The organism is Ruegeria sp. AD6 (genome assembly GCF_056542325.1).
This window is the reverse complement of the sequence record NZ_JBQFZQ010000001.1, coordinates 1238231-1348299: the sequence shown is the minus strand read 5'-3', so window position 1 is coordinate 1348299 and position 110069 is coordinate 1238231. Positions and strand designations below refer to the sequence as shown.

The following is a 110069-nucleotide window of genomic DNA, read 5'->3' as shown; positions in this document are numbered from 1 at the left end:
CAGATCATAAAGCTTGCGGGCAGGCAGCGACCCAAAAGCGGCACCATACAACGCACCAAGTTCACAAGGGCCGGGGCGCAGTTTTTTACCGACCGGGCCGGGTGCATGTCCCTGCCATTCCTGCGGCAAAGCGTCGGTGACCCGTGCCATGCGGCGCGTCTCGGGCGTATATGTTCCTGCAAACCACCGTGCCAAAGCGATGACATGGTCAATGGCGTCGGCCTCGGCCACAGGCCGCCCGGTCTCGCAGCCGTCGGCGCGCAGGATCAGATCGTCAACGCCGGTTTCCAGACGAATATCCGCTGAATCCGCGCTCAGCAGGCGCGCGGGCCCGGTGTCGATGGCAAAGCCGAACTTTGCGGGCAGGGCAGGCAGTTCCGCCAGCCGGTCAATCAGTTCCTGCGTCAGGCGCGCGGTCAAATCGCCCGCCTGGTACAGCGGCGTGACCAGAATGTTGCGCCGCACCTCGATGCCAGGTTCGGCATCCAGCAGGTCCAGCGCCGCAAGTTCCTTGAGCAGCGGCTGGTGGTCATAATCCTCCACCCCCCGCAGTTGCAGATTGGCGCGGTTGGTCAGGTCGATGGTGCCATTTCCAAACCGATCTGCAAGGTCGCACAGACCCAGCGCCTGATCGACCGTCAGACGCGCCAGTCGGGGTCGTACCCGCACCACCAGACCGTCGCCCGACATCATCGGGCGGTGTGCGCCGGGGCACCAGCCCTGTATGACGGGGGCGCTCATCCCAGCCCCTCCAGATCGGCGCGGATCGAGTTCCGGCGGGTGTTCCACAGCCCGGTCTCCAACAGCGCGCGGAACCGGTCCTGCATGGCCTCATGGGCCTGCGGGTTGGCCTCGGCCAGAAAGGCATCGACCTGCGGATCGCCCAGCGTTGCGTCGTGATACAGATCGAACAGATGCGGCGCGACCGTGCCCGACAGATGCGCGAAGGACGCCATGTGATCCAATGTCGCCGCGATCTCGGCAGCGCCCCGGAACCCGTGCCGCTGCATTCCGGCGATCCAAGCAGGGTTGGCGGCGCGGGCATGGACAACGCGGCTGATCTCTTCGGGCAGGGTGCGCGCGCGGGGATTGTCCGGGTTGGTATTGTCCAGATGGTACAGCTGCGCCTCGCCGCCGGTCACCTTTTTGGCCGCTGCAAACCCGGCCTCGTGCGTGGCGTAATCGTTGGCCAGCAGCAGGTCGGTCTCGGTCAGGTCCTGCAGGTGGACAAAGCTGTCGGCATTGGCGACGCGCTGCGTGATCCCATCGACGTCCTGCGCGATATGCTCGCCTTCCAGCGCATAGGAACTGGCCTGCAACCATGCTTCACCCGCCTGCGTGCGGGCCTCATCCGTATAAATTTCAGACAGTTGCGTCATGTTCACGCCATAGCTGCCCGGCGCGGGGCCGAACACGCGCGCAGCCGGGGCCTGCCCGGCATAGGGGTTCCAGTCCGGTGCCTCATCCCGTTCGGATAAGGCCCGCACCGCTTGACCGTAAAGCGCAGAGAGCGTCGGGAACACGTCGCGGAAAAGTCCCGAGACGCGCAGGGTGACATCCAGACGCGGGCGGCTGAGGTCGGTGATCGGCAGAACTTCGATGCCTGAGACGCGCTCGGACCCCTTGTCCCAGACCGGCTTGACGCCCAGCAGGTGCAGCGCCATGGCGAATTCTTCCCCGGCGGTGCGCATGGCGGCCGAGCCCCAGAGGTCGACGATCAGCCCCTTGGGATAATCGCCCTCTTCCTGCAAATGCCTCCGCACCAGTTCCTCGGCCAGTTTGACCCCTTGGGTATAGGCGGCGCGGGTGGGCACAGACCGTGGATCGGTGGTGTAGAGGTTCCGCCCCGTTGGCAGCACATCCGACCGACCGCGATAAGGGGAACCCGAAGGGCCAGCCTCGATCCGTTTGCCCGCCAGCGCGTCCAGCAGGGCCGCACGTTCGGCATGGGCCGAGGGTGCCGGGTCGAAATTGCCGCTCACGTCGGGCACCCGGCCAAAGATATGCAACCCGTCGCCGAACTGGCTTTCCTTGATGTCGCAGACAAAGCGGTCGATGCGGGTGATCGCCTCGGCGGTGCAGGTGGCCTGATCCAGGCCGAGGTCGCTTTCGAGCCCAATCGCCTGCGCCTCGTCCCGGATATCCTCTTGCAGTCGGTCGCGGCGCTTGGGGTCCAGACCGTCAGCGTTCGAGAACTCGTCCAGCAGCGATTCCAGCCGCACCATCCGATCCGGCGTGCCGCTTTCCTTGAGCGCGGGCGGGATATGGCCCAGCGTGACGGCTCCGATCCGGCGCTTGGCCTGTGCGGCCTCGCCGGGGTCGTTGACGATGAACGGGTAGATCACCGGCAGATCGCGGATCAGCGCCTCGGGCCAGCAGGCGGCGGACAGGGCGACCGATTTGCCGGGCAGCCATTCCAGTGTGCCATGCGCGCCGATATGGATCAGCGCATCCGCGCCCAGCCCTTGGCGCAGCCACAGGTAAAACGCAACATAGCCGTGGCGCGGGGTGCGCGAGAGGTCGTGGTAATCGTCATCGCGCAATTCGGGCGTGCCGCGTTCGGGTTGCAGTGCGATCAGGGCCTTGCCGCGTCGCAGGGCGGTGAAATGGAAGGCTCCATCGGCGCAGGCCGGGTCATCCTCGGGCTTGCCCCAGACGGTTTGCAGAGCGGTGCACAGGGTCTCGGGCAATTCGGCCAGAGCGGTCAGGTAGTCCGTCAGCGGCCATGAAATCCGGGCGTCTGGCAGTTCGGATGCGAGGTCTTCACCTGTTTCCCGGGGCGGCAACCCCGGATCGCGCCCGACCCGCCCCCCAGGGCGGGCGCGATTGCGCCCACCCTCGGGCTGGTCGCGATCCTCAGTGCTGTATCCCTGTGTTTGTAGATCATCCAAGATAGCCTCTGCCGAGGCCAGCGCGTCGAGGCCAACCGCATGGGCCATCTGCCAGTCCTTGCCGGGATAGGTGGACAGCACCAGCGCAGGCGTCTGATCGGCCTTGGGTTTGTCGTGCAGGGCCAGCCAGCCGGATACACGGTCGATGATCGCTTCGATCCGTTCGGGTTCTGCCCGGTGGGCGAAGCGGGAATATTCCAGATGCGGGTCGCGCTTGCCCGGTTCCTTGAACGAGGCGATGCCCGCTGAAATCCGCCCGTCCACTTCGGGCAGTACCACATGCATGGCGAGGTCGGCGGGGGATAGCCCGCGTTCCGCCTCGGCCCATGCCTTGCGGCGCGAGGTGGCCAGCGCGACCTGAAATACCGGCACGTTGGCGGCGTCCAGAGGCGAGGTGCCCGACGCGCCTTTGCCCGAGAAGGAGGTGGCGTTGATGATCGCTGACGGGGCCAGTGCCACGACCTGTTGGCGCAGCCAATCTGTCGCGACGGGGGCTTTCAGAGAGGGGGCGAACAGGCCCACCGCCTCGAATCCGCGGGCTCGGAGGCTGCGGATCAGAGCCGCGACAGGAGCGGTGTCGGCTGAGGTCAGGTAGGCGCGGTAGAAGGTGACGAGGATGCGTTTCGCACCGCCCGAAAACGCCGTATCCACCGGGATCACGCCACGATCCGGGCACCACGCACCGCATTCCGGCAACGTCTTGGCCCCCATCACCGGCCCGGCATAAAGCCCGGCTGCCAGCGCCATCTGCGCCAGGGCGGCTTGTGCCGCGACCTCTCCGCCGGTGTCGCACAGATGCGCCAGCCGCCGCAGGGTCGAGACGGGCAGGGTGGAATAGTCATCCAGCCGCGTATCCTCGCGCCCGTCCGCAGGCAGCACTGCCAGCGCGATCCCTTTGGCCTGCGCCAGCGCCAGAACCTGTTGCAAGCCATAGGACCAGTAGGGCACACCGCCGATCAGGCGGATCAGTATGCCCTTTGCGCCCTCCAGCGTCTGTTCCACATAGGTATCGACCGACAGAGGGTGCTTGAGCGCCGTCAGGTTCGCCAGCCGCATCGTCGGCATCCGCCCCTCGGGGCCGCCACCGCGATGCCAGCCCGCCGCAAAAGCGCCAAGGTCACTGTCCGAAAACGACAGCACCACCAGATCCGCCGGACTCTGGCCCAGATCGGTCGGGGTCTCGGTTTCCTCTAACCCGTGGCTTTCGCGGAAGACGACGTGCATGGCTTACTCGGCGGCCTCGGTCACACCCACGAGGATATCGCGGATCGCGGCCTCTTTGATGTCGTCATGCTCGGCAATCACCACAAGGCGCGAGCGGCGGTCCTCGCCGGGCTCCCATGGGCGGTCATATTGGTGACGCACGCGCGCGCCAACGGCCTGCACCAGCAGACGCATGGGCTTGCCCTGAACGGCGGCATAACCTTTGACGCGCAGGATGTTCAGCTCATTCGCCAGACGTTCGATCTTGGCAACCAGATCGGCGGGTTCGGTCTGTTCCGGCAGTTCGACGATGATGCTTTCGAAATCGTCATGCTCGTGGTCGTGGTGGCCGTCGTGATGCGACGGTCGAGCGTCCATGTCATCCTCGGCGGCGGCCTCAAGGCCCAGCACGACGCGCACGTCCACGGCACCTTCGGCCACTTCAACCACGGGCAGAGGGCGCGGGGCTTCGGCCGCGATGATTTCTTTGGCTTTCGCCACACCTTCGGGACCGGCCAGATCGGGTTTGGTCAGCAGGATGATGTCGGCGCAGGAAATCTGATCCTCGAACACCTCGGACAGGGGCGTTTCGTGGTCGATCGAGTCATCGGCCAGACGCTGCGCATCCACAGCTTCGACATTCGGCGCGAAGCGACCGGCGGCGACAGCCTCGGCATCGGCCAGAGCGATCACGCCATCCACGGTGATTTTCGACCGGATATCGGGCCAGTCGAACGCCTTGAGCAGCGGTTTCGGCAGGGCGAGGCCTGAGGTTTCGATCAGGATGTGATCGGGGCGCGGCTCCAGCGCCATCAGCGCCTCAATGGTGGGGATGAAATCATCAGCCACGGTGCAGCATATGCAGCCATTGGCCAGTTCCATGATGTTTTCCGCCGGGCAATCCGGGATCGCGCAGGATTTCAGGATGTCGCCATCGACGCCCACATCGCCAAATTCGTTGACCACCACGGCCAGACGCTTGCCCTGCGGGTTCTGCATCAGATGCTTGACCAGCGTCGTTTTGCCCGAACCCAGAAAGCCGGTGATCACAGTGACGGGGAGTTTTTCGAGATTGCTCATTTCAGGGCTCCAATCGGGGGAATACGGGCCGCACAGTTTTTGCGGAAATGTTCGGTGCGCTCGCGCCATTTGACCAGACCGTCCTCGGTCGCGAGGTATTTGGTGACACCGTCGACGATGGTTTCGACATGGTCGGTCTCATTGAGGTTCTCATAGACAAAGGTCCAGCGATCCGGCCCGCCGCGCAGCACGATGGAACAGCCCTGATCGCAGTTCGACAGGCATTCTACGGCTTTCAGCGTGACGCCCTCGGGCAGATCCGCCTGTTCCAGCGCTTTGTGCAGCAATGTGCCAGGGCGCTGATCATCATCCTCGATGGGCAGCCCACGGCGGCAGGTGGTGCAGACCAGCAGCTCGACCGGCGCAGTCTCGGTCATGTCTCTCATCCCCCCAAATCCTCTTCGCGGGGGACGGGGTTTCATGCGGGCCACGCGATGCACATGGACCCGACACCGGAACACCCCGCCCGGTTTCAACTTCGGGTGCTGGCAGGTCTCCCGGCTTGCGGATGTCAGAGGCCCGGTTCGTCTGGCTCCTCTGTCGGATGTCCCGCCTTCCCGGCTTTGCAGCCAGTGGCATTGGGCACCCTCTCCGGTCACGGTCGCGGGGGCGGCTGCGTTTGGCGGATAACCCGTTGACGCATTCCCTTTTCATCGGCTGTCGCCGACACCAACGACAGGGACATGCGGCACGTGCGGGCAGGTTGTCAAGCGCGATGCGACCACCATCGCGTGGCTAGGATGAAAAGCGACCTGCCAGCGTCGCTGGGCGGCATGACGCGGTGCCCGCGACATGGTCGCATACCGGAAATCACGCAGGGAGACGCGAATAATGAAAGTTGGGTTCATCGGACTTGGAAATGTGGGCGGAAAACTCTCGGGCTCGTTGCTGCGCAACGGGATCGACCTGACGGTCCATGACCTCAATGCAGACCTGGTGGCAGAATTCGTCGAAAAGGGCGCAAGGGCCGCCGAAAGCCCGGCCCAGCTGATGCGCGATTGCGACGCGGTGATCACCTGCTTGCCATCGCCTGCCGCCTCGGACGCTGTCATGCAGGAGATGTTGCCCGAGGTCGGCCCCGGCAAAATCTGGATGGAGATGTCCACCACCGACGAGGCCGAGGCCAAGCGGCTGGGTGCCTTGGTCATCGAGCGGGGCGGGGCGGCGGTTGATTGCCCGGTTTCCGGCGGATGCCACCGGGCGGCAACCGGCAATATCTCGATCTTCGCGGGTTGCGACCGGGATACCTTTGAGCGAATCCTGCCCTTCCTGACAACGATGGGCCGTCGGGTGTTGCATACGGGCGATCTGGGCTCGGCCTCGGTTCTGAAAGTTCTGACCAACTATCTGGCAACCGCCAACCTGATCACCTGCGCCGAAGCGCTGGTGACCGCCAAAGCCGCCGGGATGGACCTGAACACGACCTATGAGGCGATCAAAATCTCGTCCGGTACGTCGTTTGTGCATGAGACCGAAAGCCAGGTCATCCTGAACGGTTCGCGGGATATTTCCTTCACAATGGACCTTGTCAAAAAGGATATCGGCCTGTTTCAGGACGTCGCCGACCGCGCGGGTGTCCCACTTGAGATCAACCCGATCATGATCAAGATCTTCGAGGACGGCATCGCACGCTACGGCGAACGCGAACTGTCGCCCAACATCATCAAACGCCTGGAAGACGCCACCGGCCTCGACATCCGCGCGCCCGGCTTTCCACCTGAAATGCAGGACGATGAACCTGAAGAACCGGGTTATGAGGTTATCCCGGCGGGGCGCGATTCCTAAGAGAGGCGCGCTTTCGTCTTTGCGTCGCGAGGTGGAGGTATTGAAGGAAGTGGAGGCGAGTACCGGAATCGAACCGGTGTACACGGATTTGCAATCCAATACTTTATCGTTATTAAACAATAATTTAGATCGAAAAAAGTATCAAGACAAAGCTGGAACTATCAGTGAACATGATACCGGTGAAACAGGGGGTTTTCCTGCGGTTCTGACGCCGGTTTGGGGCGCTCGATGAGCCGCCATAGTTTTGATCCTGACATTGCCGCGTTGGTAGGGCTAAACGCGGCTGTGATTTTCCAGAACATCACCTTCTGGATCGAGAAGAACCAAGCCAACCGGCGCAATCTTCGGGATGGGCGCTATTGGACCTACAACTCAATCTCTGCATTTGCCGAGCTGTTTCCTTACTTGACCGAAAAGCAGATCCGCACAGCGCTGGATAAGCTGCTTACATCAAAGCTGATCCTGAAGGGAAATTTTAGCGATGACCGTTATGATCGAACGTGCTGGTATGCGTTGGGCGATTGCATTTGCCCAAATGGGCAGATCGAGAAGACCAAATGGGAAAATGATACATTTGCCCGAGAGGGCAAGCCGTCTGCCCCTGAGGGCAAATCATGTAAGAACAGATATAAACCAAATATAAATCCATATCCTTCGCGAGAGGTGGAAACGGATAATGAAGCTGAGAAAATCTTGGCGACATATCCCGAAGATCGCATTCGCCGGAAAACGGATTGCTTGCTGGCGATTCGGGAGATCCTGACGAATGATGTTGCTGCTGGCGACCTGATTGAGGCGGTTCAGGCCTATGCCAGTGAAAGCGCGGGGTTCACCCGTTCCAAGGTTTGTTTTTCGGATAACTGGTTCAACTCTGTTCGTTGGCAGAGGTATGTTCAAGAAGCCCAGATCCAGCGAGAGGACGCTAAAGCCAAAGAGGCCGAGGCGCTGAAAGGGCTGGCGGTTTGGATCACAGATCGCAGTCCGCTTTGTCGGCACATTTCGCCCAGCCAGATCACGGCGCTTTTGGCCGCTAAACTGGTGACGCCGTTGCAGATTCAGGCAGCAGGGCTTGGCTGATGGGTAAAACAGAACCGTTTTCAGTGCAAAGAGCAAGGCGACCCATGTCATACGCTGATGCTTCTGACATGGGACCTTGCGAGGGGTGGCAAGCCTCCCCTTCGAACCCCACCGGCGGGGGCAAGCCCCACGCCAAAGCAGCTCTGACCGATACATTTGTCTTTCGGTGCAGCACCGCCGAAAAGGCTGGGTTACGCGCGAAGGCTGAGGCGGCTGGCGTACCTGCTGCAACTCTCTTGCGTGAGGCGCTTGGCCTGACTGAGGCGCGTCGTCGAAAGACCATGCCACGCGTTGATCCGGCCTTGACGCTGGCGGTCGGCCGCATCGGTGGCAACCTCAACCAGATCGCTCGTGCTACGAACCGCGCCTTGCTCGCTGGGCGGATCGACCTCGATACGCTGGCCCTTGCGTGTCAGCTCGTGGTGATCGAACGTCAGCTTGCCCAGATCCTTGATGAGGTGCGGGAATGCTGATCAAGTTCTTTCCCAACGGCAAAGGCGCGGGAGCTGGCCCTGTCGGCTATCTGATCGCGGATGAGGTGCTGGTCTATGATGCCAACCGTGACTTGATCCGTGATTCCGATGGCCAGCCGCAGACAGTCATGCGCAACCCGTTGCCGGAGGTGTTACGCGGCAATCCTGATCGCACCGAGGCGCTGATTGACGCCAGCCGCAACCAATGGACCTACCGCGCGGGTGTTGTCAGTTTCGCCCATGGCGATGCTCCCACCGAGGCCCAGCAGACCGAAGTCATGGATGCCTTTGAAGAATTGGCTTTCGCAGGAATGGACCCTGAGCAATATGACATGCTCTGGGTCCGCCATACCCACGAAGATCGGGTCGAGCTGCATTTCTGTACCCCCCGGCTGGAGCTGACCACTGGCAACAGCCTCAATATCGCGCCGCCGGGCTATCAGGATGCCTATGACAGTCTGCGCGATCTGATGAACAAGACCCATGGCTGGGCAGATCCGTTGGATCTGGAGCACGCCCAAGAGGTACAGGTGACAGCTGAGGCCCCGAGCCGCGCGCAGGGACGTGAGGAACTCCACGACTGGGTTCTCGACCAGATCAGCGTTGGCACAATCACCGACCGCGCGAGCATGGTCGATGCTCTGACAGATGCAGGGTTCGATATTCCCCGCGCCGGCAAAAACTACATTACCGCCGAAGACCCAGAGACAGGCGAACGCTGGCGGCTGAAAGGAGAGATTTTCAATGAAAACTGGCAAGCCGACCCGGCTGAGCGAGAAATTGAACGCGGATCTGGATGTGATCAGGCAGGAACACACCGCCTTGATGAATTCTCAGTTGGAGCGCTTCAGGAGCGATTTGAGCGGCATTGCGACAAGCGCGCTGAATACCATCGAGACCGATATTCGCTATTTTCTGAGCGACAGCAGGAGCGAATTACAGAGGCGCAGCGAGATAATCCGGCGCTGGCTGACGATATCGCCTTGGGTGATCGCGGGGCTGATCATGGCGTGGATCGTTTCGACCATGGCGGTGAGCTGGCTTTGGATGGTTTTTTTGACGCGCTTGGAAATGACAGAGCTTGGCCTGACACGGATCGAACAGGCGGGGCAGATCTGGCTGACGCTGGACCCGGAGCAGACCGAATTGAAAACCTGCACGATAGCGGGCACGCCAATCATCTGCATCGAAATCAGGGGGCAATAAATGACGACGCCCATGACAGCCTTGGAACGCGATTTGCTCGCCTGCGTCGAACGATTAGTGACGGCCTGCGAAACCTCAGCGCAGGAATTGCACGCCTTGGAGGCACGCTCGACGACCGGGATCGAGAGCAAAGTGAATGGGTTGGCGCATTGCGTGGCGCTGCTGATGAAATCGCATCTCTTGTCGGTCACCACATTGGCCGACTTGCTGAGAGAGGAACAGACCTACGAGACGCTTCAAGAGGGCTTAGAGATCAGCTTGAAATTAGCGAAACGCGCCGAGCAACTGCTGAACGAGAACTAAATGAACGTGAACGCGGCCATAGCCACAGCCTTTGAATTGAAAAGGAAAATCAATGTACTTCCCGCATGACCATTTCACCATGTCCTACGCCCAATCCCGCGATTATGGCATCGATTACCGCACGTTTGACAAGGTGATACGCCTGCCTGAGGGGGTTCCGTTGATGGCCATTGCCGGTGTCTGGGGTGATTACAGCGATATCCGTTGCCTGTTCATCGACGCGGAGGGGAACGGTTATCGGCGTCATGTCTACGGTGGGGGCGGTGAATACATCATCCGAGAACTGGATTTGAATGCCAAGAATCTCAAGGTGGGGCAGATACTTGTTTTGGAAAGTTAACTTGCTGTTTCGTTGTCGTCCGGCTCAATGCGCTTTCACGCTGAATTCCTGAGCGCAAACTGATATCTTGTCGACTTTGGATGTTGCGGAACCTATGGTGCCGAAAAAGACGAAATGGCCCCAATTTTATGTCAAATCATTCCTGTGCATCCGATTCTGATTTCGCCGCAGAGCTTTTCAAAGCTGCAGACAAGATGCGTGGTTCGTTGGAGCCGTCCGAGTACAAGCATGTAGCCCTTGGTCTGATCTTCCTAAAGTACATCTCGGAAGCCTTTCAGGCGATGCATGATCGGCTGAGCGAGGACGATTACGCCGACCCAGAGGACCCTGAAGAATATCTGGCTGAAAATGTCTTTTGGGTGCCGGAAAAGGCCCGATGGTCACATATCCAGCAAAATGCCCGCTCTGAGAACATCGGCAAGATCATTGATGACGCGATGGAGGCCATTGAGGCCGTTCCGACCAATGAAACCCTGAAAGGTGTTTTGCCCAAAACCTACGCACGCCCGACGCTGGATAAAACCATGCTCGGCGAATTGGTTGATCTGTTTTCTAACATCAAACTGCATGACAGCGCTGACCGCGCGCGCGACCTCTTGGGCCGGGTTTATGAATATTTCATCTCGGGCTTTGCCAGCGCAGAGGGCAAGCGGGGCGGTGAGTTTTTCACGCCGCGTTCTGTGGTTCGCACCCTTGTTGAAATGCTCGAACCCTATCAGGGGCGCGTATACGATCCATGTTGTGGGTCGGGCGGCATGTTCATTCAATCCGAGAAATTTATCGAAGAACACGGTGGCCGCCCGGATGATATCGCTGTCTATGGCCAAGAGATTAACCATACCACATGGCGGTTGGCGAAAATGAACCTTGCCGTGCATGGGATTGATGCTGCAATCGAATGGGACAGTGCAGGCAGTTTTCACAAAGACAGTCACCCTAACCTCAAGGCCGACTACATCCTTGCAAACCCACCGTTCAATATCTCGGACTGGGGCGGGGATCGTCTCGCCGAGGATCTGCGCTGGCAATACGGAACGCCACCCAAAGGCAATGCCAACTTTGCGTGGATACAGCACATCATCCACCACCTTGCCCCGCGCGGTCATGCGGGGGTGGTGCTGGCCAATGGCTCCATGTCCTCACAAACCAGCGGTGAGGGTGAGATCAGGAAAAAACTGATCGAGCAGGACCGCGTCGATTGCATGGTCGCCCTGCCGGGGCAGCTTTTCTATTCCACGCAAATTCCCGTCTGCCTGTGGATTTTGAGCCGCGATAAATCCGCCAACGGACTGCGAGACCGGCGCGGAGAGGTGCTGTTCATCGACGCCCGCAACATGGGCCATATGGTGGACCGGGTGCGGCGCGAGTTCTCGGATGAGGACATAGACAAGATCGCAGGCACCTACCGCCGCTGGCGCGCCAAGCCCGAGACGCTGGAGGAGAAGAGCTGGGAGGCCTACGCCGACACACCTGGCTTCTGCAAATCCGAAGGGCTGGAGACCATCCGCAAGTTCGACCACGTGCTGACGCCGGGGCGGTATGTCGGGGCTGCTAAGGATGAAGGCGATGGAGTGCCGTTTGAAGAGAAGTTTGCGTCTTTGACAGAAACTCTCACTCAACAGTTCCAAGCTGCACGGAAACATGAGCTGAAGGTTTCTAGGCTTCTGTCGACGGTTCAACATGACTGAGTTTGCTACAACAGAACTTGGCAAAATTGCTGCACCAGAGAAAGGCTCCATTGCGATTGGGCCATTCGGTTCAAGAATGAAAGCCGACGTCTACACCAAAACCGGCGTTCCAGTCATACGCGGCACCAATATCGGCGCTGACAAAACCCTAAAGGGCGACTGGGTGTTCGTGCCGGAAGAGTTCGCGGACGAAATACCAAACTGTATTGTGCATCCCGGCGATCTTGTCTTTCCACATCGTGGCTCAATTGGGGAAGTCGCACTCATACCGGCTGGTGTCGAACGTATAGTTCTTTCTTCCAGTATGATGAAATTCAGGGCCGACAGAACAAAGGCGGTCCCTGAGTTTCTATATTACTACTTCAAGTCAAAGGCTGGCCGAGCCGAAATTCTCAGGTTTGGCTCTCAGGTTGGAACACCCGGTATCGGGCAACCGCTAACTTCATTGAAGCGCTTTGTTACTCCTTTGCCTAAGCCGAACGTGCAAGCTGGCATAGCTCGGCTTCTTGCATCACTCGATGACAAAATCGAGTTGAATCGGCGGATGAATGATACGTTGGAAGAGATGGCGCAGGCACTGTTTCGGGATTGGTTCGTCGATTTCGGCCCCACCCACCGCCAAATGGAAGGCTTCATTGACCCCGCTGCCATCATGGGCCACGCCTTCCCCCCCGAAACAGCCGCTACCCTCGCCCCCCTTTTCCCCGCAAAGCTAGGCGACGATGGCTTGCCGGAGGGTTGGGAGAAGCGCGTGCTGCACGACCTCACCGATTGGGTAAACGGCGCGGCATACAAGAACATGCACTTCTCAACCGAACCAGACGCCCTACCGGTAATCAAAATCGCGGAACTGAAGGCAGGGATCACAAAGACCACCAAACACACCAACACCGCTCTTGGCGCGAAATTCCGGATCAGCAACGGAGAGGTGCTATTTTCTTGGTCGGGAAATCCGGACACTTCTATCGACACATTCATTTGGTCAGGCGGCGAGGCTTGGCTGAACCAGCATATTTTCGCTGTCAGGCCCAACGGGGAAGTTGACCTGTCGCTCCTGTATTTCTTGCTCAAATACCTGCGCCCTCAATTCGCTGAGATTGCGCGTGACAAGCAAACGACCGGACTGGGCCACGTCACCAAGCAGGACCTAAAGGGGATGAGGGTCTGTTTGGGTTCCAGAAAGGTCGAGAGCGCCGCAGTCAATTTGTTTAAACCTCTTTTCGAAAAGCTCTACGCAAATCAGCAAGAAAACCAAACCCTCGCCCAGTTGCGTGACCTCCTCCTGCCCAAGCTCATGTCCGGTGAAATCCGTCTGAAAGACGCGGAGGCCGAGGATGAACTGGATACGAAGCAATCCAACGTGATTTTCGCAACAGACATGTTCGGCGCACCAGTCCTGACACCTGAGCAAGAGGCAGAGCGCGAAGTTGTCATGGTAGCGGCCAACGTAGACGCACTGCAATCAGATGATCTACTGGTTGGGAATGTGCGCCTTATGAAAGCAAACTACCTGATCCATCGACGAATGGGCTGGTCCACCAGCAGTTTTGAACGACGCGCTGCGGGTCCTCATTGTAAACGGCTCAATGATGACGTTCGCGAAATGGCTCGACAGCGGAGCTGGATACGGCAGACGACTTCGACCAACGCACAAAGCAAACGTATTCTAGGCAACCGTCCGGCGAGCAAATTCTCGGAAGTTGTACCGCTAGTCTCCCAATATGGTTTGAGCGACGCAATCGACTGGCTGCAAAAACACTTCAAGGGTGCATCACGGGACTGGATGGAATGCGTGGCCACTGTGGATGACGCGATGCAAGTGTTAAACCGTCAGGGCGTTGAAATCACAGTTGAAAGTATCAAAAACAATGTCGCTGCCACCCCTGAATGGAAAGCCAAGCTCTCTAAGTCGAATTTCTCGGACAATGAAATCAGGAAAGCGATCAAAAAGCTGGGGGAGATATTCTAGGTATGCAGGCGCATGAACATGCTTCTCTCACTATGAAGCAAACAGCGGAAAGGAGCCTGGCTTGACGGCCCGCTTGATCAATATCTATTGCGACGAAAGCTGCCATCTGGAGAATGATCGGGAGCGGGTCATGGTGCTGGGTGGCGTATATTGCGACGCGTCGGAAATCCGGCGCATTTCAAACGCTATTCGCGGTATCAAGGATAGGCACAATATCGCGCCGGGGTTTGAGATCAAATGGACCAAGGTTTCGAATGGTGCGCTGCCATTTTACCGTGAGCTGCTGGCCTTTTTCCTGAATGATACATCCCTACGATTTCGGGGTGTTCTCGTTCCTGACAAGTCCATCCTGAATCACGCTCAATTCGACCAAACTCATGATGATTGGTACTACAAGATGTACTATCTCATGTTGCAATATGTGTTTTCAGCGCCGCATTCCTATAATGTTTATCTGGACATCAAGGACACGCGCGGCAGCGATAAAGTCCAGCATATGCACGATGTTCTCTGCAATAAGATCTATGACTTCGACCACCAGACAATTCGCCGTGTACAGCAAATTCGCTCACACGAAAGCCCGATATTGCAACTGGCTGATCTGTTGATCGGTGCGGTTGCTTATCAGAATAGGGGGCTTGAAGGCAGCGAGGCCAAACTGCGGTTGATTGACGATTTGAAGATTAGGTTGGGAGATAACATCCTGACACGGACATCATCGTTTGGTGCAGAGAAGTTCAACCTATTGCGATGGGTTCCCAACGGCGGGGCCGTATGACTCTACCTGATTTAGTTTCATTCAATGATTTTGATGGAGACTGGCCTCGCTACGAGAACGGCCTCTATGCCGTTTTTCAGGGAGACATCCTGCGCTATGATCTGCGATTTCGAGGATCAAGGGTCACTGCGCGTCGCAATCCAGAGCATGAGCGCAAATGGGCAGGGTTTTGGCACCTGATTTCTGAAGGGCGCGTCGAAGATGACCGTTTGCCGGATTTACGGCGATGTGAACGCCTAACGTGGATTCGGTGGATTATCGAAAATGCGGACAGTTGTACTGAGATTGATGTTTGGGAGAACCGCCGCGGGAGTGAAACGAACACCTTGTTGTGGATTCGAGAGGAGTATTTGGTTATTCTATCCGCTCGATCCGAAAATTTCCTATTAAAAACAGCGTATTGTACTGAGCGAGAACATCGTATTCGTAAGCTCAGGAAGGAACGGGATAGTGCGAACAAGAACCCATGAAACGGCTGAAGCCGCGCCGGTTTCCCGGAGCGGCCTCGAATACTCCTTCTACGCATGGCAGATGAGCTGTCCTCAAAATGTGTTATGTCGCGGCAAATGTCAAGTTCGGCCAGCGTGCGCGGTAGTAGGGATTTGAAATGAGTTTTACGGAAGATCTTGTTGAGCTTGCAGCTCTTAACATCCTTCAAGACCTCGGTTGGCGCTTTGCAGATCCTCAGTTGATTGCACCGGATGGCATCGAAAGGGCGCGCGGATCTTTTGGCGAGGTTCTATTGCGCGATTTATTGTCAGATGCCGCAAAACGGTTGAATCCAGATATTCCGCAAGAGGCACTGGATTCGGCGATCCGGCAAGTGCAGATTTCAGAAACACCATCTCTGATTGAAGAGAATCGGCGCATTCACCGTTTGCTTGTCGACGGTATCGACGTTGAATATCGCCGCGCGGACGGAACGATCAAGGGCGACAAAGTCTGGCTGATCGATTTTGCCAACCCATCCAACAATGATCTGACCGTGACCAATCAGTTCACCGTGGTTGAAGGCGGGCATAATCGCCGCCCGGATGTTGTGGCGTTTATCAACGGTCTGCCTTTGGCTGTAATTGAGCTTAAGAATGCCGCCAGTGAAAACGCCACGATCCATGACGCGTTCAATCAATTGCAAACCTATAAACAGCAGATCCCCTCGCTGTTTCGCACCAATGCGGTGCTAATCACCTCAGACGGGCTACTGGCGCGGATCGGGTCTCTGAGTGCAGGCGAAGACCGTTTCATGCCATGGCGCACGGTAACGGGCGCACAGGATGATTTCACGCCGGAAGGCCCGAAAGAGATGGAAACCCTGCTGCGTGGTGTGTTTCGGCCGGAATACCTGTTGCAGCTGATCCGCGATTTCACGGTGTTTGGCGACAAGGGGGATGGGCCTTTCAAGATTGTAGCGGGGTATCACCAGTTCCACGGCGCACGCAAAGCCCTGGCCAGCGCGATTGATGCGGTTAGCGAGGATGGCGACCGTAAGGTAGGGGTGATCTGGCACACGCAGGGCTCTGGCAAAAGCTTCTTGATGGCGTTTTTTGCGGGGCTTTTGGCGCGGTCTGCGGATTTGGGCAACCCCACGGTAGTTGTCTTGACCGACCGAAATGATCTGGATGATCAACTGTTCGGGACCTTTGCTATGTGCAAGGATCTGATCCGCCAGACTCCCGAACAGATCGAAGACCGCGCGGACTTGCGCGAAAAACTGGATCGCCAATCCGGCGGCGTGATCTTTTCGACCTTGCAAAAATTCTCGCCCCAAACAGGGGAAGAGCATTTCCCGATGTTGTCGGACCGGCGCAATGTCATTGTGCTAGCCGATGAAGCCCACCGCAGCCAATATGGGTTTGATGCAAAGCTCAACCGTGTCACGGGTGAGCGGCGTTATGGCTATGCCCATTATGTGCGCCAAGCTCTGCCCAATGCGTCATTTGCTGGGTTTACCGGCACGCCGATTGAGGCGGCGGATGTGAGCACCCCAGCGGTGTTTGGCGAATATGTCGATATCTATGACATCAGCCGAGCGGTTGAGGACAAGGCGACGGTGCCGATCTACTATGAGAGCAGGTTGGCACGTGTCGAGCTGGAGCAAGATAAGCTGCCCGAGATTGATGCGGCTGTCGATGCGTTGTTCGATGATGAGAGCCTGTCGGAGCAGGAAAAGGCCAAAGCCAGTTGGAGCAGCGTCGAGCGGCTTGTGGGTGCGCCTTTGCGGTTGCAAAAAGTTGCTGCCGATATCGTGTCCCATCTCGAAGGTCGCATTGAGGCACTGGATGGCAAAGGCATGGTTGTGTGTATGAGCCGGAAGATCTGCGTTGATCTTTATGATGCTATCATTGCATTGCGCCCAGACTGGCATTCAGAAAGCGACAATGAAGGCGTGATCAAGATTGTCATGACTGGCTCGGCCTCTGATCCGGTGGATTGGCAGCGACATATCGGTAACAAAGCCCGCCGTGATCTCTTGGCCAAACGTGCGCGAGACACCAAAGATCCACTGAAGCTGGTCCTTGTGCGGGATATGTGGCTTACGGGATTTGATGCTCCCTCGATGCATACAATGTACATTGACAAGCCCATGCGAGGTCACGGGTTGATGCAGGCCATCGCTCGCGTGAACCGGGTGTTTAAGGATAAGCCCGGTGGTTTGGTGGTCGATTATATCGGCATTGGACAGAATCTAAAAAACGCTCTGCAAAGCTACACCGCAACAGATCGTGACCAAACGGGCATCAGCGAAGAAGAAGCAGTTGCTGCACTTCAGGAATTTGTTGAGCAATCGCGTGAGCTTTTTGCGGGGCATGACTATTCTGTGGGAATTTCTGGCACTCCGCAACAACGCTTAGTTGCGCTTGCGGATGCTATGGAATGGGTGCTGGACAAGCAGAAAATAGCTGCGGATAGGGTCAAGGATGAAAAGACTCGCCGTTGGGAGCTAAACCGCTTTCAAGAGCTTACAACGCAGCTCTCCAAGGCATTTGCCTTGGCTTCGGCCAGTGACTATGCCCAAGAGGTCAAAGAAGAGGTTGGCTTTTTCCAAGCTGTCAAAGCCGGGTTGACCAAAACTGCGCCAAAATCAGGTCTGAATGCCCAAGAGAAAGAGTTCGCGGTGGCGCAGCTTATGTCTAAAGCCATTGCTGATGCGAGCATTATCGATGTGCTGGCCGCCGCTGGCGTGAAAAGCCCGGAGATTTCCGTTCTGTCTGATGAATTCCTTACGGAAATTCAGGGGATGAAGCAGAAAAACCTAGCGCTTGACGCATTGCGTAAACTGCTGGCCGGTGAAATCAAAGCACGTCAAAGACAAAACGTGGTTGAAGCAAAAGCATTTTCTAAACGCTTAGAAGCCGCCCTTGCACGCTATCATGCCAACGCGATCACCAGTCTGGAAATGATCCAGGAATTGATCGATATGGCCAAAGAGCTTAACGCCTCTGCGCTACGTGGGGATGATCTGGGCATGACGCCAGAGGAACTGGCATTTTACGACGCTCTGGCGCTGAACGACAGTGCGGTTGAAGCGATGGGAAACGATGAGTTGCGTGTGATCGCTCATGAATTGGTAGAGCAATTGCAAAAGAACGTCACGGTAGATTGGTATCTGAAAGAAAGTGCCCGTGCCAAGATTCGCGTCCTTGTGCGCCGGATCCTCAAAAAATTTGGCTATCCACCTGATCTTGCTCCGGCGGCAATCAACACGGTTTTAAGCCAAGCGGAGACGCTGTTGCGCTGGTCGTGATCTTCAGAAAAACAGCTTTAGATCTATGCGTCGATGTTTCATCAGTGTGCGCACCATCCGTCGCCCAATCAAAATACCGATTGGCCCCACTGCAACCAGCAGCCAGTAAAGTGAGCGCGAGATATCCCATGTGATCTGATCAGACGTCGCAATAATGCCGGTTGTGCCGACGATCAGAGAGACGCCACCGGCAATGGCAAGGCGGCGAGCGAACTGGAACATCTCCTGATCACATGGATCTAAGTGTTTGCCTGAAGAAACGGGAGGTGGGCTAATATCTGTCATGTCGATTTCCGTCAGAGCGTATCAAAATACTTACGGGCTACTTCGGCAGGAGTTTCATCACTTTGTGAAGCCTGCTCCGCCACGAACCCAATAATTTTTCCGAGCTTTTCTACCGGAAAGTTCGCTTGCCGGGATTTGTGTTCCTTCAGTACGGCCACTGAACAGGTCTCAGCCAATCCGGGGCTGTTGCCTTTGCGCAACTTCCCTGCGCCGGTCAATAGCCACTCAAGATTCACATCAAACCGGTCGCTGATTATGACGGCTGCTAATGCAGGTAGATCACGCTTTTCTTGCTCGTAGTATTTGTAGGTTCGATCTGAAACATCGATTGCCGCCGCCATGACTGGTTGGGTGAAGTCGTTGAGTTTGCGGATTTCCCGCAACCGTAGGCCAATTCCCGATAAATCCGTTGACAATGGTGCACCTAAGTTTATCAATAGTGCATATAAGTGCACTATTGTGTATTTAGATTCTGTTTTGTTCACTCTTGCAGAACTTTGAGTCATTTCACAACAGAAAGGTGAAGAGTGGAGAAATCTCTCGAAACCCCGAAGGAGCTGGCTGAACGAGTCGGGCTTCCCGTGACGAACATTCGGTATCTGATCCGTGAGGATATGCTGGATCATATTTTCACCGCCCCCGGCAAACGTAATCCCAAAATCCCAAGTGGCGCGTGGGAGAAGTATATCGCGCAATATACAGTCAAGGCGCAGGCGAAGGGGGCGGCTTCATGAGGTCGAAGACACCGCTGATGGCCAGTGAAACCACAGCCGCACGATTATTGGATCTGGGGGCAAAACAGTTCCGATCTTTGGTGGATGAAGGTTATTTGCCAAAAGGGCATGAGATTGCCCCGGGTGTCGTGCGTTGGGATACTGATCTGTTGAAACAGATCTCAAATGGTGAGGCAGGCGACATTCAGGGATCAATTGAATGGTGATCCGGCGCAAGAAATACCTGTGGCGGCATTCGTCCGGTCGCTGGTATGTGCGTAAATGTGTCAACGGCAAAATGATCTATCTTGGGCGCGTCACAGCGGAGGAAGGCACCGCCGATTTTGACCACCAGTATTGGGAAATCGTAAGCGGCAAGAGGGCAGAGGCCAAAACCTCTTGGGCCGCACTGATTGCTGCCATGCGTGACACCGACAAATGGGCAAATTTTTCGCCTCGGTATCGCAAGGATCTGGAGCCTGTATTTGAATACTTGATCGAGAAGATTGGCAAGGCGGACGTGGCGCGCCTGACACAAGCCGATATTTACGATGCAATGGAAAAGAACCGGCATAGGGTTCGGTTCGCAAATTACATCCCGACTGCGATCAGCATGTTGTCCAAATTAGCGATCCGCAAGCGGTGGCGAAGGGACAACCCCGCGATTGATATCGAGCCGCTCAAAGTTCCGAAGGCACGTAAAAAGCCGCATGTGCCGTGGGCTGATTGGGCGGTGGAAAAGATGCGTGATGAAGGGGAACCGCTTCCTTTGCTGATCTTTGAAATTGGTGTGGGCAGTGTGCAGCGCCCCGGTGACTGGGTGGATTTTCAGTGGGGCGATTATGATGGCGAAACCTTGAAGCTGCGGCAAAACAAGACTGGAAAGCCATTGCTTTTGCCTTGCACTGAGGCATTGAGGGCGGCGCTGGACCGGGCGAAGACTGAGCTGGGGTTCTCTCCACATCCATCACGGCACATCTTAACGCGCGCAGATGGCTCAGCGATGGATTACTATGCCATGGCGCGGGTCATGGTGCGGGAGCGTAAGCGATTGGACCTGATGGCCTTTGACCAACACGCGCTGCGCTATCGTGGTGTGATGGAACTGGCTTGGGCGGGATGCACCGACGACGAGATTGCCAGCTTCAGCGGCCATACGTCCAAAGCCATGATCATCAAGTATGCAGGCGAGGCGCGGCAAATCATGCGTGCGCGTCAGGCGGCAGCAAAGCGCAAATAATTTGCGAACAGAACAAGCACAGAACGAGAAACTGATACCCGAGGTGATACCCCATGACAGCAGAAAATCATAAGTTATTGATTTTAGTGGAGGCGAGTACCGGAATCGAACCGGTGTACACGGATTTGCAATCCGCTGCGTCACCACTCCGCCAACTCGCCTTTTCAAGTAAAATCAAATACTTGCCGTGGTGTGACAGGCGTTTTAGCAGCTTTCTTATGGGGCGTCCAGAGGATTGCGTGTAATTTTGGTGCCTGAGGCGGGAAATGCTGATCTGGGCCGGATCACAAACCTGTCGCACGGTCCGGGCTGTGGCAACAGGGCCGTTGCCGGTTGCTGCGGGATGTGGCAAAAGCCAAAAAAACGTGGGAATTCAGACGAGAGATCACATGACAGATTTCGCAACCCGACGCCGCACTATGGTCGATACGCAGATTCGGCCCTCTGATGTCACGAAATTCCCGATCATCGATGCCATGCTGACCGTCCCGCGTGAAAATTTTGTGCCGGATGCGCAGCGCGAGGCCGCCTATGTTGAAGGCATAATCGATCTGGGGGACGGGCGCAGCATGCTGGAGCCTCGGACTCTGGCCAAGATGCTGGACGCTGTGAATATTTGCAAAGATGAGGCGGTTCTGGATATCGCGCCGGGGCTGGGGTATTCCACCGCCGTTGCCGCGCGCATGGCTGAACTGGTGGTTGCTGTTGAAAGCGATGAGGCGCTGGCCGCAGAAGCGCAGGATGCCCTGACCGAGGCGGATGCAGACAATGCCGTGGTGCATGTGGGCCCGCTGGAGCAAGGGGCCGAGGAACACGGGCCTTACGACGTGATCATGATACAGGGCGGCGTGCAGCAGGTGCCGGACGCTCTGCTGGGTCAGTTGAAAGACAACGGGCGCATCGCCTGTCTGTTTGTGCAGGATGGTCTGGGCGTCGTTCGGATCGGGCGCAAGGCGGGTGACCGGGTCAGTTGGCGCGACGCGTTCAACGCCAGTGCGCCGACACTGGACAGTTTTTCAGTCGAGTGTGCATTTTCGCTATAGTCGGGCGGTGGTTTTTTCTGCCACCTTGATTAGTTGAAAACGGCAACGCAAACTTCCCGCAGGGCAGTGTAAATTTGATTTGAGAGGATTTGGTGATGCGTGGAACGGCAACTGGTAAGCTGGTCAGGGCCTTGGCGGTGACCGCTGGTCTTGCCCTTAGCGTTATGCCTGTACGCCTGGCATGGGCGGACAACCTGACCGATGCCTTTATCGGGGCGTATAACACCAGCGGTCTTCTTGAACAGAACCGCGCGCTGTTGCGTGCCGCTGATGAAGATGTTGCCATTGCGGTGTCCGCGCTGCGTCCGATCATCAACTGGACAGTGCGCGTTTCGCAGGATTACACGCGGACAACGACCAGCGGTATAGTGGTCCGGAACGAGCCTTCGACATTCTTTACCGGCCTCACGCTGGCCCAGTTGATCTATGATGGCGGGTTCTCGATTCTCGGTAAGCAATCCGCGCAGGAAATCGTGTTGTCCACGCGCCAAAGCCTGATCGATGTCGAGCAGGCCATTCTGTTCCGCGCAGCAAACGCTTATCTCAACGTCGTTCTGCAGGAAGAAACCGTGCAGATTCAGGTGAATGACGTCGATGTGTCGGCCGAGGAACTTCGGGCCTCGCGGGACCGTTTCGAAGTGGGCGAAGTCACCCGTACCGACGTCGCCCTGTCTGAGGCACAGCTGGCCAGTTCCCAGGCCGATCTGGCGGTTGCACGCGGTAACCTGAGCACGGCGCAGGCGGAATATGTAAATGCCGTCGGCAAACTACCGGGGGCGACCGCTGGTCAGCCCAGCCTTCCGTCACTGCCCCGGTCCGAGTCCGAGGCGATCTCGTTCGCGCGCCGCAACCATCCGGCCATTCTTGCGGCCCAGCACGAAGTGCGTGCGCTTGATTTGCAGGTCCAGCAGCAGCGGGCGAATCTGGGACCGAATGTCACGCTGAATGCGGATGCGGGCATTACGGAAAGCTATGACAATGACGATGACACCGAAAATGCGAGTGTCTCGCTGAACTTCAACCAGCCGATCTATGCCGGCGGACGTCTGGCGGCATCGGTGCGCCGGGCGATGGCCACCCGCGATGCGTCGCGCGCGAACCTTCTGAACGTGCAAAAGGACATCACGCAGGGCGTGTCCGAAGCCTATGCAAACTTTCAGGCCGCTTCGGCCAGCCTGCGGGCATCGACCGAGCAGGTACGCGCCTCGCAGGTCGCCTTTGACGGGATTCGCGAAGAGGCAACCCTGGGCGCACGGACCACGCTGGACGTTCTGAACGCGCAGCAGGATTTGCTGGATGCGCAGCTGAACGAGGTCGCCTCGCGCACCGAGCGTTCGCGCGCTGCCTATCAGCTGTTGCAGGCTCAGGGCCTGTTGACGGCGGAACGTCTGGGTCTGGCGGTGCAGATCTATGACCCGACGCTGTATTATAATCTGGTCAAGAAAGCCCCTGCACAGGTCAGCAAACAGAGCAAAGACCTGGATCGCGTCCTCAAAGCGTTGCGTCGGGACTGACGGGCAATACTATCTGTTGTTCGCTCTGACAGGATTGGCTACACTCGGGCCTGAGGAAAGAGCGGTAGAGCAAAATGACGGACAATGTCGTAAAAGCCGGGATCGAAGACGTTTTGTCTTCGGTCAAACGTCTGGTCAGCGAAGAGGGGCGCAAAGCCCCGTCCTCGGGCGCGCGCAAGCCCGGGCGTCTGGTGCTGACCGAGGCGTTGCGAATCTCAAAACCCGCTCAGGTTGAACAGCCCCCGCTAAAGCTGGAACCGAAATACAGCGCCGAGGAATCGGCGAAACCAATGCTGCTGCGCGCCTGTGACATCGTGAAGGCCGATGCGGCGGCCAACAGTGACACTCCGCGTCAGGAAGAGGCCACGCCAGAGCCTGAGGCCACCGAAGACCCCGCAACCAGCCTGAGCGCGAAGATCGAAGCGCTGGAGGCTGCGATCGCCCGGACCGAGGATCAGTGGGAACCCGATGGCGACAGTGACGATGCCTATTCGGGGACACCGACTCAGGGCCTCGCCTGGACCACGGATTCAGGGTTCGAAGAGCCCGAGCCAGAGGATGTGCCTGTAGAGCAGGCAACAGACGTTGAGGACGCGGCTGCAGCGGTCGAGCCCGAGCAGGAAGAACCGCAACCAGCCACCTTCATTCGTTCGCCCGAAGTCATGCCTGTGGCCGAAGACGCTGTGCCCGCGCGCGACGTGGCCATCGACGAAGACGCGCTGCGTGACATGATTGCCGAAGTTGTCCGGCAAGAGCTTCAGGGCGTGCTGGGCGAGCGGATCACCCGCAATGTGCGCAAGATGGTCCGGCGCGAGATTCACCGGGCGCTGGCAGCGCAGGAGCTGGAATAGCCGCTCAGCCCCGCTGCGGCGGCTGCGCAAGGTCCAGCAGTAAATCAAGGTTCATGTTCTGCTCTAGGTGATCGGCCAGATCATCCAGCGTTTGCTCGACACCATCCTCATAGACGGTTTCCGATTTCACACCCAGTTTTGCCAGAAACTGCGCCCGAAACGCGTCGGACGAAAATATGCCGTGCAGATAGCTGCCCAGAATGCGCCCATTGGCGCTGGCTGCGCCTTCGGGGCGGCCCTCAACCTCTAGCCAGGCCCGCGTACAATCCGGGCCTTCCGTTTCGCCCATATGAATCTCATACCCGCTGACCGGTTCGCGGTTGGGCAGGGCGCAGGCTTCGGTCAGCGTGACATGCTTTTTACCGGCCATGACAGTGTCCACATCCAGCAGGCCCAGCCCTTCAACCTTGCCCGGCCGACCGTCCACCCCGTCGGGGTCCGAAATCGTTTTGCCCAACATCTGATAGCCGCCGCACAAGCCCAGAACATGCCCGCCGCGGCGTACATGGGCGAGAAGGTCAATATCCCAGCCTTGCGCCCGGAAATAGGTCAGATCGCCAATGGTGGATTTGCTGCCCGGCAGCAGCACAAGGTCGGCATCGCCGGGCAGGGGGCGGCCTGCGGGGATGACCTCGACGCTCACACCGGGTTCGGCGGAAAGCGGGTCCAGATCGTCGAAATTGGCCATGCGCTCAAGCTGAGGTACAACGACCTTGCACGCCCCGCCGGTGTGTGAACGGATGTCCATCATATCCTCGGCGGGCAGCTTCCACGCATCGTGGAACCACGGCACCACGCCCAGACAGGGCCAGCCCGTGCGCGCGGCTATATCGTCGCGGCCCTCATCAAACAGCGACACGTCGCCCTTGAACCGGTTCACGGCAAAGCCCTTGATCATCTCAAGATCGCCGGGGTCCAGCACGGCCTGAGTACCAACGATCTGCGCGATTACACCGCCCCGATGAATGTCTCCAACCAGCACCACCGGCACACCGGCTGCGCAGGCAAAGCCCATATTGGCAATGTCGCCTTTGCGCAGGTTGGTTTCCGCCGGGCTGCCCGCGCCTTCGATCAGCACCAGATCTGCGTCGCTGCACAGCCTGTCGAAGCTTTCCAGCGCGGCCCCCAGCAGTTTGGATTTGTCCTTGCGGTAATCCCCGGCCTTCATCGTGCCTGCGCGCTGGCCCTGAACGATGATCTGCGCGCCGGTGTCGGTTTCAGGCTTCAACAGGATCGGGTTCATATCCGTATGCGTCGGACGGTTCGCAGCCCACGCCTGCAGGGCCTGAGCGCGCCCGATCTCGCCCCCGTTTTCGGTCACGGCGGCATTGTTTGACATGTTCTGAGGTTTGAACGGGGCCACCCGCAACCCGCGTCGCGTATAAGCGCGCGCCAGTCCGGCTACCAATACCGATTTTCCGACATTGCTGCCGGTGCCCTGAATCATTATGGCGCGAACCATGGTCGTCTCCTATACCTTGTCGCGCAGATGACCTGATTTAAGGCCAAAGGGAAAGCCCCGGATGAACACGCCAGCGCATCTTTTGATCGGTGCTGCCGCCTTTGCGCGGCCCGCACGGGGACGCATCCTGTGGGCGGCGGTGCTGGGATCACTGCTGCCGGATCTGTCCTTGTATCAGATGGCGGGGACGTCGCTGTATATCCTCGGCATCCCGCCACAGGTCGTGTTTGACGAACTTTACTTCTCGCCCGCCTGGCAAACGGTCTTTGCCATCGACAACTCATTCATTCTGTGGGGGTTGGCTTTGGCGTTGGGGATGTGGCGGGACTGGTCGTTTCTGACGGTGGCCGCTTCCGCAGGACTGCTGCATCTGGTGATGGATTTTTTCCTGCACGCGGGCGACGGGCGGCCTCAGTTCTGGCCGATCAGCGATTGGGTCTTTCACAGCCCGGTCAGCTATTGGGACAGCACCCATCATGCGCTGTGGGTGGCCCCTGTATCCGCCATGATCTGCCTGTTGGCCTATGTCGCCTTATGGCAGCGCGGCCTGTCCATCACGGCAAAGCTGTTCTTTGCCCTGCTGCTGATGGCCGAGGTCTGGGTGCTGCGGCAGTGGCTGCTGTTTTTCTGACCCCGCAACAGAAAAGCGCGCCCCTGTTGACGGAGCGCGCTTTTTCAAAGGGAAGTCGCCCAGTGTCTAGGCAGCTTCGGCCTGCTGAGCGGCATTGCGACGCTCGCTTTCTTCACGCGACAGCGCGACCGAGGTCCGCACGCCACGGCCAACGAACTCCATCAGTCCGCTGACAACCCGCTCATTCGGGTCGATACCGGCGCAGGACAGCACCTCGCGCCCATCGCGCGAGCGTGCCCAGCGGGCGATCTGTTCGGGGCCATTGCCGTATTTCTTGTCATCGGCGATAGCGTCATCAAGTGCAGCCAACACAACGGCCGCGAAAAGTTTGCGTGCACGATTGCCTTGCTCGTTGTTAAAGGCAGTGCCGTCAACGAAATCTCTCATCTCGTCTTCCTTGTTGTTCTTGCTCTTGCATTTTCGGCGTGACGGTCCTTATGACCTATTAGGTGCGATTCGGATACACCTAAAATGCATAGTTGCGTTGCGTCATGTGCATGGCTTGCTGCAAGTGCAGCACTAGGTCTCGTTGTCTTGTCAGGGTTGGTCCTGCCAGATATAGGGACCGCAACTGACGCATCAACCGTTTGTGAAGGATTTATGTCATGCCCAAGATAAATGGGAACGAAATTCGCCCCGGCAACGTGCTTGAGCATAACGACGGGCTGTGGGCGGCTGTGAAAGTGGATCACGTAAAGCCCGGTAAAGGCGGCGCTTTTGCCCAGGTCGAGCTGCGCAACCTGCGCAACGGATCGAAGCTGAACGAACGGTTCCGCTCGGCGGACAAGGTCGAACGTGTGCGCCTGGAACAGAAGGATCAGCAGTTCCTTTATGAGTCCGACGGGATGCTTGTGTTCATGGATGCCGAGACCTATGAGCAGATCGAACTGCCCGCTGACCTGCTGGGCGAACGCCGCCCGTTTCTGCAGGACGGCATGACCATCGTGGTCGAATTCTACGAAAGCGAAGCGCTGAACGCGACGCTGCCCCAGAAAGTGACCTGCAAGATCGTCGAGACCGAGCCAGTGGTCAAAGGTCAGACGGCTGCGAACTCGTTCAAACCGGCGATTCTGGACAATGGCGTCAAGGTCATGGTGCCGCCCTTCATCGGGCAGGATGAGATGATCATCGTGAACACCGAATCCATGGAATATTCCGAACGCGCGTAACGCTGCGTTACCGGATCGAAAAGACCGCGCAGGCACCCGCCCGCGCGGATTTTTATTTTCTGTGCATCTTCCGATAGCGGGTCGGATCCGGGCCGAAAAGCTCTAGCATCAGTTCGTATTTGATGCGGTTGGCGCTGACCTGCCGGTAGAAGGCGATCAGAAAGGCCGTCGGCCCCTGGATGCGTCCCAGCCCGCTGACGGCGGCAACCACGGTGCCCACATCGGTTCTGCCTTGCAGGACCAGCCAGCCGCCCAGCATCAAAACCCCGACCGTGCCCGCGCCGTTGATGACGCTCAGCAGGAACTTGGCGGACAGTTTCCATAGGAACATCCTCCGCCGGGTTTCGTAGATATCGTCGAACATCGCATCGATGTCTTTTTCGACGGCCTCAAGGTCTTCGACCGTCAGGCTGTCGGTGGCACTGCGCAGAATTTGTACGCGCCGGGCGACGAAGACGTTCACTTTGCGCTGGGACAGGAGGACAATGATGATCTGCGGCACGATCATCGAAAACGCAATCATCCCAAGCCCCGGCTGGGTGGACGAGATATAGCCGATCACGCTGATCAATGTGCCGATCTGCACCACAGGGTCCGAGAACGCGCCACCTGCGAATTTGCCCAACTCTTCAGCCTCGGCAGAGATGGCCGTGCTCATCGCGCCCTTGCGGACCGTTTCACCGGATTCGTTCAAATCGGTCGAGCGCCAAAGCAGCCGTTGCCGGATCATGCGAATGAGGTCTTCGCCCAGAGTGCCCGCGCGGTAGCCCAGAACCCATTTCAGCCCGAGGCTCAGCAGGATGACACCCATCATGCCCAGACCCAGCAGGATCAAGCGCTCGGTTCCTACATCGTCCGAGGTCAGGTGGTTGATGATGTCGCGCTGAAACTCAAGGGGTACGGCGGCCAGCGCCGCAACGGCCAAGGACAGCACGATCAAGATGATCTGCCGACCGGCACTGGCGCGCCAAATCGCAAGGTAAAGCTGTAGCATGCGGGCATCCGGGTGGTTCCGTTGCCCGTACTGTGACAGTGGGGAGGACTACGTCAAACCGGCAGGGTGTGCATAGCAACCCAAGCGTAACGGATCGGCAACAGCGTCGGATCAATCCGCTAGAGTGACAATAGCGTCTGCAGCTTGCATCGGCCCGCTTGCGCGGTCAAAGCGCAGATAGGCAATGGCGTGGTCGCCGGATCGCGTGAACAGGATGCCCACCGGTTTGCCATTGGCAGTGATCTCGGTCCCGGCGGACGCATCGCCGGTGATCCGGACGCGGCGCAGCCCTTTGCGCAGTTCGGTTTTGTGCTTCATGCGGGCGGTGACTTCCTGACCGACATAACAGCCCTTTTTGAAATCCACGCCGTTCAGACCCTCGAACCCGGATTCCAGAATGTAGCTGTCCGGTGTCAGTTCCACCCCGCTTTCGGGGATGCAGTGGCGCACGCGGATCGCGTCCCAATCGGTACCGTCATCGCCTTCGGGAATGTCAGAGTATGCGCGCCAGCCCATATCGGCATGGCGCGGATCGGGCAGGGCGCCGTCCGGTGCAGGCCCGGTACCGCGTTGCAGGTTCAGGCCAGACGGTTCGATTGTCACATCCGCCCGCAGCTTGTACATGCCCAGTCGCTTGGCTAGCCCATCCGCCATGTCCTCGGCCACGTCCAGCAGCACAGCATCGCCGTCACGCTTCAGGAAGAAGTCAGCCAGATATTTGCCCTGAGGCGTCAGCAGCGCCGCATAAACCAGCCCCGTGTCCAATCCGCCGATATCGTTGGTGATGAGGTCCTGCAAAAAGCTCTCGGTGTCCGAGCCGGTCAGGCGCAGGATGCGGCGATTGGGCATGGCAGGGTCCTCGTCATTTGCCTTGGCCTCGTGATATAGGAAGTTCCGCTGCCAAGACCAGAGGTTATCCGCCGTGCCCGCCCCGATCAGCATCGTGATCCCCACGCTGAACGCTGAAACCGCGTTGCCCGCCTGCCTTCAGGCTCTGATGGAGGGGCTGCACGCCGGTCTGATCCGCGAACTGATCATCAGTGATGGCGGATCAACCGACCAGACCTTGAACATAGCCGAGGAAGCCGGGGCCGAGGTTGTCGAAGGACCCGCCTCGCGCGGGGGGCAGCTCAGGCGAGGATGCGCGCTGACAAAAGGTGACTGGGTGTTGGTTTTGCATGCCGATACTGTGTTGGAACCGGGATGGGCAAAACCCGTGGCAGATCATTTGGCGTCCAAAACCCCGGCGGCGTTTCGGCTGGCGTTTCGGGCCAAGGGGATCGCTCCGCGATGGGTCGCCGGTTGGGCCAATCTGCGCAGCCGTCTGTTCAGTTTGCCCTATGGCGATCAGGGTCTGCTTGTCCCGCGCGATCTTTATATCCGCGCGGGGGAATACAAAGATCAGCAGTTGATGGAGGATGTCGCCCTTGCCCGTGCCTTGCCGCGGATCACGTTGCTTGACCCGCGGGCCGTTACAAGTGCGGAACGCTATGAGCGGGCGGGCTGGCTGCGGCGGGGTGCTCGGAATCTGTGGACTCTGACACGGTATCTTCTTGGGGCCGATCCGGAACAGCTGGCTCAGTCGTATCGGCGATAAGGGTTGTCCGCAGCTCGACAATGGATTTCCCCAATCGGAAAGGTGCTGCGAAACTGACCAGACACAAGGCGACGATCTGCAAGACCAGAATATGCGCGTTGGCCTGCAGATATTCCCATTCGTCTTTCAGCTTGCTGACCTGCTGGATCAGGTCGTCATAGCTTTGGGCCAGGATCAGATAGTCTCCGGCAATCGCGGGCACCTTGCGGCGCATGTTGTCGATGGCGGTTTGTGTTTCGTCATCCATCGAGGTGAAGACCAGAAAATGGTCGATATCGAACGCATCGGCCTTGGCGGCCATCTGCTCCATCTCGTCCTTGTCGTCCCGGCCGAACAGGAAATGCAGCCCTTGCAGCGGGGCGACCTCGTTCGTGACTTCGATGAACAGGGGCAGATCTGCGTTGCTGGCGGTTGAGGCCGACAGAAACTCGACCTTCTCGCACAGAACGCCTGTATCCGGGTCATAGGCCGGATCGCAGAACCGCAACCGGAACCGCGCAGCGTCGCGGTCAAAGGCTGATGAGGCCGCAAATGCCACATCAATCTGTCGGTCCAGCCGAGAGCTGTCGGCCGTGTAAAGCCCCGCCAGAACCGCCACCAAAGCCCCGATGCCGCCCAATACGACCCAGACCAGATCGGCCAGTTTCCAAGCCCGGTGCCCCGCTGGCTTGCGGAACAGAAAGCCGGTTCCGACCGATCCGATCAGAAAGAACAGGATCAGCAGTGGCAACTGGTTTTCGGTCACAAATGTCATGGGGCTGAGTTTAAGTGGTCCGTCCCCTCACGCAACAGCGATCACGCGCAGTTGTTTCGTTTTACAGGATGCTCATACTGGCTGTATCAATCAGGAGATTTCCATGACCAAAGACATCGTTCTGATCCACGGCGCGTTTGCAGGCCCATGGTGTATGGAAGATTACGCAGGTTTCTTCCGTGAACGCGGCTGGACCGTCCACACCCCGGCGCTGCGCTATCACGGCGGTGACCCGAAGGCTGAACCGGATCCGGGCCTGATCGATACCAGCGTCACGGACTATGCCGATGACATTGCCGAGTTCGTTCAGGGATTGGACAGCAAACCCGTCCTTCTGGGCCACGCAATTGCGGGCGTCGTGGCGCAGCAGGTGGCCGCGCGCGGCTTGGCCAGTGCGATTGTCCTGATCAACCCAAACGCCGCCTGGGGCACACTGCCCGAAACCGACGACGAACGCGCCGTGCCGCGCGCGCTGATGGAGGGCGGGGCGTTCTGGAAACAGCCCATGCGGGTCGAATTCGACCTGATGGCCCCCTTCGCGCTGAATAAAATGCCTGAGGCACAGCAACACGCGGTGTTCGACCAACTGGGCCCGGAAAGCGGGCGGGTGATGTTCGAGATGTTCTTTTGGATGTTCGATGACCACCACGCTATGAAGGTCGATATCGACAAGGTCGATTGCCCCGTGCTGATTGTTTCCGGCACCGAGGATCGGGCTGTGAACCCCAACACCTGCCGCGCGCTGGCGAAACTCTATGGGGACCGCGCGACCTTCTTGCCGGTCGAAAACCACGCGCATTTCCTGTTTATGGAGCCGGGGTGGGAGGGTCCAGCCGCCCAAATCGCTGATTGGCTGCAGGAAAAGCTGGATTAAGCCACACATCCCGTATTGAGATCGCTCAAACGCTGTGCAACCTGCGTAATTGACCCAATCAGGACCAATACTCAGCGCGGAAGGCACAAGCGTGACCCTGTTTGTCATCCTCATCATTCTCACGGCGGCCCTGCTGCACGCGGTCTGGAACGCCATTGTCAAAACCGCCGCCGACCGGACGACAACGCTGGGCCTTGTGGCGTTTGGGCACGTCATCCCGGCCTCGGTGATGATCCTGCTGCTGCCGCTGCCCAGCGCCGAGAGCTTCATCTACATCGCGCTCTCGACCGTCGTGCATTTCGGCTATTACTTCATGCTGGGCAAAGCGTATCAGCACGGCGATCTCAGCGTCGTCTACCCCATCGCGCGCGGCATCGTGCCCGCGCTGGTCTCGCTCTGGGCCATGCTGCTGGTGGGCGAGGTTCTGCCCCTGCAAGCCTGGGCCGGGATCGCCCTGATCGCGCTGGGCATCCAGCTGAGCAGTTGGAGCGCCCTGCGCTCCGGCGTCGGGCGCAGCGCGCTGGGCTTTGCGCTGGGCACCGGGTTCTGCATCTCGATCTATTCGGTGGTCGACGGGATTGGGGTGCGGCTGTCGGGCAATACGCTCAGCTACTGGGCCTGGGGCGCGTTCCTACACCTGTTCATCGCGACTTTCGTAGGGGTGCGGAAGCGAGACACGCTGGCGGCGCTGCCCGCCAAGGTCTGGATGATCGGCATCCTTGGCGGGCTGGTGTCGATGACGGCCTATGGCTTGGTGCTATATGCCAAGAACTTCGCCCCGCTGGGCGCGGTCTCGGCCCTGCGCGAAACATCCGTGATCTTCGCCGCCTTGATCGGGTTCATCTTCCTGCACGAGGGCAACTGGATTCGCCGTCTGGGCGCTGCGGTCCTGATGGCGGGCGGAGTCGCCCTGATCGGACTGGCTGTCTAGCAGACGTCACTTGCTGACCTGAAACGTGCTTTGCGGCTTCCAATGCATCGGCCCGGCCTCGCTGGGGACACAGCGCAGCAGCCGTTCCTCGCGCGTACTGACGGTCGGCGTGACGGTGTTGTCACCGCTGATGACGATGAACGAGTCCATCGAATAGGCCATGCCTTCGTAATAGCAAAACCGCGTCTCGGCCCCATCCGGGATCGGTGATGCGGTGCTGAGCACCTGCTGCGCGGCGGCTGCCGAGGCCAACAGGCCAAAGGCCAGCCCGAGGGTTAGTGTTTTCATGTCGTCCTCCCGTTCGAAAATCTGTTCGTGGTCAAATTGGGTCTTGGACGCCCGGAGCCTCAAAAGTCGTTCTTGGATGACGGGTTGAGGGTAACTGTGAACGGGATCAACAGGTTAGGCAAGGGGAGTGCAGTGCGCCGGGCTGAAGCCCGGCCTACGGGGTGTGGAGATGTTCTGCCCTATCCATCCAATGCATGATGCGGGGCATCATGCACGCGCCCGACCCGCCCCCCAGGGCGGGCGCGTTCGGCACCCACCCTCGGGCCGGGCGTGAGGGTTTTGGCGAAGTAGGGTGGGTGTTTACACCCATCTCGCAATACGGGTTTGATGGCTGTAAACACCCATCCTGCGCTCGCTCGATATTAGAATTTGGTGGGTACGAGCATACATCCCACGTAACTTGGTCGACTACCAACTAAAACAACGGTCGCTCGACCAAGCGAAAATTCTTGAAGTCGGGAGCGAGTCGCACAGGAAACCTTTCCATCCGCGTCGTTCATACGGCCAAGAAAAAATAACGTGCCCTTCAAAATCAGTCATCGCCAAAGTGTTACTTCCGTCAAAGACTAACAAATGAGCGGAATACCGGCGTAGCACTCTCCAAGTTTCGTATTCAACTGATTGGACAGACGTATTGATGTCACTGGTGAAGATTCTGGATTCTGCGTCATTGGCACCTCGATGCATTGCCGATACCGCTAAAATTAGGACCACCCGCAAAATCCATGCTTTTATGGAGCTTAGGTTCAGTTTTTCTGAAAGTTTGCCTTCAGAATAAAGAATAAGAATCAAAAGAAAAAAGTAAAACCAAATGCTTGAAAGCCAAACACCGCCGAACAACAAGAAAATTGTGAATCCAGTAACCGCAAAGGACCACAGAAAAAAATCGAACCACCAAGAGTCTAAGCCACCCTTTTCAAACTGACTCTCGTCAAAGCCTTTGTTAGTTAATCCATCAGAAAGTCGGGACAACGCAAAAAGAAGAAATATTGCCGTGGCGAATGGGATCGTGAAAATGCTTGTCTTAACCAGATCAGCAACGTCAAGTAAGTCGCCCATCTTTATCCGTAGTTGCCACGCGAAACCAAACTCATACAAGAACGCCAGTGAGACCCCAGAAATCGAAATTACTGGGACGGTTTTAGTACTAAATAGAATTGGCTCGGACTTCTTTTCGGTTCCATCACTCAAACATCCAACTCCTCCACAAACCGCGCGTTCTCCTGAATGTACTGGAACCGCAGTTCGGGTTTCTTGCCCATCAGGCGTTCGACCAGATCGCCGGTTTCGCCGGGTTCGTCCTCGTCGATCGTGACGCGGATCAGTTTGCGCGAGGCCGGGTCCATCGTGGTTTCTTTCAGGTCCTTGGCGTCCATTTCGCCCAGACCCTTGAAGCGCGAGACGTCGATCTTTCCCTTGCCGCCCAGACCTTTTTCAAGCCACTCGTCGCGCTCGGCCTCGTCCAGACAATAGACGCGCTTGGCGCCTTGCGTCAGGCGGTAGAGGGGCGGGCAGGCCAGATACAGGTGGCCCGCGTCGATCATCGGGCGCATCTGGGTGAAGAAGAACGTCATCAGCAGCGAGGCGATATGCGCCCCGTCCACATCCGCGTCGGTCATGATGATGACCTTGTCATAGCGCAGGTCGTCGACGTTGAACTTGGTGCCAAGCCCCACACCCAGCGCTTGGGTCAGGTCGTTGATCTCGGCGTTCGTACCAAGTTTCGAACTGGCCGCGCCCAGCACGTTCAGGATTTTACCGCGCAGGGGCAGCAGGGCCTGTGTTTTGCGGTCGCGGCCCATTTTGGCGGACCCGCCCGCCGAGTCGCCCTCGACAATGAATAATTCCGTGCCGTCGCGTGTTGAACTAGAACAGTCCACCAGCTTGCCGGGAAGACGAAGTTTCTTAGTGGCGGACTTGCGTTGTGTTTCCTTCTCGGCCCGTCGGCGTAGACGTTCTTCGGCTCTCAGTATCAGGAAGTCGAGAATGGCGCCGGCGGATTTCGTGTCAGCCGCCAGCCAGTTGTCGAAATGGTCGCGGACCGAGTTTTCGACCAGCCGCTGCGCTTCGACCGTGGCCAGACGGTCCTTGGTCTGGCCGACGAATTCCGGCTCGCGGATGAAGCACGACACCAGCGCACAGCCGCCGGTGATCAGGTCATCGCGGGTGATCTGTGCGGCTTTCTTGTTGTTGATCAGCTCTCCATACGCCTTGATCCCCTTCAGGATCGCAGCCCAGAACCCGGCCACATGGGTGCCGCCTTCGGGCGTGGGGACGGTGTTACAGTAGGACTGGATGAACCCATCGCGCGAGGGCGTCCAGTTGATCGCCCATTCGACCTTGCCGGGGGTGCCGAATTTCTCGTTGAAGTCCACAGTGCCCGCGAAAGGTTGCTCGGCATAGGTGGACGAGCCGTTCATCGTCTCCTTGAGGTAGTCGGACAGGCCGCCGGGGAAGTGGAAGGTTGCCTCGGTTGGCGTTTCCCCGTCGTCGATGGCGGATTTCCAGCGGATTTCCACGCCAGAGAACAGGTAGGCCTTAGAGCGGATCGATTTAAACAGCCTTGCGGGCTTGAACCGGTGGTGGCCGAAGATGTCGGCATCTGCGTGGAACGTCACCGTGGTGCCGCGCCGGTTGGGGGCCGCGCCGATCTTTTCGACCGGGCCCAGAGGGACACCGCGCGAAAACCGTTGTTCGAACAGCGTCTTGTCGCGCGCCACCTGCACGACCATCGAATCCGACAGCGCATTCACCACCGATGCACCCACACCGTGCAGACCGCCCGAGGTCTGGTACGCTTTGCCCGAAAACTTACCGCCCGCGTGCAGTGTACACAGGATCACCTCAAGCGCGGATTTGTCCGGGAACTTGGGGTGCGGGTCGATGGGAATACCGCGCCCGTTGTCGCGCACGGTCAGGGCGTAATCTGCGTGCAGCTCAACCTCGATCCGGTTGGCGTGGCCTGCAACCGCTTCGTCCATCGAGTTGTCGAGGATTTCGGCCACCATATGATGCAGGGCACGCTCATCCGTGCCGCCGATATACATGCCGGGGCGTTTGCGGACCGGTTCCAGACCTTCCAGCACCTCGATGGACGAGGCGTCATAGGTAGTGGTCGCGTCAGGCGTCAACAGATCGTCGGGCATATGGGCTGCTCTTGCTTTTGAGTTTCCCCCATTATGGCAGGGGATGTGGTTCGGGGGAAGAGGGCCACGAGGTGTTGTGGACAAATTGCTTGCGATCACCGTCGAACTTGGATTGACGGTGTGCCGTCCCTTTCAAACGCTAAAGCGGAAAGACAGTTCCGGCAGGAGAGGTTAGATCAGATCGCAGCAAACGCGCCTCATGCGGTTTCAGGACAGGTAGGGCGGTTTCGCTGAATGGACCATTGGGCGTCATGAGCTCGGGAAACAGTTCCAGAAGCTCTTGCCGGGTGGCACGTGTCATGGCGTCAAGGCTTGTGTCGCCGGGAAAGAATGTCTCGGACCAGACGCCTTCGACACGGACAAGTTCGTGCTGGTCGAACAGGATATGAACATAATCCACGTCCCGGTCCGGCGGCAGTTGAGAGATCGCATCGCCGGTTACAAGACCCTTGGCCGGGGCCAGCATCAGGTCGTCGCCGAAAAACAGCTGCGTATTGTAAGACGACACAACGATCCGGTGTTGCGGCGAAACCAGCAGGTCGCGCGCCGGGCAGCCGTGCGAAAAACTGTTGGCTCTGATGCGAATGGGGCAAAATTTCGGTTGTCTTCTCAGGTCGCGCACCGAAAGGTGCCGCCGTCCGATCCACCGGACAGGGCGGCTGCTGCCATCCGCAACGATTACGGGGTCGCCCGGGCGCAGGGTCTCGATCCGCTTGTCTCCAGACGGGGTCAGGATCAGCGACCCGGCAGTGAAGCAGACGAAAGAGGGCAGGGTGTCATAATCCACCGGCGGGGCGGTGATGATCGAATTGTTGGTGTTTTCGATCGTGTCGCCAACATCCACATTGCCTGATGTGACAATGATATATTGGGGGTCGGAAAACTGAATCAGCGTGAATGTGACCGGCGATCCGCCAATGTCTCCGCTATAAGTTTCAAAGGTCTGAAAGTTTGTTGAATCACCGATGAACCCCGGAACGCTGGATACATCCAACTGCTGACTGCCATCGGCATCAGGGTCTTCCAGCGTATCGTCATCGTCAATAACGGCGACCTGAAAGGAATTCAGGACGGTGACATCCGTAAAGCCAAGCGGGTCGTTATCTATTTCTAGAATCGTGACAAATTTCATTCTGCCAACTCGCGCGGTACAACTTTTTCAACAAATAGAATTCTACAATACACGACATGGGTGTGAAAAAACACATTTCAGTCGTGTTTAGTGATTACCGGGGGCTGGCAGGGATATTCAGGCGATACACGCTCTTCTCGGGCATGGGTTCTGTTGTTTATATGTTGCCTGAAACTCTCCAAAACGGGCAGGCCGCGTATGAGCTGGATCAGAACAATTCCCTTTGCCGAAGCTACGGGGAAGCTACGAACCCTTTATGAGCGGGTCACGGGGCCCGGCAACAATGTGGACAACATCATGATGGCGCATTCGCTGCGGCCACATTCGATGGAAGGCCATATGGCGATCTACAAAAACGTGCTGCATCATTCGGGCAACACGGTGCCGAAGTGGTTTCTTGAGACGCTTGGTGTTTGGGTCAGTTCGCTCAATCAATGCAGCTATTGTGTCGAGCATCATTTCAACGGCTTGCAAAGGCTGCTGAAGGACCCGGCACGTGGCGATAAGATCCGAGCAGCGATTGAGCAGCGTCGTCCCGATGATGCGCCGCTGAACAGGGCGCAGATTGCGGCGATGGGGTATGCGCGAAAGTTGACCGAAGCTCCGGCGGAAATGGTCGAGGCGGATGTGATTGCCCTGCGGGAGGCCGGGTGGGACGATGGCGAAATCCTCGAGATCAATCAGGTCTGCGCCTATTTCTCTTACGCGAACCGCACGGTTCTGGGGCTGGGCTGCCCGACCAAGGGCGATGTGCTGGGCCTGTCGCCCAACAATTCGGACAATCCTGACGATTGGGGGCATCGGTAAGGTTTATGAGGGATGTCCGAGCCAGCCCAGAATTGCCTCAGCCACGGCTTTGGGGTTCTGGTGGTGCAGCCAATGATCGGTTCCCGGAATCGCGATCCGCGTCAGGTCTGGCGCAAAGTCCTCTAACCCTTCTGTTGTTTCGGGCAACAGGGCCTTGTCCTCTGGGCCCCACAGCAGAAGATGGGGGCAGGTGATATGAAGCCGGTCCAGCGGCAATTCAGGCAGGTGGGTCAGCGGTTCACCCGGTTTGGCCACGACCAGGGGTGAGGCGCGGTACCAGTTCAACATCGCCTCCAGCCGTCCGGGGCGCGCCCACTCGGCCCGGTAGTCCTCCATCCGGTCATCAGACAGCCAGTCAAGGCCCATACCGTGGCGGAAGAACCGCTCTAGCCTGGCAAAGCGGTTATCGGCCAGCTTTTGCACGGCATCGGACGCGCGCAGTAGGTTGATGTATTGCGAGGCCTCGGATTGCGCGCCTCCCGCCGCCATGGCCCGCTGAAACGGAACCGGATGCACACCGTTGGCGATGATCAGATGGCTGACAAGATCAGGCCGGAACATCGCCAACCCGTAGGCCACCGATGCACCCCAGTCGTGCCCAAGAACGGCAAGCGGTGCCCCCAGTTGTTCGATCAGCGTCGCCATGTCCCCGACCAGCTTTGAAAGCGCATAGTGCCGAACGCCTTCTGGCGCCCAGCTTTGTCCGTATCCGCGCTGATCCGGTGCGACGCAGAGGAAGTGCTGTGAAAGATACGGGGCGAGATCGACCCACGCACCGCCATATTCCGGAAACCCGTGCAGCATCAGCAACGGAGGATTAGCCTTGTCGCCCCATGTTCGGACAAAAAATGTCTGGCAGTTCAGATCGGTGAAGGTGCTGTCCAACTCTCTCTCCTACGACTTCGGAACAATCGGCGTTTTCGGGCATCAGTTTGATACCAATCAAAGCGCATTTTCCCTGTTTCTGCTAGAGCTTCTGCAGGACAGTGAAAAAGGAAAATGTGCATGGACGCAGTGGCTCAACTCGATCTGAAATCCGTTCCGAACCAGCAGGTTCCGCCTCAAAACACGCAAAACTCAACACCCGGCCCGGAAGAAATCCGCAAGGCGTTTGAAAGTGGGAAATACCCTTATGGGCGCAAGATGGCCCGTCCGGCCTATGAAAAGCAAAAGGCGCTGTTACAGGCCGAGCTGCTGAAAGTGCAGCTTTGGGCACAGGAGACAGGGCAGCGCTTTGTCCTGCTGTTCGAAGGGCGCGACGCGGCCGGCAAGGGCGGCACGATCAAACGGTTCATGGAGCATCTGAACCCGCGTCAGGCGCGTGTGGTCGCGTTGAACAAACCGACATGGGAAGAGAAGGGCCAGTGGTATTACCAACGCTACGTGCAGGAACTGCCGACAGTGGGCGAAATGGTGTTCTACGACCGGTCCTGGTACAACCGGGCAGGGGTGGAACGTGTGATGGGGTTCTGCACGCCCAACGAGTATCTGGAATTCATGCGGCAGACACCGGATCTGGAGCGGATGCTGGTCCGCTCGGGCATTCAGTTTTACAAATATTGGTTCTCGGTCACGCAGGACGAGCAACAGCGCCGGTTCAAAAGCCGCGAGACCGATCCATTGAAACAATGGAAGCTGTCGCCCATCGATAAGGCAAGCCTGGACAAATGGGACGACTATACCGAGGCGAAAGAGGCGATGTTTTTCTACACCGATACCGCTGATGCGCCCTGGACCATTGTCAAATCGAACGACAAGAAACGCGCGCGTTTGAACTGTATGCGCCATTTCCTATCGACGCTGGACTACCCCGGCAAGGATCATGAGATCGTTGGCGAACCCGATCCCCTGATCGTCGGGCAGGCCCATCACGTCATCCACCGGTCCGAGCATATTCTGGGTACTGCCCTGCACCCCGAGACGCGCTGAAGGTTCCCCCTGTTTCGCGTTGCACCGATGGCAGGCAGAGGCCGGATTAGTCTCAATTTGAAATTTGCTTGATCTGGTCTTGTCCCGGCGTCAAGCCGGGCATATGGCTGGTCGGATGAACAAGGTGATGACATATCCGGCCCATTTCAAGGCCATTGCTGTTCTGGGCCTGCCGTTGGTCGGTGGACATCTGGCGCAGTTTGCCATCGGCTTGACCGATACGATCATGCTGGGCTGGTACGGGGTCGAGGCTTTGGCGGCGGTGACGCTGGCCAGCAGCTATTACTTTGTATTGTTCCTGTTTGGGGCCGGGTTCGGCTGGGCTGTCATGCCCATGGTGGCCACCGCTGCGGCCGAAGAGGATGAGACCAGCATTCGCCGCTCGACCCGGATGGGGCTGTGGCTGTCCTTGCTGTATGCGGCGCTGATGATGCCGCTGCTGTGGTGGTCGCACCCGATCCTGATCGCCTTGAAGCAAGAGCCGCAAGTGGCTGAAACCGCAGCGGAATACTTGCGTGTGGCCGGATGGGGTCTGTTCCCGGCGCTGCTGGTGATGGTGCTGAAATCCTACCTTGCGGCGCTGGAGCGCACACAGATCGTCCTTTGGATCACCGTTGTCGCTGCGGTCGTCAACGGTCTGACGAATTATGCGCTGATCTTCGGCAATTGGGGCGCGCCCGAGCTTGGGGTCATGGGGGCGGCGATCGCCTCGATCGTGACGCAGGTCGTGTCGCTGGTGGCGGTTGTGATTTATGCCGTGAAAGTGCTGCCGGAACACAGCCTGTTCCGCCGGTTCTGGCGGCCCGATTGGGAGATGTTCGGAAGCGTTCTGCGCCTTGGTGTACCCATCGGATTGACGACTTTGGCCGAGGTGACGTTGTTCGCCACATCGGCTGTCATGATGGGCTGGCTGGGGCAGGTACCTCTGGCCGCGCACGGGATCGCGCTCAATCTGGCATCGGCCACCTTCATGGTGCATCTGGGCCTGTCCAACGCCGCGACCATTCGGGCTGGCAACGCGCTGGGCCGTCGGGATCGCCCGCACCTTGAGAAAGGTGCAATCGCGGTCACTGCCATGTCGCTGGTTATGTCCGTGCTGACGATCATCCTGTTCCTGACCTGCGCCGAGCCGCTGATTTCCCTGTTCATGGAGGCGGACGACCCGCAGCGCGCGCAGATCCTGATGATCGGTACCGGGCTGCTGGCGATGGCCGCGTTGTTCCAACTGGTGGATGGTGCTCAGGTCATTGCGCTGGGGCTGTTGCGCGGCTTGCAGGATGCGAAAATTCCGATGCTGATGGCGGCGCTCAGCTATTGGGTCGTGGGGCTTCCGTCGTCATACTATTTCGGCTTTATCCGCGGGATGGACGGAATTGGCGTCTGGCTGGGCCTTGTGCTTGGACTGGCCTGCGCGGCGGTGCTGTTGATGGCCCGGTTCTGGATGCGTTCCGTGCGCGAGGTTGGGGTTCCGGCGGAATAGCCGTTACTCTTTCCCCATCCGGTCCGCTTTTTTGCGCACCAGGACCGAGCGCAGATCGTGCATTGCCATCAAAAGCCTGTCGGTGACGTCTTCCAGCTGTTCGTCCGTCGCTTTGGACTGCGCCCACTGGGTGGTCAGGTTCAGGTAATCGACCGCGCGATGGATGTCGTCGATGTCGCGCTGGGCCAGCAGGGCCTTACGTTCGTCCATCCAGCGCGCGATTTCGGTCTTGTCGGCCTCGCTCAGCGTGCGTTGCCCGTGTGGTTTGACCTCGCCGTTGCGGATATTGATGACCGCGATCTGGTCCATCTCGATCCGGCGCTGGCGGTTCTCGGTGTCGATCCGAAAGACTGCCGCACCATTCTCGCGGACACGAAAGTAGTATTCTGGCAATTCAGTGGACATGAAAGGCTCCGCCTAGGTTAAGGACGCACAGAAGGTCTGAATGCGGGTGCAGGCCTCGGTCAGTGCCTCGTCCGAGGTTGCGTAGCTGACGCGGAAGTTCGGCGACAGGCCAAAGGCGGCACCAAAGACGACGGCGACGTCGGCCTCTTCCAGCAAGGCGGTGGCAAAGGCTTCATCATTGTCGATCAGGGTGCCTGCAGGGGTGGTCTTGCCGATCAGCCCGGCGATGGACGGATAGACATAGAACGCGCCTTCGGGGGTGGGGCATTGCACCCCGTCAATCTCGTTCAACATGCCGATCACCAGATCGCGGCGGCGTTTGAAAATCTCGTTGTTGGTGGCCAGAAAATGCTGCGTTCCGTTCAGTGCCTCGACCGCCGCCCATTGGCTGACCGTGCAGGGGTTCGAGGTCGACTGAGACTGGATCTTGCGCATGGCTGCGATGATCTCGACCGGCCCGGCCGCGTAACCAATGCGCCAGCCGGTCATCGCATAGGCCTTGGAAACCCCGTTGCAGGTCAGCGTGCGATCATAAAGCCCCGGTTCCACCTCGGCAGGGGTGCAAAACTCGAACCCGTCATAGGCCAGATGTTCATACATGTCGTCCGACATGATCCAGACCTGCGGGTGGCGCATCAGCACATCGGTAAGAGCTTTCAACGCATCCCGGCTGTACCCTGCGCCGGTGGGGTTCGACGGCGAGTTGAAGATGAACCACTTGGTCTTGGGGGTGATCGCGGCCTCAAGCTGCTCGGGTGTCAGTTTGAAGCTGTTCTCGACGCTGGTTTCGACAACAACCGGTGTGCCACCGGCCAGCAGCACCATATCCGGGTAGCTGACCCAATAGGGGGCGGGAATGATAACCTCATCCCCGTCATTCATCGTGGCCATCAGCGCGTTATAAAGCGTCTGCTTGCCGCCGGTCCCGACCGAGATCTGTGCGGGTGTGTAATCCAGACCGTGATCGCGCTTCATCTTGGCACAAGCGGCCTGTTTCAGCTCGGGGATGCCGTCGGGGGCCGTGTATTTGGTTTTGCCAGCGGCAATCGCGGCAACGGCGGCGTCCTTGATGTTCTGCGGCGTGTCGAAATCGGGCTCACCGGCGCTGAGGCCAATGACATCCCGCCCGGCGGCCTTCAATTCGGCCGCTTTAGCCGTCATTGCGACGGTCGGCGAAGGTTTGACGCGGGACAATGTCGCAGACAGGAAACTCATGGGCGGCCTCGGTTTGTATGTTCAGCCTGACTGTCATAGGGTGCGCCCGAATGACGATCAAGCGATATGAAACCGGGAATCGGAGACCTGAATGAGCGACGAAAACGATTGGTTCGGACCAGACGCGGCGACATTTGGGGATCGGCTGGCAGGCGCGCGCGAGGCGGCGGGGATGACTCAGGCCGAACTGGCGCGTCGGCTTGGGGTCAAGAAGTCAACGATCGGGGATTGGGAAAACGACCTGTCCGAGCCGCGCGCCAACCGTCTGTCGATGATGGCGGGGATGGTCAACGTCTCGATCAAGTGGCTGCTGACCGGCGAAGGCGAGGGGATGGATGCGCCTGTGGACGAAGAGCATGCAAATCTGGATCTGGCGGGGGCCGTGGCCGAACTGCGCGCCATCCGGGGCGAGATGCGCGCCTGCTCGGAACGCGCCGCGCGGCTGGAAAAGAAACTGCGCCTGATGCTGGAGGCCAGCAAATGACCGAACCCCGCGATATTCGGATCAAACGGATGAAAATGCGGTCGATGCGGCGGGGCATCAAAGAGATGGACCTGATCCTGACCGCCTATGCTGACCGCAATCTTGACGGAATGGATGCCGACGGTCTGGACACCTATGATGCGATGCTCAGCGAAAACGATCAGGACCTGTATCAATGGGTGACAGGGCAGGTCCAACCGCCCGAGGCACTGGCCGACCTGATCGCGGATATCGCCCAGACCTTTCAAAAGTAAGGATAAAACAGGCTTAACTGATTTTTCGGGATTTCGGTTCATCGTGTCGGAAAGGCACGACTGAATCGGAGGGTTGGATGAGTATGGAATTGCAGGTCTCGGCACCGGGGACCAAAGGGTTCATGACCAGCTATCTTGAGGCGCTGGCCCTGGTGGAACGGTTGCACCGCTTGCTTCTGGACGTGATCAAGGACGACTTCGAGCGGGTCGGCGTGCTGGAAATCAACGCAGTTCAGGCGCTGTTGCTGTTCAACATCGGCGATCATGAGGTGACGGCGGGTGAGTTGAAGAGCCGGGGTTACTATCAGGGCAGCAATGTCAGCTACAACCTCAAGAAACTGGTTGAGATGGGGTATATGCACCATCAACGGTGCGAGATAGACCGACGTTCGGTCCGGGTGCGCCTGACGCCGCGCGGGCGCGAGATTCGGGACATTGTGTCAGACCTGTTTGCCCGCCATGCCGAAGGGTTGCAAAATCGCGGTGTGCTGGGCCTGGAAGGGATCGATGATATTACAAACTCATTGCGCCGGGTCGAGCGTTACTGGACGGACCAAATCCGCTATATCTACTGATCCGGGGCGCGCGTCCGACAGCACAAGGCCCTCCAGCTCTCGGATCAGTTTGCGCGCCATGGCATCTTCGTAGGCATCAAATCCCAGGGCGACCTCGACAAACGCATCCGGGCCGAGGATGACCCAAGTGTTGTAATAGGCTGAAAGCTCACCGACCTGCACCTGCCGTTGATCGCCTTGTCTCGGATCGTCTGCGCCAATGACCAGCCCGTTGATTGTGATGCCGGTGGAGTGCAGTTGAGATTTTACTTTGCGCGGATGCGGCCCCAGATTGTGTTTGCCATCGCCGGATAGGTCCAGCGTCCGCTTCCAACACTCTTGCCGGATCAGCAGATTGGCACCGAAGGCCATGGCCGAACCCACGGCGGTGCCTTGCGGGGCAGGGCTGCGTTTCACGGCATCTAGCTGTTGCCCAATGCGGGTCAGATCAAACTGGGTGCGGATCTCGGTCCAGTCCAACAGCAGTTTCTGATGATCGGGTTCGCTCCATTCGAACACGGCAATCCGTACAGGCGCGCCAGGATTGGACAGGATCAAACGCGCTACGTCCGGACGACGCAGAGCTGCCGCAAGCCCGCGCAGTTGCAACCTGTACTCCTGCGCGTCGACCGAGCCCGACACGTCCAACCCCAAGGCCAGAGCCTGCCTGCACTGAGCGGTGGCGTGAGTCGCGAGCAGACACAGCGATGTCATCAGGATGCGCAGCATCATTCGGTCACATCCTGCAACGCCCCAATTTGCAGGCCCCGCAATTCCCGTTCCAGTTTCCGGCGCATTGCGCGTTCGAAATCTTCAAACCCCTGCGCCACCTCAAGAAACGCGCCGGGGCCGTGCAGAACGTTGTTCTCAAAAAACGGGATCAGGAACAATTCGCCTTCAAAATCAGAGGCATTGATGACCAGCCCGTTGACCACCACGTCGCGGAACGGAAAGTGCCGATAGGCGTTCTGCGGGCCATACCCGTCATTGTTCGACCCGTCCCCCGACAGATCGATCGTCTGAAACAGGCAGGGCGGGGCCCGTTGCAGCAAGGTCGCCCCAAAGGCCAGCGCATAGCCCATCGCCGTAGCCGACCCGGCATCCGACCGTTCGGATTGGCTGATCTGTGTCGCGGCGGCCAGCAGATCGCCGGTGTTCCGGATCATCCGCCAATCCATGATGATATGCTGCGTGGACCGCCCGCTCCATTCGTAAACAGCCAGGGCAACGGGCATGGGTGAGGAGAAAAAGGCCTCTTGAACCTCGGGCGCGATCAGGGCGGCGGCCAGCCCTTGCCGTTGCAGCGAGTCTTCGCTTTCATCCACCGACACCGAAATATCCAGCGCCAGTGCCAGGGCCAGACGGCAGGTCTCGGCCTGGGCAGGGCTGGCCAGCGCGGCCAGACCCACGGCTATCAAGGTGCGGATCACCAGTGGCCGGTGTTGCCCATGCTGACCCAGGGTTCCGCCGGTTCCAGCGCATCGCCGTTCTGCAGCAGTTCGACCGAGATATTGTCGGGCGAGCGCACAAATGCCATGCGCCCGTCACGCGGGGGCCGGTTGATCACCACGTCATTGTCCTGAAGGTGCTGGCATGTCTCGTAAATATTGTCGACCCCATAGGCGAGGTGGCCGAAATGGCGGCTGTCATTTGGCAGCTCGTCGTCGCCATCCCAGTTATAGGTCAGTTCAATCGGTCGATCCTCTTGCCCCGGAGGCGCCATGAAGATCAGCGAGAACCGGCCCTCTTCACTGTCATAGCGGCGTGTTTCCTTGAGGCCGAGCAACTCGTAGAACGCCAGAGATTTTTCCAGATCTTTCACCCGAACCATAGTGTGAAGATATTTCAGCCCCATCACGGCAATCCTTATTCTGCATGAGTTCGCCATCAGCTTAGCGCGCTGCGGGGGCGTGTCGAGGGGGGCTGCGAACACATTTCCGGAAATCGTCCATGTGCGGCACATCATGCGGTTCCAGCGCCGGAATTGACGATATATAGTAGGCGGCGACTCATTATCGGAAAGGATGTTTTCATGCCGCTGTCTGCCGACCAACAGGCCGAGATCGAAGCGCAACGCGCGCTGTCGCATCAAACACGCCGCGTCGTTGCAGCGGGAATGGAAAATCACCTGTATACCGCGCATCAGGTGCTGGACCACGGCTTTGTGCGCGTGATCGACTATATGGGCGACGATGCCGCGATCTGTCAGGCGGCGCGCGTGTCCTATGGCAAAGGCACGAAATCCGTCCAGAATGATGAGGGGCTGATCCGCTATCTGATGCGGCACTGGCACTCGACCCCGTTCGAGATGTGCGAGGTCAAGCTGCACGTCAAGCTTCCGGTCTTTGTGGCCCGTCAGTGGATTCGCCACCGGACCGCCAATGTGAACGAATACTCGGCGCGGTATTCGATTCTGGATCGTGAGTTCTATATCCCCGCGCCCGAACATGTCGCTGCCCAGTCCGAGGTGAACAATCAGGGGCGCGGTTCGGCGCTGGAAGGGGAAGAGGCCGCGCGCGTGCTGGAAATCCTGAAGGCCGACAGCACCCGTTGCTATGACAATTACGAGGCGATGATCAATCAGGACGGGCAACAGGGGCTGGCGCGCGAATTGGCGCGGATGAACCTGCCCGCGAACGTTTATACGCAGTGGTACTGGAAGGTCGACCTGCACAACCTGTTCCACTTCCTGCGCCTGCGCGCTGACCCGCATGCGCAATACGAGATCCGGGTCTATGCCGAGATGATGTGCAAGATCGTGGCCGATTGGGTCCCATTCGCATATCGCGCGTTCGAGGATTATCGCCTTGGCGCGGTCAATCTGTCGGCTCAGATGGTCAACAGTCTGCGTCGGATGTTGGCGGGTGAAACGGTCACGCAAGACAACTCGGGAATGACCGCGCGCGAATGGCGTGAGTTTGAGGCCATCATCCGCGAAGGCTGAACCGGGCGCATATCAATCCGCTATACAGGTTGTCATGAAACTGTTACCTTGGTTTCATGACCCATGCTTCGTTTCTTTCCGTTCTGGGCCTGACCTTTGCGCTGGCTGTGCCCGCGCAGGCCAAATCCCCGATTGCCGAGGTGTTGTGCGAGCCGACTCAACGGCTACATGACAAGCTCAAGGGACAATTCCGGTCCGAGCGTGTGGCAACGGGAATGCGTGGCCCTGAACAGATCATGGAGGTCTGGAGCAGCGAAAGGGGCGACTGGACCATGGTCGTGACCTATGCCGCCGGTACGTCCTGCATCGTTGCGATGGGACAAGACTGGCATACGCATGCCGAGGACAAGCCAGCACGGGGGTAGGGCATTCGCCGGAAAAGGGGGCGATTGACGGCCGGAAATTGGCCGCCAATCTTAATTGAAGAACCCCGCGTCACACGGGGGCGTCGTTACAACGGCTTCAAATCAGCTGCCATCTGACGGCCATCGCGCCCGTCCTGCAACTCGTACGAGACTTTCTGATTGTCTGCGAGCCCGGTCAGTCCGGACCGTTCTACGGCCGAGATATGAACAAACACATCTTTGCCCCCTTCGTCAGGGGCAATAAACCCATAGCCTTTGGTGGTATTGAACCATTTCACGGTGCCAGTTGGCATCTCCCGTGTCTCCTTCTACTTTCGCATTGTCCCACAAATTGGTGGGGCGGTGGTTGGCAAGACCGCAAAAAACGGACTGTTTCCTGATCGGGTTACAGTCCGATTTGCACGTTTCACCTTTTTCAACATTGCACGGTGAAGTAAAAAATCAAGAATAACCGCTGGAAACTGGCACAATCGCCTAAAATTGAAACAAATACCGGAGCAGTCCCCAAATGCGCCTTTATGGTCTGAAAACATGCGACACCTGCCGTAAGGCGCTGAAATCACTACCAGATGCCAAGTTTTTAGACGTGCGCAGCGACGGAGTTCCCGAAACTGTACTGGCGCAGGCTTTTGCCGAGTTCGGCGGGGCTTTGCTCAACACCCGCTCGACAACCTGGCGTGGATTGGATGAGGCGCAGCGCACGCGCCCGGCTTTGGAATTGCTGCAAGACCATCCGACGCTGATGAAGCGCCCGCTGATCGAAAATGACGGAGCATTGACGTTAGGTTGGACCGCCGAGGCGCGCGCAAAGCTTGGCGTGGCGTGATCGGGTACTTATCTGATCAGGCGCAACTGCGAGGATAATTTATGCGAAACGCCGCAATGATTTTGGGTGTCATCGCCGGTTTGGTCGGGATGATTGTTGGGTTCTTTGGATATGGATATGTTGAGGCGATCAAGCATTTCGGCGATATCGATGGCATCGCCGAGCAGGTGGATAATCCCGCTTTGATCCAGACGGCGTCCATCGTGGCACCGCTGCTGGCTCTTGTCGGTGGGGCAATGGCCCATGCCCGCGCGCTGGTGGCGGGTGTCTTGCTGTTGGTGTCGGCGGCGGGGATGTATTACGCGTTCGGGTTCGGTGTCTTCACCATGTTCCCGATTGCGTTTGCCGGTGTGGCCGGGGTGCTTGGGCTCGCCGCTGGAAAACCGGACGAGCCCAAGGCGCATTTCTGAAGCGCTTTGCGTTAAACTTGAATCGGAATGCGCTGCCTCTCCCTTTGGTCGAACGCGCATTCCGATGAATGTGTCTCAGATAAAACGCAAAACGCTGTAGATCATTTCAGGCGCAGCAAGCGGTCCAGGGACAGCGGACCTGCGCCATGGATGACGATCACCAGGAACAGGAAGGTCCACATCACACGCTGATCCATCAGATCGGGCGCAGCGTTGAACAGGCTGCCCAGTTTGACGCCGTGGCCGGTGACATCAACAATGGTTTGGACCCAGACAAAGCCGATCATGGCCAGCGCGGCCAAGCGTGTGAACAGGCCAACCAGCAGCAGGGCGGGCAGGACAAATTCGGCCACGGTGCCAAAGAAGATCACGATGCGCTGGAAGAAGGTCATCTGCGTGACGTCCCACAAGACCGCCTCGGCCGCTTTGGGAAAGATCTGCCCGAACGCCCCGCTGGAGGGCGAAAAGATCGACCCGTCGATCTTCAGCATGGCCGAATTCCAGTAATAGACCAGCAGAACCGCGATGAAGATCAGCCGCGCAAGCGTCGGTGTGAGCCAGCCGGACGCGTGGTCCACCTTACCCAGAACGTTGTTGTGGATTGAAATCAGGGCAGTCATGTCGCCAGCCTTTCGATAGTCACAGAGGTTATTGCACCGCCTTGCAGAAGCAGTGCCAGAGTGGTTCCAAGATCAAAGTCAGGTGTTTCCGCAGCGGTTTTTTCGAACGCTTCGCCGATGGTGTTGCCTGACTGAATATGTCCGATCCAGTTTGCGCCGCCCGGTGGCAGTAGATGTGGGGCCGGATCAAATTCGGGGCGGGTGATCAGCACATCCTCGGCCCCGGTGGTGGGTTTTGGGGCATCGGGTTCTGAATTGAACCGCCAGATCGCGTGAATGGGCCAGTCCGAGCGAATGATCCGCATCGACGGCGCGAACGTCAGCCGCGCTTGCATCACATCCTCGGGCGGGACGGCAAGCGCATCGGCCGGGGCCGCTTGGCTGTCGGCCGCATGGTAGGATTGCCGCAGGGCCAGTTCCAGCCGCGCCACATCTGGCAGATAGGCCAGATGCGAAAGTTGCGGCATGTTGGCCAGAAACGCGGGAAACGCCTCGCCATAGAACATCATCAGGGGCGAGGTCGGCGGGTGTTGCCGCAGAAAGATACCGGACAGCCCGTCCATGTTCTGCGCGCCCAGAAGCTTGGCGATCACCGGAAAGGCCTGATGCATGGCCTCGGTCAGGGAAACGGCGACGTTGTTGCGGTAGACGCTGAACCGACGGCCCGCCGGTTGCGCCTCGGCATCGGTCAGCCCGTCCGGAACCGGGGTCTTCGCGTCCAGTAAGGCCGCGTGAAACTCCGTTTGCGAGACGGTCATGCCGGAACCCTGTCCAGCGCCGCTTGCGCGCGTTCGGCCTCGGCCCGCAGAACCGGCCAGTCGGGGACATCCGTGTCCCATTCAACCAGCAGAGGTTTGGGACCAGAGCGCTCCAAAACATAGTCCAGCAACGCCCAGACCGGATCCACAACTTCGCGCCCGTGGCTGTCGATCAGCAGGGGGTGGCCGTGGTCATCTTCGTCCTCGTCATGACCGCCGAGGTGAATTTCGCCCACCTGATCCAGCGGATAGGCGTCGATATATCCTTGCGGCGAGAAGTCCAGATTGGTGGCTGAAACAAACACGTTGTTCACATCCAGCAACAGCCCGCAGCCGGTGCGTTTGGCGATCTCGCGCAGGAAATCGGGTTCCGACCATGTGCTTTCCTCGAACGCCAGATAGCTGGAGGGATTCTCTAGCAGCATCTGACGACCGACGGTTTCCTGCACCTGATCGATATGCGCGCAGACCCGTGCCAGCGTCGCATCCGTGTAGGGCAGGGGCAGCAGGTCGTTGAAGAAATGGCTGTCATGGGTGGACCAGGCCAGATGTTCCGAGAAGCTGGCCGGGTTCAGCCAGCCGACCAGATGTTTCAGCCGGGCCAGATGATCCGGGTCCAAGGGGCCTTCGCCGCCGATGGAAAGGCCGACGCCATGAACCGAGATCGGGAATTGTTCTGAAAGATGGCGCAGTTGCGCCAGCGGGCGACCACCGTCGCCCATGTAGTTTTCGGCATGAATCTCAAGCCATGCGACGGGCTGGGCGTGGTCCAGAATCTGGGCGAAGTGCTGCGGCTTGTATCCGACACCCGGCGCTGCGGGCAGGCGGTTCGACCTGAGGGCATCATCCAGCATTTGCACGCTCCTTCATCGCGAAGAAAAGGGCGGGCGATATTGCCCGCCCCCAACGAGTCGTTTGGCCGAAGCTTATGCCGGCAGGTCGCGGTCCAGCTCTTCCAGCGAGCCTTGGCGCGGGGTGCCGTCTGCCTGTGCGGGCAGTTCGATATCGGCACAGGTGCCTGCATCGACCAAGGTCCATGCGTTGCCCTGATAATCAACGGTCGAGGTGCCCGCGCAGGTGGTGCCGGGGCCTGCTGCGCAGTCATTCTGACCAGCCAGCGAAACGCCATAGCACTTTTCTTTGGCCTGAGCGGTTGCTGTGGTCGCTGCACCCGATACGGCGGCTGCGACTGCGCTGGCGATGACAAGGGTTTTTGCTGTGTTCGACATCTCTGAAATCCTCTTGATGACTGGGTATGTCTGCTTGTGACAGTGACTAAGGTAGTGGGTAGTTGGCTACAGTTAAACTCACGAGCCCGTGTCTCACAACCGTGTCAGGGTACAGATTGCCCCCTTGCAGGTTAATATACTGTTTTTAAGAAAGAAAAGAGGAAATGTTACAATCCGACCCCTTCCGAGGGGTCGGATTTCCGGCGATATGGTGCCGAATGTTACAGCAGGTCGGGCGGGGTTGCGGCCTGGCCCAGCTCAATTGTTACAGCCTCAAGGGATTGAACCTGCGTCTGTTTTTCGCCAAGGCGGCGGACACTGACGGTGCGGTCTTCAACTTCACGGTGCCCGACGGCCAGAATGACCGGCACTTTGCCGACCGAATGCTCGCGGACCTTGTAGTTGATCTTCTCGTTGCGGATGTCGGCTTCGGCGCGGACACCTGCAGCCTTGAGCGTTTCGACCACGTCCATCACATAGTCATCCGCATCCGAGGTAATCGAGGCGACAACGACCTGACGCGGGGCCAGCCAGAACGGCAGCTTGCCCGCGTGTTCCTCGATCAGGATACCGATGAAACGTTCGAACGAACCAAGGCAGGCGCGGTGCAGCATGACCGGCGTGTGCCGTTCACCATCCGCTGCGATATAGGTCGCGCCCAGACGTTCGGGGATAATGAAGTCCACCTGCAGGGTGCCGCACTGCCAGTCGCGCCCGATGGCGTCGGTCAGAACAAACTCCAGCTTGGGTCCATAGAACGCACCTTCGCCCGGGTTCAGATCATAGGCACATCCAGCCGCGTCACAGGCGGCTTTCAGCAGTTCATCGGCCTTGTCCCACTGCTCATCCGTCCCGGCGCGCACTTCGGGCCGATCCGAGAACTTGACCTTGAAGTTCTCGAACCCGAGGTCCTTGTAGACGTTGGACAGGAAGTTGAGGAACAGTTTGGTCTCATCGGCGATCATCTCTTCGGTGCAGAAGATATGCGCGTCGTCCTGCGTGAACCCGCGCACCCTCATGATGCCGTGCAGCGCGCCCGAGGGTTCGTACCGATTGCACGATCCGAACTCGGCCATGCGCAGCGGCAGATCGCGATAGGATTTCAGACCCTGCTTGAAGATTTCCACGTGGCAGGGGCAGTTCATCGGCTTGAGCGCATTGACCGCCTTGTCGCGGGCATGTTCCTCATCGACTTCGACGATGAACATGTTTTCCTGATACTTGTCCCAGTGGCCCGAGGCCTCCCACAATTTGCGGTCGACGACCTGTGGGGTATTGACCTCGACATAGCCGCCGCGTTTCTGCTGACGGCGCATGTAGTCCTGCAGCATGGTGTAGATGGTCCAGCCGTTCGGGTGCCAGAAAATCTGGCCCGGCGCTTCGGGTTGCAGGTGGAACAGGTCCATCTCCTTGCCCAGCTTGCGGTGGTCACGCTTGGCGGCCTCTTCCAGCATATGCAGGTGCGCTTTGAGCTTTTCCTTGCCGGTGAAGGCCACGCCGTAGATGCGTTGCAGCATCTGGCGGCTGCTGTCGCCGCGCCAGTAGGCACCGGCGATGGACATCAGTTTGAACGCGTCACCCGGAACTTGTCCGGTGTGCTGCAGGTGCGGGCCGCGGCACAGGTCCTGCCAGTCGCCATGCCAGTACATGCGCAGCGGTTCGTCGCCCGGGATGGCTTCGATCAGTTCGACCTTATAGGGCTCATTATTCGCCGTGTAGAAATCGATCGCGCGCTGACGGTCCCAGACCTCGGTGGTCACGGTGTCGCGCTTATTGATGATTTCCTTCATCTTTTTCTCGATCAGGCCGAGGTCTTCGGGGGTGAAGGGTTCGGCGCGGTCGAAGTCGTAGTACCAGCCGTTATCAATCACCGGCCCGATTGTGACCTTGGTGTCGGGCCAGATTTCCTGCACCGCGCGCGCCATGATATGGGCCAGGTCGTGACGGATCAGTTCGTTGGCCTGAACTTCGTCCTTCATGGTGTGAATGGCGATGTCGGAATCAGACTCGATGGGCCATTGCAGGTCCCAATGCTGGCCGTTCACCGTGGCCGAGATGGCCTTTTTCGCCAGCGAGGTCGAGATATCGGCAGCCACCTGCGCAGGCGTGACGCCTGCGTCATAAGAACGTGCATTGCCATCGGGAAAGGTGAGTGAGACGGATTTTGAATCCAGGGCCATGGTCTGGCTCTCCTCGTCGGTTTGGCGCCCACTGAACGCCCGGTTGCGGGTTATTTGCGTTCGGCTCATGTGGCAGGTGGAGGTGCCTGTGTCAAGTGTGGGAGCGAGGGGCGCTGCCCCTCGCGCTCCCCGGGATATTTTTGGCCAGATGAAGAGGGATCCGGGAATTGCACTTGGGGGTAGGGCGTGCATGATGCTGCAAAAGGAATGAGGGTTTTATGGCAGCAACGAATTTTCTGGAGACGGCGCAGGGGCGGCGGTTGGCCTATCACAAAAGCGAAGGCGCGGGGCCGACCATTGTTTTTTTGGGTGGGCTGAAATCGGATATGGAAGGCACCAAGGCCGTGCATTTGGAAGCTTGGGCAAAGGCGCGGGGGCAGGCGTTTTTGCGGTTTGATTATTCGGGGCACGGAGAGAGTTCCGAAGCGTTTACCGATGGCTGCATTGGGGATTGGCATGAGGACACTGTTGCGGCTGTATCGGGTCTGACCGAGGGGCCGCTGATCGTTGTCGGGTCGTCCATGGGGGGGTGGCAGGCTTTGTTGCTGGCGCGTGCCTGCCCCGAACGCATTGCAGGAATGGTCACTATCGCCGCTGCCCCGGACTTTACCGAAGATGGTTACTGGTCGTCCTTTAGTGATGAGCAGAAGGCGGCGCTGGAGACTTTGGGTCATGTCGAACTGCCCTCGGATTACATGGAGCCGTACATCATCACTAAAAGGATGATCGAAGATGGCCGACAGCGTTTGGTGCTGCGATCACAACTGGACCTGCCATTTCCAGTGCGCTGTCTGCACGGAACCGCAGATACCGCGGTGCCCACAGAAACGGCTGTGCGACTGCTCGAGCACGCAACCAGCCCGGATCTGCGCCTGTTGCTGGTCAAGGATGCGGACCATCGATTCTCGGACGGGCCTTGTCTGGGATTGATCGAACAGACGGTTCTTGAAGTGATGGGGGAAGGCTGATGCGGCGTTTTGGATGGATTTTGGGGCGTCTGTTGTTGGCACTGGTCGCGGTGGGTGGTCTGATCTACTGGTTCGGACCGCGGGAAGAGGTAAACCTTCATCCGAGCTTTGATGCAGGAAAGTTCGGCGAGGGTGTTCAGGTCTATTTCGAAAGCACCGAGTCCGCTTTTGACGACATCGTTCCCGGTGTTGAAAAACGTGTGATCTGGCAGGATGGATTCAAGGAACAGCGCACGCCCTATTCGGTACTGTATGTGCATGGGTTCTCGGCCAGTTCCGAGGAAATCCGGCCGGTCCCTGACAGGGTTGCCGATGCGCTGGGGGCCAATCTGGTCTATACCCGCCTGCAAGGCCATGGGCGCGATGGGTCTGCGATGGGCGATGCAACCGCCTCGGGGTGGATGCAGGACATGGCAGAGGGGTTGGCCGCCGCGCGGGCCGTGGGGGACAAGGTGATCGTCATGTCGACCTCGACCGGGGGCACACTGGCTGCGGCTGCCGCGCGTGATCCCGAGCTGAGTGCGGATGTTGTTGGCATGGTGTTTGTGTCGCCCAACTTCGGCGTTAACACCCCTGCGGCCTTTATCCCCGGCCTGCCTTGGGCGCGGGAGTGGTTGCCGATTCTGATGGGGGAGGAACGCGATGTATCCGGCCCGGATCCGGAAAAGAACAAATACTGGTCTTCGGTCTATCCTTGGGAGGCCGTGGTGCCCATGACAGTTCTGGTTGAAACGGTCTATGCGCTCGATTTCTCGGACGCTCTGGTCCCGGCCCTGTTCTGGTTCTCGGATGACGATCAGGTCGTTCGCCCCGACCGGACTCATAAGGTGGCTGAAGCTTGGGGCGCTCCGGCAACGGTTGAGTTGGTCACGATGGGGCCGGGCGATGATCCGTCATCCCATGTTATTTCCGGTCGCTTGATGTCACCCGGGCAAACAGACGCGACGGTTGCCGGTATTCTGGATTGGCTGAAAGGGTTAGGGGTTCAATAGCCGCCCTTGCCGTTTCCGATCGGAGCCGATGATGCGTAAACCGGCCAGTATGTGGAGCCTTGAGACGCTGGGCCGTGTGCGCCTGTCGCGGCATTTCTTCATGCGGGACTTTCTGTATTCCGAGATTGGCAATTTTCACGAACGCCAGAACATCCCCGACAACCCGGATCTGGCGATTGAGACCGGGCGCGCCTTTTGCCAGACGCTGCTTGACCCGTTAGAGGAAACCTTTGGCCGAATAGCAGTGCGGTCCGGCTATCGGTCGCCGTCGCTGAACCAATTCGGCAATGAAAACAAACTGAACTGCGCGCGCAATGACAACCCTTTGGAATGTCACATCTGGGATCGCGGCGAGGGCGCGGCGCGGATTGCCGGGGCCTCGATTGTGATCCCGTGGTTTGCCGACCAATACGAACAGGGGCGCGATTGGCGCGATCTGGCGTGGTGGATGCATGATCATCTGGACTATTCCGATATCTGGTTCTTTCCCAAACTCTGCGCTTTCAACCTTGTCTGGCGGCCTACGCCGATGCGTCGGATCGACAGCTATATCGCGCCCCGCGGATGCCTGCTGCGGCCCGGAGCCGAGCCTGAGGAAACACTGGCAGCCCGGCAGGCCCGATATGCTGATTTTCCCAGTTTTCGCGGCATCACCTACCCGTGAAGTTTCGCTTGCCCGGTCGCGGCAAAACTCTCATTCTGGGGGAAAACGAAGGGGTTCGGATATCCGAACTGATGGAGGCCCCGCGTGATCGAGCCGTTGGTGTTGTTACCTGGTTTTATGTGTGACGCTCGACTGTTTCGCCCGCAGATCGACGTGCTGTCGCGCGAACGGGCCGTGACTGTTGCCCCCATTTCACTGGGAGAGCGGGTCGAAGAAATTGCATCGAGCCTATTGGATCAGTTGCCGCATCGGTTTGCGCTGGCCGGGCTTGCCCTGGGCGGTGTGGTTGCGTTGGAAATCATGCGGCGCGCGCCGGATCGGGTGTCGCGGCTGTGTCTGATCTCGACCGATGCGCAGGCCGACACGCCGCAAATCGCGGCTGCACGCGAAGACCTGATCATCGGGGCGCAGGCGGGGCGTCTGGATGAGGTAATGCGCAAGGTCGTGGGCTCGGACGCGCTGGCGCCGGGTCCGCAACGGATCCCGATCCTGAACGATCTGCTTGCGATGGCGGGTGATCTGGGCCCCGAGGTTTTTGTGCGGCAGATGCGTGCCTTGCAAAGGCGACCGGACCAGCAAAGCACCCTGTGCCGGATCAAAGCGCCCAGTCTGGTCTTGGGGGGAAAGCATGACACGCTGACCCCTGCGCGCAAACTCGGCTTTATGGCAGACATGATCCCGAACGCAGATTTGCACCTGTTGGACAATGCAGGGCACTTGCCGACGTTAGAGGAACCGGGCGTTGTGACCAATGCGATGCAAAGCTGGCTTCAGGTGCCGTCCAGACCCCGCTACGGGTAAAGCGCGTCGCGTTCGGATTTGTCGATCAGTTTGGGGGGCACCACAGGTTCGCCTGTCGCCGGGTCGAAAAACGGAGTTTTCTTCCAACTGCCGGACAGACGGGATTTGGCAACACGTCGAACCAAACCGATGATGGCCGGGCCAAGCCCCTCGTGCTTTTGCTTGCCGTTGGGCTGGGGAATGAACCCGCGCGTTGTGATCGGACCAAGGGCCGAGTTATCGGCGATCCGGGCGGCGATCACACCGGCAAATGGGAATTTTGGTCCGCGTGGTGTGGTCGCAAGCGGCACGTTGCAGCATTTGGCATACCAGCGCAACATGCCGTTGGGGCTGAGTTTCATTGCCGCCAGATGTTCATGGCCGGTTTCGATCACAAACTCTTCGGGGGCGATCTGGAAAACCTCAACTGGACCGGGGGCTGGGTCGGGCTGACCGAAATACAACTGGGCCGCGCGGCAATCATGGCAAAAGCACTCGGCATGCGTGGCGAGGCGCGCACCGTCACGCGTGATGCGGCCCGTCAGCTTGCCGCACTGGCAGGAAAAGGCGAGATCGGTTGCGTCGCTCTCGCCCATATCAATCACGCGACCTTGTTTCGGTTCGCGGCGCGGCGCTGTGGTTTGCGGCTGTTTTCATTCATAAAATCAATCACAAGCGGGCGAATGTTGTCGCGCCAGCTGCGCCCCGCAAAGATGCCATAATGGCCTGCGCCGGGCTCGACATGGCTGGCCTTTTTGCTGTCCGGCAGGCCGGTGCACAGGTCCAGCGCCGCGATGCACTGACCGGGGGCCGAGATGTCATCATTTGCGCCTTCGACGGTTTTCACGGCAACATCGGTGATCTTGCTCATATCGACCTTGTGACCGGCCACAACAAATTCGTTGCGCGCAATCTCGCGGTTTTTGAAGACACGCTCGACCGTGGACAGATAGAATTCCGCAGTCATGTCCATGACGGCCAGATATTCATCGTAGAAGCGGTTATGCGCGTCGTGGTCCGAGGCCTCATCCCGGATCACCCGCTGGATCTGGTCCGAAAAGGCTTTGGAGTGTCGCTCGGCATTCATCGACATGAACGACGCCAGTTGCAGCAGGCCCGGATAGACCATGCGACCGACGCCTTTGTACTTGAACCCGACCCGCTGGATCATGGTTTCTTCCAGCTGACCCATTGTCACCCTGCGGCCGAAATCCGTGACATCGGTGGGCGTTGCATCCGGATCGACCGGACCGCCAATCAGGGTCAGAGTGCTCGGCTGCGCCTTCGGTTCCAGCTCGGCCAGATAGGCTGTTGCGGCCAGTGTCAGCGGCGCGGGCTGGCAAACAGCGACGACATGGGTGTCGGGCCCCAGCTCTTTCATAAAATCGACAAGGTAGAGGGTGTAATCCTCGACATCGAACTTGCCTGCAGACACGGGAATGTCACGCGCGTTATGCCAATCGGTGATGTAGACCTCACAATTGACCAACAGACTTTTGACCGTGGAACGCAGCAATGTTGCATAGTGACCGGACATCGGCGCAACCAGAAGGACCTTCCGCTGTTGCTTTTCCCGCCCGTTTACCTTGAAATGGATGAGATCGCCAAAAGGGCGTTCCAGAACAGTGGTAATGTCGACAAGATGATCTTTGCCGTCCTCGCAGGTGAAAGTACGGATCCCCCAGTCAGGTTTCACGACCATGCGCTGGAAGGTCCGCTCGGTCACTTCGCCCCAGGCGGCCATCCAGCTGAAGCCCGGGTTCGGAACCATCGCAAACAGGGGGTAAGAGGCCATCGCGCTGGCGGTAGAACCAAGCCATTGGTTCGTGTTGCGCATGGTCTCCATCAGGTCGTAGGTCATCATATAGCGCATGGAAGCTGCCTCCGGCGTGTAAGGCTAAGAGTTGTGGACCATTCGCCGCTTTGCCCCCCGACACCCACGACGTTATTCTGCATAGCAGCGAGGTTAGGGGGATATTGTTAAAATGACAACAAGTGAAGACCAAATGCCTGACGTGACTGAAGAACATATTGAACGCCTTAAAGAAAATATGGACAAGGTCGAGACGCTGTCCAAGCGCCTGATCGAGATTATGGCGACAAAGAAGACCCATACCCCCGCTTTGGATGGTCCGAATCAAGTGCTTTTCGCAAGAGCAGCAACAGCCTACTGGGCCGAGGCGTGGCAAAATCCCGCCAAGCTGCTGGAACAGCAAATCGAATATTGGGGAAAATCGGTTCTGAACTTCGCCGAGGCGCAGCAGGCGCTGGCCACGGGGGAGGTCGAGGACGAGCAAAACGCACCCGGAGACAAGCGTTTCTCGAACCCGATGTGGGAAACCAATCCTTATTTCCGCCTGATCCGCCAGCAATATCAGACAAACGCGCAGGCTATTGCGCAGGCTGTCGCCTCGGTCGACGATCTGGGCGACAAGGACAAGCGGCGGTTGCAGTATTTCTCGCAACAGATTGTCGACATGATGGCCCCGACCAATTTTCTGGCGACAAATCCTGACGCTTTGCAGAAGGCCGTCGAAACAGAAGGGCAGTCGCTGGTTCAGGGGCTCGAAAACCTTGTTTCGGATCTGGAGGCCAATGATGGAGAGTTGGTCGTAAAGCTGGCCGACGAGAACGCGTTTGAGGTTGGCGGAAATCTGGCCACCACACCGGGCGAAGTGGTCTATCGCAACCGCATGATGGAGCTGATCCAGTACAAGCCTGCGACTGAGACGGTTTACGAAACGCCCGTGGTGCTGTTCCCGCCCTGGATCAACAAGTTCTATATCCTGGACCTGAAGGCGCAGAACAGCCTGATCAAGTGGATCACGGAACAGGGCTATACACTGTTTGTCGTCAGCTGGGTCAACCCGGATGAAAGCTATGCCGAAACCGGCATGGAAGATTACATTCAGGATGGCTTTCTGACGGCGATCGAAGAGGCCAAGAAGATCTGCAAGGTCAAGCAGGTCAACGCAATCGGCTATTGCATCGCCGGCACAACGCTGAGCCTGACGCTGTCCCTATTGAAGCAGCGCGGTGACAAATCGGTAAAGTCCGCCACTTTGTTCACGGCCCTGACCGATTTCTCGGATCAGGGGGAATTCACCCCGTTCCTGCAAAACGACTTCATCGACGGGATCGAGGAAGAAGTGAACAAAGAGGGCGTGCTGCGGTCCTGGATCATGGCGCGCACGATGTCCTTCCTGCGATCCCGGGATCTGGTTTATGGACCTGCCATTCGCAGCTACATGATGGGCGAGATGCCCCCGGCCTTCGATTTGCTGTATTGGAACGGGGACGGTGCGAACCTTCCGGCAAAGATGGCCGTCGATTACTTGCGCGGCCTGTGCCAGCGGAACGAGTTTGCGGGCGACGGGATCGAATTGCTGGGCCATAAGCTGAAGGTCAGCGACGTCGACGTTCCGCTGATGGCGATCACATGCGAGACCGATCACATTGCCGCCTGGAAAGATTGCTATCGCGGCGTGCAGAAAATGGGCTCACGCTCGAAGACATTTGTGGTTTCGGAATCCGGTCACATTGCGGGCATCGTCAATCCGCCCAGCAAGAAGAAATACGGCCACTACACCAACCCCGAGATGAAGGTGGACTCCGACACCTGGTTGAAAGAGGCGGATTTCCACGAAGGGTCCTGGTGGCCGATGTGGGAGGCATGGCTGAAAAAGCGGTCCGGCAAGCAGGTACCGGCGCGTGACACGGGCGATTCGGATCATCCTGCCCTTGCACCGGCCCCCGGAACCTACGTTGTGGCCAATCCAAACGCCTGATTTCATTTTGAAACTAAAATTTTCTGCATTGCAGCAAAAAATACTTGCAATGCTGCAATGCAGAAACCATATTGTCCTCAAGCTGATGAAAGCCGGGGTGGGCCCGGTTCGGCAAAAAGGATTAGGACAATGGCAAAGACCCAAGACTTTACCGCGATCATGAAAGACGTCATGGGCGCATTTCCGGTAGACACCACCGCAATGGAAGGTGCCTTCAAATCGACCGCAGCCCTGAACGAAAAGCTGTCGGGCGTTGCACTGGACGCGGCTGAGAAATCGGCCGAGATCTCGAACAAATGGACCAAGGACACCCTGGCCAAGCTGAGCGAGATGTCCAAAGCAAAGGCAGAGCCTGCTGACTACGCCAAAGCGGCAACCGACTTCGCAAGCGCGTCGGCTGAAGTTGCAGCTGAAAACCTGGCCGCTTTCGCAGAAATCGCGAAAAAAGTTCAGACCGAAACCGTCGAGCTGCTGATGGCCGCTGGCAAAGACGCTGCTGAAGAAGCAACCGCAGCTGTCAAGAAAGCCACCAACGACGTGACGACTGCCGCAAAGAAAGCAGCCGCCGCCAAGTAAGAACGGCCGCGACAGGCACCTTATCCTCCCTACAGGTGCAATCGCGTTGGGCAGGTCCATTGACCTGCCCTTTCTTTTTGTGCTGCAGTCGCATAACCTGCGCTGCAACGCATCATCCTTGGGGAGGGTACAAGGTGTCGGACCAAGAAAAGCCGCTATTGATCAAGCGCTACGCCAGCCGTCGGCTGTATAACACTGAGACCAGCGATTACGTGACGCTCGAAGACATTGCGGGGTTCATTCGGGACGGGCGCGAAGTTCAGATCATCGACCTGAAAACCGGCGACGACCTAACCCGTCAATATCTACTACAAATCATCGCAGAACATGAAAGCCGGGGCGAGAATGTGCTGCCGGTCAATGTGCTGAACGATCTCGTGCGCAGCTATATGGTGCCGGGCGGGGGTATGATGCCTCAGTTCCTGCAAAGCTCGTTCGAGATGCTGCGCGAAAGCCAAAGCAAGATGATGGAAAACATGAACGCCATGAATCCGATGTCGCAGATGCCCGGGTTCGACGCGCTGCAGGCGCAGCAGCAGGCGTTTCTGAAAGCCATGACCGGTGGTCTGTCCGGCGGCTGGTCCGGACCGGACAAGGAAGAAGAAAAGCCTGAGGCCAAGGAAGATCTGGACGATATCAAAAAGCAACTGGCCGAGCTGCAGAACAAGCTGTCCAAGTTGAACTGATACCACTATCAGAAAAAGCAAGGCCCGCATCGCGCGGGCCTTTTTCGTGTCAGGTGCCGTACACCGGAACCGGGCCCGTCACCTCACCGACCGAGGCCAGCAGGATGTCGGCGATCACATCCAACTCCTCGCGCGTCAGGCGGACGGGAAGGCGCACATCGCAGGCTTTCATCAGCATGTCGCGGGTCTGGGGCAGATCGAATGTTTCGGGCAGGAACTGCCAGTTCCAGAAGGCGCGGGCGTTGTTCTCGCTCAGACCAAAAACCTGAACCTTGACGCCGCGCGCGTCCGAGGCGGCGGCAAAGGCGCGGATCTCGTCCTCATCCAACCCGACCAGATTGAACTGGATCGAATCCGGCGCGCGACGTTCGGGCGCCAACGGGGCAGGGACGTTGATATACGGAGAACCGTTCAGGCGCTCGGCAACATAGTCATGGTTTGCCAGCCCATCTTTCACCCGACGCGCCAGTTCCGGCAGTTGCGGACGGATCACGGCGGCGCTGAGGTTGCTCATCCGCAAGTTATACAGCGGCAACTGGTTCTGCCAGCGGGCAAAGGCCTGCTCCAACTCGGGCGAGTTATCGCCGCGCGGGGTTTTGTGTTTCTTCCAGTTGCTCTCATACGCGCCGGACATGATCACGCAACGGGCCACCAGATCAGCATCGTCGGTGATCAGAATGCCGCCTTCACCTGCATTGATCATCTTATAGGACTGGAACGAGAAGCAGCCGATCTTGCCGATGGTCCCGATGTTGCGACCGTGCCATGTGGTACCCAGCGAATGGGCAGCGTCTTCGATCACCGGGATGTCGCGCGCGTCACACAGCTCCATGATCGCGTCCATATCCGAAGTATGGCCGCGCATATGGCTGATGATGACGGCCTGCACATTGTCCAGCTTGGCTGCGAAATCAGCCATGTCGATGCGATAGTTCTCGGCCACTTCGCACAGAACCGGAATGCAATCCGCATGCACGACCGAGGAGGGCACCGCCGCAAAGGTGAAGCCCGGAATCAGCACCCGCGCATCGCGGGGCAGGCCCAGCGCCTTCAGCGACAGAAACAAAGCCGCCGAGCAGGACGAAACTGCTAAAGCGTATTTAGAGCCCAGAAGTTCAGCAAATTCCGCCTCCAGCAGTGCGACCGGTGCATCCTGTGGTGCGGTATAGCGAAACAGGTCGCCTGATTGCATTAGGGCATCGATGGCATCTCGTGCAGCGGCGGGGATGGGTTCGGCGTCGTGGACGTTGGGGGGCAGCGTCATATTTGGATTTCCCGAATTCTAACTTTCGTTTATTTAAATCAAGCGCGCAGCCCGTGCCAAGCCCCCAATCGCCGGATCGGCAAAATTTCACCAAACTGTCGCAATGGAAAATGGGGTCAGATGCCTAGCCTGTCCCGCATCGCATACCAGGTCATTGCCAGCACCAGCAGCGGGCTTCGCAGGGCGGGGCCACCGGGGAAGGGCAAGGCGGGCACGCGGGCCAATGTATCGAACCCTTCGGCCTGTCCCTGAATGGCCAGCGCCATCAGTTGACCCGCATGAGTCGCAGTCCCGACCCCGTGGCCGGAATAGCCGGAGGCTGACAGAATATTGGGTGCAACCCGCGCAAGATACGGCATCCGGCGCATCGTTATCGCAAGCGTTCCGCCCCAGGCAAAATCGATTTTGACGTCCCGGAGATGCGGGAAAATCTCGGTCATCGGTTTGCGCACCGTCGAGGCGATGTCGGACGGAAACCGATACCCATAGCTTTCACCGCCGCCAAACAACAACCGCCCATCCGCGCTGAGGCGGAAGTAATTCACCACAAACTTCGTATCCGCAACGGCAACGTCCTGAGTGAGCACGCGCGCGGCGTTATCCCCCAACGGCTCGGTCGCGGCGATGAAGTTGTTGATCGGCATAACCCGCGCGGCCACCTTCTGGTTCAGCGCACCAAGATAGCCGTTGCAGGCCAGAATGACATGCCGGGCGCGAACCGCGCCATGCTGGGTGCGGACCAAGGCGGGGTCGCCTTCGTCGATCGCCAGAACCTCGGTGCCTTCAAAAACGCGCGCGCCTGCCATATGCGCCGCCTTTGCCAGACCAAGCGCATAGTTCAACGGATGCAGATGCGCCGCGCCCCTGTCCAGATAGCCGCCTTTGTAAGCAGGTGAGGGGCACAGCGCATGCCCCGCCTCTTCGTCCAGCAACTCGATCTGGTCATAGCCATACCGGTCCGACAAATGGGCAGCGTGGTCATGCAGGTCGTTCTGTTCCGCAACTGACAACCCAAGCCCCGCAACGCCGGGTTTCAGATCGCAATCAATCTTGTGCTTCGCGATCAGGGACTTGACCAGATCCTTAGCGTCTTCGGCCAGATCCCACAGCTTGACGGCATCGTCCAGCCCGACCAGCCGTTCTAGATCTTCCTGATCCATCCTCTGCGCGCTGCCCAACTGCCCGCCATTGCGGCCTGAGGCTCCGAACCCGACACGGTGCGCCTCAAGCAGCACCACATCCATCCCGGCTTCGGCCAGATGCAGTGCTGCCGACAACCCTGTATAGCCGCCGCCAACGATACATACATCGGCGCGGGCCTCGCCCTCAAACGCCGGGAACGGCTCCAACGGATTGGCAGTCGCGGCGTACCAGCTTGCCGGATACTCGGCCTTGCGGTCATTGGAGTAGAGCAGATTCATCTTCTTCTCGTTCCAAATACGGATATCCCGAACGCCTCAACAGGCTCAGACGTTCAGCAAAAGATGCTCACGCTCCCACGGGGAGATCACCTGCAGGAACTCCTCATACTCGGCTCGCTTCACGATGCCGTAGACGCGGGCGAATTCGGGGCCCAGAATGTCATGCAACTCGGTGGCCTCGTCGAACAGATCAAGCGCGTTGCCCATGACCTGAGGGATGTCGCCGTCGCCTTCATACGCGTCGCCATAGAACTGACGGCGGGGGCGTTCCTGCTGGATCAGGCCCAAATACCCGCAGGCCAGCGACAAAGCGATGCCCAGATATGGGTTGCAGTCCATCCCGGCGATGCGGTTCTCGATGCGCCGCGCCTCGGGGCCCGACAGGGGGACGCGAATGCCGGTGGTGCGGTTGTCCCGCGCCCATTCCAGATTGATCGGTGCAGCGTGGTCTTTGACATAGCGGCGATAGGAATTCACGTAAGGCGCCATCACCGCCAGACCAGCGGGCAAATGGCTCTGCAGCCCTGCGATGAAGTGATAAAACGCATCCGTCTCGCCACCTTGCGGGCCGGAAAAGATGTTCTGACCGGTCTCGATATCCGTGATCGAGTGATGGATGTGCATGGCCGAGCCGGGCTCATCCTCAATCGGTTTTGCCATGAAGGTGGCGAAACAGTTGTGACGCAGGGCGGCCTCGCGGATCAGGCGTTTGAAATAAAACACCTCATCGGCCAGCTTGACCGGATTGCCGTGGCGCAGGTTGATCTCCAACTGTCCCGCGCCGCCTTCCTGAGTGATGCCGTCGATCTCGAACCCCTGATGCTCCGCGAAATCATAGATGTCGTCGATCACCGGGCCGAATTCATCCACCGCAGTCATGGAATAGGCCTGCCGGGCGGCAGCCGGACGTCCAGACCGGCCCATCATCGGCTCGATTGATTGGGCGGGGTCGACATTGCGGGCGACCAGAAAGAATTCCATCTCGGGCGCGACGACAGGTTTCCAGCCTTTGTCGTGATACATCTGCACAACGCGTTTCAACACGTTGCGGGGGCTGTAGGGGATGGGCTCTCCGTCCCTGTCATAGGCGTCGTGGATCACTTGCAAGGTCCAGTCACCGGTCCAGGGTGCGGCAGATGCGGTCGTGAAATCCGGTTTCAGGATCATGTCCCGTTCGATGAACCCGTCCTCGCCCGCGGCCTCACCCCAGCCACCAGTGATGGTCTGGTAGAAGATGCTATCGGGCAGGTGGAAATAGGACTGCCGGGCAAATTTCGAGGCCGGAACGGCCTTGCCCCGCGCGATACCGGGCAGGTCCGAGATGATGCATTCCACTTCGTCCAGCCGGTGCCCGTCGATATAGTTCTGCGCGGCCTGCGGTAAGTCGTCTGTCCAATCGGCCATCAGGCCCTCGCTTTCTTCAGGAAATCTGCCATGACCTGCGCGATCCGGGCATTATGATCCGGCGCGGTTTGCCGGTTTGCGGCGGCTTGCATCAGATCATCGGGCACCACGCCCTTGCCGCGTGTGCGCATCAGGCCCGAAACGAAGTCGTTAGTGAACTCGGGATGGGCCTGAACCGTCCAGATCTGATCGCCATAGCGCAGCATCGCGTTCTGGCAAAAGTCATTGTGCCCGGTGACCTCGGCCCCGTCCGGAACCGCGACAACCTGATCCTGATGCCAGGCGTTCAACCAGACTTTTTCGCCGTCATAGTCATATTCTGTGCGCCCCACGGCCCAGCCGCCATCGAATTTCCGGACGGTTCCACCCAAGGCCTGCGCGATGATCTGGTGGCCGAAACACACGCCCACAAGCGGTTTACCACTTTGATGGATTTCGCGGATCAGCGCCTCAAGCCGGGGAATCCACGGCAGATCCTCATACGCGCCATGGCGCGAGCCGGTGATCAGCCAGCCTTCGGCATCCTCTGCACCGGTCGGGAAGTTCCCATCAACGACGGGGTAGCTTTCAAAATCCAGCCCGTGCCCGTCCAGCAGGTCGGGAAAGAGTGAATCGTAATCCCCGAATGTATCCCGAAGCGCATCAGGGGTGTGGCCGGTCTGTAGAATGCCGATTTTCATAAGTCACCAAATTTGATCAAATTCAGAAATACCCGAGTCCCACTCGGCGGGCAAGGGGTCAGACTGCTTCGAGGTAACTCAGCCAGTGCTGATCTTCGGGACGGTCCGCAAAGCGCGCGATTTCCTGCCGCTTGGTCATTGCCATGTTGCGGATCAGTTCGGTCGGGAACAGGCGCGTCATCAGCGGGTCTGTTTCGAACGCGTCGATGGCCGCCGCCCAACTGTCTGCCAGTTGCGGCAAGCCGTCAATCTCGTATGCGTTTCCGGTGATCGGGGCGGGGGGTGACAGGCCGTCTTCAATCCCCAGCAGCGCCGCGCCAAGGACAGCGGTCAGCATCAGATAAGGGTTGATGTCGCCCCCTGCCACGCGGTGTTCGATCCGCCGTGCCGCCGGGGCACCGCCCGGAATGCGAATGGCTGCGGTTCTGTTTTCATAGGCCCAGCTTGCCCCCGTCGGGGCATGCGCGCTAGGCACAAGCCGCGTGTAGGAGTTCCCGTGCGGCGCAAAAATCAGGGTGCTGGCGGGCATAGCGGCAAGGCATCCGGCGACTGCGGCGCGCAGCAGATCGGTGCCCATCGGCCCGCCATCGTCAAAGATGTTCTGGCCGTTCTGATCGAGGACTGAGAAATGCACATGCATCCCGTTTCCGGCGTCATTAGCGTAAGGCTTTGACATGAAGGTCGCGGCAAACCCGTGTTTGCGCGCCAATCCGCGTGTCAAACCCTTGAAAAGCCATGTATCATCGGCGCAACGCATGGCGTCCTGATGGTTCAGGTTGATTTCGAACTGGCCGATCCCGCTTTCGGAAATGGCGGTCTGCGCAGGAATGCCCATTGCCGCGCAACCGTCATAGAGGTCGTTGAAGAACGCCTCAAACGCGTCCATTTCCGCGACGGACAGAACCGCCTCATCCGCCAGACGGTGACCTGTCACCGGGTTGATCGGCGGCTGAGGCTGAGGGCCTGAGGCATCCAGCAGCGTGAATTCCAACTCGGTCGCGGCGACCACGGACCAGCCGCGTTGCGCATAGCGCGACAGGATAGCCCCCAGCGCGTGGCGCGGGTCGCCCGCAAAGGGTGCGCCGTCATCGTCATAAAGGCTCATGGGCACCAGGGCCGTTTCGGCGTTCAACCACGGGACCGGAACCGCGCCGCGTTCAGTTGGCAGCAACACGCCATCGGCGTCGCCGGTTTCAAACACCAGCGGGCTGCCTTCGATATCCGCGCCCCACAGGTCGACATTCAGGGCGGAAAACGGCATCCGAACCGCGCCTTTGGACAGCTTGTCCGCATAGGTAGGTGGCACGCGCTTACCCCGCATCTGCCCGTTCAGATCACAGGCCGCGACGCGGAAATTGTGAAGGGCATTCAGGTCCATTGGGGCCTCCGTTCCTCGGGTTATCCGAGATGTATCGAAGGCATGTGCCCTTGTCACGAAATTTGATCAAATTTTTTCTGGCCGGAAAATTACAATGCCGCGCCGAGTCAGAACGACCCGGCGCGGCGTGTTTTGGATCAGGCGAAGCTGACCCCGTTTTCAGCCATCGGAAGCTCGGCCACCAGATTGCCCGACATTGCGCGAATAGCGTTGGCCAGGGCAGGGGCTGAGGGCGGCGTTCCGGGTTCACCCACGCCAGTTGGTGCTTCGGCAGACGGCACGATATGGACGTCGATCGCGGCAATGTCGCCGATCCGCAGCGGCTCGTAATCGGGGAAGTTGAACTGATCCACCGCTCCGCTGGTCAAGGTGATCTGGTCGCGCATGACGTGCCCGATCCCGTATCCGATGCCACCTTCCATCTGGGCGCGGACAACATCCGGGTTCACGGCAATACCGCAATCGACGGCACAGGTGACCTTTTCGATCTTGATACCGCTGTCCGGATCGCCCGAGACCTCGACCACTTCGGCCGCGTAAGACCCGAAGGACTTGTGGACCGCAATCCCTTGGGACCGACCCTCTGGCGCATTGCCCCAACCCGCTTTTTCGGTCGCCAGCTTCAAGACGGCGGCCTTGCGCTGCTGGTCCGCGTTGCTGGTGTCGGACAGATGCGCCAGACGGAACTCGACCGGGTCACGCCCTGCGGCTTCGGCCACCAGATCCATCATGGTTTCCATCGTGTAAGCGGTGTGGGTATGACCCACCGAGCGCCACCACAGAACCGTGGTTGCCTTCGGCGTGTCCGTCAGACCCACCGCCATGCCCGGGATCGAATAGGGACTGTCCGAAACACCCTCGACCGAGCTGTGGTCGATGCCGTCATGCACCAGAACCGCCTCGAACGGAGTGCCCTTGATCACGGATTGACCTGCAATCTGGTGCTGCCAGCCGACGATGTTGCCGTCGGCGTCCAGACCCACACGAACCTTGTGACCAAAGGCAGGGCGGTAGTACCCGCTGCGAATGTCATCCTCGCGCGTCCAGACCAGCTTGACCGGGCGCGAGCGGTCGGTGACGACAAAGGCCAGCGCAGCCTCGACCTGATAATCCGCGTCCGGTGTTGCGCGGCGACCGAAAGACCCGCCTGCCAACATGGTTTTGATGTGGATCTTCTCGGGCGGCAGTTGGAAGATCTGCTGATAGGCCATATGCGGCCCGGTCGGCATCTGCGCGCCGTCATGCAGGACGATGTCACCCTCTGCCGTCTGCTCGATGGTGCAGTTCAGCGGCTCCATCGGTGCATGGGCCAGCAGCGGGAAGTAGAAGGTCTTTTCGACAACCTTGTCTGCCCCGTCGATGGCGGCTGCCACAGCGGCGACGTCAGCCTTGTTCACGTTATATGTGGGTTCAGCATCCAGCGCCGCCATGATCTCGGCCTTGATCTGGTCCGAGTCGCGGGTTTCAGCGCCGGACAAATCCCATTCGACCTCCAACGCATCGCGCGACTGAATCGCGGCCCAGGTATTTTCCGCGTACACGGCAACACCCGCCTGATTGGGCAGCACGGCGGCGTTGATATAGCCTTTGACCTCTTTCGACGCGCTGTCGTCAAAGCCAAGGGCGATGCTGCCTTTCGATTCTGGGCGTTTGATCATGGCGACCATCTGGTTGGGCAGGTGAACGTCCATGGCATACATCGCCTGACCGTTGCCCTTGATGGCCGAATCCTTGCGACGGACGGCGTCATTGCCGATCAACCGGAACTCGGACGGGTCTTTCAGGCGGGGTTCAGCAGGGGCCTCCAACTGAGACGCGGCGGCCACGAATTCAGCGATGGGCGCGGACTGGTCGCCTGCCTTCACTATGCCTTCCTCGATGGTGATGCCCGACGCATCCAAGCCCCAGCTTTGTGCGGCAGCGTTGATCAGCATCTCACGCGCCGCAGCACCGGCCTGACGGTATTGCAACCACGAATTCGCCATCGCGGTGGATCCGCCGGTGCCCTGGAACGGGCCAAACAGAAGGTTGTTGTAGACATTCGGATCGGACGGGGCGAACTCGTACTCGATCTGATCCATGGTCAGGCCGATTTCCTCGGCGATCAGCGTCGGCAGACCGGTTGCAGGGCCCTGACCTTTTTCAAAGTGCTTGACGATGGCCGTCACGGTGCCATCGGCATCGATTTTCACAAACGGGTTGAACGTCGCGGTCTCGGACGAGGCCACGGCCAGAACGCCATCGGGACGGGCACCAACCAGAAGCACGGCACCAGCGGCAGCAGCGCCTTTCAGAAATCCACGGCGAGAGGTGTTAATGGTCATGATCAGGCCTCCAGAATTTCAGATGCGCGCTGGATACCGGCGCGGATGCGTTGGTAGGTGGCGCAGCGGCAGGCGTTGCCAGCCATGTAGTCGTCGATTTCTTCAACTGACGGTTTGGGGTTTTCGGACAGCAGCCCAACCGCAGACATCACCTGACCGGATTGGCAGTACCCGCATTGAACGACATCAAGTTCAACCCAGGCCTGTTGAACAGCAGCGCCGATTTTTTCATCGCCGATGACTTCGATTGTGGTGATCTCGGCACCTTCGACATCTTCGACATAGGTTTGGCAGGACCGAACGGGCTCACCATCCAGATGCACGGTGCACGCGCCGCACGATGCGACACCGCAACCAAATTTGGTTCCTGTCAGCTTCAGCTCATCACGGATCACCCACAAAAGGGGCGTGCCGGGTTCGGCGTCGACCGTGTGGGTCTGGCCGTTCAGTTTCAAAGTAAGGGTCATAGGGGGACTCTCCTGTTGGCTAATTACCTGAGTCGGTAAACTGGCGCGTTTACAAGTGGCATAATTTTCGCGACCTGTAAACTGGTGAGTTTACGTAGGGTTTGACCCGCGCCGGTCAATGGGTCTATAGCTCGGGTATGAACGAATGCAGCGCCCCGAATGCGTCCAAATACGCACAGATCATCGATGCTGCCGTGGCCGAGTTTCTGGAAAAAGGGTTCGCCGCGGCCAGTATGGATCGCATTTCGGCCAAGGCCGAAGTGTCCAAGCGCACGCTGTATAAGTATTTCGAAAGCAAGGAGAACCTGTTCCGCTCTATCGTGGTGGAACTGTCAAACAGGTTCGCGGAAGTGGTCGAGATCAAGTACGAAAAGGGCCGCGATATACGCGCGCAACTGACCGAGCTTGCCTGGGCCGAAGGCCGCATTTTGATGCTGCCGGATGTGATTGCGATGTCGCGCATGGTGATAAGCGAAACCTTGCGCAACCCGTCCCTTGCGGTCGAGGCGCAGGGCAAGCTGGATAAAACAGCCGTGTTTTCGGACATGCTGCGCAATGCGGCAGAAGACGGGCAGTTAAAGATCGACAACCCCGATCAGGCCGGGAAAGAGTTTATCGGCTTGATCAAGGCCCGCGCCTTTTGGCCGATGCTGTTCAGCGGTTCGGTCCTGAGCCAATCTGAAATGGCCGAAACGATCGAGAACAGCGTCGATATGATGATCAGCCGCTACGGCATCGAGACCTGACACACACCGTGAACGACGGGCGCGTCCACCATTTGTGCCGGCGATAGGCCTTGAGAATTTAGTCTAAAAACAATGGATTGACGACCGTCGCATGCGTCCGGCACCTGATGGTTTGGAAAATTTCCACCACCGGGTAAGATGAAATTGCATCTGCTCAAAGGAAATTTCTAGTGCCTTGGGGTGATTTGGTCGAACTTCTGGGGGGCTCAGCCATCATTCTGGCTGTACTTGCCGTGTTCTGGAAGGGTGACGACTGCATATCGAAAGAGTTCAGGGATGATCTGGCCGCCTGGCTGATATTGCTTAAGCCACCCCCCGGAAACAGCCCTGTCGTTCAATCCGTTCTTGCGATGTTCGAAAAGTTCTTTGGGGAACGGCACTTGAGCTGGAAATGCCTTAGCAGATCGTTTGTTCTTTCAGCCGTTTTCTTTTTCTCGGTGGTCTTACTGATGCGACTTTTCCTTCCGGACAGTCGACAACCATTGGGCGACGAAGAAATAACTGCCTCAAACATATTCATGCTCCTATTGGCGGGATTGCTTTTCAACGGGATCGGAGACTATCCGGCGCTTTACGTCACCAGAAAGGTCTTGCAGCAAAGTTTAAAAAAGTCGATGTCGCTAAGCTGGGCAATTTTCTTCGATCTGGTGTTCACAGCCCTCATCATTTTTGTCATCATATTAGTAATCATATGGCTGTTCACTCAGGCCTTCGGCGCCACGTCGTCTGGTCTGCTAACAACCGCTTTTGTCTTTCTATATGGGTTTTTGGGCGCATTTGGCTTCGATGCTGACGGCATTGACAGCCCTTTGGGCTTTGCTGTTCTTTTTACAGCTTTCATCACCAGCTTTTGGCTCTGGGCCGCTGCGCTTGGAACGCTGCTGATCCGCTTGCTGGCCCGCTCTGGCCCGATCCTTTCCGCGCTGCAATATGCGCTGCCAATCGAAGAGAAGCCTATCCGGTCAATGGGAATCGTCGGCTTTCTGGTCTTTTTTACCTACCTGGTGATCACAATAGCTCTGTGATCAGTTTGAATAGCGGCAAGTTGGGTGCGCCGAATTGAAACCCATCCAACGCTATGGCTGAAAGATCTGGTTCGCGCACCGTTGAAGACCTGAAAGGTCGATAGTAATTCCAGACAAAGAAGTGCTAGACCGGGCCAGCCGGGTTTCGGCGGCAGGGGGATGCAACTTGTACCCGGACCAAGACGGAGATTTGCTGTGACTGGCAGAGCAAAAACAGCAGCGCGTTTAAGCGTGGCACCGATGATGGACTGGACGGACCGCCATTGCCGGTATCTGCACCGGCTCCTTAGCCGTGAAACGCTGCTGTATACCGAGATGGTGACAGCCCCGGCACTGGTGCGGGGTGGGGCGCTGCATCTTCTCGAATACAACCCTCAGGAACACCCGGTTGCCCTGCAACTTGGCGGCTCGGACCCGCAAGAGCTCGCGCAGGCGGCGCGGCTTGGGGCGGATGCGGGCTATGATGAGATCAACCTGAACTGCGGCTGCCCCTCGGATCGTGTGCAATCGGGAACCTTCGGGGCCGTGTTGATGCGAGAGCCCGCGCGCGTTGCCGACTGTGTCGCGGCGATGCGCGAGACTGTGGATGTTGACGTTACGGTCAAATGCCGGATCGGGGTGGATGATCAGGAGCCGCAGGAGGTCCTGCCCGAGTTTCTGACCCAAATCCGGGCCGCAGGCTGTGATCGGGTCACGATCCACGCGCGCAAGGCGTGGTTGCAGGGTCTCAGCCCTAAGGAAAACCGGGACATCCCGCCTCTTGACTATGATCTGGTGCATCGGATGAAGGGTGAATTTCCGGACATGCATGTCTCGATCAATGGGGGCATCACCTCATTGAACGAAGCGCGTGTGCATCTGGATGCCGGTTTGGATGGGGTCATGATCGGTCGGGCTGCCTATCATCAGCCCACGGATATTCTGGCCGAAGCGGATATTCAGATTTACCAGAGCGGAACCCCGTCAGACCCGATTGCAGTCGTTCAACAAATGGTGCCTTATGTCGAGCGCCACCTTGCCAATGGTGGGCGTTTGCACCAGATCACGCGACATATGCTTGGCCTGTTTGCCGGGCGTCCGGGGGCCAGAGCTTGGCGGCGGGCCTTGTCCGAAGGTGCGGTGCATGAAGGCGCCGGGCCCGAGGTGATGCTGCAAGCGCTGGACCGCGTCGCGCCCTTGGCCGAGGCCTGAACAAGTAACACCGGCCCGCCCGGTATTTTGGGGGAAAGATGCCCGAGACGATGTTGCTGGCCCAAATGCTGGGTCTTTTGCTTGTGATCGGTGCGTTTGCCGGGGTGCTGGCAGGGCTGTTGGGGGTCGGGGGTGGCATTGTTCTGGTACCCGCGTTCTTCTACGCCTTTCAGACGCTTGGCTATGGCGGTCCGCAATTGATGCAGCTGTGTCTTGCCACCTCTCTGGCAACCATCATCGTGACGTCCATCCGTTCTGTTCTGGCCCATAACAAGAAGGGCGCGGTGGATTGGGACATCCTGCGCGGCTGGGGGCCGGGGATTGCCGTCGGTGCGATTGTCGGTGTTCTGGTGGCGTCGGCCCTGCGGACCGAGGCGCTGCAGGCCCTGTTTGGCATCCTGGGTATGGTGATCGGTGCCTATCTGGGCCTTGGCAAATCCGAATGGCGCTTGGGCGATGCGATGCCAAAGGGCGTGAAACGTGCGGCGCTGTCGCCGTCGGTCGGGTTTCTGTCCGTGCTGATGGGCATCGGCGGTGGCAGCTTTGGTGTGCCGTTGATGAGCCTTTATAACACACCCATTCACCGCGCCGTCGCAACCGCTGCCGGGTTTGGCGTGATTATTGCCGTCCCATCGGTTCTGGGCTTCCTGTTCCTTGGCATCGCGGCCGAGCACCGACCGCCGCTGACGATCGGGGCCGTGAACCTTGTGGCCTTTGGAATTGTCGTGGCCATGACCATGATCACCGCGCCATGGGGGGTGAAGCTGGCCCACGCGATGGACCCGAAACCCCTGAAGCGGGTCTTTGCGGTGTTCCTGACGCTGGTTGCGCTGAACATGCTGCGCAAGGCGCTGGGATGGTAGATGACTTCTGGTCCAAGGGCTGGGTGAAGTTCCCCTATGATCCCTTGCTGGCGGCATGGGTCGCTCATGCACTTCCGGTGGCCCGACAGTCCATAGACGACCCGGCCTATGCCGAATGGCTGGATTGCGAAGGAACGTGGTTTGTGGGCGTGGATGCCTTGGCCAATGATGCGCAGGGCAGGGTCGGGCAATCGGGTCCTCTGACCGGGGTTGCGATGTCATTCATTCAGGATCACTACGGAAACCTGCCGCTTCATAGGGGGCAGGTCTCGGTCATCCATCCGGGCTATCCGCGTCCCCGGCGTGGGGAGAGTGAGGCCGCCGCGCGCTATCGCCGAAACCGGGATGCTGCGCATGTGGATGGGTTGCGCCCGATGGGTCCGGACCGCCGCCGCCGGGTTGATGAGCCTCACGCATGGATTTTGGGTATCCCGCTGACCGAGGCCAACGAAGACGCCGCCCCGATGGTGCTGTGGGAAGGCAGCCATAAGCTGCTGGGCGACATGTTCCGGGACGCTTTGGCCGGGCATCCAAGGGAAGGTCTGCACAAGGTCGATATCACCGACGCCTATCAGGCCGCGCGGCGAGAGGTTTTCGAAACCTGTCCCCGGATCGCTTTACCCGCCAAACCGGGCGAGGCGTATCTGCTGCATCGCCATTGCCTGCACGGGGTTGCACCATGGGGCGACAGCGCCACCGCTGGCCCTGATGGTCGAATGATCGCCTATTTCCGCCCCGAGTTCACGGGGGGAGTGGCCGAATGGATCGAATCTCCGTAGTCTCCGCCCATTGATTTTTGGTGGAGAATTAGGGTCATGATTACAGTTCATAGAAATTCTGACGGCGCATTGATCGAAGTTGAACTGTCCGGTCAGGTCACCAGCACCGACTACTCTGAAACCCTTGTTCCCGCGATCGAGGCCGCATTGGCCGAACATGATACGGTCGGCCTGCTGGCCATCGTGCAGCCCGAATTCAAAGGGTATGACCTGGGGGCCGCGTGGTCGGACACCAAGCTGGGCCTGAGCCATTGGCGCGGCTTTGACCGGATTGGCGTGGTGGCCGATCAGGGGTGGGTTCAGACCAGTGTCCGGCTGGCCGCCCCGATCCTGCCATGCCCTTTGCATGTATTCGAATTGGCCGAGCTCGAGGCGGCACGGCGCTGGATGCGGGAATCGCTGGGATCGATCCATGTCACCGATCTGGGTGGATCCTGCGTGCAACTGAGCCTTCTTGGAAAGCTGGACCCCGAAGAATACGCCAAGGCCGGCCGCGATCTGGACCTGCTTTTGCAGGATCGCGAGGGGTTCCGGCTGCTTATTGACCTGCGCGAATTTGACGGGTGGCAGGGGCTGTCGGCATTGGCTGCGCATTTTCGTCTGGCCAGCGGCCATATCCGGATGCTGGATCGCGCGGCGATTGTCGGCAACAAGGCATGGCAGCAGATGGCGCAACGCGTCGCCAGTCACGTCCTTGGCACGCGCACGCAATTCTTCCCCTCGGAAGAGATCGAAAACGCCAAATCCTGGCTGTCTGCGGGCTGATTTCTGACCACATTTGATTCGAAAACGGGCCCAGCACCCGAAAAATGGCCTTTTGGGCCCCAGATATCGTCATTTTGTGACGTAAGGGAATTTGTTGGAATTTGTGGGGTTTAGTGTTTTCAACCTCAAAAACGAGGAAAATATGAGTGTTTTCCCCGTAAAAATGAAGTTTGCATTGATTAGCTCAGCCTCGTTGCCGCGGGTTGCCACTCACATTCAGCTACGTTCTTGAGCCGACCCTCGGAGCTCGGACGCGACCCGCGGCGACATCGATTATTTAATTCACTACAGGATGCTCGAAATGACGTTCAGGACTGTCTTAAATAAAATCTTTTCCGGAAACGGAGTTGTGCTGCCTTTGCCGGGTGATTTGGCCCGTGACGATCAACAAGGCCCGATCTCCGACCAGCCTCGGACAAGCCAGTCCGAGATCATCAATCTGTTTGCAGAAGAATTGCGCGGTCGGGAACCGATTCACAGCGCGACCGATGCCAAGGACGAGGACCGGCGCGTCAAAACGAACTAGGGGTTTAGGAACCGTTCAACCGGGCCGCCCGACCGCCGCGACGTTTTGCCAGGCGTGGCTTGCGGGCGGGCAGGTCTTCCATGATCTCGGCGCGTTCGCTGCTGTCCATCTTGGACCACCGGGTGATCTCGTCGATGGTGCGGTAGCAGCCGGTGCAGATCCTTTCGGTCGGGTGTACGACACAGATCTGGACACACGGGCTTTCAACCTCGTTCCGTTTCCAAACCATATTCGTCATCAGCGGTCTCCGACCAGTTATAGAAAGCGCAGCCTGTCCAGCGCTCCTTGCAGGATATAACCGGCTGCGACGTGGTCGATAACCTGTCCGCGACGTTTTCGTGTCGTATCCGCCTCGAGCAGTGCCTTTTCTGCCGCAACCGTGCTGAGCCGTTCGTCCCAGAACCCGATGGAGACGTCGGTCAGGCGCGACAGATTGCGGGCAAAGGCGCGGGTGGATTGGCACCTTGGACCCTCAGTCCCGTCCATGTTCTTAGGCAGGCCCAGAATGACGCCGCCAATCTCGCGATCTGCGATGATCTCAAGCAAACGGGCGGAATCCAGAGTGAACTTCTTGCGTCGCACGGTTTCCAGCGGGCTGGCCACGCCGCGCATCCGGTCCGAGACCGCGACGCCGATGGTCTTTTCCCCAAGGTCCAGCCCCATCAGCGCGGTCATCGGGGGCAGGGCGGCTGCGAAGTCTTCGAACGCGTCGTGGATCATTGCGCGATCCCGGCCTGCAGGGCGGCCGCGTCCAGCATCTGCAACGCATCCGCGTTATCGGCAAACACCACTTTCGCTTCCTTGTGGATATCTATGGCCCGCTGGCCTTGGCCCAGAACCCCAAGTGCTGCAATCAGACGGGCCCATTCCTCGGGCGAGCCGCCTTCGGTCGCCAACCGGTCTGAAAGCTGGTCGACCATGCCCTGAATCATCTCCTGCCGTTCTTCCGGCGTCAGCTCGGCTGCGGCGGCCATATCCTCTTGGCTGGGTCCGGGGGCCGGTGCAATGTCCGGCGCGTTGAAAACACCTGCTCGGAAGGCAAGCTCATCCAGTTGAACCCTGATCGCCTCGGCCCAGGGCGCGCCCTGGGGGGCGTCGCGCAGGGTTTCGATCCACATTCGATAAGCGATGTCCGGGCGTCCGACCTGCGCCAACATCTGGCCCAGATAGTACCGGGCCGGCCCGTGCCGTGGATCGCGATCCAGCGCTTGCGACAGTGCCTGCTCGGCCTCGGGCGAGACATATCCGTTGGCCGCCAGAATCATCATCTCGGCGAAATCCGCATAGGCATCGGCGGTTGCGGTGTCTCCGGACAGCTCGATCACCCGCTGCTGCGCCTGGTATCCAGCCTTGAAGTTGCCAGCGTTGGTTTCGTGCTGAGCCAACAGCATATGCCCCTGCAGATCTTCGGGCCGTGCTTCAACTGTTTCGCGCAACTGGTTGAGAAGGTTGGCGTAACTTTCATCCAACTCGCGCGGTGGCGGTGGTGTCGCCAACTCCTCGGCAGCGGCTTGCGGTGGGCGGTTTGCACGCACCTCCTCGGCCAGTTCGATGCGGTCGGTCAGGGGCATATCTGGCAGACCAACCGCGCCGATCCGCTGATACATCCACAACCCGCCGCCCGCCAGAACCACGGTCAGACACGCAATTGTGATCGCGGATACAACGCCCGACGGTCCGGCACCTGCGACCTCTTTGGCCATCTGCGCATCTGCTGCCAGAATGCGGCGCGAGATTTCGGTGCGGACCCGTTCGGCATCCGCTTCACCAATGACACCGCGCGCCAGATCGCGGTCAACGCTGGCCAGTTGTTCCCGATAGACCCGCAAATCATAGGCCGCCGCAGGCTCGGCGCCGCGACGGCCACGCAGCAGGCTGTAGCTCAGGAACGCCGCGATCAACAGCGCAATGATCAGTAGCAGAACCCAGAACGTCATGGTCCCTCCGAAATAGCTGCTTTGACTTAGACCTGTCAGACGCCCGACAAAAGGGACAAATGGCCGCGAAAGGGCGACATGTCGCAATAGTGCTATATTGTGGCGTTGCCCGGCAGGGGTAGAGTCGGCCAACACGGCATATCTTCGCACAATCACCGAACCGGATGGATTCGCTTATGAAACACTATTCAGCCTTTGCTGTGGCGCGCGAAGCGTTGCGCTATCACACAGGATGGGAACGCGCTTGGCGGTCCCCCCAGCCCAAGAAACGCTATGACGTGATCATCGTCGGTGCGGGGGGGCATGGTCTGGCGACGGCCTATTACCTTGGCAAGAACTACGGCATCCAGAACGTCGCCGTGATCGAAAAGGGCTGGCTGGGTGGTGGCAACACCGGTCGGAATACGACCATCATCCGGTCGAACTATCTGCAGGACCCATCGGCCGCGATCTACGAAAAGGCGCGCAGCCTCTATGAAGACCTGAGCCAGGACCTGAACTACAACGTCATGTTCAGCCCGCGCGGCGTGATGATGCTGGCCCAGACTCAGCACGAAATTCGCGGCTATCAGCGCACCGCCCACGCAAACGCGCTGCAAGGCGTCAAGACCGAGTGGATCGGCCCCGAGCGCGTCAAAGAACTGGTCCCGATCATCAATATCGACGGTCCGCGCTATCCGGTACTGGGGGCGCTGTGGCAGGAACGCGGCGGCACCGCGCGCCATGATGCGGTGGCCTGGGGCTATGCCCGCGCCTGTTCGGCGATGGGGATGGACATCATCCAGCAATGCGAAGTCAAAGGCGTTCGGTCCGAAAATGGTCGCGTTGTCGGCGTCGACACCACCAAAGGCTCGATCGACTGTGACAAGCTGGGGATCGTAGTGGCAGGCCATTCCGGTCAACTGGCCGAGATGGCGGGCTTCCGTCTGCCTTTGGAGGCGATTGCCCTGCAGGCGCTGGTGTCAGAGCCGATCAAACCCTGCATGGATGTGGTCGTGATGGCCAACACCGTGCACGGTTATATGTCGCAGTCCGACAAGGGCGAGATGGTGATTGGCGGTGGCACCGACGGGTTCAACAACTACACCCAGCGCGGCAGCTTCCACCACATCGAGGAAACGGTACGGGCACTGGTCGAGACCTTCCCGATGATCTCGCGCCTGAAGATGCTGCGCCAATGGGGCGGGATCGTGGATATGACCGGGGATCGCTCGCCCATCCTGTCGTCAACACCTCTGGGCAATTGCTTCATCAACTGCGGATGGGGCACCGGCGGCTTCAAGGCCATTCCGGGCTCGGGCTGGGGCATGGCACAGCTGATGGCCACGGGGCATTCGCCACTGACCGAGGCATTCTCGCTGGACCGCTTCAAAGAGGGCCGCTTCATCGACGAAAGCGTCGCCGCCGGGGTGGCGCACTAAGGGGCTGCCCGAAGGTGCCAAAGAACAGAATTCTGATCGGCCCGCGCGCCGACTGACCGCCAAAAGGATGACCACATGCTGATCCTGAATTGCCCCTATTGTGGCGTTGACGCCGAAGAAACCGAACTGGCCGCCGGTGGCGAGGCGCATCTGAAGCGCTATGGCCCGGGCTCGTCGGATGACGAGTTCCACGACTACCTGTTCATGCGTGAAAACCCCAAGGGCGTTCACCTCGAACGCTGGCGCCACGCCAATGGCTGCGGCAAGTGGTTCCACGCCGCGCGCTGCACCCAAACGCTCGAGGTGTTCGGCACCTACACCGCCCAGACCTCTGAGCCGCCGCAAGAGATCAAGGACGCCATCGCCGCCAAACGGCCCGGCTGGACGTGGAGAGAGTTCTCCTGATGCTTCATCTTTTCCAAAATACTCCCGCCGGAGGCCCTGACGCCTCCACCTGCGAAAGGTCCGCACAATGAGCACCCGTCTCGCAAAACAAGGCCGTCTGATTGATCGGTCGAAAAAGGTTACCTTCACCTTCAACGGCACCTCGATGCAGGGGTACGAGGGCGACACGCTTGCCTCGGCCCTGCTGGCCAATGATCAGATGATGATGGGCCGGTCGTTCAAATACCACCGCCCGCGCGGCGTGGTCGCCAGCGGCGCGGAAGAGCCGAACGCTCTGGTCGGACTGGGGCAGGGTAATCGGTTCGAGCCGAACCAGCGCGCCACCACGACCGAGCTGTTCAACGGACTGACCGCAGCGTCGCAGAACCATTGGCCGAATCTGGAATTCGACGTGGGCGCGATCAACACCCACCTGTCGCGGTTCCTGCCCGCCGGGTTCTACTACAAGATGTTCATCCATCCGAAACCGTTCTGGAAGCATGTGTATGAACCCTTCATCCGCCAGTCCGCCGGTCTGGGCAAGGCCCCCAACAAGGACAGCCGCGATGCGGACACTTATGAGCACTTCTATGCCTTCACCGACGTCCTGGTGATCGGCGGCGGAGTGGCTGGTCTGCAGGCAGCCAAGACGGCAGCGGCGTCTGGTGCCAAGGTCATGCTGATCGAACAGACCGCGCATTGGGGCGGTCGCGCTCCGGTTGACGGCGGGTTGGTAGATGGTGAGCCTGTGGATAAGTTCGTGGAACAATTGGTTTCCGAACTCGAAACAATGGACAATGTCACGATGCGGTCCCGCTGCATGGGCGCGGGGGTCTATGACCACGGTTACGTGCTGGGATACGAGCGTCTGACAGACCACAACCCGGGCGCGCAAGGCCCGCGCCATCGTCTGTGGCGTATCCGCGCCAAACAGGTTGTGACGGCGACCGGAGCCATCGAGCGTCCGCTGTCCTTTGCGGGTAACGATGTGCCGGGCGTGATGCTGGCCTCGGCCATGCGTGACTATGTCGTGAACTGGGGTGTAACCCCGGGCGAGAAGGTGATCGTCGCCACCAACAACGATGACGCCTATCGCACGGCTATTGCCCTGAAACAGGCCGGAGTGGATGTGATCCGCGTGGTCGATGCCCGCGCCACCGCCGGACCGCTGGCGGAAGAGGCGCGCCAGCTTGGCATCCGCGTCGATCCGGGCAAGGCCATCGCCAAGGTCAAGGGCGGCAAGCGCGTCAAGAAAGTTGCCATCTGTAATCAAGAGGGCGTCGGCGGCGCGCGGGAAGAGGTCGAATGCGACGCGGTTGCCATGTCGGGCGGTTGGTCTCCGGTTGTGCATATGTGGTCGCATTGCGGCGGCAAGCTGATCTGGGATGAGGCGAACGCCCATTTCCGCCCCGACCCGTCGCGCCCGCCTCTGGGTGCAAATGGCGAAGGGTTCGTTCTGGCCGCCGGGTCGTCGAACGGTCCGCTGGCTTTGGCGGATGTTATGGCCGACGCGGATGCGGCTGGTAAGGCCGCAGCCAAAGCAGCCGGTCACAAGCCTAAGCGTACCAAGGCCCCGGTGGGCGAGACCACGGACGAGGCTCCGATGGAGGCCGTCTGGCTGATGCCTGCCAATGCCGACATCCAGCTGCGGATGAAGTCGTGGTTGGATTTCCAGAACGACGTCAAAGTCTCGGACGTTCAGCTGGCCGCGCGCGAAGGCTACGAAAGCGTCGAACATACCAAGCGTTACACCACGCTGGGCATGGCGACCGATCAGGGTAAGCTGAGCAATATCAACGGCTTGGCGATCCTTGCTGATGCGCTGGAATCAGAGATTCCGAAGGTCGGCACCACCACGTTCCGCCCGCCCTACACGCCGATCTCTCTGGCGTCGATTGGCGGTGAAGCGCGCGGAGAGGTGTTCCAGCCGATCCGACAGACGCCGATGCACAACTGGCACGACAAGAACGGCGCCGATTGGGAGCCGGTCGGCCAGTGGCGCCGGACCTATGCCTATGTGCGTCCCGGTGAATCCGTGCATGACGCGGTGAACCGCGAGGTGAAGAACACCCGCGACAACCTCGGCCTGCTGGACGCCTCGACTCTGGGCAAGTTGATCGTCAAAGGCCCGGATGCGGGCAAGTTCCTCGACATGATGTATACCAACATGATGTCCACGCTGAAGATCGGCAAATGCCGCTATGGTCTGATGTGCTCGGAAAACGGGTTCCTGATCGACGACGGCGTTGTCGCCCGCATCGATGAGGATACATGGCTGTGCCACACCACCACCGGCGGGGCCGAGCGCATCCATGGCCATATGGAAGAGTGGTTGCAGACCGAATGGTGGGACTGGAAAGTCTATGTCGCCAATGTGACCGAGCAATACGCGCAGGTCGCCGTGGTTGGCCCCAATGCCCGCAAGGTGCTTGAGAAACTGGGCGGGATGGATGTGTCGAAAGAGGCGCTGCCCTTCATGGAATGGCGCGACGGAAAAATCGGTGACTTCGATTGCCGCGCTTACCGCATCTCGTTCTCGGGTGAGCTGTCCTATGAGATCGCCGTGCCTGCGTCGCAGGGACAGGCGTTTTGGGACGCGCTGATGGAGGCTGGCAAAGAATTCGGTGTGATGCCGTACGGCACCGAATGTCTGCACATCCTGCGGGCCGAAAAGGGCTTTATCATGATCGGGGACGAGACCGACGGCACCGTGATCCCGCAGGATCTGGGGCTGCACTGGGCGCTGTCGAAAAAGAAAGAGGACTACCTCGGCAAACGCGCCCATTCGCGGACCCATATGGCCGATCCCGAGCGCTGGAAACTGGTCGGCTTGGAGACTGTGGATGGTTCCGTTCTGCCGGACGGCGCTTACGCAGTGGGCGAGGGCGTCAACGCCAATGGTCAGCGCAACATGATCGGGCGCGTGACCTCGACTTATTACTCGGCCAATCTGGGCAAGGGCATCGCCATGGGCCTGATCAAGCACGGCCCCGACCGGATGGGCGAGATTGTCGAGTTCCCGGGCACGGATGACAAAATCTACAAAGCCAAGATCGTGGACCCGATCTTCTTCGACAAGGACGGGGAGAAGCAGAATGTCTGAACCCATCAGCGCACTGAACCACGCCAGCTATGACGGCATCGCCAGGGTCGAGGAAATCGGCCTGCAGGGCATGATCACCCTGCGCGGCGACCTGTCCGACAAGGTGCTGGCCAAGGCCGTCAAGGACGCCACCGGGCAGAAAATGCCCGGCCAGCGTGAGGCGCTGGTCGATGGCGACACCGGCGTCTGCTGGATGTCCACCGACGAGCTGCTGGTGCTGGTGCCCTATGCCGAGGTTGAGGCCAAGCTGGCAGCGATGACCAACGCGCTTGGCGGCACGCATGCCCTTGCGGTCAACGTCTCGGACGCGCGGGCGGTGTTCCGCATCTCGGGCGCGTCCGCGCGCGAGGTTCTGGGCAAACTGTCCCCGGTCGATCTGTCACCCGAGGCTTTTCAGCCCGGCCAAATCCGCCGCTCGCGTCTGGCGCAGGTGGCCGGGGCGTTCTGGATGGACGAAGCCGAAACGTTCCGTGTGGTTTGTTTCCGCTCGGCTGCCGACTATGCGTTCAACCTGCTGAAGGTTGCGGCGCAGCCGGGCAGTGAAGTGGGCGTTTATTGACCCGCCCACACACCTAAGGGATCATTCGATGGCCACCTCGTTTCAGACAGGTGGCCATTTTCCTTTTTAAGACTTTTTTCGTGATTGAAGTGTCAAGTTGCGCGACAGATGCGCGCGCGAGTTAGGATTGGTAAGTTCCCCTTTTGCGGGTGGAAAGGGGCTGCTTTATCGATATGAAAAAGACTTAAACTAAAGACATTTGGATGAACATTTTTAGACTAATCGCCATCGGTTTAATCGCCGTTTCAACTATACCTGATGCAGCGCGATCCGAAACCTATTCAGAGTCGTTCGAGTGTGTTTTTAAAAAAGGTCTGGCAAACCGGCCTACGCCCGCGCGCGTCATATTCTCGGTTGACAAGTATGGGCGCTCGGCACTGTTGCACGAAGTTCAATTGCAGGGGATCGACACACCCAAAATCGCGGCTTCAATCAATAGAAACAGCTTTCGTTTGCTCTCCATCAGTTGGTCTGGTGAGGCGTATACGTTTTCGCGCACCGGTCGACGTACAAGGGCAGGTGATCCCCGGCGAATGGTTCTTGATTTGGGGCGTCTGGATTTTTCGATCTTCTTGAACCGTAAAACGATGCGGGCAATTGCTAGCTCAAAATCAAACGTACAAGCGTCCCATGATGGCAACGCCAATGGGACCTGCGTTGAAATTCAAACGCCAAAATAACGATATGTTGGAGCAAATTATGAAACTACAAGCAATTGCATTGGCAGTCGGACTTGCGATCGTCCCGACTGTTTCAGTTTCTCAGACCTTTAAAGAGACGTATGAATGCAACTTTAGCCGTGGCATTGCCAACAAGCCGACGCCAGAGTTCTTGATCTTTTCAGTGGATGAGTACGGGCGCTCGGCGTTCATCCATGAGGCGCGGACGCCGAATATCGATACGCAACCCGGGCCCGCCAGGGTAAAGCGCGATAGTATTCGAAACCTGTCAATCGCATGGGTCGGACAAGACTATGTCTACTCGGATTCAGGCAGAAGCTATGCGTCGAACGAGTCGCGAATTGATGCCATTGACCTGCTTAATCAGGAGTTTGCGGTCTTTGTGGACCGCCGAACGCTAAAAGCAACGGCGCGGTCATCCTCATACAGCGCATATCTGCCGAGAGACGGTTTCGCGCGAGGCAAATGTGCAAAAATCCCAACGCCGTCAAACTGATACTGACAAGGTGCTGAACATGAAAATAAGACTTCTTGCCATCGGTCTGTGTTTTTTCGCCTCGGCGGCACAAGCTGAGGTGGTAAACTATGACTGTGAACTTCACAGTATTGAAGCGCAGGGATGGATTCCCTCGCGCGTTTGGCTGAGTGTCGACGCCGAAAACAAGCGGGCCCGCGTTTATGATGGCGCGATCCGTGAAGACAACAGATTGAACGGCCAGAACGACGAGAAGCCCAAGGACGCGAAGTTCAAGGTGAATCGACGCGGTGAATATCAGTTGAGTTGGCGAATTTCCCTGGTGGCCAGTGCTGGCGGTCAATTGCGCGTGTCTTACACTGGGATGCTGAACCCGCAAACCAATGAGTTTGAGATGATCGCGCGGTTCCCGCAGGCCAATGTCAGCAATCGGCCCAGCGGTGTCGGGCGCTGCAAAGCGGTCAATACGCCCGCCCTCTACTGATCGGGCGGTTAATTTGGGAAGGGCATTCAGAATGTGCTTCCCAGCCCGCACGGATAGCGCGTTCTGACTGCGTCATGACGTGAGCAAATACGTCTGGAACCTAGCTAAGGCGTCTTCATCGGTCATCGGGTGACCGGACGGTGACGCCGGACCTTCACGCTGGCATGTATGGTAGAAGGACAAAAGTTCAGCCAGGTTGCCCATCTTCTCAGCCCTGTCTTCATCGCCAAGCAAAGGCGCGTGTGTTGACAACAGCAAAGCCGGGCGTTGCCGTTTGAGCCATGAGATCAGCGCGGGCAGGACAAAGAACTCAGCCCCTTCGATATCCATCTTGACCAACGAAACGCCGGACAGGTCATTGGCCGCCTCGAACTGTTCCCACGCAATCGTCAGGGCATCCGTTCCATGCGCGCCGTCATGCAGCAGGGAACTGGTCGAATCCCCCGGCTCTCCGCGGACCGAGGCCATACGGGCCACGCCGAACTGATCCGACAGGGCGACCCCGAAGGCTGAAACATTGTGGATGTCGTTCAGGTCCAGATTCCACGCCAAATGCCGGAACGCGGTCGGGTCGGGTTCGAAACACCACACATGTCGCGCTTTGCGGGCACCGTACAGCACGGTGGGGCCGATCCACGCCCCGATATCCAGATAGTCACGATCAGGCGACAGGTATTGGTCCAGAACCGCAAAGGTTTCGGGCTCCCAGTCGCCCGCAGAGGCTTTGCGCCAGAATTTCGAATGATAGGGGTCCAGGCGGAACGGCTCGCCGTTCAGGGTGCCCGCATAGTATCCGCGGGCGCGGTAGAACATCTTGCGCGCCTGTGTCAGCATCGCGGACCTCCGGGTTTTCTTGTCTCGGCTCTTGACCTGCGGCTGCTGCCAAAGCATTTAACCTTGGGAACCGCAACTTACATTTTAACAGGGGGCCGACATGGCTTTTGAACTTCCTGATCTTCCTTATGCACATGACGCGCTGGCAGCCAAGGGTATGTCCGCGGAAACACTGGAATATCACCACGACCTGCACCACAAGGCCTATGTCGACAATGGCAACAAGCTGATCGCCGGGACCGAGTGGGACGACAAGTCGCTGGAAGAGATCATCGTTGGCACCTACGACGCAAACGCCGTGGCGCAGAACGGTATCTTCAACAACATCAGCCAGCTGTGGAACCACAACCAGTTCTGGGAGATGATGGGCCCCGGCGGCAATGCCATGCCCGGTGAGCTGGAGAAGGCTCTGACCGAAAGCTTCGGCTCGGTTGACCAGTTCAAGTCGCAATTCAGCGCCGCAGGTGCCGGCCAGTTCGGCTCGGGCTGGGCGTGGCTGGTCAAGAACGCGGACGGCTCGCTGGCCGTGACCAAGACTGAAAACGGCGTGAATCCGCTGTGCTTTGGTCAGACCGCGCTGCTGGGATGTGATGTGTGGGAGCACAGCTACTACATCGATTTCCGCAACAAGCGCCCGGCTTACCTGTCGAACTTCCTCGACAATCTGGTAAACTGGGAAAACGTTGCATCGCGGATGTAAACCTTGACCCGACGAGGGTTCATAAAGGGCCTGCTGGCGGTGACGCTGGCAGGCCTTTTTGCTGCGTTTTACGGGTTTTTCATCGAACCGGCGCTGCGCTTGCGTGTGCGTCGGTGGCGGGTGAAGCGCTCGGATTGGCCGCAGGATCGCCCAGTCAAGGTCGCGGTCCTGACCGACCTTCATATGGCAGAGCCGACGACGCCGCTGTCTCGGCTAGAGAAGATCGTGGCGCGCACAAATGCGCTGGGTGCCGATCTGATCGTGGTTTTGGGCGATCTGACGGCCGGGCATAGCTATGTGACCAAGGATGTTCCGGTGCGAGAGACGGCCACGGTTTTGGGGGCATTGTCGGCTCCGCTAGGTGTTTACGCGATATTGGGCAACCACGATTGGTGGCAGGACAAAGCCGCGCAAGACCGGGGGCGCGGGCCGGTCGAAACCGCTGTCGAGCTAGAGCGCAACGGTATTCCGGTGTTGGAAAACAAGGCGGTAGCCTTGCCAAACGGTGTCTGGTTGGCGGGCCTTGGGGATCAGATCGCCATTCGCCATAGCCGAGGTGTTTATACCGGGGTGGATGATCTGCCCGGAACGCTAGAGCAGATCCCGCCGGACGCCCCGGCAATTCTGTTGGCACATGAGCCCGACATTTTTCCCAAGGTGCCAAGCCGTGTTGCATTGACGTTGTGCGGTCACACTCATGGAGGGCAGGTGCGGCTGTTCGGGTGGTCTCCGGTCGTGCCATCGCGGTTTGGCAATCGCTATGCGTATGGCCATGTGCACGAAGATGGGCGCGATCTGGTTGTGTCGGGTGGCATTGGCTGTTCCATGTTGCCGGTGCGCTTTGGCGTAACGCCCGAGATCACCGTGATCGAGCTGTCGGCCTGATCAGAAAAATCCCGCCGATGAACAAAGTTTCATCCTGAGACGGGATTGTACCCCACCTGCCAATGCTTACCCAAGGTGAGCGGAAGGAGAAGCCCGCCAACAACAAAACGGACGGCAACCGCCACACCTACGAGGCTGTGGGCAGACGCTATGACTGACGGATGAGGGATGCCACCTGACATCGCTACGGGAGAACACGATGGTCGCACTTGCACAAGGAACCTGGGTTATTATTGCAGACGGGGAAAAGGCGCTGTTCATGGAGAACATCACCGATGCCGAAGACCCCAATCTGGTTGTTGTTTCGGTCGAAGAACCAGATACGCTGCCTGCAAAGCCTTCAGATCGTGCAGGGCGTCGAAATGACGGTGGTCCCAATCAGAAATCGGCGATGGAGGAGGTGTCCTGGAAAACCCATGCCAAGTCCCTTTTCGTGCAGGATCTGGCAAACCTGCTGAACCGCAAGGGGTTGAAGGGCGCGTATAAACGTCTGGTTCTGGTCGCCAGCCCCCATGTGCTGGGGCTGTTGCGGCGGCGTTTGCACAGCGACGTGCTGGCCAAGGTCGTGGCCGAGGTCGATAAGACGCTGACCAACCATCCGCTGCACAAGGTCGAGCGGGTTTTGCGGCAACGCCTGAAGCCCGCGCCGCGGCTGGCGTAAGGGCGCCAAGGGCGGCAACAGCCGCCCACACTAAGCCAGTTTGTCGCGCAAAGCGTCCATGGCGGCCCCGGCGCTGTCGGCCCATGTGATGAAATCGGCCAGCGATGCGTCGGCAAAGCCCTGACCCATGACCTGATCCAGCAGCGTATGCAGGGCATCCCAATAGCCATCGACATTCACCACCACGATGGGCTTGTCATGCAGACCCAACTGCCGCCATGTCAGCGCCTCGAACAGCTCATCCAATGACCCGGGGCCACCGGGCAGAACAACGACTGCGTCGGCATTCATGATCATGACTTTCTTGCGCTCGTGCATCGTTTCGGTGATCACGAAATGGGTCAGGTCGGTTTTGCCAACCTCGCGCTGCACCAGATGTACCGGGATGACGCCAAAGGTCTCGCCGCCTGCGTCCTGTGCGGCGCGGGCGACTTCGCCCATCAGGCCAACATCTCCGGCACCGTAAACAAGCCGCCAGCCTTCCTTTGCCAGCAAGGTGCCAAACGTTCGGGCCGTATCGGAATAGGCCGGTTTTGCGCCATTGCGTGACCCGCAATACACACAGACAGATTTCTGGGACATCGAATGGGGGCTCCGGGGTTGTGTCAGGGGTTTTGACCCGTGATAGCGGGATTGATAAATTGGCTCAACTGTCCGCCGGAACGCATTAGGAATGAATGCCTTCGCGCTGCGGAGCGAAAGGAAAAGAATGGACGCCAAGTCGGGAAACGGAAGCTCGGGGAACTTCGTGTGGGGGGTGGTTGCCGGTATCATCGCAATTCTGGGGGCCGGCGGGCTGTATCTGTCCGGGGTCTTCACCTCGGCCCCGGCACCGGAAGACGTCCCTCAGGAACAAACGGCTGCGGTGCCGGCGGACGAGACCGAGCAACAGACTGAAGAAGCAGAGCCTGAGCAAGCAGCCGAAGCCCCCGCGCAGGATACCGCCGAGATTGCGTCGGATGAGGCCGAAGCCGCCACGGAAGAGCCCGCCGAACAGCCCGCGCCCGAGGTTGCCGATACCGCGACCGACGAGCCAACCCAAGCAGAGCCCGAGGCGGAAACCACCGAAGAGGTGGCCGAGGCCCCCGCAATCGCCGCTCCTGTCCTAGATCAGATTTTCGTTGAAAAAGACGGCAATGCGCTTCTGTCCGGCGAGGCCGCGCCCGGCAGCGAGATTCAGGTGCTGCTGGACGGAGAACCGCTTCACAGCTTCACCGTGGACAGCAGCGGGCAGTTTGCCGAGTTCGTGTCGATCCCGTTCAGCGATGATGCGCAAGGGCTGGTGCTGCAAACCTCAGACGGCCAGCAAACTGCGCAGTCGGATGACTACCTGATTGCGGCGCTGCCGAAACCGGTTGAAGGCGAACAGGTGGCCAGCGCCGATCCGGTGCCAGAGCCGGAGGAAGCGCCAGCGGCACCAACCGAAGCGGACAGCAGCGATGCCCCGGCGCAACCGGAACAGCCTGCTGAAGACACGCAGGTTGCCGAAGCCGCCCCGGTCGAGGATGAAGCCGACGATCAACAGATTGCCGTTCTACGCTCGGGCGAAGAGGGGGTTGAGTTGGTTCAGTCACCATCCGCATCTGCCAGCGAACCGCAACAGGTCGAGTTGGATACGATTGGCTATTCCGACACCGGTGAGGTCGAACTGACAGGCCGCGTCAGCGAAGGCTCTGCCGTTCGCCTTTACCTGAACAACCGTCTGGTTGCGGACCTGACACCTGCCGATGATGGCAATTGGCGGGGTGAGTTGGAGGGTATCGATCCGGGCGTCTACACCTTGCGGGTGGATGAGGTTGCCACCGATGGCACCGTCATCAGCCGGGTGGAAACGCCCTTCAAACGCGAGCCGGTGGAAGTTCTGCAAGCAGCCGAGGCGACGGCTTCGGAAGAGGTTGCGGAACAGGCGGCCCCGATCCGCTCGGTCACTGTGCAAAAGGGCGACACGCTATGGGCCATTTCGCGCGAGCGTTTTGGTGATGGCATTCTGTATGTCCGGTTGTTTGATGCCAACCGCGACCTGATCCGGGACCCGGACCTGATCTATCCGGGGCAGGTCTTCACGATCCCTGAATAAAGAAACCTCTGGCCCTTTTGGGGCCAGAGTATATCTCTGACCGCAGACAAGGTACGTGATGAGACGGACGGTCCCAATGACATCTGAGGAATTGGCCGAAATCGACGAGCGAAAGTCGGGCTGGCGCACGATCCGCAAGGTCACGCCTTACCTGTGGCCGGATGATGAGCCCTGGGTGAAGCGCCGGGTCGTCATTGCGATGTCGATGCTGGTGCTGGCCAAGCTGATCGCGGTCTATACACCGATCCTGTATAAAGGGGCCGTTGATGCGTTGGCGGGGGAAGGGGTTCCGCCCGTTGCGCTGGGCGCGGTCGGGTTGACCGTCGCTTATGGCGTTGCGCGCATGATGACAGTTGGGTTTCAGCAATTGCGCGATGCGTCCTTTGCCCCGGTGGGTCAACGCGCCCTGCGTGCCCTTGCGCTTGAGACCTTCGGGCATATCCACCAGTTATCGATGCGCTACCACGTCACCCGCCGCACCGGCGGCCTGAGCCGCATCATCGAGCGTGGGGTCAAAGGCGTCGATTTTCTTCTGCGGTTCCTGCTGTTCTCGATCGGGCCCCTGATCCTGGAACTGCTCTTGATCGCCGTCATCCTGATGTGGCTGTTCGACATTTGGTATCTGGTGGTCGTGGCGGTCACCATCGCGCTTTATATCTGCTTTACTTTCGTCGTCACCGAATGGCGCGTAAAGCTGCGGCGCGAGATGAATGATCAGGACACCGAAGCCAACCAACGCGCCATCGACAGCCTTCTGAACTTTGAAACCGTCAAATATTTCAACGCGGAAACGCGCGAGACCGAACGCTACGACGTATCGATGAAGGCCTATGCCGGGGCTGCGTTGAAAACGGCCTATTCGCTGGCCTTCCTGAATTTCGGACAGTCCTTCCTGATCACCTGTGGTCTGATCGGGGTCATGGTTCTGGCGGCCGTCGGGGTGCAGAACGGGTCGCTGACCGTAGGCGATTTCGTGATGGTGAACGCCTACATGATCCAGATTACCGTGCCGCTGAACTTTTTGGGCACTGTCTATCGTGAAATCCGGCAGGCTCTGGTCGATATGGGTCAGATGTTCGACCTGTTGGAACAACCCGCCGAGGTCAAAGACAAGCCCGATGCGCCCAAGCTGAACGTCAATGGCGGTGAGGTGACGTTGCAGGATGTGCGCTTTGGCTATGACCCGGACCGTGAAATCCTGAAAGGCGTGTCTCTGACCGTTCCGGCAGGGAAGACGGTGGCCATCGTTGGGGCGACCGGGTCCGGCAAATCCACCATCGGACGCCTGCTGTTCCGTTTCTATGACGTCACCGGAGGGGCACTGAAAATCGACGGGCAGGATGTGCGGGACGTGACCCAAGCCAGCTTGCATGGCTCTATCGGCGTTGTGCCGCAGGACACGGTTCTGTTCAACGACACCATCCGCTACAACATCGCCTATGGCCGGGATGGCGCGACGCAGGAAGATGTCGAAGCGGTCGCGCGGGCGGCACAGATTCACGACTTCATTGCCTCCTTGCCCGAAGGCTATGACACCAAAGTGGGCGAGCGGGGGCTGAAACTGTCCGGCGGAGAAAAGCAGCGGGTTGGGATCGCCCGCACGCTGCTGAAGAACCCGCCGATCCTATTGCTGGATGAGGCGACCTCGGCCCTTGATACGGATACCGAGCAGGACATCAAGGATGCGCTGGCCCGCGCGGGTGAAGGGCGCACTGTGATCACCATCGCCCATCGGTTGAGCACGATTGCCGAGGCCGACCGCATCGTCGTGCTCGAGGCCGGTGAGATCATCGAGCAGGGCACCCATGACGAATTGCTGGCCCGCGAAGGGCGATATGCGCAACTGTGGAACCGACAGCAATCCGACAGTCAGGCCGCCTGAGGCTTTCGCTAAAAAAACGGTTGAGCTTTGAATTGACCTTTCTCCCCTGCGATGAAATGCAGGACCGACGCAGCAAAATGCTGCGGCGAGGTTCAACAAAGGAAATATCTATGAATAAGTTTACGGCGGCGCTGACCGCTGCGCTTTTGGTGTCGAGCACAGCGGCCAAAGCCGAAGATCTTAACTTCCTGCTGGTTAACGAGACCAGCTCGGATCTGGTTGAATTCAACGTTTCAACAAGCTCGTCCGATGAATGGGAAGAAGACCTGTTAGTCGACGGGTATCTGGCATCGGGTTACGAGGTCGAGGTTCTGATCGCCGACGGCCTGAGCACCTGCGTTTATGACATTCGCGGCGTCTTCGATGACGGCGGTACCTACGAAGATTTCGGCCTGGATTTGTGTGATCTGGGTGAATACACGTTCACCGAATAATCGGGACCACGGACCGGACTATTGAAAAGGGCGAACCATTGCGGTTCGCCCTTTTGCTTTATTCTGCGGCTTTCAGCGGTGCGCCGGGCGGGGTGTCGGGGCGATCCTCGGGTTCGACCCGATTGGGCAGAGGCTGATCGTCCCACACAATCTCGGTCGATTGCATGGCGCGCGCGGTCCGGCCAATTGCCATGTCCTGCGCGATCCTGCTGGAACGGCCTGCGGACACCCGTGCCAGAAGCTTGCCCAGCCAAACCGCATAGGTCGTCACCCAGACGCGCAGAGCCAGGAAGGAAGGCGTCACGATCAGGGTCAGCACGGTCGCGATGCCCAGACCAAAGACCACGGCGGTCGCCAGTTGCTTCCACCACAGCGCGGTGGGGCTGTCGATCGTGTAGCCCCCGTTTACGAAATCCAGCGACAGGCCAAACATCATCGGTGTCAGACCGGCCATTGTGGTCAGCGTGGTCAGCAGAACCGGACGGATACGCGCCTCGGCCGTGCGCACGATGGCATCGATCCGGGGCATATAGCGGCTGTATTCCTGATAGGTGTCGATCAGAACGATGTTGTTGTTCACCACGATGCCTGCCAGCGCCACGATCCCGGTGCCGGTCATGATGATCGAGAAGGGCTGCTCCATCACCAGCATCCCGATCAGGACGCCAGTCGTGGACAACACCACCGCCAGCAGCACCAGAACCGAGTTGTAGAAGCTGTTGAACTGCGCCAGCAGGATCACGAACATCAGTCCCAAAGCGGCCAGAAACGCGCTGGACAGGAAGGCCTGGCTTTCGGCCTGTTCTTCCTGATCGCCGGTCCATTCCCAGCTGATTGCGGGATCGAACGGGTCGGTTTGCAGCCACTCGGTCAGAACGGCGATACGTTCGTTTGGGTTGATCAGGCTGATGCGGGCGTCACCTGCGTCGATCACGCCGCGCAGCTCTTCAACGCTGCCTGCACCGGTCAGTTGAACAAGGTCGAACTGCTTGCCGTCCGGCGTTGTCAGGGTCGAGGGTGAAGGCGCGGCACCATCCTCAAGCGCGCGCAGAACGGCCAGACGTTTGTCTGTGCCGTCGGGTCCATCCGTCACCACCTTGCTCAGACCGGGTTCGACATCGGCCTTGACGTCATAGTAACGCTCCTGATCGATGCGGTTGATCTCGGCCAGTTTGGCCACGGGTTGACGCGACACGAAGTTGGACAGCGGCACCAACCCGTCAGGCGTGCGGACTTTCAAGGTGTCCAGCGTCGACAAAACGCGGTCTTCCTCGGGCAGGCGGACGCGGATCTCGATCTCTTCATCCGTGGAGTCGGGGCGCATCTCACCCAGCAGGATACCGCGCGTGACCAGTTGCACCATAGCCCCAACAGTGGCCACGTCGGCCCCGAACCGACCCGCCTTGGCGACATCCACGTCGATCTGCCAGTCGATGCCGGGCAGGGGCAGGGTGTCTTCGATCTTGATCAGGCCGGGCATGGTATCGAACGCCTCACGCGCCGCCAGAGTGGCGCTTGTCAGACTGTCCCAACCATCACCCTTGATCCGCAGATGTACTGGCTTGGCCGAGGCCGGTCCCTGTTCCAACGGCAGAATCTCGACCACGAAGCCGGGCAGTTCGGCCAGTTGGGTATTCAGCTCGTCCAGCACATAGTCGCCGTCATATTCAGGGGCGACAAAGTGGCGATCAAACAGCCCGCCCAGAATGGGTTCCGAGATGTTCGGGCGGTCTTCCCATGGGATGATCTCGAACTGCACGCGCCCGACGGTATCCGCAGGATCCTGTGCGCCGCCGTTGTTCTGGTCCAACCCGCCTTCACCGGCGAAGGAAAAGACGTTGATAACGGCAGGATGGGCCGCGATTACCTGTTCGGCGGCCAGAACCATGGCGTCTTTTTCCGCCAGCGACAGGTTGCCCCGCGCCCGAACGAAGGCGGTGGCCTGTTCGGGCTCGCTTTCGACGAAGAATTCGACGCCGCGGTTGTTTTCGCCAAAGATCGTCATCACGGTCATCACCGCAAACCCGACGGCGGCGATGGACACAATCGGCATGATCGGGTTGCCGACGAGGAACTTGATGAAATAGCCGAATGGCGTGTGCTCTTTCGCGGTATGAACCTTGGTGTCCGGCTTGCGTTCGATCTTGGCCGCACCCAGCGTGACCGATCCGGCGAAGGCACCAAAGATCATCATTACAGCGCCGATGAAGGAACCACCACCGGGCACAAGGTAGTTCGGGTTCAACACCTGCATCGCGCCCAGGAACACCAGATAGAACGAAGGCGCCACCAGCACCGCACGCAGCCACCACGGCGTGCGGGCCCGCAGCCAATTCGAGCAGCGGTCAAAGACACGGCTCAGGCGGCCGGACACACCGCCCATGACCGGCAGGTAAATCAGCGCAACGATCAGCGAGGCGGACAGAACGAAGATCAGGGTGACGGGCAGCATCCCCATGAACTCACCTGGTACGCCTGGCCAGAACAGCATCGGCAGGAAGGCACACAGCGTTGTCGCCGTGGACGAGACGATGGGCCAGAACATCCTCTGCGCTGCCTCGACATAGGCGTGCATCGGGCCGACGCCTTCCTTGATGCGCTTGTCGGCATATTCGACCACCACAATCGCACCATCCACCAGCATACCAACCGCCAGGATCAGACCAAACATCACGATGTTCGAAATACTGACGCCCATAACCGCCAGGAACGCGAAACACAGAAGGAACGAGGTGGGAATGGCGAAACCCACCAGCAACGCGGCGCGCGACCCCAGCGAGGCCAGCACAACGATCATCACCAGCGCAATCGCTGTCAGGACCGAGCCTTCCAACTGGCTGACCATCGATCCCACGATGCGGCTTTGGTCGTTCGACGTGCCGACATCCACTGCGGCTTGCAGTTCTGGCGGCCATTTGCTTTGCGCCTCGGCAACGGTGGCTTTGACCTGTTCGACCGTGTCGATCAGGTTGAACCCTTTCCGCTTGACCACTTGCAGCGCAACAGTAGGCACGTTGTCGAACCGCGCCGTGCCTTCGCGGTCTTCGAAGGTGTAATTGATCTCGGCCAGTTCACCCAGCGTGATCACCCGGTCGCCGTTGACCTTGACCGGCAGCCCATAAACATCCTGCGCGGTTTTGAAGGATGAGGGGATCTTGACCGAGAATGTGCCTTGCGCCGTTTCAACCTCACCCGCCGCGATCAGCTGGTTGTTGTTTTGCACGACATTGATCAGTTCGGCCGCGGTGACGTTGTAGGCTTCAAGCCGCAGGGGGTCGATGACGACCTCAAGCAATTCGTCGCGATTGCCCGCAATACCGGCCTCCAGCACCGAATCCAGTGCCTCAAGCTCATCCTGCAAGTCCTTGGCTACGCGGGCCATTGTGCGTTCGGGCACGGCCCCGGTCAGGTTGACGATGACGATGGGGAATTCGGAAAAGTTGATCTCGTGCAGCGAATACTGCTCGGCCCCTTCGGGGAACTCGGCCTGCGCGCTGTTCATGGCATCACGCACGTCGGCCATGATCGCTGTCTTGTCCCAACCAAAGTCGAATTCCAACGCGACGCCGGCATAGCTTTCGGCGGCGGTTGCCGTCATTTCTTTCAGACCGTCAAGGTCCGCAAGCTCGGTCTCCATCGGTTTGACAAGCAGGTTTTCGGAATCCTCAGCCGAGATGCCCGGAAACTGGACCGACACAAACAACGCCGGGATTTCGATATCCGGCTCGCCTTCTTTTGGCAGGCTGACATAGGCAAACCCGCCGATGACCAGCGAGATGGCAATAAAGGCCAGAACCATTCGGGCCCGATCAGCGGCCCAAGCAACAATACCTGTCATTGTGACGCTTCCTGATAGGTCGGGGCGACGGTGACGCCCCGGGTCACGAATTCTTGTCCGACAACGATTATATCAGTTTTTTCCGGCAATCCGCCAATCCAGACGCCATCGGCGGTATCCCGCAATACGCGGACCGGCATGAAATCGACCACATCGCCCGCGCCAATGGTGCGCACGCCCAACTGGCCTTCATTGTTCAGCGTCAACGCCGATTGCGGCAGCAGATGCGCCTTGGCCCCTTCGGCTGCAATGCGGATCGTTGCGGTCTGCCCGTCGCGGATGGTCAGATCGGGGTTCGGTACGGTGATCTCAACCTCGAAGGTACGGGTGGTCTCATCCGCCGACCGGCTTAGGAATGTCACGCGCCCTTCAACCTGTCGCCCGGTAACCAGTTGCGCCGAGGCTTCTGCACCGACCTGCACGCGGTTGACCTCGGTCTCCGGCACAAAGCCGACCAGCTTGATGGGGTCCAGTTGGATGACCGTGGCGCATAGCGAACCGGGCTGCATCAGGCTGCCAAGCTCTGCAGTGTCGCTTTCCAGCAAGCCCTGAAACGGGGCCTCGATGGTCAGGCGGTTGATCTCACGCCGTGCGGCTTCGACCTCGGCTGTGGCAGCTTCGATCCCTGCGCGGGTGGCTTCCAGCCCGGCTTCGGCGGATTTGATGCCGGCTTCGGCGGTGCTCATCGCGGCTTCGCTGGAAATGCGCCGGGTCTCGGACCCGAACCCGGTTTCCGACAGTTTCTGGGCGGCTGTAAGATTGATCTGCGCCTCGGCCACAAGCGCGTGCGCTTCTTCCAGCCGCGCTTCGGCCTCGGGAATGCGGCTTTCGGCTTCCAGTTTTCCAGCCATGGCTTCCGCCAGGCTGGCGGGGCGCGTGCCCGGATCAAGTTCGCACAGCAGATCGCCGGTCTCTACAAACGTACCCCGGCGTTTGGGTTCCGAGACAACGGTCGAGGTTGTTTCGGCCAGAACCTCAACCTGCCGGTTGGCTTTGGTTTGTCCACGCAGCAGCACGGCGCTGTCGATTTCGCGCGCCTCCGAACGCACCGCGACGACGCGAATAATTGCTTCATCCGCGGCTGCAACCTGGGTTGCTTCGCCCTCGGTTGTGGAAGAGTCCTCGGCGTCACCCCGTCCGGCAAACGCAAACAGCGCGTCACGCTCGAACACAAGAAAATACAGTGCAACAATGACCAAAAGGGCGTTGATGAACGAAATCAACCGCATAAGGTACTTCTCCCAGAATTTCACGTCAGGCGGACCTGACATACATGTCTGAAAATGGGGGCGGACATGTATATTTTCTACGCTAAACTGAATAGTTCGGTTCACTTTTTTGCGCAAGAGCGGACTGCCGCTACGGTATTGTGCACAATCCGGGCCTTGGCTTGGCCGTGGTGCCGGGGTATGACATGGCGCACGAAAGCAGAAGACACAGCCCGGGGGCAGGGATGAGCGACACCGACAGTTTCATTGATGAGGTCACAGAAGAGGTACGCCGTGACCGCATGTATCTGCTGTTGCGCCGATGGGGCTGGGTCGGTGTTGTTGCCGTCATACTGGTCGTCGGCGGGGCCGCTTTCAACGAGGTTCGCAAGTCCCGCGATACGGCTCAGGCGCAAAAGCTGGGCGACGAAATCCTTGCGGCGCTTGAGGAGAACGATTCTGCTGCGCGGGCGACCGAATTGCAGGCGGTTCAGCCACAATCGCCGGGCGGTGATGCTGTTCTGAGCATGCTGTTGTCCGCCGCGCAGGTGGATGCCGGATCCGAACAGGACGCCGTTGCCAGCCTGAACGCAATTGCCGTGCAGGGCGATTTGCCGGAAATTTACCGGGCGATTGCAAGTTTCAAGGCACTGTTGCTGCAAGCGGATACGTTGCCTGCCGCAGATCGCCGCCTGCAGTTCGAGGCTCTGGCCGCGCCGGGCGCACCGCTGCGCCTGCTGGCCGAAGAGCAACTGGCCCTGATCGATATTTCCGAGGGTGAGGTTGACGCGGCGCTGACCCGTTTGCAGGCATTGCGGCAGGATGCCGAGGTGGGCGTAGATTTGCAGCAACGCGCTGCGCAGTTGATTGTCGCCCTGGGGGGCGAGCCGGACCCGTTGGTGGCACAACAGGGCTAAGCTGGCGGTATAATAAAGGACAGGCGAGTTCGGATTGACATGGTAACACGACTATTTTCCCGTATGGGATTGCCGGCTGCGGCAATTGCCCTTACTGCCCTGGCCGCCTGTGAAGAGCCCGAGTCCATTCTGCCCGGCGCTCGCGAAGACATCCGGCCTGCCTCGGACACCGAGGTTGTGGAAACGCGCGGGTCTCAGCCGATCAGCCTGCCAGCGCAAACGGCCAACTCCAGTTGGTCGCAGAGTGCCGGAACCCCGGCTTTCCGCACCACCAACGCGGCCCTGCGTGGTACGCCGCAGCGGATCTGGTCGGCCCCGATCGGCAAGGGCGACTCGCGCAAACAGCGCATCACCGCCGAACCTGTCGTGGCCGGAGGGTTGATTTACACTCTGGACGCGGTCGCGACCGTGACAGCGGTTTCGCCGCAAGGGCAGGTTGTGTGGGAGACCAACCTGATCCCCAGAAATGACGGTGATGTGGACGCGACCGGCGGCGGCATGGCCTATGCCGACGGTGTTCTGTACGTCTCCTCTGGCTTTGGCCGCCTGACCGCGATGGATGCACGAACCGGAACGATCCGGTGGCAGAAACGCCTGAACGCCACAGGCAGCGGATCGCCCCTGGTTGCGAACGGGCTGCTGTATCTGGTCGCAGGGGACGAAACCGGCTGGACCATCGACACCAAAGACGGCCGGATTGCCTGGCAGATCGAAGGCACGCCGAGCGTCGGCAACGTTCTGGGCGCTCCGGCCCCGGTTCTGGCCTCGGACCTTGCTGTTTTTGCCTTTGGTTCCGGTGATATTGCCGCCACCTTCCGGCGGGGCGGTATCCGCCGCTGGAACGCGTCGGTTGCCGGCGGGCGCCGGGGACGGGCCGCAGCGCAGATCATCGACGTGACCGGTGGGCCGATGGTGGCGGGCGACACGATCTATATCGGCAACCATTCCGGGCGCACCGTCGCATTCGACGCGGGTTCGGGCGAACGTCGCTGGACCGCCGATGAAGGCGCGGTGGATACGGTCTGGCCTGCGGGCAACAGCATCTTCCTGATCAGCGACCGCAGCCAGTTGGTGCGCCTGAACGCTGCTGATGGTTCGATCATCTGGGCACAGGACCTACCGGGTTTTGTCAAAGACCGTCCCGGACGGCGCGGACCGATTGTGGCCCACTACGGCCCGATTCTGGCGGGTGGACGTCTTGTCGTGTCCTCAAACGATGGCTATGTGCGCTTCTTCAATCCGGTCGACGGATCGCAGATTTACCAGGTCGAGGTTCCGGGCGGGGCCACCACCTCACCAGTTGTGGCGGGGCAGACGCTGTATGTCGTTTCGACCAAGGGCGATCTACACGCTTTCCGTTGACGTTCAGATGCGCTAAAGGGCGCTTCTTGAGTCTTGAAAGTTGAGAACATGTCGCTGACCCTCGCCATCGTGGGGCGCCCGAATGTGGGCAAATCCACCCTGTTCAACCGCCTTGTGGGCAAACGTCTGGCCTTGGTCGACGACCAGCCCGGCGTGACGCGCGACCTGCGCGAGGGCGAAGGGCGGCTGGGCGATCTGCGTTTTACCGTGATCGACACGGCGGGGCTTGAGGATGCAACCGATGACAGCCTGCAGGGCCGGATGCGCCGCCTGACCGAGCGTGCGGTGGACATGGCCGATGTCTGCCTGTTCATGATCGACGCGCGGACCGGTCTGACCCCAACGGATGAGATGTTTGCCGAGATTCTGCGCAAACGCTCGAAACACGTGATTCTGGCAGCCAACAAGGCCGAAGGGTCCGCAGCGGATGCCGGTGTTTTGGAGGCCTATAACCTGGGCCTCGGCGAACCCGTACGCCTGTCGGGTGAGCATGGCGAAGGGATGACGGACCTTTATGCCCAACTTATGCCGCTGGCGGATGAGGCTGAGGACAAGGCCGAGGACGATACCCCCGAAACCGATATCGAGCTGGATGAGGATGGCGAAGGTGAAACGCCTCTGATCACCGCCGCCAAGCCGCTGCAGGTTGCGGTGGTTGGACGTCCGAATGCCGGTAAATCCACGCTGATCAACAAGATCATCGGCGAAGACCGCCTGCTGACCGGCCCCGAGGCCGGGATTACCCGCGATGCCATCAGCCTGCGCATCGACTGGGCCGACCCTGATGGGGACAGCACCCCGATGCGGATCTTCGACACCGCGGGCATGCGCAAAAAGGCCAAGGTGCAAGAGAAGCTGGAAAAGCTCTCGGTCTCTGACGGGCTGCGCGCCGTGAAATTTGCCGAGGTTGTCGTGGTTCTATTGGATGCTGCGATTCCGTTCGAACAACAGGACCTGCGCATTGCCGATCTGGCCGAACGCGAAGGCCGTGCCGTGGTTGTCGCTGTCAACAAATGGGACATCGAAGACGACAAGCAGGAAAAACTGCGCGAGCTGAAAGAGTCCTTCGAACGCCTGCTGCCACAACTGCGCGGCGCGCCTTTGATCACCGTCTCTGCTAAAACGGGCCGGGGGCTCGAGCGTCTGCGCGCCGCAATCCTGCGCGCCCACGACATCTGGAACCGGCGCGTGCCGACCGCTGCGCTGAACCGCTGGCTGACCGCAATGCTGGAACAGCACCCACCGCCAGCCCCGCAGGGCCGCCGGATCAAGCTGCGCTACATGACTCAGGCCAAGACCCGCCCGCCGGGTTTCGTGGTCATGTGCTCGCATCCCGACAAGATGCCCGCCAGCTACACCCGCTATCTGGTCAATGGTCTGCGCGAAGATTTTGACATGCCCGGCACACCGATCCGCCTGACCCTGAGGGGGCAGGGCGACAAGAACCCCTACAAGGGGCGACGCAAGAAAAATGCGGGTGCTTTGGCCAAACATCTCAAGGGTAAGGCGTAACTGCGCCAATTTTCAGCGTTTTTAGCCTCGGGGCGTGACAGCGCCTTTTCCCCGCGCTAGCATTCAGTTGCGTGCATTTGTTTCGTGTGCGCTGCTTGTACGCGGACACTCCGCACATATTTTTGGGTTAATTTTTGTCGGGCCATCGTGGGGAGCGGGCTGGATGGATCTTAGGGAATACACAAGACAATACGCGGTTCAGGACAACAAACTGGCAGCGTTAAGCTATTTTGGGACCTTCGCGGTGTATTTCGCATCGCTGGCGCTGGCGATCGCATATGTCGATCGCTGGTACATCATGGTCCCGGCGGGGATTGTTTTTGCCTTTTCGGCAGTGCGTCTTTACGTGCTGCAACATGATTGTGGGCATCATTCGCTGTTCGAGACACGGCAACAGAACGAATGGGCCGGGCACGGCCTGTCGCCTTTCACCTTCGCTCCGTTCGAGGTGATGAAGCAGAACCACAACCTGCACCACGCCGGAATTGGCAATCTGGAACACCGCGAAACCGGCGAGATCCATACGATGACCCTGCGGGAATGGAATGAGGCGGATTGGAAAAAGCGCCTGTTCTACAGACTTTATCGCAACCCGTTCATCCTCGTGCCGGTTGGGGCGTTGTTTACTTATTTCATCCGCTATCGCTGGCCCAAGAACACCGTTCGGTTCGGAGTGAAGGGGGTTGTGCTGCACAACCTTTCCATCGTCGTATTCCTGGGGCTTCTGTGGTTGATTGCGGGTACAACGGGCATTCTGGTCTGGCTGGTATTCTCTCTGCTCGGGGGGATGCTGGGCGTATTTCTTGTCTACCTGCAGCATAATTTCGAGGACACATACTGGGATCGTCGGCCTGATCTGGACCCTCAGCTGGCGGCCTTGCAAGGATCGTCTGCTCTGGATTTCGGGTGGTGGTTCGACAATGCGGTTGCCTGCATCACTTTGCACGACATCCACCATTTCAACGCGCGCATCCCGTCCTACCGGCTGCGGGCGTGTCACTATAACCTGCCGCCAGAATTCACCCCGCGTCGGATCAAATTCCCCGAGGCTGTGGCCGCGCTGACCCTTAAGCTATGGGACGAAGACGCCAAACGTTTGGTGCCGTTTCCCAAGCAGCGGCAGGACGCCAAGCTGGCTCACGGCAGGTGAGAACGCGGCGGGACAGCATCACGACTTGAAGGATTGTATATCCTGTGTATATACGGATATGCAGGGAGACAGAGAAAGGACCCATAATGACCGCATTGACCGATGTTAAGGGCGTGGGAGAAGCGCTTGCCACAGCCTTGTCCGCGAACGGTTTCAAGACAGCCGAGGCCGTGGCGAAAGCCAAGCCCGAAGATCTGGTCAAGGTCCCCAGAATAGGTCTGGCACGGGCCGCTGTGCTGATTGCTGCCGCGAAAGAGGCCGTCGCTGCGAAACCCGCCGCCGCCAAGCCTGCCGCCAAGCGCGCGCCAGCGGCACGTCGCGCGACGCCGCGCAAACCTGCGGCGCGACGCCCCGCGGCCCGCAAGACAGTCGCCGCTGCAGCCGCCGAAAAACGCGCGGAAGAGGCCGCGAAGAAAGCTGCGGCTGAAAAGGCTGCCGCCGAAGCCGCCGAGGCGAAGGCGAAGAAGAAGGCCAAGGCAAAAGCAAAGGCTGAAAAGGCCGCCAAGAAACGTGCCGAGATGGAGGCCGCGTTCTCGAAAGCCAAGGACAAGGTGAAAGCCAAGTCGAAGAAGGACAAGAAGTCCAAGAAGGACGACAAGAAAAAAGACGCTGCCAAGAAGGACAGCAAAAAGAAAGATAAAAAGAAGGATAAGAAAAAGGCGAAGAAGTAAGCCTTCCTCGCCCTTTGGGAAAGACCGGCGCTTGTCGAAGCGCCAGTTTTCTTATGCCAGCGTACCGTCTGTTTGCAGGGTCCGCTTGCCGCCCAGATAGGGGGCCAGAACCTCGGGCACGGTCACAGTGCCATCTGCGTTCTGCCCGTTCTCCAGCACAGCGATCAGGCAGCGCCCCACGGCCAGCCCCGAGCCGTTCAGGCTGTGGACATATTCCGGTTTGCCACCCGCTTCGGGGCGGAAACGAGCATTCATGCGCCGGGCCTGAAAATCGCCGGTGGTCGAGACCGAGCTGATCTCGCGATAGGTATCCTGACCGGGCAGCCATGCCTCGATGTCAAAGGTGCGGCGCGCGCCAAATCCCATATCACCGGTGCACAGGACAACGGTGCGGTAGGGGATGCCCAGCTGCTCCAACAGGTCCTCGGCGCAGCGCAGCATCCGTTTTTGTTCCTCGTCCGATTTATCGGGATGAGTGATCGAGACCATCTCGACCTTTTCAAACTGGTGCTGCCGCAGCATCCCGGCGGTGTCCTTACCGGCGCTGCCAGCTTCGGACCGGAAGCAGACGGTGTGGGCGGTCATGCGGATGGGCAGGGCGGCCTCGTCCAGAATCTCCCCGGATACCGAATAGGTCAGTGTGACCTCAGAGGTCGGGATCAGCCACCAGCCATTGGTGGTCTGATAGCTGTCATCGCCGAATTTCGGCAGTTTGTCGGTGCCATACATCGCCTCATCCCGGACCAGAACGGGGGTCTGCATCTCGGTCAGACCGTTCTTGTCGATATGGGTGTCCAGCATGAACTGGGCCAAGGCGCGGTGGATACGCGCGACGCCTTTTGACAGGTTCACAAACCGGCTGCCGCTGGTCTTGGCGGCGGTCTCGAAATCCATTGCGGCGGCGACGGCGGGAATGTCGAAATGCTCTTTCGGAGCGAAATCGAACGCACGCGGCGTGCCCCAGCGGTTGACCTCGACATTATCATTCTCGTCCGCGCCTTGGGGTACATCCTCGGCGGGCAGGTTGGCGATGCGGGCCAGTTGATCGGTCAGCAGCGCGTCCAGATCCTTGGCTTCGGTCTGCATCCGCGCAATCTCGGCCTTTTTTTCGGCGACCAGAGTGCGCAGGCGTTCGAATTCCGCCTCATCTCCGCGCCCCTTGGCGGCACCGACCTCTTTGCTGGCTTTGTTCTGTTCGGCCTGCGCCGTCTCGGCGGCCAGAATTTTGGCGCGGCGGCTTTCGTCCAGGCGCAGCAGGTCTGACGACACCGGCGCGTCCCCACGGCGCGCAAGAGCGGCGTCGAAGGCGGCGGGGTTTTCGCGAATGGCGCGGATGTCGTGCATGTCTCAGATCCTTAATGCGTGAATCACTAAAGCTGCTTATGCACCATATGGCTGGAAGGGTGTAGCGCTGGTTAACCAAATTGCGCTTAACTGTCTGGCGTCTCTTCGTGATGCGCCAGATGACCATCCCAATCCCCGGCTGGGATCTTCGGCTCGGGCGGGTCGGCCATGTAGGACGGGGTCATGATCTGCACATTGTTCTCGTTAAACACAGCCACGATGTTGCGGTGCAGGTCTGACCGGATTTTGGGGATAATACTGCCGCGTGTGGTGTACCCATTGATCTGATAATTGATCGCGTAATCGGCCAGCGCGGTCCACAATACAAAGGGTTCAGGCTTGGCCTTGATCCCCTTGGTGCGATGGGCGGCTTCGATCAGCATCGCCTCGACCTTTTCGGGCGGTTCCTCGTACCCGATGCCGACAGTGGTGTGCAGCAACAGACCGCTGCCGTCGGTTTTCTTCGAGAAATTCACCACATCCGAATTCATCAGCTGCGCGTTGGGGATCGAGATCAGCTCATTCTTGATGGATTTCAGATGTGTCTCCATCAGCTTGATCTGCACCACGTCACCAATGTGATCCCCGATCTGAATTCGATCCCCGATCGAGGTCGAGCGGCGATAGATCACAAACAGCCCCGCCAGCATATTCGACACGACCGAGTTTGCGCCAAGCGACAGCATCGCACCCACCAGAATGGTCAGCCCCTGAAACGCCGCGGAATCCGAGCCCGGGATATAGGGCACAGCAAAGACCAGCGCGATCAGGATCACAACCACCCGAGCGATGTTGAAGGTTGGGTTGATCCAGTGCTTTTCGAAATCCCCCAACTCGAACGAGCCCGCTTCGACCGCGTCAAAGAACACCCGCATGCCCTTGATAATATACATCGTTACCCAGGTGATCAGGCCAAGCATGATCATATTCGGGATATAGCTGAGGATGCCCTTGAAGATCAGAAGGACGGGTTCCGTCAGGTAGGTCAGAAGCAACTGCGCGAAATAGCGGGTTTCGGCAAAGGCAAGCAGGACGAAGGACAGATAGTAGTAAAAGCCCAGAAAGAAGATCACCAGCAGGACAAAATTCAGCCCATAGCGTACCAGGGCAGCAATTGCCTCGGCCTGAACGCTTTTGGCGGTGGCGGTTTCAACGTCCTTCAGGTGGCGTTTGACGAATTTCAGGGTGCGCCGTCGGATCCTGCGATGCAGCCACAGGATGGCGACGACAAAGACAATAAAGCCCAAGGTCCAGGCCGCAGCTTCGATCGCGCCCGACACGCGCGCCTGATCCGTTCTGTTCGAGCGGTAGGCTTCGATGGATTGCTTGATCGCATTGCCGTGCAGAACGCTGACAACGCTCAGCTCCATCTGATCCAATTCGGCATCGGCTTCGGTGACGATTGAGACCCTTTCACCATCTGCCAGAATCCAGGTGCCAAAGTCGGTTTCTTCAAAGCTGATTGCGACCTCGGTCGCGTCCGAGGCTTCGGCGATTTCGATGATCTTGTTCTGAACACCCTCGGCCCGTTCGGGCGCGGGCAGGGCGCTTGAGCCGCGGACCTGAAACAGGATGTCCCCGTCCACAATGACCGGGGCCATAAAGGCCTCTGATTCAGCCGTTTCAGGCGCGGTCGCTTCCGCAGGTGCGTCCTGTGCCCGGACAGGACCGTCAAACCACAGGATCACCGCCAAAGCGGCCAGGAAATAACGTAACAAAAGGAAGGGCTTGAATTGCCGTGCCATATGTCCCCCTTACCCCGGACTATACCCGGTTTGGGCCATGTTCCTAGGACATATCTGCAACGCTTTGACTGTTCTTGCGGTGACAGGGTCGCGTTCAGGTGGGTCACACCGCCGCCTTTGCTTGCAAACAGACATATCAGCGCATAGGTTCCCGCCAAATTTGCGGAACGGTGCCGCAACACAAAGCAAAAGGAATATCCCATGGAAGGTGGCGCAATCGCCCAGTTTCTCCCGCTGATCCTGATCTTCGCGATCATGTATTTCCTGCTGATCCGTCCGCAGCAAAAGAAGATGAAGGAACATCAGGCCATGGTCGAGGCCGTGCGCCGGGGCGATCAGGTCGTCACACAGGGTGGTCTGATTGGCAAAGTGTCCAAGGTCAAGGAAGGCGAGAACGAGATCGAGGTCGAGATCGCCGAAGGTGTGAAGGTGCGCGTGATCAAATCGACCATCGCCCAGGTTCTGAACAAGACCGAACCTGCGAAGTAACTTCGCCTGACAATTCCTTGAAAAGGCAGGGTAATGCTGCAAATTGATACCTGGAAGCGGGTTCTGATCTGGCTGGTCTGCGTGACCGGCCTGATCCTTGCCCTGCCAAATGCGTTTTACACGCGGGTCGAACAATCCAACGACGCCAAAGCCGCGATTGAGCTGGGCGCAAACACCCCCGAAAATCAGGCGCAAGCCGAACAATGGCCCAACTGGCTGCCTTCGTCTCTGGTCAATCTGGGCCTTGATCTGCGCGGCGGTGCCCATCTGCTGGCCGAGGTTAAGGTCGAGGATGTCTACGAATCCCGGATGGAGGGCATGTGGCCGGAAATCCGCGACGCCCTGCGGGACGAGCGGGCGACAGTTGGAACCATCCGCCGTCAGGACTCGGCCCCCGATCAGATTCGCGTCCGCATCAGCCAGCCCGAGGGGATGCCCCGCGCGCTAGAGGTTGTGCGCGGTCTTGCCCGTCAGGTGCAAACCCTGACCGGGGTCGGCGCGACCGACATCGAAGCCTTCGCCGACGGGGATACGATTGTCGTGCAACTGTCCGAGGCTGAAAAACTGGCCTCAGACGACCGCACCGTGCGCCAATCGCTTGAGATTGTCCGCCGCCGGATTGACGAGGTCGGAACCCGCGAACCCACCATTCAGCGCCAGGGCGCGGACCGTATCCTGATCCAGGTGCCGGGGATCGGCAGCGCCGGAGAGTTGAAAGACATCATCGGAACGACGGCGCAGCTGACCTTCAACCCTGTGGTCAATCGCGGCACCGACCCGGATGCGGTTGCTGGTATTGGTCAGGAAGTCGTGCCCTCAATCGACGAAAGCGGTGTTTACTACATCATCGAATCCGCCCCGGTCGTGACGGGTGAGGAACTGGTGGACGCGCAGCCATCCTTCGATCAGAATGGTCGTCCGGCGGTCAGCTTCCGTTTCAACACATCAGGTGCGCGCAAATTTGGTGACTACACGCGCGACAATATCGGCGCGCCCTTTGCCATCGTGTTGGATGACGAGGTGATCTCGGCCCCGGTCATCCAAAGCCACATTCCGGGCGGGTCGGGGATCATCACCGGCAACTTCTCGGTCGAGGAAAGCACCAATCTGGCCATCCTGCTGCGGGCAGGGGCCTTGCCCGCCGAGCTGATCTTTCTGGAAGAACGCACCATCGGCCCTGAACTGGGCCAAGACAGCATCGACGCCGGTAAAGTCGCCACAATCGTGGCCTTCGCCGCGGTGCTGGTCTTCATGGCGCTCAGCTACGGGCTGTTCGGTATCTTTGCCAACATCGCTCTGATCATCAACGTCGGTCTGCTGTTCGGCTTGCTGTCCTTGATCGGGGCCACTCTGACGCTGCCGGGCATCGCCGGGATCGTGTTGACCGTGGGTATGGCGGTGGATGCCAACGTTCTGATCTTTGAACGCATCCGCGAGGAACTGAAATCCGCCAAAGGCCCGGCCCGCGCCATCGAGCTTGGCTATGAAAAGGCGCTGTCGGCCATTCTGGACGCCAACGTCACCACATTCATCACTGCGACCATCCTGTTTGCCATGGGCAGCGGTCCGGTGCGGGGCTTCGCTATTACGCTTGGGCTGGGTATCATCACCTCGGTCTTCACTGCGATCTTCGTGACGCGCCTGATGGTGGTCATGTGGTTCGAACGCCGCCGTCCGAAAATGATCGAGGTTTGACATGAGACTGAAACTCGTACCCCAGGAAACCTCGTTCGATTTCTTCAGCCGGTGGAAAGTCTGGCTGGGCATCTCGGGCTTGATGATGGTGATCGCCTTTGTTTCATTCCTGTTGCAAGGTCTGAATTTCGGCATCGATTTCCGGGGCGGCACCACGATCCGCACCGAAAGCGCTCAGCCGATTGACGTGGGCACCTACCGCGACGCCATCGCGCCGCTGGAATTGGGCGATGTCACGATCACCGAGATTTTTGACCCGACATTCGGGCCGGACGAAAACGTCGCCATGATCCGCATTCAGGCGCAGGCCGATGCCGAAGCGGTTGAAGCTTCGACAATCACAGCGGTTGAAAGCGCGTTGCAAACTGTGATCCCCGACATCCAATTTGTCTCGGTTGAATCGGTCGGCCCGAAAGTGTCCGGCGAACTGATCCAGACGGCGGTCATCGCCGTGGCTTTGGCCATCGGTGCCGTGCTTGTCTATATCTGGTTGCGGTTCGAATGGCAGTTTGCGTTGGGGGCGGTGGCCGCACTTGTGCATGACGTGATCCTGACCATCGGCATCTTCTCGGAACTGCAAATCCGCTTCGACCTGGCCATTATAGCAGCCCTGTTGACCATCGTTGGCTACTCTCTGAACGACACCGTGGTTGTGTTCGACCGGGTGAGGGAGAACCTGCGGAAGTACAAGAAGAAAGACCTCAAGGAAGTTC

General features: G+C 59.1%; 110 protein-coding genes, 1 tRNA gene, 1 pseudogene and 1 riboswitch (2 of these 113 running past the window's edge). Of the genes and pseudogenes, 66 read left to right on the top strand and 46 right to left on the bottom strand.

What is annotated here, in order from left to right:
- The 4 genes in view from ACR0KJ_RS06620 to ACR0KJ_RS06605 are tightly spaced (at most 3 nt apart) and all read right to left on the bottom strand, a layout consistent with a single transcriptional unit that may run on beyond the window.
- Positions 1-741: the 5' portion of a cobalamin biosynthesis protein CobG gene (locus ACR0KJ_RS06620; protein ID WP_480626231.1), read on the bottom strand. 381 nt of this gene lie to the left of the window's left edge; 741 of the gene's 1122 nt are visible here — the first part of the coding sequence; the start codon lies at positions 739-741; its stop codon lies off the left edge, out of view.
- Positions 738-4115, bottom strand: a complete 3378-nt coding sequence (cobN, locus tag ACR0KJ_RS06615) for a cobaltochelatase subunit CobN (RefSeq protein ID WP_480626230.1) — start codon at positions 4113-4115, stop codon at positions 738-740. Before cobN ends, ACR0KJ_RS06620 begins: the two co-directional genes overlap by 4 nt.
- A 3-nt stretch (positions 4116-4118) precedes the next feature.
- Entirely contained in the window at positions 4119-5174 is a 1056-nt protein-coding gene (gene cobW, locus ACR0KJ_RS06610; protein ID WP_170735229.1) for a cobalamin biosynthesis protein CobW, read from the bottom strand.
- Positions 5171-5551, bottom strand: a complete 381-nt coding sequence (locus ACR0KJ_RS06605) for a DUF1636 family protein (RefSeq protein ID WP_480626229.1) — start codon at positions 5549-5551, stop codon at positions 5171-5173. The genes cobW and ACR0KJ_RS06605 overlap by 4 nt, the downstream gene beginning before the upstream one ends.
- 93 nt (positions 5552-5644) lie before the next feature.
- A riboswitch (cobalamin riboswitch) is annotated at positions 5645-5863 on the bottom strand.
- A 103-nt stretch (positions 5864-5966) separates the two neighbouring features.
- Between ACR0KJ_RS06605 and ACR0KJ_RS06600 the strand changes: the two genes are divergently transcribed.
- The 10 genes from ACR0KJ_RS06600 to ACR0KJ_RS06555 all read left to right on the top strand — a co-directional run bounded on the left by ACR0KJ_RS06600 (position 5967) and on the right by ACR0KJ_RS06555 (position 18538).
- Positions 5967-6959 (top strand): NAD(P)-dependent oxidoreductase, encoded by a 993-nt coding sequence (locus ACR0KJ_RS06600; protein ID WP_480626228.1) that lies wholly within the window; start codon positions 5967-5969, stop codon positions 6957-6959.
- A gap of 228 nt (positions 6960-7187) precedes the next feature.
- Complete coding sequence (locus ACR0KJ_RS06595; protein WP_480626227.1) at positions 7188-8036, top strand: hypothetical protein; 849 nt, start codon at positions 7188-7190, stop codon at positions 8034-8036.
- 44 nt (positions 8037-8080) lie between these two features.
- A complete protein-coding gene (locus ACR0KJ_RS06590) occupies positions 8081-8509 on the top strand; it encodes a plasmid mobilization protein (RefSeq protein ID WP_480626226.1) in 429 nt (142 codons plus the stop codon).
- Complete coding sequence (locus tag ACR0KJ_RS06585; RefSeq protein WP_480626225.1) at positions 8503-10053, top strand: relaxase/mobilization nuclease domain-containing protein; 1551 nt, start codon at positions 8503-8505, stop codon at positions 10051-10053. Before ACR0KJ_RS06590 ends, ACR0KJ_RS06585 begins: the two co-directional genes overlap by 7 nt.
- Positions 10054-10070: 17 nt before the next feature.
- The gene (locus ACR0KJ_RS06580; RefSeq protein WP_480626224.1) at positions 10071-10358 is read left to right on the top strand and encodes a hypothetical protein; all 288 of its coding nucleotides are present in this window, start codon (positions 10071-10073) and stop codon (positions 10356-10358) included.
- Between the two features lie 128 nt (positions 10359-10486).
- A complete protein-coding gene (locus tag ACR0KJ_RS06575) occupies positions 10487-12046 on the top strand; it encodes a class I SAM-dependent DNA methyltransferase (protein ID WP_480626223.1) in 1560 nt (519 codons plus the stop codon).
- On the top strand, positions 12039-14015 hold the full coding sequence (locus ACR0KJ_RS06570; RefSeq protein ID WP_480626222.1) for a restriction endonuclease subunit S: 1977 nt from the start codon (positions 12039-12041) through the stop codon (positions 14013-14015). Before ACR0KJ_RS06575 ends, ACR0KJ_RS06570 begins: the two co-directional genes overlap by 8 nt.
- 61 nt (positions 14016-14076) lie before the next feature.
- A complete protein-coding gene (locus ACR0KJ_RS06565) occupies positions 14077-14793 on the top strand; it encodes a DUF3800 domain-containing protein (protein ID WP_480626221.1) in 717 nt (238 codons plus the stop codon).
- Positions 14790-15263, top strand: a complete 474-nt coding sequence (locus ACR0KJ_RS06560) for a hypothetical protein (RefSeq protein ID WP_480626220.1) — start codon at positions 14790-14792, stop codon at positions 15261-15263. The genes ACR0KJ_RS06565 and ACR0KJ_RS06560 overlap by 4 nt, the downstream gene beginning before the upstream one ends.
- 137 nt (positions 15264-15400) lie before the next feature.
- A complete protein-coding gene (locus tag ACR0KJ_RS06555) occupies positions 15401-18538 on the top strand; it encodes a type I restriction endonuclease subunit R (protein ID WP_480626219.1) in 3138 nt (1045 codons plus the stop codon).
- 3 nt (positions 18539-18541) lie between these two features.
- Here the strand turns inward: ACR0KJ_RS06555 and ACR0KJ_RS06550 are convergent, their stop codons facing one another.
- Both ACR0KJ_RS06550 and ACR0KJ_RS06545 read right to left on the bottom strand, forming a co-directional pair.
- A complete protein-coding gene (locus tag ACR0KJ_RS06550) occupies positions 18542-18823 on the bottom strand; it encodes a hypothetical protein (protein ID WP_480626218.1) in 282 nt (93 codons plus the stop codon).
- Between the two features lie 11 nt (positions 18824-18834).
- On the bottom strand, positions 18835-19239 hold the full coding sequence (locus ACR0KJ_RS06545; RefSeq protein WP_480626217.1) for a helix-turn-helix domain-containing protein: 405 nt from the start codon (positions 19237-19239) through the stop codon (positions 18835-18837).
- A 111-nt stretch (positions 19240-19350) separates the two neighbouring features.
- On the opposite strand from ACR0KJ_RS06545, the gene ACR0KJ_RS06540 reads away from it, so the two are divergent.
- The 3 genes from ACR0KJ_RS06540 to ACR0KJ_RS06530 are packed head-to-tail and all read left to right on the top strand — an operon-like array spanning position 19351 to position 20776.
- Positions 19351-19557 (top strand): hypothetical protein, encoded by a 207-nt coding sequence (locus ACR0KJ_RS06540; protein ID WP_480626216.1) that lies wholly within the window; start codon positions 19351-19353, stop codon positions 19555-19557.
- Between the two features lie 17 nt (positions 19558-19574).
- Positions 19575-19763 (top strand): hypothetical protein, encoded by a 189-nt coding sequence (locus tag ACR0KJ_RS06535; protein WP_480626215.1) that lies wholly within the window; start codon positions 19575-19577, stop codon positions 19761-19763.
- A complete protein-coding gene (locus tag ACR0KJ_RS06530) occupies positions 19757-20776 on the top strand; it encodes a tyrosine-type recombinase/integrase (protein WP_480626214.1) in 1020 nt (339 codons plus the stop codon). Before ACR0KJ_RS06535 ends, ACR0KJ_RS06530 begins: the two co-directional genes overlap by 7 nt.
- 87 nt (positions 20777-20863) lie before the next feature.
- Here ACR0KJ_RS06530 and ACR0KJ_RS06525 read toward each other — a convergent pair.
- Positions 20864-20937: transfer RNA gene (locus tag ACR0KJ_RS06525), tRNA-Cys, on the bottom strand.
- 228 nt (positions 20938-21165) lie between these two features.
- On the opposite strand from ACR0KJ_RS06525, the gene ACR0KJ_RS06520 reads away from it, so the two are divergent.
- From ACR0KJ_RS06520 to ACR0KJ_RS06510, 3 genes are all read left to right on the top strand, one after another.
- On the top strand, positions 21166-21819 hold the full coding sequence (locus ACR0KJ_RS06520; RefSeq protein WP_170449561.1) for a protein-L-isoaspartate O-methyltransferase family protein: 654 nt from the start codon (positions 21166-21168) through the stop codon (positions 21817-21819).
- Positions 21820-21914: 95 nt separating this feature from the next.
- Positions 21915-23333, top strand: coding sequence for a TolC family outer membrane protein (locus ACR0KJ_RS06515; RefSeq protein ID WP_170449564.1), 1419 nt, complete (start codon positions 21915-21917; stop codon positions 23331-23333).
- 74 nt (positions 23334-23407) lie between these two features.
- On the top strand, positions 23408-24184 hold the full coding sequence (locus ACR0KJ_RS06510; protein ID WP_170449567.1) for a ribonuclease E domain-containing protein: 777 nt from the start codon (positions 23408-23410) through the stop codon (positions 24182-24184).
- Positions 24185-24188: 4 nt separating this feature from the next.
- Here ACR0KJ_RS06510 and ACR0KJ_RS06505 read toward each other — a convergent pair whose 3' ends face one another.
- Complete coding sequence (locus ACR0KJ_RS06505; protein WP_170449570.1) at positions 24189-25646, bottom strand: cobyric acid synthase; 1458 nt, start codon at positions 25644-25646, stop codon at positions 24189-24191.
- A gap of 61 nt (positions 25647-25707) precedes the next feature.
- Between ACR0KJ_RS06505 and ACR0KJ_RS06500 the strand changes: the two genes are divergently transcribed.
- Complete coding sequence (locus ACR0KJ_RS06500) at positions 25708-26277, top strand: cobalamin biosynthesis protein CobQ (protein ID WP_480626213.1); 570 nt, start codon at positions 25708-25710, stop codon at positions 26275-26277.
- A gap of 66 nt (positions 26278-26343) precedes the next feature.
- Here ACR0KJ_RS06500 and ACR0KJ_RS06495 read toward each other — a convergent pair whose 3' ends face one another.
- A complete protein-coding gene (locus ACR0KJ_RS06495) occupies positions 26344-26664 on the bottom strand; it encodes a DUF6280 family protein (protein ID WP_037310273.1) in 321 nt (106 codons plus the stop codon).
- 218 nt (positions 26665-26882) lie between these two features.
- Between ACR0KJ_RS06495 and efp the strand changes: the two genes are divergently transcribed.
- Positions 26883-27446 carry an elongation factor P gene (gene efp / locus ACR0KJ_RS06490; protein ID WP_170449576.1) on the top strand — a complete coding sequence of 188 codons (564 nt, stop codon included), beginning with the start codon at positions 26883-26885 and terminating at the stop codon, positions 27444-27446.
- Between the two features lie 52 nt (positions 27447-27498).
- Here efp and ACR0KJ_RS06485 read toward each other — a convergent pair whose 3' ends face one another.
- Complete coding sequence (locus ACR0KJ_RS06485; protein WP_170449579.1) at positions 27499-28440, bottom strand: ABC transporter transmembrane domain-containing protein; 942 nt, start codon at positions 28438-28440, stop codon at positions 27499-27501.
- Positions 28441-28551: 111 nt separating this feature from the next.
- Complete coding sequence (ygfZ, locus tag ACR0KJ_RS06480) at positions 28552-29289, bottom strand: CAF17-like 4Fe-4S cluster assembly/insertion protein YgfZ (protein ID WP_170452989.1); 738 nt, start codon at positions 29287-29289, stop codon at positions 28552-28554.
- Positions 29290-29362: 73 nt separating this feature from the next.
- On the opposite strand from ygfZ, the gene ACR0KJ_RS06475 reads away from it, so the two are divergent.
- Complete coding sequence (locus ACR0KJ_RS06475; RefSeq protein WP_480626212.1) at positions 29363-30037, top strand: TIGR04283 family arsenosugar biosynthesis glycosyltransferase; 675 nt, start codon at positions 29363-29365, stop codon at positions 30035-30037.
- 7 nt (positions 30038-30044) lie between these two features.
- On the opposite strand, the pseudogene ACR0KJ_RS06470 reads toward ACR0KJ_RS06475, so the two are convergent.
- Positions 30045-30791, bottom strand: a pseudogene (locus ACR0KJ_RS06470) (hypothetical protein); the annotation flags it as partial.
- Between the two features lie 103 nt (positions 30792-30894).
- On the opposite strand from ACR0KJ_RS06470, the gene ACR0KJ_RS06465 reads away from it, so the two are divergent.
- Both ACR0KJ_RS06465 and ACR0KJ_RS06460 read left to right on the top strand, forming a co-directional pair.
- Positions 30895-31665, top strand: coding sequence for an alpha/beta hydrolase (locus ACR0KJ_RS06465; protein WP_480626211.1), 771 nt, complete (start codon positions 30895-30897; stop codon positions 31663-31665).
- Between the two features lie 91 nt (positions 31666-31756).
- The gene (locus ACR0KJ_RS06460; RefSeq protein WP_480626210.1) at positions 31757-32596 is read left to right on the top strand and encodes an EamA family transporter; all 840 of its coding nucleotides are present in this window, start codon (positions 31757-31759) and stop codon (positions 32594-32596) included.
- Between the two features lie 6 nt (positions 32597-32602).
- Here the strand turns inward: ACR0KJ_RS06460 and ACR0KJ_RS06455 are convergent, their stop codons facing one another.
- The 4 genes from ACR0KJ_RS06455 to ACR0KJ_RS06440 all read right to left on the bottom strand — a co-directional run bounded on the left by ACR0KJ_RS06455 (position 32603) and on the right by ACR0KJ_RS06440 (position 37162).
- On the bottom strand, positions 32603-32884 hold the full coding sequence (locus tag ACR0KJ_RS06455; RefSeq protein ID WP_480626209.1) for a hypothetical protein: 282 nt from the start codon (positions 32882-32884) through the stop codon (positions 32603-32605).
- Positions 32885-33292: 408 nt separating this feature from the next.
- Positions 33293-34075, bottom strand: coding sequence for a hypothetical protein (locus ACR0KJ_RS06450; protein ID WP_480626208.1), 783 nt, complete (start codon positions 34073-34075; stop codon positions 33293-33295).
- Entirely contained in the window at positions 34072-36030 is a 1959-nt protein-coding gene (gene parE, locus ACR0KJ_RS06445) for a DNA topoisomerase IV subunit B (protein WP_170449595.1), read from the bottom strand. The genes ACR0KJ_RS06450 and parE overlap by 4 nt, the downstream gene beginning before the upstream one ends.
- A gap of 139 nt (positions 36031-36169) precedes the next feature.
- Positions 36170-37162: a Hint domain-containing protein gene (locus tag ACR0KJ_RS06440; protein WP_480626207.1), complete on the bottom strand. Its 993-nt coding sequence runs from the start codon at positions 37160-37162 to the stop codon at positions 36170-36172.
- 198 nt (positions 37163-37360) lie between these two features.
- On the opposite strand from ACR0KJ_RS06440, the gene ACR0KJ_RS06435 reads away from it, so the two are divergent.
- Positions 37361-37969, top strand: coding sequence for a peroxidase-related enzyme (locus tag ACR0KJ_RS06435; protein WP_480626206.1), 609 nt, complete (start codon positions 37361-37363; stop codon positions 37967-37969).
- 3 nt (positions 37970-37972) lie between these two features.
- Here the strand turns inward: ACR0KJ_RS06435 and ACR0KJ_RS06430 are convergent, their stop codons facing one another.
- Positions 37973-38854, bottom strand: coding sequence for an alpha/beta fold hydrolase (locus tag ACR0KJ_RS06430; RefSeq protein WP_480626205.1), 882 nt, complete (start codon positions 38852-38854; stop codon positions 37973-37975).
- Positions 38855-38974: 120 nt separating this feature from the next.
- Between ACR0KJ_RS06430 and ppk2 the strand changes: the two genes are divergently transcribed.
- Both ppk2 and ACR0KJ_RS06420 read left to right on the top strand, forming a co-directional pair.
- Complete coding sequence (gene ppk2, locus ACR0KJ_RS06425) at positions 38975-39898, top strand: polyphosphate kinase 2 (RefSeq protein ID WP_170449603.1); 924 nt, start codon at positions 38975-38977, stop codon at positions 39896-39898.
- Between the two features lie 127 nt (positions 39899-40025).
- The gene (locus tag ACR0KJ_RS06420; RefSeq protein ID WP_480626204.1) at positions 40026-41378 is read left to right on the top strand and encodes an MATE family efflux transporter; all 1353 of its coding nucleotides are present in this window, start codon (positions 40026-40028) and stop codon (positions 41376-41378) included.
- Between the two features lie 3 nt (positions 41379-41381).
- Here ACR0KJ_RS06420 and ACR0KJ_RS06415 read toward each other — a convergent pair whose 3' ends face one another.
- Positions 41382-41783, bottom strand: a complete 402-nt coding sequence (locus ACR0KJ_RS06415) for a hypothetical protein (protein WP_170622045.1) — start codon at positions 41781-41783, stop codon at positions 41382-41384.
- 12 nt (positions 41784-41795) lie between these two features.
- Complete coding sequence (locus tag ACR0KJ_RS06410; protein WP_170622044.1) at positions 41796-42998, bottom strand: pyridoxal phosphate-dependent aminotransferase; 1203 nt, start codon at positions 42996-42998, stop codon at positions 41796-41798.
- A gap of 91 nt (positions 42999-43089) precedes the next feature.
- Between ACR0KJ_RS06410 and ACR0KJ_RS06405 the strand changes: the two genes are divergently transcribed.
- The 3 genes from ACR0KJ_RS06405 to ACR0KJ_RS06395 all read left to right on the top strand — a co-directional run bounded on the left by ACR0KJ_RS06405 (position 43090) and on the right by ACR0KJ_RS06395 (position 44311).
- Positions 43090-43482, top strand: a complete 393-nt coding sequence (locus tag ACR0KJ_RS06405) for a helix-turn-helix domain-containing protein (RefSeq protein ID WP_170622043.1) — start codon at positions 43090-43092, stop codon at positions 43480-43482.
- Positions 43479-43736, top strand: a complete 258-nt coding sequence (locus ACR0KJ_RS06400) for a succinate dehydrogenase assembly factor 2 (protein WP_170519632.1) — start codon at positions 43479-43481, stop codon at positions 43734-43736. Before ACR0KJ_RS06405 ends, ACR0KJ_RS06400 begins: the two co-directional genes overlap by 4 nt.
- A 77-nt stretch (positions 43737-43813) precedes the next feature.
- Complete coding sequence (locus ACR0KJ_RS06395) at positions 43814-44311, top strand: MarR family winged helix-turn-helix transcriptional regulator (RefSeq protein ID WP_480626203.1); 498 nt, start codon at positions 43814-43816, stop codon at positions 44309-44311.
- Here the strand turns inward: ACR0KJ_RS06395 and ACR0KJ_RS06390 are convergent.
- Genes ACR0KJ_RS06390 through ACR0KJ_RS06380 form a run of 3 tightly spaced genes read right to left on the bottom strand, consistent with a single transcriptional unit; the run spans position 44258 to position 46145 of the window.
- Entirely contained in the window at positions 44258-45022 is a 765-nt protein-coding gene (locus ACR0KJ_RS06390) for a DUF1194 domain-containing protein (protein WP_480626202.1), read from the bottom strand. The genes ACR0KJ_RS06395 and ACR0KJ_RS06390 overlap by 54 nt on opposite strands.
- Positions 45019-45720 carry a DUF1194 domain-containing protein gene (locus tag ACR0KJ_RS06385; RefSeq protein WP_480626201.1) on the bottom strand — a complete coding sequence of 234 codons (702 nt, stop codon included), beginning with the start codon at positions 45718-45720 and terminating at the stop codon, positions 45019-45021. Before ACR0KJ_RS06385 ends, ACR0KJ_RS06390 begins: the two co-directional genes overlap by 4 nt.
- The gene (locus ACR0KJ_RS06380; RefSeq protein WP_170449626.1) at positions 45717-46145 is read right to left on the bottom strand and encodes a VOC family protein; all 429 of its coding nucleotides are present in this window, start codon (positions 46143-46145) and stop codon (positions 45717-45719) included. The genes ACR0KJ_RS06385 and ACR0KJ_RS06380 overlap by 4 nt, the downstream gene beginning before the upstream one ends.
- A gap of 177 nt (positions 46146-46322) precedes the next feature.
- On the opposite strand from ACR0KJ_RS06380, the gene thyX reads away from it, so the two are divergent.
- Together thyX and ACR0KJ_RS06370 are read left to right on the top strand one after the other, a co-directional pair.
- Positions 46323-47234, top strand: a complete 912-nt coding sequence (gene thyX, locus ACR0KJ_RS06375) for an FAD-dependent thymidylate synthase (protein ID WP_480626200.1) — start codon at positions 46323-46325, stop codon at positions 47232-47234.
- A 56-nt stretch (positions 47235-47290) separates the two neighbouring features.
- Positions 47291-47599, top strand: coding sequence for a hypothetical protein (locus tag ACR0KJ_RS06370; protein ID WP_170519620.1), 309 nt, complete (start codon positions 47291-47293; stop codon positions 47597-47599).
- Between the two features lie 86 nt (positions 47600-47685).
- Here the strand turns inward: ACR0KJ_RS06370 and ACR0KJ_RS06365 are convergent, their stop codons facing one another.
- A complete protein-coding gene (locus tag ACR0KJ_RS06365) occupies positions 47686-47892 on the bottom strand; it encodes a cold-shock protein (protein ID WP_008758035.1) in 207 nt (68 codons plus the stop codon).
- A gap of 215 nt (positions 47893-48107) precedes the next feature.
- On the opposite strand from ACR0KJ_RS06365, the gene ACR0KJ_RS06360 reads away from it, so the two are divergent.
- Both ACR0KJ_RS06360 and ACR0KJ_RS06355 read left to right on the top strand, forming a co-directional pair.
- Positions 48108-48425: an ArsC/Spx/MgsR family protein gene (locus tag ACR0KJ_RS06360; RefSeq protein WP_480626199.1), complete on the top strand. Its 318-nt coding sequence runs from the start codon at positions 48108-48110 to the stop codon at positions 48423-48425.
- A 41-nt stretch (positions 48426-48466) separates the two neighbouring features.
- Positions 48467-48835, top strand: coding sequence for a hypothetical protein (locus tag ACR0KJ_RS06355; RefSeq protein ID WP_170449639.1), 369 nt, complete (start codon positions 48467-48469; stop codon positions 48833-48835).
- A 101-nt stretch (positions 48836-48936) separates the two neighbouring features.
- Here the strand turns inward: ACR0KJ_RS06355 and ACR0KJ_RS06350 are convergent, their stop codons facing one another.
- The 5 genes from ACR0KJ_RS06350 to thrS all read right to left on the bottom strand — a co-directional run bounded on the left by ACR0KJ_RS06350 (position 48937) and on the right by thrS (position 53622).
- On the bottom strand, positions 48937-49455 hold the full coding sequence (locus ACR0KJ_RS06350; protein WP_170622038.1) for a DoxX family protein: 519 nt from the start codon (positions 49453-49455) through the stop codon (positions 48937-48939).
- Positions 49452-50213, bottom strand: a complete 762-nt coding sequence (locus ACR0KJ_RS06345) for an HvfC/BufC family peptide modification chaperone (protein WP_480626198.1) — start codon at positions 50211-50213, stop codon at positions 49452-49454. Before ACR0KJ_RS06345 ends, ACR0KJ_RS06350 begins: the two co-directional genes overlap by 4 nt.
- Positions 50210-51067: an MNIO family bufferin maturase gene (gene bufB / locus ACR0KJ_RS06340; RefSeq protein ID WP_480626197.1), complete on the bottom strand. Its 858-nt coding sequence runs from the start codon at positions 51065-51067 to the stop codon at positions 50210-50212. The genes ACR0KJ_RS06345 and bufB overlap by 4 nt, the downstream gene beginning before the upstream one ends.
- A gap of 72 nt (positions 51068-51139) precedes the next feature.
- Positions 51140-51442: a BufA1 family periplasmic bufferin-type metallophore gene (locus ACR0KJ_RS06335; protein WP_170449650.1), complete on the bottom strand. Its 303-nt coding sequence runs from the start codon at positions 51440-51442 to the stop codon at positions 51140-51142.
- Between the two features lie 221 nt (positions 51443-51663).
- On the bottom strand, positions 51664-53622 hold the full coding sequence (thrS, locus tag ACR0KJ_RS06330; RefSeq protein ID WP_170449653.1) for a threonine--tRNA ligase: 1959 nt from the start codon (positions 53620-53622) through the stop codon (positions 51664-51666).
- 218 nt (positions 53623-53840) lie between these two features.
- Between thrS and ACR0KJ_RS06325 the strand changes: the two genes are divergently transcribed.
- The 4 genes from ACR0KJ_RS06325 to ACR0KJ_RS06310 all read left to right on the top strand — a co-directional run bounded on the left by ACR0KJ_RS06325 (position 53841) and on the right by ACR0KJ_RS06310 (position 57047).
- Positions 53841-54590, top strand: a complete 750-nt coding sequence (locus tag ACR0KJ_RS06325; protein ID WP_170449657.1) for an alpha/beta fold hydrolase — start codon at positions 53841-53843, stop codon at positions 54588-54590.
- Complete coding sequence (locus ACR0KJ_RS06320; protein ID WP_480626196.1) at positions 54590-55582, top strand: alpha/beta hydrolase; 993 nt, start codon at positions 54590-54592, stop codon at positions 55580-55582. Before ACR0KJ_RS06325 ends, ACR0KJ_RS06320 begins: the two co-directional genes overlap by 1 nt.
- 49 nt (positions 55583-55631) lie before the next feature.
- Positions 55632-56246: a hypothetical protein gene (locus ACR0KJ_RS06315; RefSeq protein ID WP_480626282.1), complete on the top strand. Its 615-nt coding sequence runs from the start codon at positions 55632-55634 to the stop codon at positions 56244-56246.
- An 84-nt stretch (positions 56247-56330) separates the two neighbouring features.
- Complete coding sequence (locus ACR0KJ_RS06310) at positions 56331-57047, top strand: alpha/beta fold hydrolase (protein WP_170449679.1); 717 nt, start codon at positions 56331-56333, stop codon at positions 57045-57047.
- Here the strand turns inward: ACR0KJ_RS06310 and ACR0KJ_RS06305 are convergent.
- Positions 57038-57622, bottom strand: a complete 585-nt coding sequence (locus ACR0KJ_RS06305) for a DUF6151 family protein (RefSeq protein WP_170449683.1) — start codon at positions 57620-57622, stop codon at positions 57038-57040. The two genes, ACR0KJ_RS06310 and ACR0KJ_RS06305, sit on opposite strands and share 10 nt — an antisense overlap.
- Before the next feature lie 5 nt (positions 57623-57627).
- On the bottom strand, positions 57628-58899 hold the full coding sequence (phaZ, locus tag ACR0KJ_RS06300) for a polyhydroxyalkanoate depolymerase (RefSeq protein ID WP_170449685.1): 1272 nt from the start codon (positions 58897-58899) through the stop codon (positions 57628-57630).
- 112 nt (positions 58900-59011) lie between these two features.
- Here phaZ and ACR0KJ_RS06295 point away from each other — a divergent pair, with 112 nt between their 5' ends.
- The 3 genes from ACR0KJ_RS06295 to phaR all read left to right on the top strand — a co-directional run bounded on the left by ACR0KJ_RS06295 (position 59012) and on the right by phaR (position 62076).
- Positions 59012-60814: a PHA/PHB synthase family protein gene (locus ACR0KJ_RS06295; protein ID WP_480626195.1), complete on the top strand. Its 1803-nt coding sequence runs from the start codon at positions 59012-59014 to the stop codon at positions 60812-60814.
- A gap of 129 nt (positions 60815-60943) precedes the next feature.
- Positions 60944-61390: a phasin family protein gene (locus tag ACR0KJ_RS06290; RefSeq protein WP_170449690.1), complete on the top strand. Its 447-nt coding sequence runs from the start codon at positions 60944-60946 to the stop codon at positions 61388-61390.
- Positions 61391-61524: 134 nt separating this feature from the next.
- On the top strand, positions 61525-62076 hold the full coding sequence (gene phaR, locus ACR0KJ_RS06285) for a polyhydroxyalkanoate synthesis repressor PhaR (RefSeq protein WP_170449693.1): 552 nt from the start codon (positions 61525-61527) through the stop codon (positions 62074-62076).
- A gap of 49 nt (positions 62077-62125) precedes the next feature.
- Here phaR and ACR0KJ_RS06280 read toward each other — a convergent pair whose 3' ends face one another.
- From ACR0KJ_RS06280 to ACR0KJ_RS06250, 7 genes are all read right to left on the bottom strand, one after another.
- Positions 62126-63340, bottom strand: coding sequence for an aminotransferase class I/II-fold pyridoxal phosphate-dependent enzyme (locus ACR0KJ_RS06280; protein ID WP_170449696.1), 1215 nt, complete (start codon positions 63338-63340; stop codon positions 62126-62128).
- Between the two features lie 116 nt (positions 63341-63456).
- A complete protein-coding gene (locus ACR0KJ_RS06275) occupies positions 63457-64761 on the bottom strand; it encodes an NAD(P)/FAD-dependent oxidoreductase (RefSeq protein WP_480626194.1) in 1305 nt (434 codons plus the stop codon).
- A gap of 45 nt (positions 64762-64806) precedes the next feature.
- A complete protein-coding gene (locus ACR0KJ_RS06270; RefSeq protein WP_170449702.1) occupies positions 64807-66165 on the bottom strand; it encodes a glutamine synthetase family protein in 1359 nt (452 codons plus the stop codon).
- Positions 66165-66845, bottom strand: a complete 681-nt coding sequence (locus ACR0KJ_RS06265) for a type 1 glutamine amidotransferase (RefSeq protein ID WP_480626193.1) — start codon at positions 66843-66845, stop codon at positions 66165-66167. Before ACR0KJ_RS06265 ends, ACR0KJ_RS06270 begins: the two co-directional genes overlap by 1 nt.
- A 58-nt stretch (positions 66846-66903) precedes the next feature.
- The gene (locus ACR0KJ_RS06260; protein WP_480626192.1) at positions 66904-68223 is read right to left on the bottom strand and encodes a glutamine synthetase family protein; all 1320 of its coding nucleotides are present in this window, start codon (positions 68221-68223) and stop codon (positions 66904-66906) included.
- Positions 68224-68360: 137 nt separating this feature from the next.
- Positions 68361-70547 carry a xanthine dehydrogenase family protein molybdopterin-binding subunit gene (locus ACR0KJ_RS06255; RefSeq protein ID WP_480626191.1) on the bottom strand — a complete coding sequence of 729 codons (2187 nt, stop codon included), beginning with the start codon at positions 70545-70547 and terminating at the stop codon, positions 68361-68363.
- Between the two features lie 2 nt (positions 70548-70549).
- A complete protein-coding gene (locus ACR0KJ_RS06250; protein ID WP_480626190.1) occupies positions 70550-71014 on the bottom strand; it encodes a (2Fe-2S)-binding protein in 465 nt (154 codons plus the stop codon).
- A gap of 101 nt (positions 71015-71115) precedes the next feature.
- Between ACR0KJ_RS06250 and ACR0KJ_RS06245 the strand changes: the two genes are divergently transcribed.
- The 7 genes from ACR0KJ_RS06245 (at position 71116) to ACR0KJ_RS06215 (ending at position 76909) form a co-directional block, all read left to right on the top strand.
- A complete protein-coding gene (locus ACR0KJ_RS06245; RefSeq protein ID WP_170628518.1) occupies positions 71116-71760 on the top strand; it encodes a TetR/AcrR family transcriptional regulator in 645 nt (214 codons plus the stop codon).
- Positions 71761-71945: 185 nt separating this feature from the next.
- Entirely contained in the window at positions 71946-72785 is an 840-nt protein-coding gene (locus ACR0KJ_RS06240) for a hypothetical protein (protein ID WP_170449715.1), read from the top strand.
- A gap of 159 nt (positions 72786-72944) precedes the next feature.
- Positions 72945-73976 carry a tRNA dihydrouridine(20/20a) synthase DusA gene (gene dusA, locus ACR0KJ_RS06235; RefSeq protein WP_170449718.1) on the top strand — a complete coding sequence of 344 codons (1032 nt, stop codon included), beginning with the start codon at positions 72945-72947 and terminating at the stop codon, positions 73974-73976.
- Between the two features lie 38 nt (positions 73977-74014).
- Positions 74015-74839, top strand: a complete 825-nt coding sequence (locus tag ACR0KJ_RS06230) for a sulfite exporter TauE/SafE family protein (RefSeq protein ID WP_170449720.1) — start codon at positions 74015-74017, stop codon at positions 74837-74839.
- Positions 74833-75618 carry a hypothetical protein gene (locus ACR0KJ_RS06225; protein WP_480626189.1) on the top strand — a complete coding sequence of 262 codons (786 nt, stop codon included), beginning with the start codon at positions 74833-74835 and terminating at the stop codon, positions 75616-75618. Before ACR0KJ_RS06230 ends, ACR0KJ_RS06225 begins: the two co-directional genes overlap by 7 nt.
- 36 nt (positions 75619-75654) lie before the next feature.
- On the top strand, positions 75655-76383 hold the full coding sequence (locus ACR0KJ_RS06220; protein ID WP_170449726.1) for a SpoIIAA family protein: 729 nt from the start codon (positions 75655-75657) through the stop codon (positions 76381-76383).
- A gap of 349 nt (positions 76384-76732) precedes the next feature.
- A complete protein-coding gene (locus ACR0KJ_RS06215) occupies positions 76733-76909 on the top strand; it encodes a hypothetical protein (RefSeq protein ID WP_170622023.1) in 177 nt (58 codons plus the stop codon).
- Positions 76910-76913: 4 nt separating this feature from the next.
- Here the strand turns inward: ACR0KJ_RS06215 and ACR0KJ_RS06210 are convergent, their stop codons facing one another.
- From ACR0KJ_RS06210 to ccmI, 3 genes are read right to left on the bottom strand one after another with little or no spacing between them, the layout of a single operon-like run.
- Complete coding sequence (locus ACR0KJ_RS06210; protein WP_170449733.1) at positions 76914-77147, bottom strand: DUF1289 domain-containing protein; 234 nt, start codon at positions 77145-77147, stop codon at positions 76914-76916.
- Positions 77148-77164: 17 nt separating this feature from the next.
- On the bottom strand, positions 77165-77629 hold the full coding sequence (ruvX, locus tag ACR0KJ_RS06205) for a Holliday junction resolvase RuvX (protein ID WP_170449736.1): 465 nt from the start codon (positions 77627-77629) through the stop codon (positions 77165-77167).
- Positions 77626-78846 carry a c-type cytochrome biogenesis protein CcmI gene (ccmI, locus tag ACR0KJ_RS06200; RefSeq protein WP_170449738.1) on the bottom strand — a complete coding sequence of 407 codons (1221 nt, stop codon included), beginning with the start codon at positions 78844-78846 and terminating at the stop codon, positions 77626-77628. The genes ruvX and ccmI overlap by 4 nt, the downstream gene beginning before the upstream one ends.
- A gap of 176 nt (positions 78847-79022) precedes the next feature.
- Here ccmI and ACR0KJ_RS06195 point away from each other — a divergent pair, with 176 nt between their 5' ends.
- The 7 genes from ACR0KJ_RS06195 (at position 79023) to ACR0KJ_RS06165 (ending at position 85952) form a co-directional block, all read left to right on the top strand.
- Positions 79023-80267, top strand: coding sequence for a sarcosine oxidase subunit beta family protein (locus ACR0KJ_RS06195; RefSeq protein WP_170449741.1), 1245 nt, complete (start codon positions 79023-79025; stop codon positions 80265-80267).
- Between the two features lie 75 nt (positions 80268-80342).
- Complete coding sequence (locus tag ACR0KJ_RS06190; RefSeq protein ID WP_170449744.1) at positions 80343-80672, top strand: sarcosine oxidase subunit delta; 330 nt, start codon at positions 80343-80345, stop codon at positions 80670-80672.
- 67 nt (positions 80673-80739) lie between these two features.
- Positions 80740-83754: a sarcosine oxidase subunit alpha family protein gene (locus ACR0KJ_RS06185; RefSeq protein ID WP_480626188.1), complete on the top strand. Its 3015-nt coding sequence runs from the start codon at positions 80740-80742 to the stop codon at positions 83752-83754.
- A complete protein-coding gene (locus tag ACR0KJ_RS06180; protein ID WP_480626187.1) occupies positions 83747-84313 on the top strand; it encodes a sarcosine oxidase subunit gamma in 567 nt (188 codons plus the stop codon). Before ACR0KJ_RS06185 ends, ACR0KJ_RS06180 begins: the two co-directional genes overlap by 8 nt.
- Before the next feature lie 203 nt (positions 84314-84516).
- Positions 84517-84993, top strand: a complete 477-nt coding sequence (locus ACR0KJ_RS06175) for a hypothetical protein (RefSeq protein WP_480626186.1) — start codon at positions 84517-84519, stop codon at positions 84991-84993.
- Positions 84994-85012: 19 nt separating this feature from the next.
- Positions 85013-85489: a hypothetical protein gene (locus tag ACR0KJ_RS06170; protein WP_170449755.1), complete on the top strand. Its 477-nt coding sequence runs from the start codon at positions 85013-85015 to the stop codon at positions 85487-85489.
- Positions 85461-85952, top strand: a complete 492-nt coding sequence (locus tag ACR0KJ_RS06165; RefSeq protein WP_170449757.1) for a hypothetical protein — start codon at positions 85461-85463, stop codon at positions 85950-85952. Before ACR0KJ_RS06170 ends, ACR0KJ_RS06165 begins: the two co-directional genes overlap by 29 nt.
- 72 nt (positions 85953-86024) lie before the next feature.
- Here ACR0KJ_RS06165 and ACR0KJ_RS06160 read toward each other — a convergent pair whose 3' ends face one another.
- Positions 86025-86786 carry an FkbM family methyltransferase gene (locus ACR0KJ_RS06160; protein WP_170449759.1) on the bottom strand — a complete coding sequence of 254 codons (762 nt, stop codon included), beginning with the start codon at positions 86784-86786 and terminating at the stop codon, positions 86025-86027.
- 100 nt (positions 86787-86886) lie between these two features.
- On the opposite strand from ACR0KJ_RS06160, the gene ACR0KJ_RS06155 reads away from it, so the two are divergent.
- From ACR0KJ_RS06155 to ACR0KJ_RS06145, 3 genes are all read left to right on the top strand, one after another.
- Positions 86887-87486 (top strand): superoxide dismutase, encoded by a 600-nt coding sequence (locus ACR0KJ_RS06155; protein WP_480626185.1) that lies wholly within the window; start codon positions 86887-86889, stop codon positions 87484-87486.
- A gap of 3 nt (positions 87487-87489) precedes the next feature.
- Positions 87490-88371 carry a metallophosphoesterase gene (locus ACR0KJ_RS06150; RefSeq protein WP_480626184.1) on the top strand — a complete coding sequence of 294 codons (882 nt, stop codon included), beginning with the start codon at positions 87490-87492 and terminating at the stop codon, positions 88369-88371.
- A gap of 199 nt (positions 88372-88570) precedes the next feature.
- The gene (locus ACR0KJ_RS06145) at positions 88571-89032 is read left to right on the top strand and encodes a host attachment family protein (protein WP_480626183.1); all 462 of its coding nucleotides are present in this window, start codon (positions 88571-88573) and stop codon (positions 89030-89032) included.
- Positions 89033-89062: 30 nt separating this feature from the next.
- Here the strand turns inward: ACR0KJ_RS06145 and ACR0KJ_RS06140 are convergent, their stop codons facing one another.
- A complete protein-coding gene (locus ACR0KJ_RS06140) occupies positions 89063-89614 on the bottom strand; it encodes an LOG family protein (RefSeq protein ID WP_480626182.1) in 552 nt (183 codons plus the stop codon).
- 127 nt (positions 89615-89741) lie between these two features.
- Between ACR0KJ_RS06140 and ACR0KJ_RS06135 the strand changes: the two genes are divergently transcribed.
- The 3 genes from ACR0KJ_RS06135 to ACR0KJ_RS06125 all read left to right on the top strand — a co-directional run bounded on the left by ACR0KJ_RS06135 (position 89742) and on the right by ACR0KJ_RS06125 (position 93425).
- Positions 89742-91109 carry a LysM peptidoglycan-binding domain-containing protein gene (locus ACR0KJ_RS06135; protein ID WP_480626181.1) on the top strand — a complete coding sequence of 456 codons (1368 nt, stop codon included), beginning with the start codon at positions 89742-89744 and terminating at the stop codon, positions 91107-91109.
- Between the two features lie 76 nt (positions 91110-91185).
- A complete protein-coding gene (locus tag ACR0KJ_RS06130) occupies positions 91186-92991 on the top strand; it encodes an ABCB family ABC transporter ATP-binding protein/permease (protein WP_170449772.1) in 1806 nt (601 codons plus the stop codon).
- Positions 92992-93101: 110 nt separating this feature from the next.
- Positions 93102-93425 (top strand): hypothetical protein, encoded by a 324-nt coding sequence (locus tag ACR0KJ_RS06125; RefSeq protein WP_170519523.1) that lies wholly within the window; start codon positions 93102-93104, stop codon positions 93423-93425.
- Positions 93426-93483: 58 nt separating this feature from the next.
- Here ACR0KJ_RS06125 and ACR0KJ_RS06120 read toward each other — a convergent pair whose 3' ends face one another.
- The gene (locus tag ACR0KJ_RS06120) at positions 93484-97263 is read right to left on the bottom strand and encodes an efflux RND transporter permease subunit (RefSeq protein WP_480626180.1); all 3780 of its coding nucleotides are present in this window, start codon (positions 97261-97263) and stop codon (positions 93484-93486) included.
- Positions 97260-98492, bottom strand: coding sequence for an efflux RND transporter periplasmic adaptor subunit (locus ACR0KJ_RS06115; RefSeq protein WP_480626179.1), 1233 nt, complete (start codon positions 98490-98492; stop codon positions 97260-97262). Before ACR0KJ_RS06115 ends, ACR0KJ_RS06120 begins: the two co-directional genes overlap by 4 nt.
- Positions 98493-98716: 224 nt before the next feature.
- Between ACR0KJ_RS06115 and ACR0KJ_RS06110 the strand changes: the two genes are divergently transcribed.
- The 5 genes from ACR0KJ_RS06110 to ACR0KJ_RS06090 all read left to right on the top strand — a co-directional run bounded on the left by ACR0KJ_RS06110 (position 98717) and on the right by ACR0KJ_RS06090 (position 104083).
- A complete protein-coding gene (locus ACR0KJ_RS06110) occupies positions 98717-99388 on the top strand; it encodes a hypothetical protein (RefSeq protein WP_170449779.1) in 672 nt (223 codons plus the stop codon).
- Between the two features lie 39 nt (positions 99389-99427).
- Positions 99428-100750, top strand: coding sequence for a PQQ-binding-like beta-propeller repeat protein (locus ACR0KJ_RS06105; protein WP_480626178.1), 1323 nt, complete (start codon positions 99428-99430; stop codon positions 100748-100750).
- Positions 100751-100798: 48 nt separating this feature from the next.
- Entirely contained in the window at positions 100799-102262 is a 1464-nt protein-coding gene (der, locus tag ACR0KJ_RS06100) for a ribosome biogenesis GTPase Der (protein ID WP_170628547.1), read from the top strand.
- A gap of 163 nt (positions 102263-102425) precedes the next feature.
- The gene (locus tag ACR0KJ_RS06095; protein ID WP_480626177.1) at positions 102426-103412 is read left to right on the top strand and encodes a fatty acid desaturase; all 987 of its coding nucleotides are present in this window, start codon (positions 102426-102428) and stop codon (positions 103410-103412) included.
- An 86-nt stretch (positions 103413-103498) separates the two neighbouring features.
- The gene (locus tag ACR0KJ_RS06090; protein ID WP_480580636.1) at positions 103499-104083 is read left to right on the top strand and encodes a helix-hairpin-helix domain-containing protein; all 585 of its coding nucleotides are present in this window, start codon (positions 103499-103501) and stop codon (positions 104081-104083) included.
- Positions 104084-104134: 51 nt separating this feature from the next.
- Here the strand turns inward: ACR0KJ_RS06090 and serS are convergent, their stop codons facing one another.
- Positions 104135-105427, bottom strand: a complete 1293-nt coding sequence (serS, locus tag ACR0KJ_RS06085; RefSeq protein WP_480626176.1) for a serine--tRNA ligase — start codon at positions 105425-105427, stop codon at positions 104135-104137.
- Positions 105428-105513: 86 nt separating this feature from the next.
- Complete coding sequence (locus ACR0KJ_RS06080) at positions 105514-107172, bottom strand: mechanosensitive ion channel family protein (RefSeq protein WP_480626175.1); 1659 nt, start codon at positions 107170-107172, stop codon at positions 105514-105516.
- Positions 107173-107373: 201 nt separating this feature from the next.
- Between ACR0KJ_RS06080 and yajC the strand changes: the two genes are divergently transcribed.
- The 3 genes in view from yajC to secF are tightly spaced (at most 33 nt apart) and all read left to right on the top strand, a layout consistent with a single transcriptional unit that may run on beyond the window.
- Positions 107374-107661, top strand: a complete 288-nt coding sequence (gene yajC / locus ACR0KJ_RS06075; protein ID WP_480626174.1) for a preprotein translocase subunit YajC — start codon at positions 107374-107376, stop codon at positions 107659-107661.
- A gap of 33 nt (positions 107662-107694) precedes the next feature.
- A complete protein-coding gene (gene secD, locus ACR0KJ_RS06070; protein ID WP_170519499.1) occupies positions 107695-109356 on the top strand; it encodes a protein translocase subunit SecD in 1662 nt (553 codons plus the stop codon).
- Position 109357: 1 nt separating this feature from the next.
- On the top strand, positions 109358-110069 hold the 5' portion of the coding sequence (secF, locus tag ACR0KJ_RS06065) for a protein translocase subunit SecF (protein WP_170449797.1). Its footprint extends 257 nt past the window's final position; the window shows 712 of its 969 coding nt (coding positions 1-712); it begins with the start codon at positions 109358-109360; its stop codon lies beyond the right edge, outside the window.

Excerpts from the sequence above, each read along its gene's own strand:
- ACR0KJ_RS06485 (WP_170449579.1), bottom strand. The coding sequence starts at position 28,440 with ATGCTACAGCTTTACCTTGCGATTTGGCGCGCCAGTGCCGGTCGGCAG.
- ACR0KJ_RS06510 (WP_170449567.1), top strand. The coding sequence starts at position 23,408 with ATGACGGACAATGTCGTAAAAGCCGGGATCGAAGACGTTTTGTCTTCG.
- ACR0KJ_RS06580 (WP_480626224.1), top strand. The coding sequence starts at position 10,071 with ATGTACTTCCCGCATGACCATTTCACCATGTCCTACGCCCAATCCCGC.
- ACR0KJ_RS06435 (WP_480626206.1), top strand. The coding sequence starts at position 37,361 with ATGAGCTGGATCAGAACAATTCCCTTTGCCGAAGCTACGGGGAAGCTA.
- yajC (WP_480626174.1), top strand. The coding sequence starts at position 107,374 with ATGGAAGGTGGCGCAATCGCCCAGTTTCTCCCGCTGATCCTGATCTTC.
- ACR0KJ_RS06570 (WP_480626222.1), top strand. The coding sequence starts at position 12,039 with ATGACTGAGTTTGCTACAACAGAACTTGGCAAAATTGCTGCACCAGAG.
- ACR0KJ_RS06535 (WP_480626215.1), top strand. The coding sequence starts at position 19,575 with ATGGCCAGTGAAACCACAGCCGCACGATTATTGGATCTGGGGGCAAAA.
- ACR0KJ_RS06280 (WP_170449696.1), bottom strand. The coding sequence starts at position 63,340 with ATGACGCTGCCCCCCAACGTCCACGACGCCGAACCCATCCCCGCCGCT.
- ACR0KJ_RS06225 (WP_480626189.1), top strand. The coding sequence starts at position 74,833 with ATGGTAGATGACTTCTGGTCCAAGGGCTGGGTGAAGTTCCCCTATGAT.
- cobN (WP_480626230.1), bottom strand. The coding sequence starts at position 4,115 with ATGCACGTCGTCTTCCGCGAAAGCCACGGGTTAGAGGAAACCGAGACC.
- ACR0KJ_RS06550 (WP_480626218.1), bottom strand. The coding sequence starts at position 18,823 with ATGACAGATATTAGCCCACCTCCCGTTTCTTCAGGCAAACACTTAGAT.
- ACR0KJ_RS06560 (WP_480626220.1), top strand. The coding sequence starts at position 14,790 with ATGACTCTACCTGATTTAGTTTCATTCAATGATTTTGATGGAGACTGG.
- ACR0KJ_RS06140 (WP_480626182.1), bottom strand. The coding sequence starts at position 89,614 with ATGTCCCAGAAATCTGTCTGTGTGTATTGCGGGTCACGCAATGGCGCA.
- ACR0KJ_RS06145 (WP_480626183.1), top strand. The coding sequence starts at position 88,571 with ATGGTCGCACTTGCACAAGGAACCTGGGTTATTATTGCAGACGGGGAA.
- thyX (WP_480626200.1), top strand. The coding sequence starts at position 46,323 with ATGCCGCTGTCTGCCGACCAACAGGCCGAGATCGAAGCGCAACGCGCG.
- ACR0KJ_RS06595 (WP_480626227.1), top strand. The coding sequence starts at position 7,188 with ATGAGCCGCCATAGTTTTGATCCTGACATTGCCGCGTTGGTAGGGCTA.
- ACR0KJ_RS06195 (WP_170449741.1), top strand. The coding sequence starts at position 79,023 with ATGAAACACTATTCAGCCTTTGCTGTGGCGCGCGAAGCGTTGCGCTAT.
- ACR0KJ_RS06575 (WP_480626223.1), top strand. The coding sequence starts at position 10,487 with ATGTCAAATCATTCCTGTGCATCCGATTCTGATTTCGCCGCAGAGCTT.
- ACR0KJ_RS06395 (WP_480626203.1), top strand. The coding sequence starts at position 43,814 with ATGAGTATGGAATTGCAGGTCTCGGCACCGGGGACCAAAGGGTTCATG.
- ACR0KJ_RS06520 (WP_170449561.1), top strand. The coding sequence starts at position 21,166 with ATGACAGATTTCGCAACCCGACGCCGCACTATGGTCGATACGCAGATT.
- ACR0KJ_RS06120 (WP_480626180.1), bottom strand. The coding sequence starts at position 97,263 with ATGACAGGTATTGTTGCTTGGGCCGCTGATCGGGCCCGAATGGTTCTG.
- ACR0KJ_RS06415 (WP_170622045.1), bottom strand. The coding sequence starts at position 41,783 with ATGTCCACTGAATTGCCAGAATACTACTTTCGTGTCCGCGAGAATGGT.
- ACR0KJ_RS06180 (WP_480626187.1), top strand. The coding sequence starts at position 83,747 with ATGTCTGAACCCATCAGCGCACTGAACCACGCCAGCTATGACGGCATC.
- ACR0KJ_RS06345 (WP_480626198.1), bottom strand. The coding sequence starts at position 50,213 with ATGACCGTCTCGCAAACGGAGTTTCACGCGGCCTTACTGGACGCGAAG.
- ACR0KJ_RS06515 (WP_170449564.1), top strand. The coding sequence starts at position 21,915 with ATGCGTGGAACGGCAACTGGTAAGCTGGTCAGGGCCTTGGCGGTGACC.
- ACR0KJ_RS06220 (WP_170449726.1), top strand. The coding sequence starts at position 75,655 with ATGATTACAGTTCATAGAAATTCTGACGGCGCATTGATCGAAGTTGAA.
- ACR0KJ_RS06160 (WP_170449759.1), bottom strand. The coding sequence starts at position 86,786 with ATGCTGACACAGGCGCGCAAGATGTTCTACCGCGCCCGCGGATACTAT.
- efp (WP_170449576.1), top strand. The coding sequence starts at position 26,883 with ATGCCCAAGATAAATGGGAACGAAATTCGCCCCGGCAACGTGCTTGAG.
- ACR0KJ_RS06465 (WP_480626211.1), top strand. The coding sequence starts at position 30,895 with ATGACCAAAGACATCGTTCTGATCCACGGCGCGTTTGCAGGCCCATGG.
- ACR0KJ_RS06390 (WP_480626202.1), bottom strand. The coding sequence starts at position 45,022 with ATGATGCTGCGCATCCTGATGACATCGCTGTGTCTGCTCGCGACTCAC.
- ACR0KJ_RS06255 (WP_480626191.1), bottom strand. The coding sequence starts at position 70,547 with ATGACCATTAACACCTCTCGCCGTGGATTTCTGAAAGGCGCTGCTGCC.
- cobW (WP_170735229.1), bottom strand. The coding sequence starts at position 5,174 with ATGAGCAATCTCGAAAAACTCCCCGTCACTGTGATCACCGGCTTTCTG.
- ppk2 (WP_170449603.1), top strand. The coding sequence starts at position 38,975 with ATGGACGCAGTGGCTCAACTCGATCTGAAATCCGTTCCGAACCAGCAG.
- ACR0KJ_RS06350 (WP_170622038.1), bottom strand. The coding sequence starts at position 49,455 with ATGACTGCCCTGATTTCAATCCACAACAACGTTCTGGGTAAGGTGGAC.
- thrS (WP_170449653.1), bottom strand. The coding sequence starts at position 53,622 with ATGGCCCTGGATTCAAAATCCGTCTCACTCACCTTTCCCGATGGCAAT.
- ACR0KJ_RS06265 (WP_480626193.1), bottom strand. The coding sequence starts at position 66,845 with ATGAAAATCGGCATTCTACAGACCGGCCACACCCCTGATGCGCTTCGG.
- ACR0KJ_RS06130 (WP_170449772.1), top strand. The coding sequence starts at position 91,186 with ATGACATCTGAGGAATTGGCCGAAATCGACGAGCGAAAGTCGGGCTGG.
- ACR0KJ_RS06185 (WP_480626188.1), top strand. The coding sequence starts at position 80,740 with ATGAGCACCCGTCTCGCAAAACAAGGCCGTCTGATTGATCGGTCGAAA.
- ccmI (WP_170449738.1), bottom strand. The coding sequence starts at position 78,846 with ATGACGTTCTGGGTTCTGCTACTGATCATTGCGCTGTTGATCGCGGCG.
- der (WP_170628547.1), top strand. The coding sequence starts at position 100,799 with ATGTCGCTGACCCTCGCCATCGTGGGGCGCCCGAATGTGGGCAAATCC.
- parE (WP_170449595.1), bottom strand. The coding sequence starts at position 36,030 with ATGCCCGACGATCTGTTGACGCCTGACGCGACCACTACCTATGACGCC.
- ACR0KJ_RS06135 (WP_480626181.1), top strand. The coding sequence starts at position 89,742 with ATGGACGCCAAGTCGGGAAACGGAAGCTCGGGGAACTTCGTGTGGGGG.
- ruvX (WP_170449736.1), bottom strand. The coding sequence starts at position 77,629 with ATGATCCACGACGCGTTCGAAGACTTCGCAGCCGCCCTGCCCCCGATG.
- ACR0KJ_RS06105 (WP_480626178.1), top strand. The coding sequence starts at position 99,428 with ATGGTAACACGACTATTTTCCCGTATGGGATTGCCGGCTGCGGCAATT.
- ACR0KJ_RS06555 (WP_480626219.1), top strand. The coding sequence starts at position 15,401 with ATGAGTTTTACGGAAGATCTTGTTGAGCTTGCAGCTCTTAACATCCTT.
- ACR0KJ_RS06125 (WP_170519523.1), top strand. The coding sequence starts at position 93,102 with ATGAATAAGTTTACGGCGGCGCTGACCGCTGCGCTTTTGGTGTCGAGC.
- ACR0KJ_RS06250 (WP_480626190.1), bottom strand. The coding sequence starts at position 71,014 with ATGACCCTTACTTTGAAACTGAACGGCCAGACCCACACGGTCGACGCC.
- ACR0KJ_RS06600 (WP_480626228.1), top strand. The coding sequence starts at position 5,967 with ATGGTCGCATACCGGAAATCACGCAGGGAGACGCGAATAATGAAAGTT.
- ACR0KJ_RS06440 (WP_480626207.1), bottom strand. The coding sequence starts at position 37,162 with ATGAAATTTGTCACGATTCTAGAAATAGATAACGACCCGCTTGGCTTT.
- ACR0KJ_RS06325 (WP_170449657.1), top strand. The coding sequence starts at position 53,841 with ATGGCAGCAACGAATTTTCTGGAGACGGCGCAGGGGCGGCGGTTGGCC.
- ACR0KJ_RS06290 (WP_170449690.1), top strand. The coding sequence starts at position 60,944 with ATGGCAAAGACCCAAGACTTTACCGCGATCATGAAAGACGTCATGGGC.
- ACR0KJ_RS06400 (WP_170519632.1), top strand. The coding sequence starts at position 43,479 with ATGACCGAACCCCGCGATATTCGGATCAAACGGATGAAAATGCGGTCG.
- bufB (WP_480626197.1), bottom strand. The coding sequence starts at position 51,067 with ATGCTGGATGATGCCCTCAGGTCGAACCGCCTGCCCGCAGCGCCGGGT.
- ACR0KJ_RS06115 (WP_480626179.1), bottom strand. The coding sequence starts at position 98,492 with ATGCGGTTGATTTCGTTCATCAACGCCCTTTTGGTCATTGTTGCACTG.
- ACR0KJ_RS06380 (WP_170449626.1), bottom strand. The coding sequence starts at position 46,145 with ATGGGGCTGAAATATCTTCACACTATGGTTCGGGTGAAAGATCTGGAA.
- ACR0KJ_RS06315 (WP_480626282.1), top strand. The coding sequence starts at position 55,632 with ATGTGGAGCCTTGAGACGCTGGGCCGTGTGCGCCTGTCGCGGCATTTC.
- ACR0KJ_RS06585 (WP_480626225.1), top strand. The coding sequence starts at position 8,503 with ATGCTGATCAAGTTCTTTCCCAACGGCAAAGGCGCGGGAGCTGGCCCT.
- ACR0KJ_RS06590 (WP_480626226.1), top strand. The coding sequence starts at position 8,081 with ATGTCATACGCTGATGCTTCTGACATGGGACCTTGCGAGGGGTGGCAA.
- ACR0KJ_RS06170 (WP_170449755.1), top strand. The coding sequence starts at position 85,013 with ATGAAACTACAAGCAATTGCATTGGCAGTCGGACTTGCGATCGTCCCG.
- ACR0KJ_RS06305 (WP_170449683.1), bottom strand. The coding sequence starts at position 57,622 with ATGGGCGAGAGCGACGCAACCGATCTCGCCTTTTCCTGCCAGTGCGGC.
- ACR0KJ_RS06320 (WP_480626196.1), top strand. The coding sequence starts at position 54,590 with ATGCGGCGTTTTGGATGGATTTTGGGGCGTCTGTTGTTGGCACTGGTC.
- ACR0KJ_RS06260 (WP_480626192.1), bottom strand. The coding sequence starts at position 68,223 with ATGGACCTGAATGCCCTTCACAATTTCCGCGTCGCGGCCTGTGATCTG.
- secD (WP_170519499.1), top strand. The coding sequence starts at position 107,695 with ATGCTGCAAATTGATACCTGGAAGCGGGTTCTGATCTGGCTGGTCTGC.
- ACR0KJ_RS06275 (WP_480626194.1), bottom strand. The coding sequence starts at position 64,761 with ATGAATCTGCTCTACTCCAATGACCGCAAGGCCGAGTATCCGGCAAGC.
- ACR0KJ_RS06455 (WP_480626209.1), bottom strand. The coding sequence starts at position 32,884 with ATGAAAACACTAACCCTCGGGCTGGCCTTTGGCCTGTTGGCCTCGGCA.
- ACR0KJ_RS06495 (WP_037310273.1), bottom strand. The coding sequence starts at position 26,664 with ATGAGAGATTTCGTTGACGGCACTGCCTTTAACAACGAGCAAGGCAAT.
- ACR0KJ_RS06335 (WP_170449650.1), bottom strand. The coding sequence starts at position 51,442 with ATGTCGAACACAGCAAAAACCCTTGTCATCGCCAGCGCAGTCGCAGCC.
- ACR0KJ_RS06230 (WP_170449720.1), top strand. The coding sequence starts at position 74,015 with ATGCCCGAGACGATGTTGCTGGCCCAAATGCTGGGTCTTTTGCTTGTG.
- ACR0KJ_RS06355 (WP_170449639.1), top strand. The coding sequence starts at position 48,467 with ATGCGAAACGCCGCAATGATTTTGGGTGTCATCGCCGGTTTGGTCGGG.
- dusA (WP_170449718.1), top strand. The coding sequence starts at position 72,945 with ATGCAACTTGTACCCGGACCAAGACGGAGATTTGCTGTGACTGGCAGA.
- ACR0KJ_RS06370 (WP_170519620.1), top strand. The coding sequence starts at position 47,291 with ATGACCCATGCTTCGTTTCTTTCCGTTCTGGGCCTGACCTTTGCGCTG.
- ACR0KJ_RS06155 (WP_480626185.1), top strand. The coding sequence starts at position 86,887 with ATGGCTTTTGAACTTCCTGATCTTCCTTATGCACATGACGCGCTGGCA.
- ACR0KJ_RS06110 (WP_170449779.1), top strand. The coding sequence starts at position 98,717 with ATGAGCGACACCGACAGTTTCATTGATGAGGTCACAGAAGAGGTACGC.
- ACR0KJ_RS06360 (WP_480626199.1), top strand. The coding sequence starts at position 48,108 with ATGCGCCTTTATGGTCTGAAAACATGCGACACCTGCCGTAAGGCGCTG.
- ACR0KJ_RS06420 (WP_480626204.1), top strand. The coding sequence starts at position 40,026 with ATGACATATCCGGCCCATTTCAAGGCCATTGCTGTTCTGGGCCTGCCG.
- ACR0KJ_RS06095 (WP_480626177.1), top strand. The coding sequence starts at position 102,426 with ATGGATCTTAGGGAATACACAAGACAATACGCGGTTCAGGACAACAAA.
- phaZ (WP_170449685.1), bottom strand. The coding sequence starts at position 58,899 with ATGCGCTATATGATGACCTACGACCTGATGGAGACCATGCGCAACACG.
- ACR0KJ_RS06500 (WP_480626213.1), top strand. The coding sequence starts at position 25,708 with ATGAACACGCCAGCGCATCTTTTGATCGGTGCTGCCGCCTTTGCGCGG.
- serS (WP_480626176.1), bottom strand. The coding sequence starts at position 105,427 with ATGCACGACATCCGCGCCATTCGCGAAAACCCCGCCGCCTTCGACGCC.
- ACR0KJ_RS06405 (WP_170622043.1), top strand. The coding sequence starts at position 43,090 with ATGAGCGACGAAAACGATTGGTTCGGACCAGACGCGGCGACATTTGGG.
- ACR0KJ_RS06365 (WP_008758035.1), bottom strand. The coding sequence starts at position 47,892 with ATGCCAACTGGCACCGTGAAATGGTTCAATACCACCAAAGGCTATGGG.
- ACR0KJ_RS06210 (WP_170449733.1), bottom strand. The coding sequence starts at position 77,147 with ATGACGAATATGGTTTGGAAACGGAACGAGGTTGAAAGCCCGTGTGTC.
- ACR0KJ_RS06295 (WP_480626195.1), top strand. The coding sequence starts at position 59,012 with ATGACAACAAGTGAAGACCAAATGCCTGACGTGACTGAAGAACATATT.
- ACR0KJ_RS06190 (WP_170449744.1), top strand. The coding sequence starts at position 80,343 with ATGCTGATCCTGAATTGCCCCTATTGTGGCGTTGACGCCGAAGAAACC.
- ACR0KJ_RS06270 (WP_170449702.1), bottom strand. The coding sequence starts at position 66,165 with ATGGCCGATTGGACAGACGACTTACCGCAGGCCGCGCAGAACTATATC.
- ygfZ (WP_170452989.1), bottom strand. The coding sequence starts at position 29,289 with ATGCCCAATCGCCGCATCCTGCGCCTGACCGGCTCGGACACCGAGAGC.
- ACR0KJ_RS06080 (WP_480626175.1), bottom strand. The coding sequence starts at position 107,172 with ATGGCACGGCAATTCAAGCCCTTCCTTTTGTTACGTTATTTCCTGGCC.
- ACR0KJ_RS06530 (WP_480626214.1), top strand. The coding sequence starts at position 19,757 with ATGGTGATCCGGCGCAAGAAATACCTGTGGCGGCATTCGTCCGGTCGC.
- ACR0KJ_RS06090 (WP_480580636.1), top strand. The coding sequence starts at position 103,499 with ATGACCGCATTGACCGATGTTAAGGGCGTGGGAGAAGCGCTTGCCACA.
- ACR0KJ_RS06605 (WP_480626229.1), bottom strand. The coding sequence starts at position 5,551 with ATGACCGAGACTGCGCCGGTCGAGCTGCTGGTCTGCACCACCTGCCGC.
- ACR0KJ_RS06505 (WP_170449570.1), bottom strand. The coding sequence starts at position 25,646 with ATGGTTCGCGCCATAATGATTCAGGGCACCGGCAGCAATGTCGGAAAA.
- ACR0KJ_RS06410 (WP_170622044.1), bottom strand. The coding sequence starts at position 42,998 with ATGAGTTTCCTGTCTGCGACATTGTCCCGCGTCAAACCTTCGCCGACC.
- ACR0KJ_RS06175 (WP_480626186.1), top strand. The coding sequence starts at position 84,517 with ATGAACATTTTTAGACTAATCGCCATCGGTTTAATCGCCGTTTCAACT.